Annotated in this window: 100 protein-coding genes and 2 pseudogenes (1 of these 102 only partly in view); 67 read left to right on the top strand and 35 right to left on the bottom strand. The window is 69.8% G+C overall.

Translation table 11 applies throughout. The annotated features are described in order from the left end of the window. Positions 1–24: 24 nt before the first annotated feature. On the bottom strand, positions 25–921 hold the full coding sequence (locus MQN93_RS18165) for a LysR family transcriptional regulator (protein WP_242710303.1): 897 nt from the start codon (positions 919–921) through the stop codon (positions 25–27). A gap of 118 nt (positions 922–1,039) precedes the next feature. Here MQN93_RS18165 and MQN93_RS18160 point away from each other — a divergent pair, with 118 nt between their 5' ends. Next, positions 1,040–1,444 carry a nuclear transport factor 2 family protein gene (locus tag MQN93_RS18160; RefSeq protein ID WP_016430382.1) on the top strand — a complete coding sequence of 135 codons (405 nt, stop codon included), beginning with the start codon at positions 1,040–1,042 and terminating at the stop codon, positions 1,442–1,444. Between the two features lie 116 nt (positions 1,445–1,560). Here the strand turns inward: MQN93_RS18160 and MQN93_RS18155 are convergent, their stop codons facing one another. Further along, the gene (locus tag MQN93_RS18155) at positions 1,561–4,101 is read right to left on the bottom strand and encodes a discoidin domain-containing protein (RefSeq protein WP_242710302.1); all 2,541 of its coding nucleotides are present in this window, start codon (positions 4,099–4,101) and stop codon (positions 1,561–1,563) included. 320 nt (positions 4,102–4,421) lie between these two features. Between MQN93_RS18155 and MQN93_RS18150 the strand changes: the two genes are divergently transcribed. The 6 genes from MQN93_RS18150 (at position 4,422) to MQN93_RS18125 (ending at position 12,702) form a co-directional block, all read left to right on the top strand. Then, positions 4,422–5,516, top strand: coding sequence for a DUF1996 domain-containing protein (locus tag MQN93_RS18150; protein WP_242710301.1), 1,095 nt, complete (start codon positions 4,422–4,424; stop codon positions 5,514–5,516). A gap of 12 nt (positions 5,517–5,528) precedes the next feature. Beyond that, positions 5,529–7,298, top strand: a complete 1,770-nt coding sequence (locus tag MQN93_RS18145) for a discoidin domain-containing protein (protein WP_242710300.1) — start codon at positions 5,529–5,531, stop codon at positions 7,296–7,298. 73 nt (positions 7,299–7,371) lie between these two features. Next, positions 7,372–8,412, top strand: a complete 1,041-nt coding sequence (locus tag MQN93_RS18140) for a LacI family DNA-binding transcriptional regulator (RefSeq protein ID WP_242710299.1) — start codon at positions 7,372–7,374, stop codon at positions 8,410–8,412. A 179-nt stretch (positions 8,413–8,591) separates the two neighbouring features. Beyond that, positions 8,592–9,950, top strand: a complete 1,359-nt coding sequence (locus MQN93_RS18135) for a beta-1,3-glucanase family protein (RefSeq protein WP_242710298.1) — start codon at positions 8,592–8,594, stop codon at positions 9,948–9,950. Positions 9,951–10,343: 393 nt separating this feature from the next. Next, positions 10,344–11,333, top strand: coding sequence for an aldo/keto reductase (locus MQN93_RS18130; RefSeq protein ID WP_242710297.1), 990 nt, complete (start codon positions 10,344–10,346; stop codon positions 11,331–11,333). Between the two features lie 184 nt (positions 11,334–11,517). Beyond that, a complete protein-coding gene (locus MQN93_RS18125) occupies positions 11,518–12,702 on the top strand; it encodes a beta-ketoacyl-[acyl-carrier-protein] synthase family protein (protein WP_242710296.1) in 1,185 nt (394 codons plus the stop codon). 26 nt (positions 12,703–12,728) lie between these two features. Here the strand turns inward: MQN93_RS18125 and MQN93_RS18120 are convergent, their stop codons facing one another. After that, positions 12,729–14,951, bottom strand: a complete 2,223-nt coding sequence (locus MQN93_RS18120; protein WP_242710295.1) for an ATP-binding SpoIIE family protein phosphatase — start codon at positions 14,949–14,951, stop codon at positions 12,729–12,731. 245 nt (positions 14,952–15,196) lie between these two features. Between MQN93_RS18120 and rph the strand changes: the two genes are divergently transcribed. Together rph and MQN93_RS18110 are read left to right on the top strand one after the other, a co-directional pair. Beyond that, positions 15,197–17,794: a rifamycin-inactivating phosphotransferase gene (rph, locus tag MQN93_RS18115; protein WP_242710294.1), complete on the top strand. Its 2,598-nt coding sequence runs from the start codon at positions 15,197–15,199 to the stop codon at positions 17,792–17,794. Positions 17,795–17,883: 89 nt separating this feature from the next. Next, complete coding sequence (locus tag MQN93_RS18110; protein ID WP_242710293.1) at positions 17,884–18,129, top strand: hypothetical protein; 246 nt, start codon at positions 17,884–17,886, stop codon at positions 18,127–18,129. Here MQN93_RS18110 and MQN93_RS18105 read toward each other — a convergent pair. Both MQN93_RS18105 and MQN93_RS18100 read right to left on the bottom strand, forming a co-directional pair. Next, positions 18,102–18,602, bottom strand: coding sequence for a GNAT family N-acetyltransferase (locus MQN93_RS18105; protein WP_242710292.1), 501 nt, complete (start codon positions 18,600–18,602; stop codon positions 18,102–18,104). The two genes, MQN93_RS18110 and MQN93_RS18105, sit on opposite strands and share 28 nt — an antisense overlap. A gap of 50 nt (positions 18,603–18,652) precedes the next feature. Beyond that, positions 18,653–20,527, bottom strand: coding sequence for a hypothetical protein (locus MQN93_RS18100; RefSeq protein WP_242710291.1), 1,875 nt, complete (start codon positions 20,525–20,527; stop codon positions 18,653–18,655). 264 nt (positions 20,528–20,791) lie between these two features. On the opposite strand from MQN93_RS18100, the gene MQN93_RS18095 reads away from it, so the two are divergent. The 14 genes from MQN93_RS18095 to MQN93_RS18030 all read left to right on the top strand — a co-directional run bounded on the left by MQN93_RS18095 (position 20,792) and on the right by MQN93_RS18030 (position 38,446). Further along, positions 20,792–21,817 carry a LacI family DNA-binding transcriptional regulator gene (locus MQN93_RS18095; RefSeq protein ID WP_242710290.1) on the top strand — a complete coding sequence of 342 codons (1,026 nt, stop codon included), beginning with the start codon at positions 20,792–20,794 and terminating at the stop codon, positions 21,815–21,817. A gap of 115 nt (positions 21,818–21,932) precedes the next feature. Continuing rightward, complete coding sequence (locus MQN93_RS18090; RefSeq protein ID WP_242710289.1) at positions 21,933–23,528, top strand: FAD-dependent oxidoreductase; 1,596 nt, start codon at positions 21,933–21,935, stop codon at positions 23,526–23,528. 17 nt (positions 23,529–23,545) lie between these two features. Then, positions 23,546–24,811: an ABC transporter substrate-binding protein gene (locus MQN93_RS18085; RefSeq protein ID WP_242710288.1), complete on the top strand. Its 1,266-nt coding sequence runs from the start codon at positions 23,546–23,548 to the stop codon at positions 24,809–24,811. Positions 24,812–24,818: 7 nt separating this feature from the next. After that, positions 24,819–25,775, top strand: coding sequence for a carbohydrate ABC transporter permease (locus tag MQN93_RS18080; protein ID WP_242710287.1), 957 nt, complete (start codon positions 24,819–24,821; stop codon positions 25,773–25,775). Next, a complete protein-coding gene (locus MQN93_RS18075; RefSeq protein ID WP_242710286.1) occupies positions 25,765–26,604 on the top strand; it encodes a carbohydrate ABC transporter permease in 840 nt (279 codons plus the stop codon). The genes MQN93_RS18080 and MQN93_RS18075 overlap by 11 nt, the downstream gene beginning before the upstream one ends. Before the next feature lie 156 nt (positions 26,605–26,760). Further along, on the top strand, positions 26,761–27,963 hold the full coding sequence (locus MQN93_RS18070; RefSeq protein ID WP_242710285.1) for a COG1361 family protein: 1,203 nt from the start codon (positions 26,761–26,763) through the stop codon (positions 27,961–27,963). A gap of 71 nt (positions 27,964–28,034) precedes the next feature. Beyond that, on the top strand, positions 28,035–28,463 hold the full coding sequence (locus tag MQN93_RS18065; protein ID WP_037779886.1) for a hypothetical protein: 429 nt from the start codon (positions 28,035–28,037) through the stop codon (positions 28,461–28,463). A 171-nt stretch (positions 28,464–28,634) separates the two neighbouring features. Next, on the top strand, positions 28,635–29,009 hold the full coding sequence (locus tag MQN93_RS18060; protein WP_016430362.1) for a VOC family protein: 375 nt from the start codon (positions 28,635–28,637) through the stop codon (positions 29,007–29,009). A gap of 65 nt (positions 29,010–29,074) precedes the next feature. After that, positions 29,075–29,617 (top strand): GNAT family N-acetyltransferase, encoded by a 543-nt coding sequence (locus tag MQN93_RS18055; protein ID WP_016430361.1) that lies wholly within the window; start codon positions 29,075–29,077, stop codon positions 29,615–29,617. Between the two features lie 68 nt (positions 29,618–29,685). After that, positions 29,686–30,228: a hypothetical protein gene (locus tag MQN93_RS18050; protein ID WP_242710284.1), complete on the top strand. Its 543-nt coding sequence runs from the start codon at positions 29,686–29,688 to the stop codon at positions 30,226–30,228. A 2-nt stretch (positions 30,229–30,230) separates the two neighbouring features. Beyond that, positions 30,231–31,442: a sensor histidine kinase gene (locus MQN93_RS18045; protein ID WP_242710283.1), complete on the top strand. Its 1,212-nt coding sequence runs from the start codon at positions 30,231–30,233 to the stop codon at positions 31,440–31,442. Next, entirely contained in the window at positions 31,439–32,104 is a 666-nt protein-coding gene (locus MQN93_RS18040; RefSeq protein WP_242710282.1) for a response regulator, read from the top strand. The genes MQN93_RS18045 and MQN93_RS18040 overlap by 4 nt, the downstream gene beginning before the upstream one ends. Positions 32,105–32,252: 148 nt before the next feature. Beyond that, positions 32,253–34,658, top strand: a complete 2,406-nt coding sequence (locus MQN93_RS18035; protein ID WP_242710281.1) for a glycoside hydrolase family 95 protein — start codon at positions 32,253–32,255, stop codon at positions 34,656–34,658. Positions 34,659–35,098: 440 nt separating this feature from the next. Continuing rightward, positions 35,099–38,446 (top strand): lectin, encoded by a 3,348-nt coding sequence (locus MQN93_RS18030; RefSeq protein WP_242710280.1) that lies wholly within the window; start codon positions 35,099–35,101, stop codon positions 38,444–38,446. A 62-nt stretch (positions 38,447–38,508) separates the two neighbouring features. On the opposite strand, the gene MQN93_RS18025 is transcribed toward MQN93_RS18030, so the two are convergent. Next, positions 38,509–39,234, bottom strand: coding sequence for a TetR/AcrR family transcriptional regulator (locus MQN93_RS18025; protein ID WP_242710279.1), 726 nt, complete (start codon positions 39,232–39,234; stop codon positions 38,509–38,511). A gap of 89 nt (positions 39,235–39,323) precedes the next feature. On the opposite strand from MQN93_RS18025, the gene MQN93_RS18020 reads away from it, so the two are divergent. Next, positions 39,324–40,184: an SDR family oxidoreductase gene (locus MQN93_RS18020; RefSeq protein ID WP_242710278.1), complete on the top strand. Its 861-nt coding sequence runs from the start codon at positions 39,324–39,326 to the stop codon at positions 40,182–40,184. 48 nt (positions 40,185–40,232) lie between these two features. Here the strand turns inward: MQN93_RS18020 and MQN93_RS18015 are convergent, their stop codons facing one another. Beyond that, a complete protein-coding gene (locus tag MQN93_RS18015; RefSeq protein WP_242710277.1) occupies positions 40,233–40,592 on the bottom strand; it encodes an excisionase in 360 nt (119 codons plus the stop codon). 68 nt (positions 40,593–40,660) lie between these two features. Between MQN93_RS18015 and MQN93_RS44570 the strand changes: the two are divergent. The 3 genes and pseudogenes from MQN93_RS44570 to MQN93_RS18005 all read left to right on the top strand — a co-directional run. Then, positions 40,661–41,039: pseudogene (locus MQN93_RS44570) on the top strand (Clp protease N-terminal domain-containing protein); the annotation flags it as partial. Further along, positions 41,030–41,632, top strand: coding sequence for a Clp protease N-terminal domain-containing protein (locus MQN93_RS44385; RefSeq protein ID WP_372504392.1), 603 nt, complete (start codon positions 41,030–41,032; stop codon positions 41,630–41,632). The pseudogene MQN93_RS44570 and the gene MQN93_RS44385, both read left to right, overlap by 10 nt. 183 nt (positions 41,633–41,815) lie before the next feature. After that, positions 41,816–42,943, top strand: a complete 1,128-nt coding sequence (locus MQN93_RS18005) for a hypothetical protein (protein WP_242710275.1) — start codon at positions 41,816–41,818, stop codon at positions 42,941–42,943. A 21-nt stretch (positions 42,944–42,964) separates the two neighbouring features. On the opposite strand, the gene MQN93_RS18000 is transcribed toward MQN93_RS18005, so the two are convergent. The 4 genes and pseudogenes from MQN93_RS18000 to MQN93_RS17985 all read right to left on the bottom strand — a co-directional run bounded on the left by MQN93_RS18000 (position 42,965) and on the right by MQN93_RS17985 (position 46,045). Further along, positions 42,965–43,672, bottom strand: coding sequence for a response regulator (locus MQN93_RS18000; RefSeq protein ID WP_242710274.1), 708 nt, complete (start codon positions 43,670–43,672; stop codon positions 42,965–42,967). A 17-nt stretch (positions 43,673–43,689) separates the two neighbouring features. Then, positions 43,690–44,922 carry a sensor histidine kinase gene (locus MQN93_RS17995; protein WP_242710273.1) on the bottom strand — a complete coding sequence of 411 codons (1,233 nt, stop codon included), beginning with the start codon at positions 44,920–44,922 and terminating at the stop codon, positions 43,690–43,692. Positions 44,923–45,414: 492 nt separating this feature from the next. Then, a pseudogene (locus MQN93_RS17990) lies at positions 45,415–45,561 on the bottom strand (transcriptional regulator); the annotation flags it as partial. A 109-nt stretch (positions 45,562–45,670) separates the two neighbouring features. After that, positions 45,671–46,045 carry a roadblock/LC7 domain-containing protein gene (locus MQN93_RS17985; RefSeq protein WP_016430347.1) on the bottom strand — a complete coding sequence of 125 codons (375 nt, stop codon included), beginning with the start codon at positions 46,043–46,045 and terminating at the stop codon, positions 45,671–45,673. Positions 46,046–46,393: 348 nt separating this feature from the next. On the opposite strand from MQN93_RS17985, the gene MQN93_RS17980 reads away from it, so the two are divergent. Next, a complete protein-coding gene (locus MQN93_RS17980; RefSeq protein WP_016430346.1) occupies positions 46,394–46,960 on the top strand; it encodes a dihydrofolate reductase family protein in 567 nt (188 codons plus the stop codon). Between the two features lie 206 nt (positions 46,961–47,166). Next, positions 47,167–47,631 carry a peptidoglycan-binding domain-containing protein gene (locus MQN93_RS17975; protein WP_016430345.1) on the top strand — a complete coding sequence of 155 codons (465 nt, stop codon included), beginning with the start codon at positions 47,167–47,169 and terminating at the stop codon, positions 47,629–47,631. 71 nt (positions 47,632–47,702) lie between these two features. Here the strand turns inward: MQN93_RS17975 and MQN93_RS17970 are convergent, their stop codons facing one another. The 6 genes from MQN93_RS17970 to MQN93_RS17945 form a co-directional block, all read right to left on the bottom strand. Continuing rightward, positions 47,703–49,250 (bottom strand): sensor histidine kinase, encoded by a 1,548-nt coding sequence (locus MQN93_RS17970; RefSeq protein ID WP_242710272.1) that lies wholly within the window; start codon positions 49,248–49,250, stop codon positions 47,703–47,705. After that, positions 49,247–49,951: a response regulator transcription factor gene (locus tag MQN93_RS17965; protein WP_242710271.1), complete on the bottom strand. Its 705-nt coding sequence runs from the start codon at positions 49,949–49,951 to the stop codon at positions 49,247–49,249. Before MQN93_RS17965 ends, MQN93_RS17970 begins: the two co-directional genes overlap by 4 nt. Positions 49,952–50,064: 113 nt before the next feature. Then, positions 50,065–50,901 (bottom strand): ABC-2 transporter permease family protein, encoded by an 837-nt coding sequence (locus MQN93_RS17960; protein WP_242710270.1) that lies wholly within the window; start codon positions 50,899–50,901, stop codon positions 50,065–50,067. Next, positions 50,898–51,812: an ABC transporter ATP-binding protein gene (locus MQN93_RS17955; RefSeq protein WP_242710269.1), complete on the bottom strand. Its 915-nt coding sequence runs from the start codon at positions 51,810–51,812 to the stop codon at positions 50,898–50,900. The genes MQN93_RS17960 and MQN93_RS17955 overlap by 4 nt, the downstream gene beginning before the upstream one ends. Positions 51,813–52,002: 190 nt before the next feature. Then, complete coding sequence (locus tag MQN93_RS17950) at positions 52,003–52,908, bottom strand: AraC family transcriptional regulator (protein WP_242710513.1); 906 nt, start codon at positions 52,906–52,908, stop codon at positions 52,003–52,005. Between the two features lie 26 nt (positions 52,909–52,934). Then, positions 52,935–53,597: a CGNR zinc finger domain-containing protein gene (locus MQN93_RS17945; protein ID WP_308404340.1), complete on the bottom strand. Its 663-nt coding sequence runs from the start codon at positions 53,595–53,597 to the stop codon at positions 52,935–52,937. 79 nt (positions 53,598–53,676) lie between these two features. Here MQN93_RS17945 and MQN93_RS17940 point away from each other — a divergent pair, with 79 nt between their 5' ends. Beyond that, positions 53,677–54,609 carry a ketopantoate reductase family protein gene (locus MQN93_RS17940; protein ID WP_242710268.1) on the top strand — a complete coding sequence of 311 codons (933 nt, stop codon included), beginning with the start codon at positions 53,677–53,679 and terminating at the stop codon, positions 54,607–54,609. Between the two features lie 27 nt (positions 54,610–54,636). Here the strand turns inward: MQN93_RS17940 and MQN93_RS17935 are convergent, their stop codons facing one another. Continuing rightward, positions 54,637–55,266 (bottom strand): diguanylate cyclase, encoded by a 630-nt coding sequence (locus tag MQN93_RS17935; RefSeq protein WP_242710267.1) that lies wholly within the window; start codon positions 55,264–55,266, stop codon positions 54,637–54,639. Positions 55,267–55,452: 186 nt separating this feature from the next. On the opposite strand from MQN93_RS17935, the gene MQN93_RS17930 reads away from it, so the two are divergent. Then, positions 55,453–56,055, top strand: coding sequence for a chemotaxis protein CheB (locus tag MQN93_RS17930; protein WP_242710266.1), 603 nt, complete (start codon positions 55,453–55,455; stop codon positions 56,053–56,055). A 75-nt stretch (positions 56,056–56,130) separates the two neighbouring features. Here the strand turns inward: MQN93_RS17930 and MQN93_RS17925 are convergent, their stop codons facing one another. Then, the gene (locus MQN93_RS17925) at positions 56,131–56,733 is read right to left on the bottom strand and encodes a flavodoxin family protein (RefSeq protein ID WP_242710265.1); all 603 of its coding nucleotides are present in this window, start codon (positions 56,731–56,733) and stop codon (positions 56,131–56,133) included. 269 nt (positions 56,734–57,002) lie between these two features. On the opposite strand from MQN93_RS17925, the gene MQN93_RS17920 reads away from it, so the two are divergent. The 3 genes from MQN93_RS17920 to MQN93_RS17910 all read left to right on the top strand — a co-directional run bounded on the left by MQN93_RS17920 (position 57,003) and on the right by MQN93_RS17910 (position 58,774). Next, positions 57,003–57,326, top strand: a complete 324-nt coding sequence (locus MQN93_RS17920) for an ANTAR domain-containing protein (protein ID WP_242710511.1) — start codon at positions 57,003–57,005, stop codon at positions 57,324–57,326. A gap of 34 nt (positions 57,327–57,360) precedes the next feature. After that, positions 57,361–58,266 carry a hypothetical protein gene (locus MQN93_RS17915; RefSeq protein WP_242710264.1) on the top strand — a complete coding sequence of 302 codons (906 nt, stop codon included), beginning with the start codon at positions 57,361–57,363 and terminating at the stop codon, positions 58,264–58,266. A 121-nt stretch (positions 58,267–58,387) separates the two neighbouring features. Next, complete coding sequence (locus tag MQN93_RS17910) at positions 58,388–58,774, top strand: DUF6479 family protein (RefSeq protein WP_242710263.1); 387 nt, start codon at positions 58,388–58,390, stop codon at positions 58,772–58,774. A 45-nt stretch (positions 58,775–58,819) separates the two neighbouring features. Here MQN93_RS17910 and MQN93_RS17905 read toward each other — a convergent pair whose 3' ends face one another. Both MQN93_RS17905 and MQN93_RS17900 read right to left on the bottom strand, forming a co-directional pair. Further along, a complete protein-coding gene (locus MQN93_RS17905; protein WP_372504381.1) occupies positions 58,820–60,772 on the bottom strand; it encodes a LamG-like jellyroll fold domain-containing protein in 1,953 nt (650 codons plus the stop codon). A gap of 205 nt (positions 60,773–60,977) precedes the next feature. Continuing rightward, the gene (locus tag MQN93_RS17900; RefSeq protein WP_242710261.1) at positions 60,978–62,027 is read right to left on the bottom strand and encodes a GlxA family transcriptional regulator; all 1,050 of its coding nucleotides are present in this window, start codon (positions 62,025–62,027) and stop codon (positions 60,978–60,980) included. A 154-nt stretch (positions 62,028–62,181) separates the two neighbouring features. Here MQN93_RS17900 and MQN93_RS17895 point away from each other — a divergent pair, with 154 nt between their 5' ends. The 12 genes from MQN93_RS17895 (at position 62,182) to MQN93_RS17840 (ending at position 74,301) form a co-directional block, all read left to right on the top strand. Then, a complete protein-coding gene (locus MQN93_RS17895; RefSeq protein WP_242710260.1) occupies positions 62,182–62,751 on the top strand; it encodes a dihydrofolate reductase family protein in 570 nt (189 codons plus the stop codon). Between the two features lie 3 nt (positions 62,752–62,754). Further along, a complete protein-coding gene (locus MQN93_RS17890) occupies positions 62,755–63,261 on the top strand; it encodes a GNAT family N-acetyltransferase (RefSeq protein ID WP_242710259.1) in 507 nt (168 codons plus the stop codon). Positions 63,262–63,269: 8 nt separating this feature from the next. Continuing rightward, on the top strand, positions 63,270–63,716 hold the full coding sequence (locus tag MQN93_RS17885; RefSeq protein WP_242710258.1) for a GNAT family N-acetyltransferase: 447 nt from the start codon (positions 63,270–63,272) through the stop codon (positions 63,714–63,716). Between the two features lie 65 nt (positions 63,717–63,781). Further along, positions 63,782–64,480 carry an N-acyl homoserine lactonase family protein gene (locus MQN93_RS17880; protein WP_242710257.1) on the top strand — a complete coding sequence of 233 codons (699 nt, stop codon included), beginning with the start codon at positions 63,782–63,784 and terminating at the stop codon, positions 64,478–64,480. A gap of 218 nt (positions 64,481–64,698) precedes the next feature. Further along, positions 64,699–65,718 (top strand): LacI family DNA-binding transcriptional regulator, encoded by a 1,020-nt coding sequence (locus MQN93_RS17875; RefSeq protein ID WP_242710256.1) that lies wholly within the window; start codon positions 64,699–64,701, stop codon positions 65,716–65,718. Between the two features lie 110 nt (positions 65,719–65,828). Then, the gene (locus MQN93_RS17870; RefSeq protein WP_242710255.1) at positions 65,829–67,100 is read left to right on the top strand and encodes an extracellular solute-binding protein; all 1,272 of its coding nucleotides are present in this window, start codon (positions 65,829–65,831) and stop codon (positions 67,098–67,100) included. Between the two features lie 9 nt (positions 67,101–67,109). Continuing rightward, a complete protein-coding gene (locus MQN93_RS17865; RefSeq protein ID WP_242710254.1) occupies positions 67,110–68,069 on the top strand; it encodes a carbohydrate ABC transporter permease in 960 nt (319 codons plus the stop codon). Position 68,070: 1 nt separating this feature from the next. Then, positions 68,071–68,964, top strand: a complete 894-nt coding sequence (locus MQN93_RS17860; RefSeq protein ID WP_242710253.1) for a carbohydrate ABC transporter permease — start codon at positions 68,071–68,073, stop codon at positions 68,962–68,964. 63 nt (positions 68,965–69,027) lie between these two features. Further along, positions 69,028–70,044 (top strand): glycoside hydrolase family 130 protein, encoded by a 1,017-nt coding sequence (locus MQN93_RS17855; protein WP_278190928.1) that lies wholly within the window; start codon positions 69,028–69,030, stop codon positions 70,042–70,044. Beyond that, complete coding sequence (locus MQN93_RS17850) at positions 70,041–71,255, top strand: Gfo/Idh/MocA family protein (RefSeq protein ID WP_242710251.1); 1,215 nt, start codon at positions 70,041–70,043, stop codon at positions 71,253–71,255. Before MQN93_RS17855 ends, MQN93_RS17850 begins: the two co-directional genes overlap by 4 nt. After that, positions 71,252–72,892 carry a glycoside hydrolase family 13 protein gene (locus tag MQN93_RS17845; protein ID WP_242710250.1) on the top strand — a complete coding sequence of 547 codons (1,641 nt, stop codon included), beginning with the start codon at positions 71,252–71,254 and terminating at the stop codon, positions 72,890–72,892. The genes MQN93_RS17850 and MQN93_RS17845 overlap by 4 nt, the downstream gene beginning before the upstream one ends. After that, complete coding sequence (locus tag MQN93_RS17840; RefSeq protein ID WP_242710249.1) at positions 72,889–74,301, top strand: phosphomannomutase/phosphoglucomutase; 1,413 nt, start codon at positions 72,889–72,891, stop codon at positions 74,299–74,301. Before MQN93_RS17845 ends, MQN93_RS17840 begins: the two co-directional genes overlap by 4 nt. Here the strand turns inward: MQN93_RS17840 and MQN93_RS17835 are convergent. Continuing rightward, a complete protein-coding gene (locus MQN93_RS17835) occupies positions 74,275–75,642 on the bottom strand; it encodes an FG-GAP-like repeat-containing protein (RefSeq protein WP_242710248.1) in 1,368 nt (455 codons plus the stop codon). The genes MQN93_RS17840 and MQN93_RS17835 overlap by 27 nt on opposite strands. Before the next feature lie 275 nt (positions 75,643–75,917). On the opposite strand from MQN93_RS17835, the gene MQN93_RS17830 reads away from it, so the two are divergent. From MQN93_RS17830 to MQN93_RS17815, 4 genes are all read left to right on the top strand, one after another. Next, a complete protein-coding gene (locus MQN93_RS17830; protein ID WP_242710247.1) occupies positions 75,918–77,354 on the top strand; it encodes an FG-GAP repeat protein in 1,437 nt (478 codons plus the stop codon). Beyond that, positions 77,351–78,901, top strand: a complete 1,551-nt coding sequence (locus MQN93_RS17825) for an FG-GAP-like repeat-containing protein (RefSeq protein ID WP_242710246.1) — start codon at positions 77,351–77,353, stop codon at positions 78,899–78,901. The genes MQN93_RS17830 and MQN93_RS17825 overlap by 4 nt, the downstream gene beginning before the upstream one ends. Positions 78,902–79,079: 178 nt before the next feature. Continuing rightward, a complete protein-coding gene (locus MQN93_RS17820; protein WP_242710245.1) occupies positions 79,080–79,997 on the top strand; it encodes an oxygenase MpaB family protein in 918 nt (305 codons plus the stop codon). Positions 79,998–80,111: 114 nt separating this feature from the next. Further along, positions 80,112–81,029 carry an endo-beta-N-acetylglucosaminidase H gene (locus tag MQN93_RS17815; RefSeq protein ID WP_278190905.1) on the top strand — a complete coding sequence of 306 codons (918 nt, stop codon included), beginning with the start codon at positions 80,112–80,114 and terminating at the stop codon, positions 81,027–81,029. A 120-nt stretch (positions 81,030–81,149) separates the two neighbouring features. On the opposite strand, the gene MQN93_RS17810 is transcribed toward MQN93_RS17815, so the two are convergent. Continuing rightward, positions 81,150–81,380: a hypothetical protein gene (locus MQN93_RS17810; RefSeq protein ID WP_242710243.1), complete on the bottom strand. Its 231-nt coding sequence runs from the start codon at positions 81,378–81,380 to the stop codon at positions 81,150–81,152. 271 nt (positions 81,381–81,651) lie between these two features. On the opposite strand from MQN93_RS17810, the gene MQN93_RS17805 reads away from it, so the two are divergent. Then, on the top strand, positions 81,652–82,179 hold the full coding sequence (locus MQN93_RS17805; RefSeq protein WP_242710242.1) for a hypothetical protein: 528 nt from the start codon (positions 81,652–81,654) through the stop codon (positions 82,177–82,179). Between the two features lie 49 nt (positions 82,180–82,228). On the opposite strand, the gene MQN93_RS17800 is transcribed toward MQN93_RS17805, so the two are convergent. After that, positions 82,229–83,089, bottom strand: coding sequence for a tetratricopeptide repeat protein (locus tag MQN93_RS17800; protein WP_242710241.1), 861 nt, complete (start codon positions 83,087–83,089; stop codon positions 82,229–82,231). Positions 83,090–83,144: 55 nt separating this feature from the next. After that, positions 83,145–84,041: an RNA polymerase sigma factor SigJ gene (gene sigJ / locus MQN93_RS17795; protein ID WP_242710240.1), complete on the bottom strand. Its 897-nt coding sequence runs from the start codon at positions 84,039–84,041 to the stop codon at positions 83,145–83,147. Positions 84,042–84,169: 128 nt separating this feature from the next. On the opposite strand from sigJ, the gene MQN93_RS17790 reads away from it, so the two are divergent. The 4 genes from MQN93_RS17790 (at position 84,170) to MQN93_RS17775 (ending at position 88,997) form a co-directional block, all read left to right on the top strand. Further along, the gene (locus MQN93_RS17790; protein ID WP_242710239.1) at positions 84,170–86,944 is read left to right on the top strand and encodes an ATP-binding protein; all 2,775 of its coding nucleotides are present in this window, start codon (positions 84,170–84,172) and stop codon (positions 86,942–86,944) included. A 172-nt stretch (positions 86,945–87,116) separates the two neighbouring features. After that, positions 87,117–87,587 carry a cupin domain-containing protein gene (locus MQN93_RS17785; protein ID WP_037780603.1) on the top strand — a complete coding sequence of 157 codons (471 nt, stop codon included), beginning with the start codon at positions 87,117–87,119 and terminating at the stop codon, positions 87,585–87,587. An 18-nt stretch (positions 87,588–87,605) separates the two neighbouring features. Next, entirely contained in the window at positions 87,606–88,178 is a 573-nt protein-coding gene (locus MQN93_RS17780; protein WP_242710238.1) for a DUF5134 domain-containing protein, read from the top strand. A gap of 27 nt (positions 88,179–88,205) precedes the next feature. Beyond that, complete coding sequence (locus MQN93_RS17775) at positions 88,206–88,997, top strand: DUF427 domain-containing protein (RefSeq protein ID WP_242710237.1); 792 nt, start codon at positions 88,206–88,208, stop codon at positions 88,995–88,997. Between the two features lie 60 nt (positions 88,998–89,057). Here MQN93_RS17775 and MQN93_RS17770 read toward each other — a convergent pair whose 3' ends face one another. Beyond that, complete coding sequence (locus tag MQN93_RS17770) at positions 89,058–89,552, bottom strand: cupin domain-containing protein (protein WP_242710236.1); 495 nt, start codon at positions 89,550–89,552, stop codon at positions 89,058–89,060. A gap of 194 nt (positions 89,553–89,746) precedes the next feature. On the opposite strand from MQN93_RS17770, the gene MQN93_RS17765 reads away from it, so the two are divergent. Then, positions 89,747–90,697, top strand: coding sequence for an alpha/beta hydrolase (locus tag MQN93_RS17765; protein ID WP_242710235.1), 951 nt, complete (start codon positions 89,747–89,749; stop codon positions 90,695–90,697). Between the two features lie 29 nt (positions 90,698–90,726). After that, complete coding sequence (locus MQN93_RS17760; protein WP_242710234.1) at positions 90,727–91,449, top strand: alpha/beta fold hydrolase; 723 nt, start codon at positions 90,727–90,729, stop codon at positions 91,447–91,449. 13 nt (positions 91,450–91,462) lie between these two features. Here the strand turns inward: MQN93_RS17760 and MQN93_RS17755 are convergent, their stop codons facing one another. The 7 genes from MQN93_RS17755 to MQN93_RS17725 form a co-directional block, all read right to left on the bottom strand. Next, positions 91,463–92,440, bottom strand: coding sequence for an MBL fold metallo-hydrolase (locus MQN93_RS17755; protein WP_242710233.1), 978 nt, complete (start codon positions 92,438–92,440; stop codon positions 91,463–91,465). Positions 92,441–92,490: 50 nt separating this feature from the next. Further along, entirely contained in the window at positions 92,491–93,363 is an 873-nt protein-coding gene (locus MQN93_RS17750) for a cupin domain-containing protein (RefSeq protein WP_242710232.1), read from the bottom strand. Positions 93,364–93,448: 85 nt separating this feature from the next. Continuing rightward, positions 93,449–96,481 (bottom strand): AfsR/SARP family transcriptional regulator, encoded by a 3,033-nt coding sequence (locus MQN93_RS17745; protein ID WP_242710231.1) that lies wholly within the window; start codon positions 96,479–96,481, stop codon positions 93,449–93,451. Positions 96,482–96,644: 163 nt separating this feature from the next. Continuing rightward, positions 96,645–97,151: a VOC family protein gene (locus MQN93_RS17740; protein WP_016430298.1), complete on the bottom strand. Its 507-nt coding sequence runs from the start codon at positions 97,149–97,151 to the stop codon at positions 96,645–96,647. An 89-nt stretch (positions 97,152–97,240) separates the two neighbouring features. Beyond that, positions 97,241–98,098 (bottom strand): formyltetrahydrofolate deformylase, encoded by an 858-nt coding sequence (purU, locus tag MQN93_RS17735; RefSeq protein ID WP_242710230.1) that lies wholly within the window; start codon positions 98,096–98,098, stop codon positions 97,241–97,243. A 59-nt stretch (positions 98,099–98,157) separates the two neighbouring features. Next, entirely contained in the window at positions 98,158–99,504 is a 1,347-nt protein-coding gene (locus MQN93_RS17730) for an aminomethyl transferase family protein (protein ID WP_242710229.1), read from the bottom strand. A 3-nt stretch (positions 99,505–99,507) separates the two neighbouring features. Then, positions 99,508–100,359 (bottom strand): methylenetetrahydrofolate reductase, encoded by an 852-nt coding sequence (locus MQN93_RS17725; protein WP_242710228.1) that lies wholly within the window; start codon positions 100,357–100,359, stop codon positions 99,508–99,510. Positions 100,360–100,581: 222 nt separating this feature from the next. Between MQN93_RS17725 and MQN93_RS17720 the strand changes: the two genes are divergently transcribed. From MQN93_RS17720 to MQN93_RS17685, 8 genes are all read left to right on the top strand, one after another. Beyond that, positions 100,582–101,388, top strand: a complete 807-nt coding sequence (locus tag MQN93_RS17720; protein ID WP_242710227.1) for an SDR family NAD(P)-dependent oxidoreductase — start codon at positions 100,582–100,584, stop codon at positions 101,386–101,388. Positions 101,389–101,410: 22 nt separating this feature from the next. Continuing rightward, positions 101,411–102,274, top strand: coding sequence for an NAD(P)-dependent oxidoreductase (locus tag MQN93_RS17715; RefSeq protein WP_242710226.1), 864 nt, complete (start codon positions 101,411–101,413; stop codon positions 102,272–102,274). A 45-nt stretch (positions 102,275–102,319) separates the two neighbouring features. Continuing rightward, the gene (locus tag MQN93_RS17710) at positions 102,320–102,940 is read left to right on the top strand and encodes a carboxymuconolactone decarboxylase family protein (RefSeq protein ID WP_242710225.1); all 621 of its coding nucleotides are present in this window, start codon (positions 102,320–102,322) and stop codon (positions 102,938–102,940) included. A 58-nt stretch (positions 102,941–102,998) separates the two neighbouring features. Further along, on the top strand, positions 102,999–103,448 hold the full coding sequence (locus MQN93_RS17705) for a VOC family protein (protein WP_242710224.1): 450 nt from the start codon (positions 102,999–103,001) through the stop codon (positions 103,446–103,448). Positions 103,449–103,457: 9 nt separating this feature from the next. Further along, positions 103,458–105,644, top strand: a complete 2,187-nt coding sequence (locus MQN93_RS17700) for an alpha-ketoacid dehydrogenase subunit alpha/beta (RefSeq protein ID WP_242710223.1) — start codon at positions 103,458–103,460, stop codon at positions 105,642–105,644. Then, a complete protein-coding gene (locus tag MQN93_RS17695) occupies positions 105,637–106,917 on the top strand; it encodes a dihydrolipoamide acetyltransferase family protein (protein WP_242710222.1) in 1,281 nt (426 codons plus the stop codon). The genes MQN93_RS17700 and MQN93_RS17695 overlap by 8 nt, the downstream gene beginning before the upstream one ends. 115 nt (positions 106,918–107,032) lie before the next feature. Further along, positions 107,033–108,409: a M24 family metallopeptidase gene (locus tag MQN93_RS17690; protein ID WP_242710221.1), complete on the top strand. Its 1,377-nt coding sequence runs from the start codon at positions 107,033–107,035 to the stop codon at positions 108,407–108,409. Between the two features lie 131 nt (positions 108,410–108,540). Beyond that, entirely contained in the window at positions 108,541–108,930 is a 390-nt protein-coding gene (locus MQN93_RS17685) for a DUF3099 domain-containing protein (RefSeq protein ID WP_308404339.1), read from the top strand. Here the strand turns inward: MQN93_RS17685 and MQN93_RS17680 are convergent. Beyond that, positions 108,915–109,598 carry a sigma factor gene (locus tag MQN93_RS17680; RefSeq protein ID WP_016430272.1) on the bottom strand — a complete coding sequence of 228 codons (684 nt, stop codon included), beginning with the start codon at positions 109,596–109,598 and terminating at the stop codon, positions 108,915–108,917. The two genes, MQN93_RS17685 and MQN93_RS17680, sit on opposite strands and share 16 nt — an antisense overlap. Positions 109,599–109,822: 224 nt before the next feature. Beyond that, the gene (locus MQN93_RS17675; protein ID WP_242710219.1) at positions 109,823–112,621 is read right to left on the bottom strand and encodes a helix-turn-helix transcriptional regulator; all 2,799 of its coding nucleotides are present in this window, start codon (positions 112,619–112,621) and stop codon (positions 109,823–109,825) included. 215 nt (positions 112,622–112,836) lie between these two features. Between MQN93_RS17675 and MQN93_RS17670 the strand changes: the two genes are divergently transcribed. After that, positions 112,837–114,519 (top strand): FAD-binding protein, encoded by a 1,683-nt coding sequence (locus MQN93_RS17670; protein ID WP_242710218.1) that lies wholly within the window; start codon positions 112,837–112,839, stop codon positions 114,517–114,519. A gap of 98 nt (positions 114,520–114,617) precedes the next feature. After that, positions 114,618–115,343: the 5' portion of an acyl-CoA dehydrogenase family protein gene (locus tag MQN93_RS17665; protein WP_242710217.1), read on the top strand. It continues 465 nt past the right edge of the window; 726 of the gene's 1,191 nt are visible here — the first part of the coding sequence; the start codon lies at positions 114,618–114,620; its stop codon lies beyond the right edge, outside the window.

Below are 115,343 nucleotides of genomic sequence, written 5' to 3'. Positions count from 1 at the left end.
GCTTGCTCATTCCCAGCCCGGCCGTCAGGAGACCCCCGAAAAGAATGCGGGCTCGGACCACGTCTCCTTGCGCAGGAATTCGAGAAGAGTCGTCTCCCCGGGACCCGCGCCGGCCCGGACCACGGCGATGACGGGCTGGGTCACCATCGGCGTCACCGGACGTACGAGGTGCTCGTAACCGTGGGGCACAGCGGAGGCCGGCACGAGCGTCACCCCCAGCCCATGGGCGGCCCAGCGCACGGCCGTCGCGGTCTGGGACACACGGGCGACCGTGGTCGGGGCGAGTTCGTTGTCCCGCAGCACGTTCAGCAGTACGCCGTCCAGCGCGCTGTCGCGGTCGAACCTCACCCACTGCTCCCCGTCCAGTTCGCGCAGGTCGACCCGGTCCGCGGCGAGCTGCCGGTGCCCGGCGCCCAGCACCACGACGAACTCCTCGTCGCCGAGGTGGTGGGCGTCGGCGGGGGTCCGCTCGCACGCCGCCATCAGGGCGAGGTTCAGCACGCCCCGGCGGCACAGCCGGTCCAGTTCGGCGGAGCTCGGCTCCTCGAAGACGGTGACCTCCAGCCGGGGGAAGCGGCGCCGCAGCCCACTCAACGCGCCCGGCAACTGCCGTGTGCCGAAGCCCATTTGTGCCGCGACGACGAGCTCGCCCTCCAGCTCCTCGGCACCGGCGCGCGCGGTCGCCCTCGCCCGCCGCGCCGCGCTCACCGCGACCTCCGCCTCCCGCAGAAACGCACGGCCGACGACGGTGGGCACCAGCCCGGTCGGCGTGCGGGCGAACAGCTCCACGCCGAGATCCCGCTCCAGACCGCGGATCTGCTGGGACATCGACGGCTGAGCGACATGCAGCAGCTCCGCCGCCGCCGTGACCGAGCCCGCCTCGGCCACGGCCAGGGCGTACTCGAACTGGCGAAGGCTCATGACACCCGTCTCCTCCCTGCGGCCGATCCCGGGCTCGCGTGTTGATCGTCGTCCCAGCCGGTAACCCCGTCCCGCGGACGGAGATTCCCGCCATGTGCGAACGGTAGGGTCGGCGCCCATGACGACAGAGTCACCGACCCAGACCGTCCAACGGTTGTTCCCGCTGCTCGCGGAGGGGAGGAGCGCGGAGGCGGCGGCGCTGTTCGCCGACTCGGTGTCCTTCTCGATCCCGCACCCGCCGGGCATCCCTTGGGTACCGGAGGTCGACTCGGCCGAGGGCATGCGGACGTTCTTCGAGCTGCTGCAGACCCATGTGCAGGCCAAGGAGTTCGAATTGCGCCAGGTCATCGCCGAGGGCGACGACGTGGTGCTCATCGGTCGGATGGTCTCCGAGGTCAGGAGGACCGGGCGCGACATCGACACCGCCTTCGCCCTGCACACCACGGTCCGGGACGGACGGATCACCCGCTATCACCTCTACGAGGACACCTACGCCGTCGCCAGGGCCTACTTCGGCGACTGAAGGTCCCCGATGACAAGAACCCGAACGAACCCCTGCCGGAACCGCGGGATGCGGCCCCGGCAGGGGTTCAGCCGTTCAAGGTGTCACCGGTCCCCTCGGTAAGGGGAACGCCCCGGTCACGGGAACGACGTCACCTTCGACGGCACGGTGTCCGTTCCCGAGGTCGGTGCGCCGGTGTTGTTGACGACATGGGCGTACTGGCCCTTGCCACCCAGGGAGATCACCAGTACGTCGTGCAGCTTCACCCCGGCGGTGACCGGCACCTGGAAGCCGTGCGCCTGGACGATTGACGGATCGGAGGTGTAGTTGCAGTAACTGCCCAGCCCCCACGCCTCGTGCTGGGTCACCGAGTCGGCGACCTTGTAGGCCGCGTATCCGACGATGCCGTCATGGCTGATGGCGGCCGCGTTCGGGGCGTCGTAGGCCTTCTCGTTCTGGAAGAAGATGGTGCGCCCGCGTTCGCCGCTCCACAGCACGTCGTACTTGTTGAAGTGCTCGACGAACAGGCCCGTCGCCAGCACGTCGTCGCCATTGACGCGCAGGCCGTAGTCGGCGCGGTTGGTGTCCCAGCCGACGCCGTCGCCGTGGTCGGCGCGCCAGAGCCAGGTGTGGTCGATGATGACGTCGTCGCTGTTGACGACCACGGAGTTGGTGGCTAGGCCGGGGCCCGCCCCGCCGATACGGACGAACACGTCCTGCATGGTGGTCGGGTCGGCCGAGTGGTCGGCGCCCGCGCCGGGCTCCCCGATCCGCAGAAGCGTGTCGGAGTTGGCGGTGCCCGCGTCGATCAGGAACCCGGCGAGCCGCACACCGTCGACGTCGGCCACGTGCATCGCGTCGATGCCGTGGTCCGGCACGATGGTGGCGAGGCCCAGGCCGAGCACCACGGTGTCGGCGCGCGTCACGTTGATCGTCTGGTCGAGGTGGTAGACCCCGGGCGTGAACAGGAGGTTGAGGCCCTGCGACAGCGCCTGGTTGATGGTGGCGGCGGTCGCGCCCGGCTTGACCACGTAGAACCGGTCCAGCGGGAGCGAGGTGCCCGCGTTCGCCGGCCAGGACACGCCGCGCGCGTTGGTGCGCTTGGCGGGCACGAACACCTTGTAGGTGCTGCCGTCGAGGTAGAGGAAAGGCTTCTCGCGGGAGACGGGCGTCGTGTCGAGCGTGGTGTACGGGCCCGAGTCGAAGTTGGTCGCCGGCGCGCCCTGGACCCCGGTGAACGTCATGTTCCACACGCCGTTGGTCCAGCCGCCGACCGAGCTGTCGCGGGTGTACCACTGCTGCTGGGAGTACGGGCCGACGGTGCCGTCGATCCTCGAGTCGGCGATGTAGCCGCCGGAGGCCCAACCGTAGCCGTTGGGGGCGAGGTTGAGCCCGCCGGTGACGTGGATGCGGCGGAACGGCGCGGCCTGGGCGACGGCCCAGCGGTCGGTGCCGTTGACCGGGTTGAGGGAGAGGTTCTCCGCCGAACGCCAGAAGTTCTGGGTGGCGTTGCCGTTGAACCAGCCCGCGTCGACGGTGATGTCGCCGTTGATGCGCACGTCGTCGGGGTTGAGGCCGAGCCCGGAGATCGAGGTGTAGAAGCCGAGTTGGGCGTTGATGCCGTTGTACGTTCCCGGCTTCAGCAGGAACTGGTAGCGGCCGCTGCCGAACTGCGCCTTCTCCTGCTGGGCGAAGACCTGGTCGAACTTCTGCTGCAGGTTGGGCGTCGAGGGGTCGACCACGATCACATTGGGACCGAGGTCGCCGCCGCCCTCGACCGGGGGAGTGCTGCCGCCGGATCCGGTGTGGACGGCCACCTCCCACAGGGAGTAGCCGTAACCGGTCGCGCGGACCGTGCCGTTGATGCGGACGTAGCGGCCCGAGCCGCTGACGTCGTAGGAGGCCGTGCCGCCGGTGGCGCCGGTGACGCTCTTGAGCGTGCTCCAGCTCTGGCCGTCGGAGGAGGCCTGGATCTGGAACTCCTTGGCGTAGGCGGCCTCCCAGGTCAGGTCGACCTTGCACAGGTCCTTGACCGAGCCCAGGTCGACCTGCACCCACTGCGGGTCGGCGGCCTGGCTGGACCAGCGGGTGCCGGCGTCGCCGTCGAAGGCCGCGGAGGCGGGGGTGCCCGCGTTCTCCGTGGACGAGGCCGAGGCGGGCCTGCCCTTCGCGGCGTTCGCGGAGTCGCAGGAGGAGGCGCCGGTGCCGGAGGTGCCGAAGACCTGGAACTCCCAGAGGGAGTAGCCCCATTGGGTGCCGCGGTGGATGCCGTACATCCTGACGTAGCGGCCCTGGCCCGAGACGTCGAGGGTGTCGGTGCCGCCGTCGCCGCCGGTGACGGAGGTCAGGTCGGTCCAGGTGCTGCCGTCGGCGGAGGCCTGGATCTTGTAGTCCTTGCCGTAGGCCGCCTCCCAGTTGAGGACGACCTTCGAGATCGAGGCCGTGGCACCGAGGTCGACCTGGAGCCACTGCGTGTCGCTCGCGGCCGAGGACCAGCGGGTGCCGGTGTCGCCGTCGACGGCGTCGGCGGCGGGTGTGCCGGCGTTCTCGTCGGATGAGGACGTCGCGGTTCTGCCCTGGGAGAGCGGGAGTTCGGCCGCGGCGGCCGGTCGGGGAACGGGAAGGGCGAGCAGCGCCGCCACGGCGGCGAACGCGACGCCCAAGGATCTGAGTCTCATAGAGGTCCCTGCGGGTGCGATGGGAAGAACACGAAAGAGCACGGAAGAACGCGAAAGAACACGGTCGGAGCACGACAGGACGCCGACGGCAGGTGGGGGTGACACACCAAGGTCACTGCCACGGCAGTTAGTTCACGTCTTGATTTAACTGATGAGGTCCAACTCTCGGCAAGCCTTCGGAAGTTGAAATCTTTCCCGGTCCACTTCTGCCGGATCGCTTGACATCTTGATGACATGCACTCAACACTCCTCGGCGGGAGAGCGCTCTCCCACTCCGGAGCGCGGTCTCCCCAACCCCCACCGTTCAGGAGGAGGTCTCCATGTCCCGGAGATCGAAAGGCCTGTCAGTCACACTGATCACCAGCGCGCTCCTACTGACCTCGATCGGAGTGGGCGGCGTGGCCACCAGCGTCGGCCCGCCCGCACCGCACAGCTCCGCGGCCCAGTCGTTCGCGGCCACCCACTCCGGCCACACGATGGCGGCGTCCACCGCCAACTCCCCGGAGGACCCGGACGGCGACGGCTACATCCCCGCCAACCCGCCGGTCACCGGCGTGACGCCGTCCACGCAGGACCCGCCCCACCGCTACTTCCACGAGTTCCAGGCCAACTGCGCGGTCACGCACACCAAGCCGGACGACCCCATCGTCTATCCGCAGCAGCCCGGCAAGTCCCACGACCACACGTTCATGGGCAACACGACGACCGACGCCAACAGCACGACCGCCTCGCTGGAAGCGGGCGGCACCACCTGCAAGGCACCCGGCGACCTGTCCGGCTACTGGATGCCCACCCTCTACGACGGCGACCAGCAGATCCTCCCCGTGGGCCCGCAGGTCATCTACTACAAGGCCGGCGTCACCGACTACACCAGCGTCCGGCCCTTCCCCAAGGGCCTCAGGTTCGTCGTCGGCAGCCCGATGCAGAGCGCCGACGAGTTCCGCAACCACCCCGGCTTCGTCGAGGGCTGGGAGTGCGGGGACAGCTACTTCAACACCGAGTTCCCCGCGACCTGTCCGGACCGCGCCGACGTCCAGCTCAACATCCGCTTCCAGGCGCCCAGTTGCTGGGACGGCACGTACCTCGACACGCCCGACCACAAGAGCCACATGGCCTACCCCGTGGTCAAGCCCGGCACGAACGACAACGTCTGCCCGGCCGACCACCCGGTCGCCCTGCCGATGATCGAGTTCAAGATGGCCTTCCCCGTCAACGGCGACATGTCGAAGGTGCGGCTCGCCAGCGGCACGGGCCACAGCTTCCACTACGACTTCTTCAACGCCTGGGACGACGCCACGCTCAAGGCGCTGGTCGACCACTGCGTCGTCGGCGGGCTGCAGTGCGACGCGCGCGGCTACGACGAGACCCACCCCGAGGCGGGCGCCGCACTCGACGAGAACTATGAACTCCCCTGAGGAGAAACGGCGATGACCCCACGATCCCGCACCCGCAGACCCCGCCCCCGCAGCCGCCGCGCAACGGCACCCCTCACCGCCGGTGTCCTGGCCGCCGGCGCCCTCATCGCACTGCCCGCCGCCCAGGCCCACGCGGCCGGCAGCGTCGTCAAGGTCACCGGCAGCCAGGGCAACTGGCAGCTGACGGTGGACGGACAGCCGTACCAGATGAAGGGCCTGACCTGGGGCCCGAGCGTCGCGGACGCCGAGAAGTACATGCCGGACCTGCAGTCCATGGGCGTCAACACCATCCGCACCTGGGGGACCGACGCCACCAGCAAGCCGCTGTTCGACTCGGCCGCCGCCCACGGCATCAAGGTCGTCGCCGGCTTCTGGCTCCAGCCCGGCGGCGGACCCGGCAGCGGCGGCTGCGTCAACTACGTGACCGACACCGCGTACAAGAACCAAATGCTCGACGAGTTCCCCAAGTGGGTCCAGACGTACAAGGACAACCCCGGCGTCCTGATGTGGGACGTCGGCAACGAGTCGGTGCTCGGGCTGCAGAACTGCTTCAGCGGCGACGAGTTGGAGCGGCAGCGCGACGCGTACACCACCCTCGTCAACGACATCACCAAGAAGATCCACGCCATCGACCCCAACCATCCCGTCACCTCCACGGACGCCTGGGTCGGTGCGTGGCCCTACTACAAGAAGAACGCACCCGACCTCGACCTGTACGCCGTGAACTCCTACAACGCCGTCTGCGACGTCAAGTCCGCCTGGGAGCAAGGGGGTTACACCAAGCCCTACATCGTCACCGAGACCGGCCCGGCCGGCGAGTGGGAGGTCCCGGACGACGCCAACGGCGTACCCCTGGAACCCTCCGACCGGGCCAAGGCCGACGGCTACACCCGCGCCTGGGGCTGCATCACCGGCCACAAGGGCGTCGCGCTCGGGGCCACGATGTTCCACTACGGCACCGAGTACGACTTCGGCGGCATCTGGTTCAACCTGCTGCCCGCGGGCCAGAAACGCCTGTCGTACTACGCCGTGAAGAAGGCCTACGGCGGCGACACCTCGCACGACAACACCCCGCCCGTCATCTCCGAGTTGAGCGTGGAGGGCGACGCGGGCCAGGTGCAGGCGGGACGTGATCTCGTGCTGGACGTCAAGGCCGGCGACCCCGACGGCGACGCGATCTCCTACGAGGTCCTCGACAACAGCATGTACATCGACCAGAGCAAGAACCTGGCCTCGCTGCCCTTCACCGACCTCGGCGGCGGCCGGCTGAAGGTCACCGCACCCGACCGCCCCGGCGTCTGGAAGGTCTACGTCAAGGCGACCGACGGCCGGGGCAACGTCGGCGTCGAGACCCGCTCGGTCCGGGTCGTGCCGCCCGTGCCGTCGGGCACCAACGTGGCCCGGGGCAAACCGGCGACGGCCTCGTCGTTCCAGCCGAGTTACGGCGACTGCCCCTGCACCGCCGCCAACGCGGTCGACGGCAACCCGGCCACCCGCTGGGCCAGCGACTGGAGCGACCCCCAGTGGCTCCAGGTCGACCTCGGCACCCGCACCACCTTCCGGCACGTCCAGCTGTTCTGGGAGGCGTCGTACGCGAAGGCGTACACCGTCCAGACCTCCGACGACGGCCAGAACTGGCAGACCGTGCACAGCGTGACGGACGGCAACGGCGGCATCGACGACTTCGACGTCTCCGGAACCGGACGCTACGTCCGGGTCAACGGCACGGCGCGCGGGACCGGTTACGGCTATTCGCTCTATGAGTTCGGCGTCTACTCCTGACGGCTCCCGGCCCCACGCACCGCCCCGGGAGAGCGCTCTATTGCGTGATCCGCAGGTCCGTTAGGGTGCCTGCATGAGCAGACGGGCCCCGACGCTTGAGGACGTCGCCCGGGAGGCCGGTGTCTCCCGGGCGACGGTGTCCCGGGTCGTCAACGGCATCCGCAATGTGGATCCCGAGATACAGGAACTGGTCCGCCGTGCCATCGGGCGGACGGGTTACGCGCCCAACCGGGCCGCCCGTTCCCTGGTGACCCGGCGGACCGAGACCGTAGCCCTGGTGGTGTCCGGCGCGGGCGACACCTCGGACGCCGGTCAGAACGCCTTCGCCGCGCGGGTGTTCGCGGACCCCTTCTTCGGGCGCGTGGTCGGCGGCATCGTCGGCTTCCTGCGCCCCCGCTCCCTGCACCCGGTCCTGATGTTCGCCGAGTCCGCCGAGGCCCGGGAGGAGGTGCTGACCTATCTGCGGCAGGGGCGCGCCGACGGCGCCCTGGTGGTCTCCACCCACTCCGACGACCCGCTGCCCGCCCTCCTCGCCGACGCCCGGCTCCCCGCGGTGCTCTTCGCCCGGCCGTCCCGTCCGGTGCCGCTGAGCTACGTCGACCTCGCACACCGGGACGGAGCGCACCTCGCCGCCGAGCATCTGCTTGCCCGCGGATGCCGTCAACTCGCCACGATCAGCGGCCCGTTGGACGTCGCGGCGAGCCAGGAGCGGCTGGCTGGATTCCGCGACACACTCGCCCGCCACGGCCACCCCTACGTCCCGGTCGCCGAGGGCGGCTTCACCCTCGACAGCGGCATCGCGGCCATGGCGGACCTCCTGGACCGTCATCCGGGCACGGACGGGGTGTTCGCCGCCAACGATCTCATGGCCCAGGGCGCCTGCCAGGTGCTGCGTGAACGCGGTCGCCGGGTGCCCGAGGACGTCGCGGTGGTCGGCTTCGACGATTCCAGCATCGCCGTCACCTGCCGCCCCCGGCTGACCACCGTCCGCCAGCCGGTCGAGGAGATGGCGGCCCGGATGGCCCGCCTGCTCGACGAGCACCTCCAGGGCGTACGCACCGAGGTGACGTCGGTGGTCTTCGAGCCCGAGCTCGTGGTCCGCGAGTCGGCGTGACGGCGCGGTCAGGTCCGTACCGGAGGCGTCAAGGGATGTAGGGGCAGAGGGCAACGCGCTTGATTTTGGCTTCAGTTGTTGACGTCAGGCGGATGCAGGACTAGAACCCCAGAGAGCGCTCTCTTCTTCTGCTGTTGCTCCATCCCCACGCACGCCGAACCGGCCTGAGGAGACCCCCCATGCAGAGTTCCGTCAGCGCACCCACCCGCAGACCACCGGCCAGCGCCGCACGGTCACACGCGGCTCTCGGCCTGGTCGTCGTCCTGATGGCCGCCTTCTTCGCCGCCCTCGCGCCCTCGTCCGCGCACGCGGCCGACGAGTTGCTGTCCCAGGGCAGGCCCGCCACCGCCTCGTCGACCGAGAGCGGCACCTTCCCCGCGAGCGCGGCGGTCGACGGCAACACCGGCACCCGCTGGTCCTCGGCCTTCTCCGACCCGCAGTGGATCCGGATCGACCTCGGATCCGTCCAGCAGATCAGTCGCGTCACCCTGAACTGGGAGGCCGCCTACGCGACCGCCTTCCAGATCCAGACCTCCACCGACGCAAACACCTGGACCACCGTCCACTCCACCACCACCGCCACCGGCGGCACCCAGAACATCACCATCTCCGGCAGCGGCCGCTACGTCCGCCTCTACGGCACCGCACGGGCCACGCCGTACGGCTACTCCCTGTATGAGTTCCAGGTCTACGGCCCCGGCGGCACCTCCGCTGCGCCCGACGACTTCTGGGGCGACACCAGCGGCATACCCCCGGCGAGCAACGCCGTCGAGGTGAAGATCCTCAACCGCACCAACGGCAAGTACCCCGACAGCCAGGTGTACTGGAGCTTCAACGGCCAGACGCACTCCATCGCCGAGCAGCCCTACCTCGACATGCCCGCCAACTCCGCGGGCCGCATGTACTTCTACCTGGGCTCACCCAACGGCCCCTACTACGACTTCATCGAGTTCACGGTCGGCAACAACGTCTTCAACGGCAACACCACCCGCGTCGACGCCTTCGGCCTGAAGCTGGCCATGCGCCTGCACAGCAAGGACGGCTACGACGTCGAGGTCGGCGAGAACCGGCAGACCTTCGCCGAGGACCGCGCCACCACCTTCCAGCGGTTCATCGACGCGGTGCCCTCCCAGTTCGACGTGCTGGCCCAGACCCAGGCCCCGTACCGGATCATCGCGCCCGGCAGCGACCCGAGCTTCCGCGCGGGCGGCGCCAACGCCAACTACTTCACCGCCTACGCCCAGTCCGTGGGCGTGAACGCGGCCACCTCCGACATCTTCGGCTGCGCGGCCTCCCTGGCGGGCAACCCCAACATGTGCGCCGCCCTGAACCGCCACGTCGCCACACTGCCGTCCTCCCAGCAGTCCGACCCGGCGCAGTTCTACAAGGCGGCACCCGCCAACTACTACGCCAAGTTCTGGCACGACAACGCCATCAACAACCTCGCCTACGGATTCCCCTACGACGACGTGGCGGGCCGGTCCTCCTTCATCTCCCATGCCGACCCGCAATGGCTCCTGGTCGCCGTCGGCTGGTAGCCGATCCGGCAGCCCGTACGCCGAGCGACCTCTGAACCCCTGACCGGCGGGTCCGCCGGGTCACACCGACCCGACGGACCCGCCGTGCGCTCCACACCCCACCAGCCTCTCTTACCTGCCCGTTTGGGTGATAAACGGGCGAAGTTTCACGCTCGGCAGGAATCGCCTGCGGCGGAGGCGGGTCGACCGGGCGTGTGGCCATGACACGCCCGGGCCGACGATGCCGCCTGGAGCGGCTGGTCTCCCGCCGTGACGAAGCGGTGCCAGAGCCCAACACGCCACCTCGGCCCGGCTTGCGCTCGAGTGCGCTCCAGGTCGTAGCGTCGCGGACGGCGGGGCGCACGAGGCCCCGCCGTCCGACGGCGCGAAAGTGCAGAAAGGCTGGGACACCAGATGCAGAAGCGCAGTCTGCGGGATCTCCAGGTATCGGCCATCGGCCTCGGATGCATGGGCATGTCCGCCTTCTACGGAACCGCCGACCAGGACGAGGGCATCGCCACCATCCGCCGGGCCCTCGACCTCGGCATCACCTTCCTCGACACCGCGCAGATGTACGGACCGCTCACCAACGAGTCGCTCGTCGGCGAGGCGATCCGGGGGCATCGCGACGAGTATGTGATCGCGACGAAGTTCAACTACCGGATGGACGACGCCGTACCCGGCGACAGCAGCACGGTGGGTCCCCAGGACGGTTCCGCCGAGCATGTCCGCAGCTCGGTCCACGGCTCCCTGCAGCGTCTGGGGACCGACCACATCGACCTGTACTACCAGCACCGGGTCGACCCGAACGTGCCCATCGAGGAGACCGTGGGCGCGCTGGGCGAACTGGTCGAGGCGGGCACCGTCCGCCACATCGGGCTGAGCGAGGCGAGCGCGGAGACCATCCGACGCGCCCACGCCGTGCATCCGATCACCGCCGTACAGAGCGAGTACTCGCTGTGGTCCAGGGACGTGGAGGCCGAGGTGCTGCCCACCTGCCGGGAGCTCGGCATCGGGTTCGTGCCGTACTCGCCGCTCGGCCGCGGCTTCCTCGCCGGCCGGTTCACCTCGCCGGACGACCTGGACGCCAACGACTGGCGCCGCCAGAACCCGCGTTTCCAGGACGCCAATCTGGATGCCAACCAGAGGCTCGCGGCGAAGGTCAAGGAGATCGCCGCCGAGAAGGGCGTCACCCCGGCGCAGTTGGCCATCGCATGGGTGCTGGCCCAGGGCGAGAACCTGGTCCCGATCCCGGGCACCAAGCGCCGTACCTACCTGGAGCAGAACGCCGGCGCACTCGACATCACGCTCAGCAAGGACGACTTGGCCCGTATCGACGCCGAGCTGCCGCAGGCGGCGGGTGAGCGCTATGACGAGGTCGGGATGAGGTCCGTCAACCGCTAGCAAGGGCCCAGGAAGGAACGAGGAAGGAAACGGCACAAGCCGGGCGCCCTCGATCCCTGGTTCCAGCCAATCCGTGAACGGTGCGAAGTAGAGTGCCACTACGGCGTCTTGACCCCAGTCTGCTGATTTAGGCAGGTTCAGGCCACTTCGTGCCGTCAGGATTCGCTGAGAGAGGGGCGTAATCGTGGGCGCCTATTTGTGTCCTCCCGCCGTGAAGCACGGCGAACATTCCATACAGACCGACCAGATCCTGGCGGAGGTGCGCAGTCGCCATCCGCAGGCCCCATGGCTTCCGCGGATCGACGGCATCGCCGCGAGTACGGGGATCACCGCCCGCGGATGGATGCTGCCGCTGGAGACGGCCGTGGCGCCCAGCGGCGGAAGCGGACTGCGAACTCCCGGCGCCGGTGCGGCCCGTGAAGCGCTCACCCGTGACGGCTTCAGCGAGGGCGAGGTGGACCGCGCGATCGCCGCACTGGAGGCGATACCGGCGCCGCAGACCATCCAGGAGCGCACCGCACCGGCCTGGGCGGCCGTGCAGACGTACGCGGAGCGCGCGGCCCGCGAGGCCCTGGAGATCGCCGGGCTGGACACCGCCGACGTCGACTGCCTGATCACCAGCCACTCCACGACCCCGGCCCTGCCGGGCCTGGACCTGTCCCTGTTCAACCGCCTTCCCCTGCGCAGCGACGTACTGCTGCTGCCGGCCAGCCAGTGGGCCTGCATCGCCGGAACCCGATCGCTGGCCCTAGCGGCCGATCTCGTCGCCGCGGATCCCGACCGGGTGGTGCTGGTGGTCGTGTCGGAGGCGCTGAGCACCACCTACCAGCCCGCCGACGACACCCTGGAATCCCTCATCGTGCGGCTGCTGTTCGCGGACACGGCCGTGGCCGCGGTGGTGACCGGCCGCCCCAGAACAGAATCGATTCTGCGGCTGGACGCCGCCTGGCACCACACCCTGCCCGACACCTCCGACCTGCACTGGCTGGACACCCGGGCCGACGGTACGCACTTCGTGATGGACCGCCGCGGTCCGCGCGCCGTGCAGGAGACGGTCACCGCGATGTGGGAGTGGTTGCGCACGCGCCACGAGCACGACGAGCAGGCCTGGCATCCCGATCTGCTGCTCGCCCATCCCGGCGGGACCCGGGTGATGGAGTACATGGAGCAGACGATGCCCGACGACTGGCCGACCGGGCTCCTGGAGTACAGCCGCGACAGCTACACCACCGGCAACCGCGGCGGTGCGGCCGTACTCGACATCCTGCGGCGCGCGCACGACGCCGGACAGAAGACCGGCAGCCATACGGTTCTCTACGCGGCCGCGCCCGGGCTGACCGCCACGGCCGTTGAGGGGGAGTGGCTCTGACCGCCGCTGCCCGGCCAACCGGCGGGCTACAGGTCCAGTTCCGCCCAGACGGCCTTGCCGGTGTTGGTCCAGCGCACGCCCCAGCGGGTGGTGAGCTTGTGGATGACGTGCAGGCCGCGCCCGCTGTCGTCGAGCACGTCACCGCGCCGCAGCCGCGGACGGCCGTTGCCGGTGTCGCCGACCTCGCACGACAAGTGGTCGCCGGCCTTCACCAGCCGCACGGTGACCGGACCGGAGCCGAACCGGACGGCGTTGGTGACCAGTTCGCTGATCACCAGCAGCGCACGGTCCCGGGCCTGGTCGCTGGTGCGCCATCGCCGTAGGAGGGACGAGGCGAGGCTTCGGGCGCGGGCGGCCGTGCCCTCGTGCGCGGGCAGCTGCCAGGTCGCGGTGTCCCGGCTGCGGCGGCCGGTCATCCGCGCGAGCAGCAGCGTCACGTCGTCGCGCAGGCGCCCCTGCGGGGCCAGCTCGCCGACCACCCGACGCGCCGTCGCCTGCAGATCGTCCCAGGGATGCACCCCACGGACCAGTTCCGTCAGCCGGTCGATCCCGTCGTCGATGGAGGCCGCCTGCTCCTCCACCAGACCGTCGGTGTAGAGGGCGAGGAGCGAGCCGGGCGGCGCGCTGAACTCCTGCACGTCGAACGGCTCCCGCACGGCGAACTCGGCCCCCAGGCCCGGGTGCGGCTGCGCCGCGATGGTCCTGGCGGACCCGTCGGGATGGACGAGGACCGGGGGCAGATGACCCGCGTTGGACAGCACCACGCGGTGGTCCACGGGATCGTAGACCGCGATGCAGCAGGTCGAGCCCAGCGCGCTGTACCCGGCCGCCAGACCCGCGTCCGTGTCGTCCAGAAGGGTGACCGTCTCGTCCAGACGCTCCAGCACCTCCCCGGGACCCAGCCCCGCGGACAGCAGCGCGCGGGCCTCCATACTCAGCTGGCCCATGGTCGCCGCGGCCCCCAGGCCATGCCCCACGACGTCGCCGACCACGAGTGCGGTGCGGTCACCCGGCAGCGGAAAGCTGTTCACCCAGTCGCCGCCGACGCCCGCGCTGTCCGGAGTGGTGGGCAGATAGACGCTGGCGACCTCGATGGTGTCGCTGCCGGCCCGCGGCAGCAGCCGGCGCTGCAGCGCCAGAACCTGCGCGTGCTCCCGCTGATGCTGGCGGGCCAGGTCCACGTGGCGCGCGGTCTTGGCCACCAGTTCCTGCAGGTCGAACAGCTCACTGTCGCGGAAAGGGCGCTCGGGCCGCCGCCAGACCTCCGTCACACCCAGCACGACGGGCCCCGGTGCGCCCTCCGGTCCCTCCACCACGAGCGGTATGCACGCCACGGTCGCCGGCAGGTTGCCCGGTACCAGAGCGCGCACCAGCCGTGGATCACCGAGCACCCGCTCGATCGCCTCGCGGTCGGGGATGACGATCGCCTGCGGCAGGTCGTCGCGCGTGACCGCCCCCACCAGCAGCCGGCTCGCCTCGCGGGGAAGGTTGTCCCCGCACGTCAGATACCCCTTGGGCCAGGGCCGGTCCGGCACCAGGGCGGCCCGGCGCAGTCGGATGCGCTCGTGCGTCTGCTCGGTGACGGCCTCCCCGGTCCACACGGCGAAATCGAGGTCCACGGCGGCGACGTCTCCCCAGGCCAGCAGGGACTGGGCGAGGGACTGCGCGGTCTCGCCGATGTCCAGGGACGTGCCGATCGCGGTGGCGGAGGCGTAGAGGTGCAGCCGCCTGGCCATGGCGATCAGCGAGACGGTCAGACCGCCGTGCCGTGCCGCGGACGGCAGGATGCTCATCGAGACGACCAGGTCCGTCCCGTCGTCCCGCCGCAGCCGCTGCACCCGGGCGACATGCGCCTCGCGCGTCTCGACGGCGTTCCGCAACCGCTGCGTGACCGTCGCCACGTCCCCGGGAGGCAGCAGCGTGGCGAAGTCCGTCCCCGGCTCGGCGGTCACCCCCGCGAACGGAGCGGCGTCCAGATTGCAGCTGGTGATCTTGAGGTTCCGGTCGAGACTGACCACCGCGAGGATCTGTTCCTGGCCTCCGGCCTCCGGGCGGTCAGCGCCTCCGGCCTCTGGGACAGCGGCCACCGCCTCCGGGCGGTCGTCCGCGGGCGGCCGGGCCGGGGTGTCGCTCTGCGCTCCCGCGGAACCTGTGGCCTGCGTGGTCTTGCCCCGGGGGATGTAGTCGGTCAGAGCGCCGCTGACCATGTCGAACGGCGAGGCCGCCGATGAGGAGGGCGTGGGATCCATGCAGCTCACCCAGCTCGCTGACTCCGGCGCGCGCCGGAGAGCCATTCCCGAGTCCGTGCGATGGAGCCCCGAGATCCCTTACCGCACACCTCCTGCATAACACGTTCCGGCGGACGGCAAAAACAAAGGCAAGGAGATCTCCCCTTGCCCTTCTCAACGTATAGCGCACAGGGGGGCTTGCGGCAAGGCCGGGGTCAGGGCGCAGAATCGTCCGCCGAGCCCACAACCTGCGGAAACGGGGTCGCATGAGCGAGCAGTACGTGCTGGATCTGCACGAGGTCGACGAGACGCGGACCGCGGTCGCCGGCGGAAAGGGCGCACACCTGGGCGCGCTGTCGCGGATCGACGGTGTCCGCGTGCCCGACGGCTTCTGTGTGACGACCGATGCCTTCCGGCGCATCGTGGCAAAGGAGGCCTCGATCGGAGACCTGCTCGACGAGCTCTCGCGCCTGCACCCGGACGACGCGGAGACGACCCGCACGCTCAGTGCGCGGATCCGCTCGGCCATCGAGGACATCACCATCCCGGACGACCTCGCGGCGGAGATCACCGGCGCACTCTCGCGCCACGGCGAGCAGGCCGCGTACGCCGTCCGGTCCAGCGCGACGGCCGAGGACCTGCCGACGGCGTCCTTCGCCGGCCAGCAGGACACGTATCTGAACGTCATCGGGACGGCTGCCGTCCTGGAGCATGTCAGCCGGTGCTGGGCCTCGCTGTTCACCGAGCGGGCCGTGACCTACCGGCGGCGCAACGGCATCGACCACCGTGCGGTCCACATGGCCGTGGTGGTGCAGCGGATGGTCTTCCCCCAGGCGTCCGGCATCCTGTTCACGGCCGACCCCGTCACCGGCAACCGGACGGTCGCCACCGTGGACGCCGGCTTCGGACTGGGCGAGGCACTGGTCTCCGGCCTGGTGAACCCGGACGTCTTCAAGGTGCGGCACGGCGAAATCGTCGCCAGGACGATCGCCGCCAAACAGCGAGCCGTGCGGGCACTGCCGTCCGGCGGCACCCAGGAAACGGCCGTCGACGCGCAGCAGCAGGAGCAGCCGGCTCTGTCGGACGCGCAGGTCGTGGACCTCGTAGGCCTCGGGCGGCGGATCGAAGCGCACTTCGGCCGTCCCCAGGACATCGAATGGTGTCTGGCCGACGGCGCCTTCCACATCGTGCAGAGCCGCCCGATCACGACGCTGTTCCCCATCCCCGTAGCCGATGACCAGGACAATCACGTCTACGTCTCCGTCGGCCACCAGCAGATGATGACCGACCCCATGAAGCCCCTCGGGTACTCCATGTGGCAGCTGACGGCGATGGCGCGGATGCACGAGGCCGCCGGCAGGCTGTTCGTCGAGGTCACCCCGCGCCTGGCGGCGCCCGCGAGCCGTGCCGCCCTCCTGGACGTCATGGGCCGGGGCGATCCGCTGATCAGGGACGCACTGGAGACCATCCTCGACCGCGGCGACTTCGTCCCGTCGCTTCCCGACGCGGGGCCCGTCGGGCCGCCGGCCCGAAGCGCGCTCGCGCCGGTCGAGACCGATCCGGCCGTCGTCACCGAGCTGATCGAGCGGAGCCAGGCGTCCATCGCCGCCCTGGAGCGCGACATCCGCACGAAGAGCGGACCGGAGCTGTTCGACTTCCTGCTGGAAGCCTTCGTGGAGCACAAGCGAGTGCTCGGCGACCCGCTGAACATGCAGGCGATCATGGCGGGGATGGAGGCCACGTGGTGGCTCAACGACCATCTGCAGGAATGGCTCGGCGAGAAGAACGCGGCTGACACGCTCACCCTGTCCGCCCCCGGCAACATCACCTCGGAGATGGGACTCGCACTGCTCGACGTCGCCGACGCGGTCCGCCCCCATCCGGAGGTGGTCGAGTTCCTTCAGGGCGTCGAGGACGACGACTTCCTGGGCGAGATGGCGAAGCTCGCGGGCGGCACGGAGGCGCGCGACGCCATCGAGGCCTACCTCGACCGGTACGGCATGCGCTGCGTCGGCGAGATCGACATCACCAGGCCACGCTGGCGCGAGCGTCCCAGTTCGCTCGTGCCCGTGATCCTCGACAACGTCAGGAACTTCGAACCGGGCGCGGCCGAGCGGCGCTTCGAGCAGGGGCGCCAGGCGGCGCTCGCGAAGGAACAGGACGTGCTGACACGGCTGCGGGCCCTGCCGGACGGCGAGCGGAAGGCCGACGAGACCAAGCGGATGATCGACCGGGTCCGCACCTTCATCGGCTACCGTGAGTACCCGAAGTACGGCATCGTCAGCCGCTACTTCCTCTACAAGCAGGCACTGCTGGCGGAGGCCGAGCGCCTGGTCGAGGCCGGGCTGCTCGCGGTGAAGGAGGACGTCTTCTACCTCACCTTCCAGGAGTTCGGCGACGCCGTGCGCGCGCAGCGGGTGGACGACCGGCTCATCCAGCAGCGCAAAGAGGCCTTCCGGTCCTATGAGGCGCTCACACCGCCCCGCGTGCTCACCTCGGAGGGCGAGTCCGTCACCGGCTCGTACCGACGCGACGACGTGCCGGAAGGCGCCCTGGTCGGCCTGCCCGTCTCCGCCGGGACCGTCGAGGGAAGGGCCCGCGTCATCCTGGAGATGGCACAGGCCGATCTCGAAGCGGGCGACATCCTGGTCACGCCGTTCACCGACCCCAGCTGGTCGCCGTTGTTCGTCGGCATCGCCGGTCTGGTGACCGAAGTCGGCGGCCAGATGACCCACGGCGCGGTGATCGCCCGCGAGTACGGCCTGCCGGCCGTCGTGGGCGTGGAGCAGGCCACCCGGCTCATCCGGGACGGACAACGCATCCGCGTCCACGGAACGGACGGGTACGTCGAGATCCTGTCCTGACCCTCCTCACCTGGGCCCCTGTCGGCGCGAGTCGAGGAACGACGGTGTGCCGTGGACGTGAAGGGCGCACGACGGGGCAGACGATCCGCATGGAGATCGAGCTCGTGGGCGGTGCCGCCGACGGTGTCCGCACGACCGTCGGCGGCGACCCGGCCGCACCCTGCCCGTACGTCCTCGTCGCGGAGCACCTGCCGCTGCGCACCGAGGACGCCGGGCCGACGAGCGTGGAGGCACTGCTCGCCTCGTTCCGGGTCGTCCGCTACGACCGCGACAACAGGCCCCGTACGGGCGGCGGTTCGCGACGGATCTACCGCAGGGACGCCAGGTCGCGCTGATACCACGTGCCCGGCTTGCCGCCCAGGTCGGACGGCTCGGCCGGGCCGACCGGCACGAATCCGGCCTTGACGAGCACCCTTCGGGACGCGGTGTTGGTGAGGGCGCTCCCCGCCCTGAGGGTGTGCAGGCCGTGGCGTTCGGCCGCCAGCCGGCACACCTCGCGGACGGTTTCGGTCGCCAATCCGCGACCGGCGACGTGCTGCGCGACCCGGTAGCCGAGATCGGCGGATCCGTCTTTCAGGTCGTACAGGTTGAAGCGGCCCAGAATCGAGCCGTCCTCGTCGACGAGTACGTAGAAGACGCACGCGCCGGACTCCTGCTCGGCCAGCAGAGCGCTGAACCCGTCGGCGAACCGGTCGAAGTACGCGTCGCCGCGGTCGGTGACCGAAGCGGCGAAGTAGGCGCGATTGGCCAGCTCGAAGGCGAGGACCGCAGGCGCGTGGCCCGCATTCAGCTGCGTCAGCTCAGGCATCGCCCCACCGTAGACGGTGATCCGGTGGGTGTGCCGCAGCGGGGCGGTCGTCAGTAGGCCAGCCTGATGGACACGTCGATCGAGCCGGAGTGCGGGACCTTCAGAATGTGCATGCGTCGGGTCCCGCCCAGATAGGTGACCGAGGCGGCCGCGAGGGTGGCCGGGTGGGGTGTGCCCCAGCGGATGTGTACGACGCCCGGGCCGCGGTGCAGGTCGACGCCGGTCGCGGTGGCGGAGGCCGAGCCGCCCCAGGGCACGGTGGTGCCGTCGGAGAAGACGACCCGGTCGGACTCCTTGAGGATCAGCGGCATGGTCTCCGTCGCGGACGAGCCGGCCCGCACCGACCGCTCCACCAGGCCGTTGCCGACTCTCACATCGGTGACGACCGACCCGGTCGGGGTGGAGAAGCGGAAGGCGTAGGGCTTGCCGCCGAAGAACTCGCCGGTCTGCGGGCCGTCGGAGTCCGGCTGCTGACCGGGCAGCACGGTGGACCACACGCCGTAGTCGTTGTTGTTCAGGGACTGGACGATCGTGCCCGCTACCGGGTGCCAGAGGAAGGCAAGTCCCGTGCGGGCGAGGGTGGTCGGCCTGGCGCCGAGGTAGGCGCCGAGATAGACGTTGGGGCGGCGGACGTAGAGGAAGTCCTGGCCGTGGTCGGTGCGGTGCTCGGTGAAGTTCTTCGAGGCGATGTACGGCACGGCGGCGACGGCCGCGCTCTTCGCCCGCCTGGTCGGGTAGCGCTCGCCGTAGATCGCGTGGCTGAGGATGCGCGGGGAGGTGTCCTGCTTGACCAGGCCCGGCACGGGCGAGGTGTCCGCGGCCCAGGCGGCGCGGGCGGCGGCCATGTCCTCGCGTGCGGACAGGAACGCTCCCAGGGCCGGTACCGCGGGGACGAACTGGGCGTCGAGCGCTGTGCGTTCCGGGTCGGGGCGGGTGTCGGCGTAGGCGAGGGTGCTGGTCCGGGTGGACGGTGCGATGTTGCTGAACCAGCCGGAGCCGTCGGGCTCGCGGAGCAGGTTGTAGCCGAGCCAGTCCGTGTACTTCTCCGCCATCGTCACCAGGCCGTCGTTGCCCGACTGGCGCCAGGCGTCGGCCAGTTCGGGCAGCATCACCTCGAAGTTGTAGTTCATGTCCATGCCGCCCTTCTCGTAGAAGAAGCCGGCCGGACTCTGCCCGGTGTCCGCAAGACGCGCGAAGGCGCTGGTCAGTTGGGCGCTCAGGTGCGCGTCGGGGTTGGTCCGCAGCGCCAGCGCCGATCCGGCGAGTCCCGCGGTGACCTGGTTCGCGAAGTGGATCGGGGTCTGCCACACACCGTCGTTGGACGGGTCGAGAAGCCAGGTCATCGCGGCGTGCAGGGCCTGGGCGATCTGGGTGCGCCGGGTCGGCAGCAGGTTCGCCCGCTTGAGCAGGACATGGGTCTTGCTGAGGTAGCCGAGTGCGAAGCCGGTGGCGGGCAGGGAGTGTTCGCCGGCGCTGTACTCCGACCACGAGCCGTCGGAGTGCTGGAGGCCCAGATAGTGGCCGAGCGCCGCGTCCAGGCCCGCCAGCAGGGCGGGGTCTCCCGCATACGGGTTCCAGGAGCGGGCGTTGGTGAGGAACCAGGCCAGCGTGTAGACGTGCTCCTGCACCCGGGCGTTGTACGGCGCCGACGGCGTACGCCACCATCCGCCGCCCATGAAGCCGAAGGTCGAGGAGTCGCTGCCCTCGATGTCGTTGACCATCGGGGCGAGGCTCACGAGGTAGGAGGCGAAGCGCTGTTCCTCGGGGACGAAGTCACCCCGGTGGGGTGCGCCCGCGGGCAGGGGCGTCAGGTTCGGGAGGCTGCCGGTGGCCAGGGCGCGGGGTGCGGGCAGCGCCATGGCGAGGCCCGTGGCTCCGGCGGCGGTGAGCAGGGCGCGGCGCGACAGGGAGGTTCCGTACTTCACGAGGCGGCTCCTGGGCGATGTGTGCGTCAACGGTGAGTCGAGGCAACGGAGATGACCGTCGACGGTGCGTGACCGGACGGAGCATGTCGTCGACTGATCGGCCACATTCGCCTCATCCGGAGCCGTCGTCAAGCTGCTAATGCGAATTACTACAGGGATTTGTTGCGCCGGTCGAACCTCTTGACGGGCCCGCGCCGCGCGCTCTACGGTCCGTTCACCTGATGAGCAATGCGTATTAGCACCGTCGATGAAGGGCGATCACTCATGAGCCAGGCTCCCGGAAGGCTCACACAGCGTGACATCGCCCGGCTTGCGGGCGTCAGCCAGACAACGGTCTCGCTGGTGCTCAACAACCGGGGGGACGCCGGTGCGCGGATCGCCCCCGAGACCCGGGACCGGGTCCTGCAGGTGATCCGGGAGACCGGGTACGCGGCGGATCCGCTGGCCCGCCGGATGCTCAAGCAGCTCAACCAGATCCTCGGCGTGTTCACCTACGAACCGGTCTTCCCCAGCACCAGCGCCGACTTCTACCACCCCTTCCTGCGCGGCATCGAGGAGAGTGCGGAGCGCAGCGGCTGCGATCTGCTGCTGTTCACCTCGGCGCCCGTGCGCGACGGGCAGCGGCGGATCTTCCACGAGAACAACCGGCTGCGGGTCGCGGACGGCTGTGTCCTGCTGGGACGCGAGATCCCGTCGACGGAACTCAGCAGGCTGGTCGCGGAGGACTACCCGTTCGTCTGCGTGGGCCGCCGCGACGACGCCGACGGCCGGCCGGTGCCGTACGTGGGCGCCGACTATGTGAACGCCACGGCCCAACTCGTCGATCGCGCCCGCGCGTTGGGCCATCGGCGCTTCGCCTTCGTGGGACCGGGCACGGGGGCGGAGTCCTCCGCGGACCGACTGACGGGCTTCCGCCGGGCGGCCGGGGCCAGGGCGCCGTTCCTCTCCGGCGACACACCGGACGCGGCCGAGCGGCTGGCCCGGGTCCTGGAGGCGGGCGTCACCGCGGTGTTCGCGGAGGTGGAGGCCGAAGCGGTGGCCCTCGCGCAGGCCGCGGCGGCCCACGGCCTGTCCATCCCGGGCGACCTGTCGATGGTCACCCTGGGCGATCCGACCATCCCGGTCCATTCCTCCCTGGACTTCACCGGATTCCACATCCCCCGGCCGCAGATGGGGCAGCAGGCGGTGGAGCTGCTGGTCGACGTCCTGCACGGACAGACGTCCGTCACCCAGCGGCTGCTCGACTGCGAGCTCACCCAGGGGGAGACCCTCGGCCCGCCGGCCCACTGACGCGCCTGTCACCACAACGCCTTCTCCAGCAACACCCCTTTCAACAACGGCCCTTCGAGCAACGCCCCTTTCAGCGACACCCCTTTCAGCGACACCCCTTTCAGCAAGGAGACCCATGCACGCGGACGTCCTCGTCGTCGGTGGCGGCACCGGTGGTGTCGCGGCAGCGCTCGGTGCGCTGCGCGCCGGCCGGAGTGTGATCCTCACGGAGGAGTACGACTGGCTGGGCGGTCAGCTCACCAGCCAGGCCGTGCCGCCGGACGAGCACACCTGGATCGAGCAGTTCGGCGCCACCGCCTCCTATCGGGCGCTGCGCGACGGCATCCGCGACTACTACCGGCGCCACTACCCGCTGACCGCACAGGCCCGCGCCCGCCGTGAGCTCAACCCCGGTGCGGGCTGGGTGAGCCGGCTCTGCCACGAACCGCGCGTGGGCGTCGCCGTCATCGACGCGATGCTCGCCCCCCACCGCGGCAGCGGCCGGCTCACCGTCCTGCAGCCCTACCGCCCCGTGACCGCGGACACGGACGGCGACCGGGTGACCGCCGTGACCCTCGCCCACCGTGACAGCGGCGAGCGGATCACCGCGACCGCCGCCTATGTGCTCGACGCCACCGAGACCGGCGAGCTGCTGCCGCTGACCGGGACCGAGTACGTCACCGGCTTCGAGGCGCAGAGCGACACCGGCGAGCCCTCCGCCCCGGAGACCGCCCAGCCGCTGAACATGCAGGCCGTCTCCTACTGCTTCGCCCTCGACCACGTCGACGGCGACCACACCATCGACCGCCCCGCCTCCTACGACTTCTGGCGCTCCTACCGGCCCTCCTTCTGGGGCGCCCCGCTGCTGTCCTGGTCCGCCCCGCACCCGCGCACCCTGGAAGTCGTCGAACGCGGCTTCACCCCGAACCCCGGCGACGACCCCGCCGAGGTCGTCGCCGACCAGCGGGTCAGCGGCGGCGACATGAACCTGTGGACCTTCCGGCGCATCGCCGCCCGCGACAACTTCGTCCCCGGCGCGTACGCGAGCGACATCACCCTCGTCAACTGGCCGATGATCGACTACTGGGAGGGTCCGGTCATCGACGTCCCCGACGCCCGGGCACATCTGGCCGCCGCGAAGGAGCTGTCGTACTCCCTCCTGTACTGGATGCAGACCGAGGCCCCGCGCGCCGACGGCGGCACCGGCTTCCCCGGGCTGCGGCTGCGCGGTGACATCACCGGGGGAGCGGACGGCCTCGCCCAGGCGCCCTACATCCGCGAGTCCCGCCGCATCCGCGCCGAGTACACCGTCGTCGAGCAGGACCTGTCCCTCGATGTGCGCGGCGGCAAGGGAGCCGTGAACTACCCGGACTCGGTCGGCATCGGCATGTACCGCATCGACCTGCACCCCTCCACCGGCGGCGACACCTACATCGACGTCCCCTCCAGCCCGTTCGAGATACCGCTCGGCGCGCTGATACCGACCCGCATGGAGAACCTGCTGCCCGCCGGCAAGAACCTCGGCACCACCCACATCACCAACGGCTGCTACCGGCTGCACCCCGTCGAGTGGAACATCGGCGAGGTCGCCGGACTGCTCGCGGCCCACTGCGTCGAGCACCACCTCACCCCCCGCGCCGTACGCAACACCCCTGACCGGCTCGAGACGTTCCAGCATCTGCTCCGCGCCCACGGCGTCGAACTGCGCTGGCCCGACATCAGTGGCTACTGACCAGGAGAGACACCCGCATGAACACCCAACGACAGCAGCGCACAAGGAAGTTCGCCGCCCTGGCAGCCACCGGACTTCTCGCCCTGACCGCCTGCGGCGGCGGTGACGGCAGCGGTTCCGACGACGGGCCCGTCAACCTGCGGATGACGGTCTGGTCGGGCGCCCCGGAACACCTCAAGCTCCTCAACGGCATCGCCGACGCGTACCGCAAGACGCACCCCGAGGTGAAGTCGATCAAGTTCGACGTCCTCCCGGTGGAGAACTACACCGAGACCCTCACCACCCAGATGGCGGGCGGCAAGGCCCCCGACCTGGCGTGGATCTTCGAGAACTCCGCCGCCGACTTCGTCTCCTCGGGCGCTTTGAAGGAGGTCAAGGACGATCCCGACGTGCTGCCCGCCGCCAAGAAGATCTGGCAGCAGGACGGCAAGCTCTACGCCTACCCCTTCTCCACCTCGCCCTTCGGCGTCTTCGTCAACCTGGACATGCTGAAGAAGGCCGGACAGCCGGCCCCCGCCGAGCTGATCAAGCAGGGCAAGTGGAACTGGGACGAGGTCGACACGATCGGTGCCGCCGTCCACGCCAAGACCGGCAAGACGGGCATGGTGATCCGCGACTTCGACTACAAGGCGTGGGACAACCTCGCCACCTACTGGGACGGTTGGGGCGCCCAGGCCTGGTCCGCCGACGGAAAGACCTGCGGCTTCGACAAGCCGCAGATGGTCGCCGCGATGACCAGCCTGCACAAGGCGATCTTCGACGACGAGGCGATGCTCGCGCCGGGCACGACCGCCGACTTCTTCGCCGGTGAGTCCGCCATGACCGTCACCCAGATGAGCCGGGCCTCCCTCCTCACCGACAAGTTCAAGTGGGACTTCGTCCCGCTGCCCGAAGGGCCCGAGGGCAAGTACGCCGTGATCGGCCAGGCCGGGATCGCGGTGCTCGCCAAGAGCAAACACGCCGACGCCGCGGCCGGCTTCCAGGCGTATCTGACCAACAAGGAGAACTCCGCGAAGCTCGGTGCCTACTTCCCGCAGGCCCGCTCCTCCCAGCTGAACGCCGCCACGCTCGCCAAGAGCAATGCCAAGCTCAGCGAGAAGCAACTCGACGACGTCGTCGTCGACGGCATCAAGAACGGCAAGGTCAAGCCCGTCCACATCGGCCAGGCCGAGATCTACGCCTCCGTACGCTCCGGTCTCGACGCGCTGTGGAAGCCGAACGCCGACGTACAGAAGGTCCTGACGGGAGTCTGCAACTCCATCAAGCCGCAGCTGGAGCAGTGACGGCGCGATGAAGACCCTCGACCGACCCCGCTCCACCGCCACCACCGGTCCGCCGCGAGAAGGCACCCGGGCAGGAAAGCCGTTCTGGACCTCCCGGCGCCGGGACCAGCTGGCCGGCTACCTGTTCATCGCCCCGCAACTGCTCGGCACCGTCGTCTTCGTGCTGATCCCGCTCGGCCTGGTGGTCTGGTACAGCTTCCACGAGTGGAACGTCCTGGCCGGCACCTTCCACTCGGTGGGCACGGACAACTACCGCAAACTGCTCGACGATCCGAAGCTGCCGGGCGTGCTGCGGGCCACCGCCTACTTCTCCGTCGGCCTGGTGGTCCTCAACCTCTCGCTCGCGCTGGCCCTGGCCGTGCTCCTCAACCAGAAGCTGCGCGGCAGCGTCGTCTTCCGCACCCTGTTCTTCTCACCGGTCGTCGTCTCGCTCGTCGCCTGGACCATCGTGTGGGGCTTCCTGCTGCAGAAGAACGGCGGCATCAACGCCGGCCTCGACCTGATCGGCATCAAGGGCCCCAACTGGCTGCGCAGCGAGGGCACGTCGATGCTGTCGGCCATCGTCGTGCAGTGCTTCAAGAACGTCGGCCTGAACATGGTGCTGTTCCTGGCCGCCCTCCAGGGGGTGCCGCGCGAGCTGTACGAGGCGGCGACCGTCGACGGCGCCGGGCGGTGGCGGCAGTTCTGGCGGATCACGGTGCCGCTGATCAGCCCCACGATCCTGCTCACCTCGATCATCACGGTCGTCGGCTCGCTCCAGGTCTTCGCGCAGATCGCCGTCCTCACCCAGGGCGGCCCGTCCGGCTCCACCACCGTGCTCGTCTACTACCTCTACCAACAGGCGTTCACCTTCCACCACTTCGGCTACGGCGCGACGCTCTCGGTCCTGCTCTTCCTGATCGTGCTCGTCCTGACCGTCATCCAGTGGCAGATGCGCAAGAAGTGGGTGTTCCATGAGTCGTAGGCTGTCCACCCGCGCCAAACTGCTGCTCTACGGCGTCCTGCTGGTGCTGTGCGTGCCCTTCGTCTTCCCCACCTGGTGGATGGCGACATCGTCGCTGAAGCCGGCCGGCGACATCTTCGCCTTCCCGCCGAAACTGTTCCCGGACAACCCCCAACTCGACGCGTACCGCAAGGTGTTCGAGCTCCAGCCGTTCGGCCAGCAGTACTTCAACAGCATGTACATCGCCGTCGTGGTGACCCTGGGGACGCTCGCGGTCTCGTCGCTGGCCGGATACGGATTCGCCCGCATCCGCTTCCCCGGGCAGAACATCCTGTTCCTCGTGGTCCTCACCGGGCTGCTGATCCCCAGCGAGGTCACCATCGTCCCGCTGTTCCAGATGTTCCACGACTGGGGGATGATCGACACCCACTGGCCGCTGATCCTGGTGCCGGTCCTCGGCGCACCGAGCGTGCTTGCGACGTTCATCATGCGGCAGTTCTTCATCGCGCTGCCCCACGAACTGGAGGAGGCCGCCCGGATGGACGGCCTGGGCCGCTTCGCCATCTACTGGCGCATCGCCCTGCCGCTGGCGCGTCCCGCGCTCTCCGCGGTCGCCATCTTCACCTTCCTGCACAGCTGGAACCTCTATCTGGAGCCCATTGTCTATCTCTCCACGCCGGACATGTTCACCCTCCCGCAGGCTCTCACCCAGTACGTCGACGCCTACGGAGGACCCATGTGGAACGTCCAGCTGGCCGCCGCCTCCCTGACCGCGCTGCCGGTGGTCGCGGTGTTCGTCTTCGCCCAGCGGCAGTTCGTGGAGGGACTCGCGCACACGGGGCTGAAGTGACACGTACCAAAAAGGGCCGGGTCGGGCCGGGCCCGGGCACCGGCGCCCCGATACGGGTGAGCAGCCGTACAACCAATGGTGTCCTTCGGGTGTCCAGTACATGTCCTGCGTACTGGTACTGCTGAGGAGATCGTTGTGCGTCCACTGCTGCGTGGCTTGACGAGGTTCGTGGCGGCAGGGGTGATCGGGGTGGGCGTGCCCGCCTTGGCGGCACCGGCGGCACACGCCGACGACGCCGAACCGGACCTGGTGGTCTCGGCGTTGCCCACCGCCACGCCGAAGCCCGGGGAGACCTACGACCAGCCCGTCACGGTCACCAACAACGGAACCGCGGCCGCGAGCGACGTCACCTTCCGCGTCCGTCTCACCCGCGGCCTCGACTTCACGGCACCCGAAAAGGGCTGCGCGTACACCGTCGTGGCCGACCAGGTGAGACAGGCGCTGTGCAAGCTGGACCAGGTGATCGAGCCGGGCGCCTCCGTCACCACCCACGTACGCTTCACCGCCTCGTCCAAGGGGCTGCTGGAGGTCGTGGAGTACGGAACCGGTCGCACCGGACAGCCTCCTGCCTCGGAGGGGTTCGACGACAGCTACCGCCGCCTGGCACTGACCGTGGACAACACCGCCGACCTGGCCGCCGTCGGCGACAAGGCGAAGGCCGAGCGGGGCGACCTGGTGAAGGTCACGGCCACGCTGCGCAACGACGGCCCGGGATGGATCCACAACCAGGAGAGCGACGACCAGCCGGGCCTGATGGTACGGATCCCCAAGGGCACGAAGGCCGTCCAAGTACCGCAGGAATGCGCGCCGTTCGGGATCGACGGACCGTCCGGTCCCTCCGAGCCCGGCCACCCGGTGTACGTGTGCTGGCACAACGACAACCTGCTGGAGGTCGGCCAGTCGCTCAGCTACCGCTTCGTGCTGAAGGTGACCTCGGCGTCGGGGGAGACGCGAGGCGAGGTGAAGGCCACCTCCGTGTACGACATCCATCCCGCGTTCGACAAGAACCCGGCGAACGACAAGGCGTCGCTCACCATCGACGTTCCCGACGACAACGGATCGACATCCGGGGGCACTTCCGGCGGCTCCGGCCACGGTGACTCCGGCACGGGCGGCCACGGCAACGACCCGCACGGCCAGTCGGCGGGAGGTTCGAGCAGCGGCGGGGAACAGGGGTCGGCCTCCGGCAGCGGCGGCAGCAGCACGGGCGACACCGTCACCACGGCTGCGCACGGGAGCCTGGCCGGCACGGGCGCCGACCCGTCGGTGCTCATGGCAGGTGCCGGAGCGGTTGTCCTGGTCACCGGGGGAGCGGCGGCACTGCTGGTGAGGCGTCGGTCCGCAGCGGCCACGCGCTGATACGGGACAGGCGACGTACAGCGTCCCGTCGATACGTGTTTGGCGTCGACGCAAGCGGCAACGCGAAGTCCATGAATCAGTCGAACAGCGGCACGAATCAAGAATCCGAAGCCACGCGGAGCGCTTCCGCCAAGGCCCGAAAGGCCACGGAAAAGGCGACCGCTCCCGCGTCGAAGTCGGCGGACAAGGCCGCCGAGAAGACCAGTGAGGCCACGTCAGCAGCCGTGGACACGGCGGGGCGTACGGCCGAGAAGACCACCGCGGTCGCGCAGAGCGCGGCCGAGCGAGTCCAGGCCGGTCGCCAGGCCGTCGTCGCCGCCTCCGGACAGGCGGTGGCCCTCGCCAAGACCACCTGGACGCTGATCGCCAACCGCAAGGCCCTCGTCGCCGGCGTGGGCGCGGGCGTGTCGGCGCTGGGCGCCACGTCCTACCTGGCGGGCCGACGGGCGGGGCGCCGCACGCTCGGTCCGATCACCCGTATGACCGGCGGCCGGATCTGAGGCGCGAGGCGGGCCCCGCCGACCGCGGCGGGGCCGCCGGCGCACCGGCGGCTTCGGTCGCTTCGACGCGCGGTCCGGCGCGTCGCCTCGCATGCCCGCCCCGGCGATGGGTACCACTGCACCCGTACCAGGGGTGTCGCGGAAGCGGCCGAAGAGCGAGGAGTGTCGCCAGTGATCCGTAAGCTGCAGGCGGTCGCGCTGGACTGTGCCGACCCGGTCCGGCTCGCCGAGTTCTACGCGGAACTGCTCGGCGGCCGGGTGGTCGCGGACCCGGACGACACCGACTGGATCGAGGTGCACGGGTTCGAGGGAATCCCACTGGCCTGCCAGCGCGTGGACGGCTACCGGCCGCCCGAGTGGCCCGGCCAGGAGCGCCCGCAGCAGCTCCATCTGGACTTCGACGTGGACGACCTCGACGGTGAGGAGAAGCGGGCGCTCGCCCTCGGCGCGACAGTGCTGGAGCGCACCGACCAGCTGCGCCCCGAGGCCAACTGGCGGGTCTACGCGGACCCGGCAGGACACCCCTTCTGCCTCTGCTTCCACTGAGGCCTCCACTGAGCCCCCACCTATTTCGTTTGCCGCGGGCCACCGCGGTCGGATAGGAAGCCTGCATGCTCAGGGGAAGCAGAGTCGGGCTGAGGGCCCGGCACGAGGACGACATCCCGATCCTGCGGGCCGAACTCTACGACGACGTGGTCAACTCGTCGCGGGCCGAAGGCGGGCCGTGGCGGCCGATCACGCCCGGCTCCAAGGACCCGCGCCTCGTCGTGGACGAGCCGAAGGAGGGGACCGTCCCGTTCTCCGTGGTGGAGCTGGACGGCGGCACGCTCATCGGCACCGCCACGCTGTGGGGCATCGACACCCACAACCGGTGCGCGCACATCGGACTGGGACTGCTGCCGTCCGCCCGCGGCAAGGGCTACGGCACCGACGTCGTCGCGACGCTGTGCCACTACGGCTTCGTCGTGCGCAGCCTGCACCGGCTGCAGATCGAGACGCTGGCGGACAACACCGCGATGCTGCGCTCCGCCGAGCGCAACGGCTTCGTCCGGGAGGGCGTCCTGCGCTCCTCGGCCTGGGTGATGGGCGAGTTCCTGGACGAGGTGCTGCTCGGGCTCCTCGTCGAGGACTGGAAGCCGGACGCCAAGGGCTGACCCATCTCCACCTGGACCTCCACCCATGGGTCCAGGTGCGAGAGGCGCCGCGTCAGCACGATTGAGGCATGACCACGACCGACTGGATCACCGACATCGCCCTCGTCCTCGTCGTCTTCCGGCAGCTGCGGGAAGACCGGCTGAGCCTCACGTCCTACCTCATCCCGCTGGGGATCGTGGCCTTCGTGGCCTCGCACTACCTGCACAGCGTGCCCACCGCGGGCAACGACCTGGTGCTGATCGGCACCCTGGTCGCCGCGGGGGCGGCGCTCGGCATCGCCGGCGGCATCTTCACCAGGATCCGCGCGGCAGGGGAGCACCTGCTGATCAAGGCGGGCGCCGCCTCCGCCCTCCTGTGGGTGCTGGGCATGGGCGCGCGCATGGTCTTCCAGGTGTGGGTCGATCACGGCGGCGCCGACGACGTGGCCCGCTTCAGCGTCACCCACCACATCACCACCGGCGACGCCTGGGTGGCCGCGTTCGTCCTCATGGCGCTCACCGAGGTGGTCACCCGCCTCGCGACGATCTTCATCCGGAGCCGGATGGTCGTCCGCGAGCAGCGGATACCGACGGCACCGCGGCCCGGGGCAGTGCTCGACCGCACCGCCTGACCATGGGCTATGGTCGCGACGTGTCCGCATCCGAGAGTGTCGCCGCCCACGGGCCGGCCCCGGACAAGGGGTCCGGCCCGAGGGCCGCGCTCCGCCAGGACCCGCGCACCCACGCGGCCATCACCCTGGCGGTGATCGCCATCGGCTTCGCGACCGTCCGTCCGCTGGGCGTGGAGGGCCGCGGCCTGGCCGTGCTCGCGCTGCTCGTGGTCAACTCCGTCGCCCTGATGGCCCGGCACCTGTCCGACTCCAGGCTCCCGCCCCGCGTCGACGTGGTCTGGCTGACCGCCGGCATCGTGGCCGCCGCCGCCCTCGTCGGAGTCAGCCGCAGTGGCTCCAGCTACATCTTCGCGTACTTCCTGACCGGTCACGTCGGCTACCGCCTGCCCCTCAAGCAGGCCCTGTCGCTCGCGGCCCTGTCCAGCCTGCTGTGCGGCGCCGTCGTGTACTTCCACCTCGGTCCCGGACATGAACAGGTGACCTGGGTGGTCGGCCTCACCACCGGCGTCCCGGTCGTGGCGGGCATGCTCAGCCGCAGCCGACAGCGGGCGGTGGAGGCGATGATCGAGTCCGCGGAGTCCGCCGAGCGCGCCGCCCGTGCGGAGGCGCAGGCCGCCGTGCTCACCGAGCGCAGCCGTATCGCCCGGGACGTCCACGACGTGCTGGCGCACTCGCTGGCTGGGATCAACATGCAGCTCGAACTGGCCGACGCCCTGATCGACACCGGAGACCTGGACAAGGTCCGCGAGGCCAACAACAAGGCGCACGGCATGGTCAGGGAGAGCCTGAAGCAGGCCCAATGGACCGTGCACGCGCTGCGCGAGGACGCACTGCCGCTGCTGGAGAGCCTGACGGCGATGATCGAGTCCTCCGGTCACCGCGACGTCCTCACCGTCACGGGCACCGCACGTGACCTTCCCGCACAGGTCACCCAGAACCTGCTGCGGATCTGCCAGGAAGCGCTGACCAACGCGGCCCGGCACGCTCCGGGGGGCGACGTCCGCGTGGAGCTGACGTACGACCCCAGGTCCACGACCCTGAGGGTCCGCAACGGCCCCGCGACCCGCGAGGTGACCGCGGGCGTCGGCAGCGGCATGGGACTGATAGGAATGCGCGAACGGGCCGCCCTGCTGGGCGGCACCATCACCGCCGGACCGGTCACCGAGGGACCGGACGCCGGCGGCTGGCAGGTGGAGGCAGTGATCCCGGGATGAGCGAACCGACCGAGAACCCGCAGCGGTTGACGGTGGTCGTCGCCGACGACCAGGCCGCCGTCCGTGAGCCGCTGGCCGCGGTGCTCGCCATGTCCGAGGACATCGAGGTCGTCGCCGCGGCGGCGGACGGCGCCGAGGTCCTGGCCGCTGTGGCCGCCGCTGCGGTGGACGTCGTCCTGATGGATCTGCGCATGCCCGTGATGGACGGTATCGAGGCGACGCGCCGGCTGAGCGAGGAGCATCCGGAGACCGCCGTGGTGGTGCTCACCACGTTCGCCGACGACGACTCGATCCTGGCCGCCCTGAGCGCGGGCGCCCGCGGCTATCTGACGAAGAACGCGGGGCGCCAGGACATCATCCGCGCGATCCGGGCCGCCGCCGCGGGCCAGTCCGTCCTCGACCGCGAGGTCCAGGACCGCCTCCTGGCCACCGTCCGCACCCGCCCACAGACCCCCGAACAGTCGCTGCCCGCGGACCTGACCCCGCGCGAGCGCGAGGTGCTCACCCTCATCGGCCAGGGACTGCCGAACCGCGCCATCGCCCAGCAGCTCTTCATCAGCGAGGCCACGGTCAAGACCCACATCAACAACCTCTTCGCCAAGGCCGACATCCGCGACCGCGCCGACGCCGTCCGCCGCGCCTTGGCGGCGGGCCTCGCCTGACGCTGCTGACTGCCTCGTATTCATCGGAGGTATCAAGGTTCGCTCGGCCTCTTGAAAACATTAATTAGTAGTTTTAGTGTGCTCCCGCCTCGCGTCGCTCCACAGACAGCAGCTCATAGCAGCTCTTCAAGGCCGGAGGATCACGCACATGACCAAACGCCCGTCAGCCCGCACGCCCTCAGCCAGTCGTCGGACCTTTCTCGCGGCGAGCGCCGGCTCCTTCGCCGCGCTGGGTGGCCTTCCGGCCTTCACCGCCGCCGCAGCCGAGCCCGAACGCCCCCTCGCCTCGCCCCTGGTGACCGAGAAGACGGCCCTACGGCTCTGGTACGACACGCCGGCCGACCAGTCCGCGATGATTCAGCAGGCGCTTCCCGTGGGCAACGGACGACTCGGCGCGCTGGTCGCCGGCGATCCGGGGCGCGACGCGCTCTACGTCACCGACAGCACCCTGTGGACCGGCGGACTCAACGACGTACTCGACGCGGATGGTCAATTCCCGTACGAGCGCGTCGAGTTCGGCTCCCTGACGCAACTCGCACACCTGCGCCTCGACATCCCCGACCACGACCTCGCGTCGGTGTCGGCGTACCGGAGAACCCTCGACCTGAGCAACGGCCTCGTCAGCACCGCCTACACGCATCGGGGAGCCACCTACCGGCGTGAGGTCTTCGCCAGCCACCCCGACGACGTCGTCGTGGTCCGGCTCTCCCAGGCCGGTGGCGGCTCGTACACCGGCACCCTCACTTTGGAAGGCACTCACGGCGAGTCGGTGACCACATCCAAGGCGGATGCCGTCGTGTCGTTCACTGCCTCGCTCTCCAACGACCTTCGCTACGGCGCAGCCCTGACGGCCGTGAGCAGCAGCGGTCGCGTGACGGTGACCGACCAGGGACTGGCCTTCGACGACTGCGCAGAACTCACCATCGTGTTCGGCGGGGGCACCAACTACGCGCCGAACGCCGCCCGCGGGTACCGCAACACCGCCCTCGACCCCCGGCGGCTCGCCCGGCAGAAGGTCCTCGCCGCCGCTCGACATGCGTACGAGACGCTGCGCGACACCCATGTGCACGACTATCGCTCCCTGTTCGACACCATGACCGTCTCGCTGGGGCGGTCGAGCAGTCACCAGCGGAGCCTGGACACCTGGAGCCGTCTCGAGGCGCGCGCCCAGGAGGGTGCGGCACCGGATCCCGAACTGGACGTCCTCTACCTGCAGTTCGGCCGCTATCTCATGATCAGCGGTTCACGGGACAGTGTGCCGATGGGCCTGCAGGGCCCCTGGCTGGACGGCAACGACCCGGACTGGATGGGGGATTACCACACCGACATCAACATCCAGATGAACTACTGGATGCCCGACCGCACCGGCCTGTCCCGCTGCTTCGATCCGCTGACCGACTACTGCCTGGCCCAGCTGCCCTCCTGGACCGAGACCACCCGCAGACTCTTCAACGACCCCCGCAACAGGTTCCGCAACACCAGCGGCAAGGTCGGCGGCTGGGCGGTCGCCTTCTCGACCAACATCCACGGCGGCTCCGGCTGGTGGTGGCATCCCGCGGCCAACGCCTGGCTCGGCAACACCCTCTTCGAGCACTACGAGTACACCCAGGACCGGCGCATGCTGGCCCGTATCTACCCCCTGCTCAAGGGCGCCTGCGAGTTCTGGGAGGCCCGGCTCCTGTCGATGACGGTCACGGACTCCGCAACCGGCGAGCAACGCGAAGTGCTCGTCGACGACAGGGACTGGTCGCCGGAACACGGACCCCAGGACGCCCGGGGCAACACGTATGCGCAGGAACTGGTCCACGCCCTCTTCGGCAACTTCGTCACGGCCGGCGAGATCCTCGGCCGGGACGCCGGCTACCGCAAGACGGTCGCCGGGCTCCGTGAGCGGCTCTACCTCCCGCAGATCAGCCCCACCACGGGCTGGCTGGAGGAGTGGATGTCGCCGGACAACCTCGGCGAGACCACCCACCGTCATCTCTCCCCGCTCATCGGCCTGTTCCCCGGCGACCGCATCCGCCCCGACGCGTCCGCGCCCGAACTGCTGGACGCCGCCCGCAGCCTGCTCACCGCGCGCGGCATGAACAGCTACGGATGGGCCAACGCCTGGCGGGCCCTGTGCTGGGCACGGCTGAAGGACGGGGAGAAGGCGTACCAGCTCGTCACCACCAACCTGCGCCCCTCGACGAGCAACTCCAACGGCACCGCGCCCAATCTCTTCGACATCTACCAGGTCGACGAGAACCGCAGCATCTTCCAGATCGACGCCAACTTCGGCACCCCCGCCGCCATCGCGGAGATGCTGCTCCACTCCCGCCCCGGTCACATCGAGCTGCTTCCCGCCCTGCCCGTCGCATGGGCGAAAAAGGGCTCCGTGCGGGGCCTTTCGGCCCGGGGCGGCTTCACGGTCGACTTCGCCTGGAACGAGGGCCGGGTCACCCGCGCCACGGTTCACAGTGTCGGAGGGCACCAGACGTGGTTCACCGCTCCCGGCGTCGCCAGGCGCCTTCAGGTCAAGCCCGGTTCATCGGTCACTTTGCAGAACCTTTGAGCCTCGTCCCGTCACTGTGCGTCAGTCCAACTGCCCGACACGGCACGGCAGATGAACCTGCCGGAAACGTCCATGCCGCCGGAGTCGGGCAGGTGGAGGGCACGTACGAGACCGTCGTGCGCGCCCCGCGGCCCGACCTGCCAACGCCATAGACGCCCCCGTGGTTGCTCACAGTGAACTTCCTGATCAGAAAGTTCCGTTGACCTCGTTGACACACAACAGGCACGCGCGTTCACTCGACTCTCGTGCATGGCAACGTTGTCAGGCCGGTCGAGAGACCGATGTCGTTGCCTGTCGCCGGCGTGCGCCCGTATCGGCACGCCGGCACCTCATGTGCGAAGTGGGAAACGCTGCGGAGGCAATCCATGCTCAGACCCGGACGTTCAGCCGCGCCTCGTAACCGCAAGAGATTCCGTCAACGCCTGGCCGTGGTGTCCGTCATGGGCATCGCCGTGCTCCCGCTCCCCGCGATCGGGAGCGCCCAGGCCGCGAGCACCAAGGCGCCGGCCTACGTCAAGGACCCCGCGTCCCTGGTCAATCCACTCATCGGCACCTCCGGTGCGGTGGACACCTTCCCCGGCCCCGACATGCCGGCCGGCATGATGCAGTGGGGTCCCGACACGACGCCGGACCGTCCCGCGGGCGGCGGTTACGAGTACAACGACAACAAGCTGTCGGGCTTCAGCCTCACCCATGTCTCGGGTCCCGGCTGCGGTGTCGCCGGCGATCTGCCCATCCTGCCCGTCACCGGCGCGCTGTCCGGCAGTCTCGGTGACCGGTCCGTCGGGTTCAGCCACGACGACGAGAAGACGAGCATCGGCTCCTACGAGGTGACCGACGCGAACGGCGTCGCGACCCGGCTGACCGACACCACCCGTGCCGGTCTCGGCGCCTTCACCTTCCCCGCGGGCCAGCAGGCGAACCTGCTGTTCAAGCTGAGCGGCGGCGCCACCCAGGTGGACGGGACCCGGGTCCAGGTGGTGAGCAGGAAGGAGATCAGCGGAGCGATCGACAGCGGTCACTTCTGCGGCGCGGGCAACAGGTACACGCTGCACTTCGACATCAAGTTCGACCAGCCGTTCACCGCGAGCGGCACCTGGATCGGCAGCACCATCAACCCGAGCGCGACCTCGCTGAAGGCGGGCAAGGTCCAGCAGAGCCCGAAGGCGCAGCCGTCGAAGACGCTCAAGGAGAAGCACTTCACCGTGCCCGCGCGGCCCTCGCCGACCGTGCACGGCAGCAGCGGCAAGCACTCCGGCAGCGCCTCCCCGGCGCCGAGCGCCAGCGCCGCACCCAGCACGGCCGGCACGTCCGCGAAGAGCAGCGCGGCCGAGCCGCCCACCACCGGTGCGAACGGGATGTACCTGACCTTCGACACCTCCGCCAACCGGACCGTGCGCGCCAAGGTCGGCATCTCCTACACCAGTGACGCGGGCGCGGCGGACAACCTCAACCGCGAGATCAGGAACTGGAACCTCGACTCCGTCGCACAGGCCAACCACGACGCCTGGAACGCGGTGCTGAACAAGGTCCAGGTCGGCGGCGGTTCCCAGGACCAGCAGACGCAGTTCTACACCGCGCTGTACCACGCGCTGCTGCACCCGAACGTCTTCTCCGACGCCGACGGCCAGTACATGGGCATGGACAACCAGGTCCACAAGCTGGCCAGGGGTCAGCAGGCCCAGTACGCCAACTACTCGGGCTGGGACACCTACCGCTCGCAGACCCAGCTGATGGCGATGGTCGAGCCCAAGGTCACCAGTGACGTCGTCACCTCGATGCTCAACGGCTACGACCAGACCGGTCTGCTGCCCAAGTGGGCCTCGAACAACGGCGAGAGCTATGTGATGGTCGGTGACCCGGCCGCCGGCATCATCGCCGACGCGTACGCCTTCGGAGCCAGGGGCTTCGACACCGGCAAGGCGCTCGCCGCCCTGCAGCACGAGGCGACGGTCCCCAACAACGACCGCCCGGGCGAGTCGGTGCGGGACGCGAAGGGCTACCTGCCGCTGGACGAGAACGACTACGGCTGCTGCAACTTCTACGGCCCGGTCTCCACGCAACTGGAGTACGACTCCGCCGACTACGCCCTCGCGGTCTTCGCGAAGTCGCTGGGCAAGGAGTCCGTCTACAAGAAGTTCGCCACCCGCGCCCAGGACTGGATGAACGTCTTCAACCCGCAGACCGGCTATATGCAGGGCAAGAACAAGGACGGCCAGTTCGTGGGCGGGTTCACCCCCGGCACCGGCAACGGCTTCGTCGAGGGCACGTCGGCCCAGTACACCCCCATGGTCCCGTTCAACCTGAAGCAGCTCATCCAGGCGCGGGGCGGTGCCAAGGAGTACTCCTCCTACCTGGACAGCCTGCTGGACAACATCGCCCACCCCGGAGGCACCGACGCCGACCTGAGCAATGAGCCCAGCGTCGAGATCCCGTGGGAGTACGCCTACACGGGCGAGCCGTACAAGACGCAGGCCGCCGTGCGCGACGCCCAGCAGAAGCTGTACTTCAACGCCCCGGTCGGCTCCTTCGGCAACGACGACCTCGGCGCGATGAGCTCCTGGTACGTCTGGTCGTCGCTCGGCATGTACCCGGAGACCCCGGGTGCGGACACCCTGGTGCTCGGCAGCCCGGCGTTCCCGGTGGCCAAGGTGACTCTCGGGAACGGCAAGGCAGTTCAGATCAAGGCGCCGCAGGCCGCGCCCGACGCGCCGTACGTCCAGTCGCTCGACGTCAAGGGCAAGGAGTGGAACACCTCCTGGCTGACGTACCAGCAGTTCACGGGAGCGGGCACGCTCGACTTCACGCTCGGCACCCAGCCGAACAAGGACTGGGCGTCCGACCCGTCCGCGGTGCCGCCGTCCGACACCACGGGTGGCGACAAGGTGCTGGCCGCGACCGGTCCCACCAGCAACGGTCTCGTCCTCGAGCCGGGCTCGTCCGGTGACGGCACGCTGAAGCTGACCAACCTCGGCAGCAAGGCCGTCACGGTCGACTGGAAGGCGACGGCGCCCTCCGGCGTCACGCTGGACACGGCGTCGGGTTCGCTGTCCGTGGCCGCCTCGGGCAGTGCCGAGGCGAAGGTCCATGTGACCGCGGGCTCGGACGAGGGGACCTTCCCGGTCACCTTCGCGCTGACCGACCACACGAGCGGCGCCGACGTGGGCAGTGCGGCACTCCGCGTGGCCGTGGCCAAGGCGGGTGCGCTGTGGCCGTACGACACCAACGAGGGCATCTATCCCGACGGTGCCACCTTCTCGTCCGGGTTCGACGGCGGCGGCTGGGCGTACTCGCAGGACGCGCTGTCGGCGATGGGCGTCACGAGCGGCTCCACCGTCACGGCCGACGGCATCTCCTACACCTGGCCGACCGTGAAGTCCGGTCAGCTGGACAACCTGGAGATCGCCGGCCAGACCATCCCCATGCCGGCCGGCACATCGGGTTCGTCGCTGGGCCTGCTGGGCGCCGCGTCCAACGCGCCGACCGACGGCAGCGGGGTCTCGGGCACGCTCACCGTCACCTACACCGACGGCACCACGTCCAAGGCGACGGTCGGCTTCTCGGACTGGACGCTCGGCGGAGGTGGGAGCAAGCCGCTGCCGAGCGACACGACGGCGGTGACGACGAGCTACCGCAACACCGCGAGCGGCGGCCATGACAACGTGAAGACCTATGTGTTCTCCACGAAGGTCCCTCTCGACGCCTCCAAGCAGGTCGCGTCGATCACCCTCCCGGTGACGGGCTCCTCCGGCACCGGCCACCTGTTCGCCTACGGCTTCGGCCAGTGAGGCAGGGCAGGCACTGAGAGCGGCGGGCTGGTTCCGGTCACGATCCCGGAGCCGGCCCGCCGTCATGTGGGTGAACCGCCGTCCCCCGCAAGGCGGTTGAGCCATTCGCGCAGCAGGCGCCGCTCGGCGTCGCTGAGGACGCCGGCATCGTCGGGGAGTGCGGCGCGCAGCGCGCGGGCCGCCGCGGCCGGGCCGGACTCCGCGGCGGAGACCATCGGTTCGGCGCGGGTGACGGCGGCGATCATCGACTCGCGCAGGACGGTCAGCAGCGCCGGGCTGCGGCGCTCTGCAGGGGTGGAGTGCCAGGTGATGACCGCGCCCTGGCCGGTCGCCTGGATGATCTGAGCGGCCAGCTCCTCGTCGACCCGCAGCCATCCCGCGGCCGCCAGCCGGCGCACCCGGCCGTGCAGGATCTCCAGGCCCGCGCGGTGCGCCACGTCCGCCTCCCGGCCGGTGGCCCGGTTCATCACCGCGTACAGCTCGGGGCGCGAGACGCCGAACTCCACCACCAGGTCCCAGCCGCGCCGCAGCTCTTCGACCGGGTCCTCGGGCGAGGGGTCGAGCTGTGCGCGCTTGCTCTGCAGGAACTGCTCGTAGCCGTGCTCGGCGACGGCCTCCAGCAGCCCCTCCTTGTCGCCGAAGTGGCGGTAGATCGCGGGTGGCTGCATTCCGGCGGCGGCGGCGACCGCGCGGGTGCTCACCGCGTCCGGGCCGCCCTTCTCCAGCAGCTCGACGGCCGCCTCGACGATGCGGCGGCGAGGGCTGTCGGCAGTGTCGTGGCTAGGCATGTATCGATGATATCGGCTCCTTGATTCCAACGTTAGTATCGGTGTTATCGTTGAGGTGATTCCACTGGAAACGGCATTGGGAGAACCCCGTGATCATCGTGACCGGAGCCACCGGAAAACTCGGCCGCCGCACCGTCGAGCGCCTCCTCGACCGCATCCCCGCCGACCGTGTCGGCGTCAGCGTCCGCGACCCCCGCAAGGCCCAGGACCTCGCCGACCGCGGTGTCCGCGTCCGGCAGGGCAGCTTCGACGACCCCGACTCGCTCGTGCACGCCTTCGAGGGCGCCGAGCAGTTGCTCCTCGTCTCCCTGGACCGCACCGGTGGGGAGTGCGTCACCGGCCACCGCACCGCCGTCGACGCTGCCGTGAAGGCCGGCGTCGGCCGTATCCTCTACACCAGCCAGATGGGCGCCGCCCACGACTCCCGCTTCCAGCCGTGCCGCGACCACGCGGAGACCGAGGACATGTTGCGCGCCACCGGTCTGCCCTGGACGGCCCTGCGCAACGGCTTCTACGCCGCCAGTGCCCTGCAGTTCCTGGAATCCGCCCGGCCCACCGGAGAGATCACCCTTCCCGCGGACGGGCCCGTCGCCTGGACCGGCCACGACGACCTCGCCGAGGCGACCGCGGCGATCCTCACCGACGAGGGCCGCTTCGAGGGACCGACCCCGCCGCTCACCGGCCCGGAGGCGCTCGACTTCGACACCGTCGCCGAGATCGCGACCCGGGCGACCGGACGGGCCTTCACCCGCACCGTCGTCCCCGACGACGCCTTCCGCGAGCAGGCCGTGGCGCACGGCGCCCCCGCCCCGATCGCCGACCTGCTGCTGAGCATCTTCGCGGCGGCGCGGAACGGCGAGTTCAGCGCTGTGGATCCGACGCTGGCCGAACTGATCGGCCGAAAGCCGGCCGGCTTCGAGTCGCTGCTGGAGCGGGCGTGGGATGCATAGAGCCGGCGGGTGAAGGAGTTCGGAGCAGGGCCCGGGGAGCGGTGCCCGTCACTTCCGCTCCAACGCCGCCAGCCGCAGCTCCAGTTGGTCGACCCGGTGTCGTAGCAAGGTGACTTGGGCTTCCAGACTGACTTCTCGTTCCGCCCTGCGCTGAATGCGCGGTGACGCTGCGGCGCGTTCGATCACCGCGTCCAGGCGGACCAGGCGCTGCGGGCCGTTCGGCCCGTCCACCAGGCGGGACTGGATCTCGCCGTTGCGGTACCAGGAGCGCAGGGCCGAGCGGGAAACGCCGGTCTCGGCCTCCGCCTTGGCCAGTGTGACCCAGGGCGTCCCCTCCAACTGCTCGAACAACTCCAGCTCGTTCTGCCAGCGCGCGAGCCGGTCCTCCCAGGCCGACGGCGTCTCCATGACACCCTCCTTTCAGTACGGTGACCCTGTCAAAACCAGTGTATTGACAGGGTTGAGAGCATGGAAGCATGACATTCGAACGGTTTACGGCCCATGCCCGCAAGGCGGTTGTCACGGCTCAGGAGCAGGCGAGGCAGCTCAGGCACACCCACATCGACACGGAGCACGTCCTGCTGGGACTGCTCGACGTACCGGACGGCACGGCGGCGAAGGTTCTGCACCGCCTCGGGTACGACAAGGAGACGGCGCGCGCCGACATCACCGCGGTGGCCGAACCCGGCTCGGACGAGCTGACCGGCCACATCCCGTTCGCACCGCGCGCGAAGAAGACACTGGAACTCGCCCTGCGCGAGGCGCAGCAGCTGCAGCACAGCCACGTCGGTACGGAACACATCCTGCTCGCCCTGGTCAGGGAGGGAGAGGGCATCGGCGCGCAGGTGCTTGCCGAGCGGATCAACCCCGTCGGCAAGATCCGTGCCGCGGTGCTGGCAGCGGTGGAGGGATCGCAGGACGTCCCGGCCGGTCCCTGGCCCGCCGGGACACCGGCCACCGAGGACACGGTGTCCACCGCCAGCGCGTTGGCGGGTGGCGCACCGGTCGGCAGCCATCATCTGCTGGAGGCGATGCTCCAGGCGGAGAACAGCATGGCGGCCCGGGTGCTGCGCGAACTCGGCGTCGACCCGGACGCGGTCGCCGCCAAGATCGACGAACTGGACCCGGAGACGACCACGGACGCCAACCCCGAAGAGACCGCGGCCCGCAGGATGGAGATCCGGGTGGTCGACGACGAGGTGCACCTGATCCTGCGGGACCCGGAAACGGTCACGATCGCCAAGAGGGTCGCCGAGTTGTCCAACGGCCCGATCCAGGGCGCAGGACCGGTCGCCGGGCTGTTCGTCCCGCTCTGGCGGTCGGCGAATCAGCTACTGCTGCAGATCCAGGGCATGTTGGAGCCCGGACCCGAAGCAGAGGACGGGTCCGCCGCGGGCAGGGTGGCCAAGGCCGTACGCACGGTTCTCGCACCCCGGCTCCGCCGGTGAAGTGCAGCCACCGGCACCGGCATCGAGCGGGCACACACCCATGAGCATCAGCATCGTCGGAGCCGGCCTGGGCGGCCTCGCGGTGATGGTCGGGCGCGGCAATGCGCCCGCCTTGCCCCGGCCCGGCTGAACGCATGACGTACGCTCTGGACCCCAATCGACGAAGAGAAAGCGCTCAGTTCTGTGGCCGACAGATCGCCCGAAGAGCCCATATCCGACGACGTGTGGGAGAAGTTCGTCCGGGACAGTGAGAGCGACATACGTGCCTCCGCACCGAAGGAGCCGTCCGCGCGGGCCCGTATGGTCGCCGGACGACTGCGGGAGCAGGAGGCGCGGGGGGAGTCGCCCGGGGGGTGGCGCACGGGGCCTGTCTCGGGGGAGCGGGGCGGGCGGGGAACTCGTCGGCGGGTGTGGGGGGTTGTCGGTCTGGTCGCCGCGATCGCCGTGGCAGTGGTGGCGGTGCGGCCCTCGGTGATTCCGGGCGATCCCTTCGGTACGGCGGGTGGACCCGGCGCCGAAGCTTCCCCGCTGCCCGCGGAGACGGCGGCGCCGACCGCCCCGCCGGCCGCGGCGGATCCCGAACGCCCCACGCCGGCCCGGCCGTTCGCCGGATCGCCCGCCCTGGCCTGGGCCGACGGCGCGGCGGGCATCGTGCCGCCCAAGGCGAAGACGGTCGGGTCGCTGTCGAAGGCGCAGGTGGAGCAGGCGCTGGAGCAGACCAAGAAGCTGCTCGTGGACGCGAACCTCGATCCGGCCACCCTGCGCGGCGAGCGCCCCGAGACCGCCCTCGGCCTGATCGAACCCCGTCAGACCAGCCTCCTCGGCCGGCTCGACACGGCGTTGCGGACACCGGACCAGAAGCACGACCCGCTGTCGATGTTCAGCCGCTTCGACCCGGACGAACTGCGCCTGGCCGGTGATGTGGTCAAGACGCGCGGACGCATGACGTTCAAGGCGGGCGACCAGGCGTCCGTCGTCGTGCACGCCGACTACACCTTCGTCTATCCGCTGGTGCGACCCGACGACAGCGCGCACGAAGTGGCCCGCACGATCGTGCGGCGTGTGCTCGACGTCGAGGTGTCCGACCCGGCCAAGTACCGGGTCACGCCCGGCAAGCTGATGATCCGGCGCTACGACCAGGAGATCGGCAACTCGGCCTGCGACGTCTACGACGGCTATCTCCACCCGAACTTCCCGTCGTCCGAGCCCACGGGCGCGGCTCCCAGCGGGCCGACGACGGACCCGTACGACCGGAGCAAGGACATCGACGCGGACACCTCGAAGGAGTGCGGAGTGGTGTCCCGCACCTGAGCCCGCGTGACGCCGGGCGGGTCAGCCCGCCGAGCCGCCCGGCGTCACGAGGCCCGACTCGTAGGCCATGATCACGGCCTGGGCCCGGCTGTCGAGGTCGAGCTTGGTCATCGTGCGGTTCAGATGGGTCTTGACGGTGGCCTGGCTGATGTAGAGCTGTTCGGCGATCTCGCTGTTGGACATGCCCCGTGCCGTGAGCAGCAGAACCTCGCGCTCGCGCGCGGTGAGCGTCTCCAGGAGCGCGGGGGAGTCCGGGGCCGGTTCGGAGCGTTGTACATATGCCTCGATGAGTCTGCGAGTGACGCTCGGCGCGAAGAGCATGTCTCCGCGCGCCACGGCGTCGATCGCCCCCAACAGCCGTGCGGGCCCGGTGTCCTTGAGGAGGAAACCGGACGCCCCGGCGCGCAGCGCCGCGTACACGTACTCGTCGAGGTCGAAGGTGGTGAGCATCAGTACGCGCGGCAACGCGGCCATCTCTCCCGAGGGTTCGGGTCCGGGCCGGGCAGCGGCGGCCTCGGCGAGGATGCGTTCGGTCGCGGCGGTGCCGTCCATGCCCGGCATGCGGATGTCCATCAGGATCACATCGGGCCGCAGAAGGGCCGCACGTGTCACGGCCTGCTCGCCGTCGGCCGCCTCACCGACGACCTCCACGCCGGGTGCCGCCCGGAGCAGCGCGACGAGACCCGCGCGGATCAGGTCCTGGTCGTCGACCACGAGCACCCGGATCATTGCCGCAACCAGTCTCCTCAACTCGCGGCGTACAGCCAGGCGGGAAGGACCAGGCGCACCCTGAATCCCCCTTCGGCACGCCGGCCGACGTCCAGTGTTCCGCCGTAGAGCCTGGCGCGTTCCCGCATTCCGATCAAGCCGTGGCCGGATGACGGCGGGACGTTGTCCGGAAGCGAGCGGTGTGGCCGACCGCCGTCGGTGACGGTGATCGTCAGTTCGCGCGGGTCGTAGGAGACGACCACGGTGGCGTTCGCGGGGCGGGCGTGCTTGAGGACGTTGGTCAGGGCCTCCTGCACCACGCGGTACGCGCACAGCTCGATGCCGGGTGTCAACGGCCGGGGCGCGCCCCGGATGTGCAGGTCGACGGGGACACCTGCGGCCGTGATGCGCTCGGCCATCTCGCCGAGCCGGGAGACTCCGGGCATCGGGGTGTATGGCGTGGACTCCGGGGCGTCGCCGTCCGCGTGGCGCGGATCGGCGTGCGGGCCGCCGGTGTCGGCGTCGGTGCGCAGCAGTGTCAGCATGCGGCGCAGTTCACCCAGCACCTCGTGGCTGGTTTCGTTGATCGTGCGGATGGCCGAGCGGGCGGTCTCCGGCGCGCTGTCGAACACGTAACTTGCCAGTCCGCCCTGCACGTTGATCACCGACATGTGGTGGGCGACCACGTCGTGCAGTTCGCGGGCGATACGGCGCTGCTCCTCGGCGACGGCTCGGCGCATCCGGTCCTGCTGCTCGCGGCGCAGCTGTTCCGCCAACTCGGCGAGCCGGTCGGCGCGGTGGGCCGAGACCCGTGCGGCGACGCCGAACCGGCAGCCGACGGTAGGGAAGACGACGGCCTGGGCGAAGACGGCGGGCGTGGGCTGGCCCGCGCGCCAGCCGGCGTACACCCACACGGCACCCATCACCACCGCGCACACGACCGCCGGGCGCAACGGCCGAAGCGAGGCGACGGTGTACAGCGCGAGGAAGGGGCCCATCGAGTTCACCACGGGCCAGTAGTCGAGCGTGATGAACAGGGCCCAGGCCGAGCTGCTGAGCGCGAAGACCACGAGCGGGAGGCGCCTGCGTGCCGCGAGCGGTGCGTTGACCAGGCAGGTGATCGCGATGCCCAGGGCGTCCTGAGGCTGCCACTGCGACCCCGGCTCGGGTTCACGGCCGAACAGTACGGCCACCACCGTGAAGGCCACCGCCAACGCGACATCCAGGAACCACCGCTGACGTCGTCCGATCAACTGTCCGGTCCTTTCCACGGCCGCAGGGTACGGGCACGACGGCGCCCCGGTTGTCGGCTTCGACGACCGGGGTTCCCGCTACGCGACGGTGCGGTCTCAGAGGCGCGCTCGTTCCACCCGCTTCTGCGGCTTCCCGACGTCCGCCGGCCGGCCGTGCGTGGACGGCCGGCCGGCGGATGCGGTGCACCCCGGCAGCGATGCCGTGGCCACGACCACGGCATCGCAGGGGGCGACGAGCATGGTTCCCCCACGGCCATGCTCTCTCCCGGTCATGAAGGTGTCCCCGTGCCGCCTCATGTGCCGTCCCCCGGTCGCCACCCCGTGGAGTGCCCCGCGTTCGACGCCGACGCTACGGGAGCTGCCCCGGGCCGATCGTCAACCCACCGATTGACGATGGGGGTAAACCTTGGCGGTACTTGGGTGCTGCGGCGCAACCGTGGTGACCTCTGTCCTGTCCCGCACGATGAGCTTGCCAACGCGTACAACTCCTCTTGTACGTCGCGGGGTTTCTCAGCCGGTGGTGCGGAGCGTGGCCGGGGTGTCGGCCTGCTGCAGTTCGGCGAGGAGTTGGTGCTGTCCGGCGAGGAGCTCGGTGAGGATCCGGCGGGCGGCACGCAGGAGTTCGGCGACGTCGCCTCCGGCGAGGGCGTAGCGAATGCGGCGGCGTCGGCAGACACCGCCGCACGGCGCTCCGCCTCGGGATGATGTGCCGACTTGAAGAAGTCTTCACATGAGGGGCGGACGTGACCCCGGTCGCCCTCGGACGCTAGATCTCGATCGCCTCCTCCACGCGCCTGAGCTGATGGCGGGCCATGGCCAGATTCGCATTGGCCCGGTCGAGGACGAGGTAGAGGAAAAGACCGTTGCCCGTGCGTCCGTTCACCAGTCGGATCAGGTGGTACTGACGCTCCAGCGTGATCAGGATGTCCTCGATCTTGCCTTTGAGACCCAGCTGCTCCATGGTGCGGACCTTGGCCCGGATGACATCCGTGTTGCCGGCCGCGGCGACCGTCAGGTCCAGGTCCTTGCTTCCGCCGAGCGTGCCCAGCGCCATTCCGCTGGTGTAGTCGACGACCGCTGCCCCTAAAGCTCCCTCGATCCCGGCCATCATGTCCTTCAACGACACTTCCACACTCGCCACTGCGCCTCCCATTGCCTGCCGTCGTCTGCGCGGGCCGATGCCGGCGACCCGCCTCGGATTCCGGACCGTATGCACGAAGGCGGGACGAGGGGAGGAACTCTCTGGGACTGACCTCCGACGACCGAACAGGGTCCCGAACGGACCGTTCGGCCCACCGGAAGTGCCGTGAGCGGGCGCGAAGTTGACCCTCGGTTTCCGGTCCGTCAAGCGGTGTCGGTCGAGCCGGCGCGCATGCGGCACTGAGAGTCTCTCTACGCAATTCCGCGAAACGCCGCGAACACCGCGAGCAGCGATGAGTTCCGCGGCGTGGGACGGTCGTACTTTCGAACCCTTGACCGAGGAGAATCTGTGACGCACAAGGTGACCTATTCGATGAGCGCCTCACTCGACGGCTACATCGTCGGGCCGGACGGCAGCTTCGAGTGGAGTGCGCCGGACGACAACGTCTTCCGGTTCTGGATCGACGAGATCCGCGACGTCGACGTGCACCTCATGGGGCGACGGCTGTACGAGACGATGCTGTACTGGGAGACCGCCGAACAGGACGCGACGCTCGACGCCGACACGCGCGAATGGATCTCACTCTGGAATCCCCTGCCCAAGGTGGTGTTCTCCACCAAGCTGTCGGAGGTGCAGGGCCATGCCCGTCTGGCCTCCGGTGGCCTGGCCGAGGAGATCGAGCGGTTGCGGGCCGAGCCGGGGGAGGGGGACATCGCGATCGGGGGAGCGGACCTCGCCGCCCAGGCGGACAAGCTGGGTCTGATCGACGAGTACCGGGTCGTGGTCCACCCGGTGCTGGTCGGCGGTGGCATTCCGTACTTCGTCCGGCACGAGCGCCGGGTGGATCTCGAACTCGTCGAGACCCGCACCTTCAGCTCGAAGTTCGTCTACCTCCGCTACCGCGTACGGCGCTAGCCCGACTCGTTCGCCGAGCTCACGCCGGGGTGCGGCCGGTGCGTTTCAAGTCGTCTGTGGCGGTTGGCAGTTGAGAGTTCTGGTTGGCCGGAAAAAGGCTTCTGAGGCGCCCCTTCCACCACCAGATTCAAGCGCACGACGCGTCGGCGTCATGCGCAGAACTGCGCTGCCTCATTCACCGTCACCCACCATCGGGGAACTCACACATGGCCCTGACCAGGCTCACGAAGACACTGCTCGGAACCCTCACCGCGGCCGCACTCGGCATCGGCACCCTCGCCGGAGCGACCGCGGCCACCGCCGCACCCGCGCAGCAGGCATCCACCCAGACCGTCACCATCCAGGCGGTCAACAACCTCGGCCTGAACACCGCCGAGGCCAAGAGCGCCCAGTGCTACGTCCGCGACGCCGCACCCGTCGGGAAGTACAACCCCGGCCCCATCGACGGCCGGCTCGGCACCAACAGCTGGAAGGCGTGGCAGCTGTTCCTCAACGACCGCGGACACAACGCCGGCACCGTGGACGGCGTGGTCGGCCCCAACACCATCCGCGGCCTGCAGCGCTTCCTCGTCTCCATCGGCTACGACACCGGCGGCATCGACGGTGTCGCCGGAACCAAGACCAGGGCGGCCTGGAAGGCGTTCGCCAACCTCGGCGGAGGCTGGTGCTGACCGCACCCACCCGTCGTCACCCGGACTGCCGTGTGCGCCCCGTCCGTTCGATCCGGACGGGGCGTGCCGCTCTACCGTTCGGCGCTCTCGGCGAGGGTGTCGGGGTGCAGCGGCAGCAGTACCCGGAAGGTGGCGCCCCGGCCGGGGGCGGTGTCCACCTCCACCCGGCCGTGATGGGCCGAGACCAGGGAGCGGACGATGGACAGGCCCAAGCCCGCCCCGCCGGTCTCGGTTCGGCCGCGGGCGGTCTCGGTTCGGCCGCGTCCGGTGTCCGCGCGATAGAAGCGGTCGAAGACGCGCGCGGCCTGATCCTCCGTCATACCGGGCCCCTGGTCGCTCAGTTCGAGAACCGCCCGGCCGTCCTGCGTACCCACGCCGATACGGACCGGGGTGCCGGGCGGAGTGTGGGCGATGGCGTTTCCGACGAGGTTGGAGGTGACCTGCCGCAGGCGTGCCTCGTCGCCCAGAACGGGAGCCTCGCCCGTTGGCCCGCCGCCGGGGCCGGTCAGGGTGACGGCACGGTCGGGAGCGAGGGCCTTGAGGTCGTGCAGGGCGTCGGCGGCCAGGGTGCGCAGGTCCATGGGCGTGGGACGTAGCGGCAACTGGGCCTGCGCGGCGGGGTCCTCGTCCAGTCGGGCGAGCAACAGCAGGTCCTCGACGATGCGCACCAGACGGGCCGCTTCGTGTTCGATGCGGTTCATCGCGGTGTCGACGTCGGAGCGCTCGGGCATGCCGCCCATCCGGTACAGCTCGGTGAAGCCCTTGATGCCGAACAGCGGGGTGCGCAGCTCGTGACTGGCGTCGGCGATGAACGTACGCATGCGCTCGTTGGTGGCCGCGCGGGCGCTGTCCCCGGCCTCGATGCGGTCCAGCATGCCGTTGAGCGCATGGGACAGGCGGCCCAACTCGGTACGGGTGGAAGCCATTTGGGGAACGCGGCTGGCCAGGTCGCCGCCCGCGATGGCCGCCGCGGTCGTCTCGATCCGGCGCAGCGGCCGTAGCCCGGCACGCACGGCGAACCAGCCGGCGACGCCGAGCAGGGCCAGGACCAGCGAGTCGATGACGAGCATCCACAGGCCCAGGTGCCGGATCGTGTTGTTGACCGGCTGCAAGGAGCCCGCCACGACGACACTGCCACCCGTGGCTGCCCCCGTCGGCTGTCGCGGTTCGGATGCCACCGGCACGGCGATCACCCGCCAGTCGTGACCGTCCTCGGCCGACGCCCTGAAGGCGCGGGTGCCATGGGCCCTGACGGCCGAGATGTCGAGCGTGGGCAGTCGCGGGGCGGCGCCGGTGGCCGGGCGCAGGGTCCGCCGCAGACGGCCGTCGGCGTCGAGAGAGGCGATGTACACATCACCGGTCAGCTGCTGCTCCACCACGTCGGGCACCTGTGGATCCGTCGCGCCGGGGGCGTCGACCAGGTCGGGCAGTGCCGATGTCGCCGTGGCGGTGGCGCGCAACCGGTCGTCCAGCTGGTCCACCAGCTGCCTCTGGAGCAGCGTGACCAGCAGGGCGTTGCTGGCGAGCAGGGCGGCGACGACCAGCAGCAGGCAGACGGCCACGAGACGCCCGCGCAGCGACAGCCGGCGGATCGGCGCACGGACGGCGTCGATGTTCATGGGCGGGGCCTGCGCAGAACGTATCCGGTGCCGCGCACCGTGTGGATGAGCTTGGGCTCGCCGGTGTCGACCTTACGGCGCAGATAGCTGATGTAGGAGGCGACGATGGAGTCGTCGCCGCCGAAGTCGTAGTGCCAGACGCGCTCCAGCAGTTGTTCCCGGGACAGGACCTGACCTGCGTTCTCCATGAGGACGCGCAGCAGGTCGAACTCGGTCGGGGACAGGGGGACGGGCATTCCGCCGCGGGAGACCTGGTGACTGTCGACGTCCAGTTCCAGATCGCCGACCGCGAGCCGGTTGTCGGGCCGGCGGCCGCTGGTGCGCCGTAGGACCGCCTGGATGCGCAGGATGAGTTCCTCCAGGTTGAACGGCTTGGTGACGTAGTCGTCCCCGCCGGCCCGCAGCCCGTTGATCCGGTCCTCGGCCGCGTCCCGTGCGGTGAGGAACAGGATCGGCGGATGGGCCTGCCCCGGCGTCGTCGGCCGCTCGCGCAGGCGGCGTGCGACCTCGAAGCCGTCGATGTCGGGCAGCATCACGTCCAGGACGATCAGGTCGGGGTGCCGCTCGCGCACCGCGTCCAGCGCCTGAGCACCGGTCTCGACCGGCACCACGTGAAAACCCGCCAACCGCAGGCTCACTGACAGCAGTTCACGCAGTGTCGGCTCGTCCTCCACGAGCAGCAGGCGTTGTGTTGTCGCCATGGCATCCGTTCCCGACCGGTGATCGTCCGGCCTCCAGTGTCCGTGCAGTCCTGGGCCAGCGGGGGAGTGCGGGCCAGGGGCTTGCGACGCCCGCATGATCCAGACAACGCACCCTAGGCGTCGCGCCTGCGGAAGACGACGAAGGCCGCCGTCAGCAACACCAGCACGCACCCGGCCATCACCCCCAGCCCGGCACCGGGCCTCAGCAGCTCCGGGTCCTGGACCGCGGTGATGATCTGTCCCCCGGCGATGGGCGGCCAGTACTTCGACACCCAGTCGCCGAGTCCTCCCGGCAGGGCCGGGGCGAAGGCCTGGACGATGAGCATCACGCCGAACAGCGTCGTCACCGTGGCAGTCGTGGAGCGGATGATCGTACCCAGAGCCAGTCCGAAGAGTCCCGCCAGCGCCAGATATACGCCACCACCGAAGATGCCGCGCAGTGCCACACCGTCGGAGAGCGCCAGGTGCGGAGCACCCGCCCCGGACAGCGTCGACTGCCCGACGAGAAACCCGACCAGCGAGACCAGGACCCCGACCGGCAGGGCCACCCCTACGAGGACCACCGCCTTCGACGCCAGGACGCGCACCCGGTGCGGAACGGACGTCAACGTGGGCACGATCGTGCGGGCCCCGTACTCGGACGTGATGACCAGACCCCCCAGCAGGCCCAGCGCGATCTGCGCGAGCAGATAGCCGCGCAGACTGGTCGCCAGCGGGTCGAAGGCGGCCTGGTCGGCGGGGGACAGGTCCGCGTACTCGCTGCCGGCGGACGACCCGTTCAGCGCGGCGAGCCCCGCGCAGAAGGCCAGCGTGCCCAGGACCACGAACACCGTCGACCGCATGGTGCGGATCTTGATCCACTCCGCGTGCAGGCTGTGCCAGGGGGTGGCCCTGCCGGTGTCCGCCGGGCCCTGCGCGGACTTCTTCCGGTGCTCGAGTGCGCTGATCATCGGTTCGTCTCCTTTCCGGCCTGGTACTCCACCGCATCCTGGGTCAGCTCCATGAACGCCCTCTCCAGGGAGACCTGGCGCGGGGACAGCTCGTGCAGCTCCACCCCGCCCGCCGCAGCCAGGGCTCCGATCCGGGCGGCCTCCAGACCGGTCACCACGAGGGTGTCGTGGTCCTCGGCCCGTACGTCGCCGGCCTCGGACAGCAGGCGGCGCAAGGCCTGGGTCTGCGGGCTGCGCACCAGGACCTCGCGCTCGGAATGCGCCTCGATGAAGTCCTTCATCGTGGTGTCGGCGATCAGCTTGCCGCGGCCGATGACGATGAGGTGGTCGGCGGTCAGCTCCATCTCGCTCATCAGATGGCTGGACATCAGTACGGCACGCCCCTCGGCGGCCATGTTCCGCATGAGCGAGCGGATCCACACGATGCCCTCGGGGTCGAGCCCGTTGAGCGGTTCGTCGAAGACCAGGACGGGCGGGCGGCCCAGCAGCGCCGCGGCGATCCCCAGGCGCTGACGCATACCGAGCGAGTAGGTCCCCGCCCGGCGCCGGGCCACCTTCTCCAGACCGACCTCGGCCAGCGTCTCGTCGACCCGGCTGCGGGGAATCCCGTTGCCGGCCGCGAGGGCCAGCAGATGGTGGAAGGCGGAGCGGCTGGGCAGCACCGCACCAGGGTCCAGGAGAGCGCCGACCGCCCTCAGCGGGGCGGGCTGCGCGGTGAAGGACATCCCGCCGACGGTCGCCGTACCCGAACTCGGCGCGTCGAGTCCCAGGATCATGCGCAGGGTGGTCGACTTCCCGGCCCCGTTCGGCCCCAGAAAACCGGTCACCTCTCCGGGGCGTACGGCAAAGGTCAGATCGTCCACGGCGAGGACCTCGCCGTAGCGCTTGGTCAGTCCGCGTACCTCGATCATCGGGTCTCCACAAGCCGAGAGAGAACAGGGCTCGGTGTCCACGAGCCCGGCTTCACTCTCGGGTGGAGACGTTCACGGCTTCTGGGCGAACATGAGTGCCGTATGGGAGCCACACGCTCGTGACCTGCGCCAGTCGGTGATCACGTGGCCTGCGCCCGGGGATCTCCCATGAAACTCACATGAAAGCGGCTCAGGTCGCCTCGCCCTTCGCGGGCTGTGCCCGGTGGCGGTGATCGCGCCGGTACCGGGCCGGCGTCATACCGACCTCGGACCGGAAGGCCCGGGAGAAGGCGGACTCCGAGTGATAACCGACTCGTGCGGCGACCGTGGCGACGGTCGCGTCCGAGTTTCCCAGCAGGTCGGCAGCTGCCATCACACGAGCCCGGGTGACGAATGCGCCCACGTTCATCCCGGTCTCCTGCGAGAAATGACGCAGGAAGGTGGCACGGGACATGCCCGCCGAGCGGGCGAGGCGCTCGATGGACCAGTCGGCTCCCGGGTCGTCGAGTACGCATTCGATCGCCGCGACCACGCGGGGGTGCGAGGCAGCGGTCCACAGTGCTTCAGCGGTGGGCGGGTTCGGGGCGGTCCGCAGCACCATCGCCAGGAGCACGGTCGAGAGCGCCGACAGGATCGCGGCCGTGCCCGTGCCCTCCCGTCGGGCTTCGCCCCGCATCAACGCGCTGAGCATCCGCAGGACTTCGTCGGTCTCACGTGAGTCGCCGAAGGAGACGTGCACGGGGTCCGGCAGGCTGCGGAACAGGACCGCGCCGGCACCCGGGTCGAAGCTGTAGTGCCCGCAGAACAGGTCGATGACCGCAGGACCGCCGTCCGCACTGTGCATGGTGATGAAGGAGTCCCCGGCCGTCTCGTCCGTGGTGCGCAACGGACCGTCTCCCGGAGTGATGACCCGGTGCGGCGACCCACTGGGGATCAGCACGAGATCACCCGGCCTCATCTCCAGCAGCACCCGACCCACCTGCAACTGGCACCGGCCCTCGAGCAGTACGTGAAACTGCGCCTGCAACGGAGGGCGTCCGGCCACGTCCATCCGGGTCGATCCGCCCAAGAGGCACCGCCGGTCCAGTTCGGCCATGACTCTCGCCATGCGGAGCAGATGACTTACGGCGTCCATGGTGAGTCTTTCGGGCCGGCACCGGGACCGCCGTCCTGGGACGGAGAGGACCTCCTGCGGTGGCTCGCCGCCTTGGCCTGGTTTCCGCAGCGCCGCATGGAGCACCACTTGCGCGGCCGGCCGCCGGGTGTGTCCACGTAGATCATCCGGCATGTCTCGCCTGCGCAGGCGCGCATCCGCGAGCGGCGTGCGTCGTCGGACATGAGGTCGATCAGGTCCCGCGCGATGACGGACAACAGCTCCTGCGCCGTCAGCAGTTCGCTGTCCGGACTGCTTCGGGGGCCGCCGGCGGTCAGCTCCATTTGCGGCGCCGGGGGATGGATACGGGCGAGCCGGTTGACGAGTGCGATGGCCTGTGGGGCGGGCGCGTGCCCGTCCACGGCCGAGGAGGCGATGTCGAACGCGGCCGTACGCAGCTCGTGCAGGGACGCGAGGAGACCGGCCGCGTCATATCCCTGCGCGAGGGAGACCCCCACGCCACGGCACCATGCCTCGAGCCGTGCCGCGTCTCCCATCCGTTCGACCGGGATGTGCGGACGGCGGCCCACGGTCGCCACGAGATTGAGGCAGAGCGCGCCCGCGTCGAAGCGAAGGTCCCGCTGTTGCTCCGTGACCCGCCGTCGGGGTTGGTCTTGCGTGGAGACGCCCATGCGGACCATAGTAACCATTCAAAAGGTTATTAAGAAGCATGCCAAGCCATGAAGAAGCGCGCCGAAAGGACCATGAACCGTGCGTATCGCAGTGATCGGAGCAGGCGGGGTCGGCGGATACTTCGGCGCGCGGCTGGCCGCGGCCGGCCATGACGTCACCTTCGTCGCCCGGGGCCGTCACCTGGAGGCCATACGTCGATCAGGGCTCCTGGTCCGCAGCCCGCTGGGAGACGTCAGGACGCCTCCGTCCTCGGCCGTCGCCGACATCGGTGAGCTGGGCCCCACCGATCTCGTGATCGTCGCGGTCAAACTGTGGGACACCGAAGACATAGCGCTCCGGCTGAGCTCGGCCGATCTGGGCGACCCACACGTCCTGTCCCTGCAGAACGGAGTGCACAAGGACCTCATCCTCCGCAGCCACCTGGGGGAGGAGCGCGTGCTGGGCGGCACCTGCTTCATCTCGGCGTTCATCGAGGAACCCGGTGTCGTCGTCCACAACAACACCCTGCAGAAGATCATCGTCGGGCCCTACCTCGCCACACAGGCGACCATGAGCGAGGCCGTGCACACGGCGTTCCGCGACGCCGAGATCGACACGGAACCGAGCACCGACATCGAGAAGGTGATCTGGGAGAAGTTCGTCTTCCTCGTGGGGCTGTCGGCCACCACGGCCGCCGTCCGCCGCCCCATAGGCGTCGTACGGTCCAACGACCGCACACGCGTCCTGTTGAGCGAGGTGATGCAGGAGGCCACCGAGGTGGCGCGTGCCTCCGGCGTGAAGCTGGACGAGACGTTCGTGCAGACCCAGATGGACTTCTGCGACACCCTTCCCGCAACCATGACGTCGTCGATGCACAACGACCTGGAGAAGGGCAACCGACTCGAACTGCCCTGGCTCAGCGGGGGAGTTGTCGACCTCGCCGAGCCACTGGGCATCGCGGTACCGCGCAACCGGACGGTGGCCGACATCCTGGCGCCGTACATCGAGGGGGACTCGTCGCCCTCGATGTAGCACTCTGCGGCGAAACCCCGGTTCTGACTAACCGGTGGGCCGGCTCCTCAGGCAGCGCCGCAGCTCCTCGGCATACGGGATGATCACCCCTGCGCCAATGACTGCGGCGAGGCCCCCGAGATACGCGGCCGGAAGCGGGCGCTCCTTCGGGGACAGGCGCCAGTCCTGCCGGCCCGGCCCGCCGCGCAGAGTGGCGCGGACCTCCTCGGGATGCAGACAGGCGGTGAACGCCAGCGCGGTGAGCGGAAGCACCTCCAGGAAGCTGTGGATGTGCTGCTCGATCGGGCGGATCTCACGCTCGCCGCTGGCCAGCCACACGTCGTAGACGGCAGTCGCGCCATGCGCAACCGCGGCCGCGCCCATCGTGGTCAGTACCAGGGGATTGACCCGCGCGAGGAGCCCGACGACCACCGGGACGCCGGCCTCGGTCATCATCAGCGCGTGGACCATGGACTCCTTGGCCCCGCTGGTCCGCTCGATGTGCGTGCGCCGGTGCATCCACCAGTCCGCGAGGCCCGGTACCACCCACAGCGGGAGAAGCCCGAGCAGCAGAAACCGGCGGCTGGCCTCCTCCACGTCCGCCGAGCGGGACCGGCCCGGCAGACCGGCCCTGCGCCGCTGCCGCCACATCCCCCGTGGCAGAACACGCGCTCCCATGACAACCTCCCGTGGCATCTCGTCCGCGCTCCTCGAGCCCGTAGGCAGGGGCGGCTTCCCAGTACCCGTCCTCTGCCACAGGACGCCACGTGCCCCGCGGACGCGTTCACATTCGGCCGGGTCCACCTTCACGCCCGGCCCGTCGGAAGACGAGCCTGTTCAGGGCCCCTGCGATAGCCTTCGCACGTGCAGAGCGGACAGGAAGAGGACGTACAGGACCGGTGGTCGGCGGTGCTGATCGCCTCCTCTGCCGGGGGCATCCAAGGGCTCGGTACGCTGCTGGGCGGGCTCGAGGCCGCGCTGCCCGTGCCGATTCTGGTGGCCCAGCACCTCAACCGCGCTCGTGAGACGCGCATCGTGAACATCCTGTCGCGTTCCACCGCCCTCACCGTCAAACTCGCCGAGGACGGCGAGGAGCCCGCACCCGGCACCGTCTACATCGCTCCGCCCGATCGGCACCTGTGCATGCGCGCCGACGGGTCGCTGTTCCTGACCAGGGAGGAACGGGTCAACTACGCCCGCCCGGCCGCTGATCCACTCTTCGAGTCGGCGGCGCAGGTGTACGGCAAGGGTGTCATCGGCTGCGTACTCACCGGCTCGGACAGCGACGGCGCCCGGGGCGTGGAAGCGGTCAAGGCCCACGGGGGCACGGTCATCGTGCAGGACCCGGGAACGGCCGAATTCCACGGCATGCCCAAAGCTGCCGTCGGTACGGGCCAGGTGGACTTCGTGCTGGCTCTCACCGACATCGCCCCAGCCATCACCCGCCTGATGCAGAGCCCGCCATGACCCACCCGATTCCCCGTTCACCATGGCTCGCCTCATTCGACCAGTGACGAGCCCGGCGTGAGCGTGGCGTCCGGTTCAGCCCGGGGCCTTCAGGGGTGTGGCCGCCAGGGCCTGGGCGACGCCGTAGAGGTTGTCCGCCATGGCGCGTGCCGTGCTGTGGGACCAGTCGCGGCCTCGCTGCTCCTCAAGGTAGTCCGGGCCCGGTCCGGGGCCGAGGTGCCAGTACGTCCAGGCCTGGCCGGGGATCGTGTAGCCGATGTCCGCCAGCGCCCCGGAGATCTCGCTGATGACATGGTGGGCGCCGTCCTCGTTGCCGGTGACGACGACGCCGGCCACGCGGTTGTAGGCCACGGGACGTTCCTGGTCGTCCGTCTCGGACATCATCGCGTCCATGCGTTCCAGAACGCGCTGCGCCACGGAGGAGGGACGGCCCAGCCAGGTGGGGGAGGCGATGATCAGGATCTCCGCTTCCAGGAGCTGTTCGTGGACGCCGGGCCATTCGTCGCCGCCTCCCGAGTCGGTCACGACGCCGGGCGCGATGTCGAGGTCGACGGCCCTCACGTGCGTCACCTTCACGGCATGTTCGGCCAGTCGCTCGGCGACCACTGTGGCCAGGGCCTCGGTGTTGGAGGGCTCGGGTGACTTCTTGAGCGTGCAGTTGACAATGAGTGCTTTCACGTCGGCTCCGATGTCGGGGAGCGGCGTCGGACACGCCACTGCTACGGGGCGTAGCGCGGCTCCCCAGGCTCGCGGTCAGAACCCGGGGAACCTGGCCGGGCGGGCCCCCGCGGGGAACTCGGCCGACCCGGCCTCACCCCCGAGTCCCCCAGCCCTGCGCCCCCATGCAGACGTACGGAATCAGCCGGAGGCCTGGGAAGACGACTGCCCGCTCCGAGCCTGGGAAGGCGCCCTACGATGACCCTTCAACAATGGAGCCTCAAGTGACTATGGGTCCCGACCGGCCCGCCCACGCGGTCCAGGCACCGCAGACGCCTGACGCGACGATCGACCAACTGGAGGCCGAGGTCATGCAGCTTCGGCGGGCAGTGGACTCCCATGCGGTCATCGACCAGGCGCTGGGTGTGATCGTGACCGTGGCCCGGGTGACGCCCGACGAAGCCTGGGACATCGTCCGTGAGACGTCCATGTGCACCAACATCAAACTCCGGCGGGTGGCGGAGTCGCTGGTCGCCTGGGCGCGCTCCGGCGAGCTGCCGACGCCGATCAGGGACGCGTTGACCGCCCGGCTGAACCGTCCCTTGGACAGGTGACCAAGCCGGGCGAAGCCGAGCATGGAGGGACGCGATGGACCTGGAGACTGTCGCGGACGAGCTGTACGGGCTACGACCGGACGACTTCACCTCCGCTCGGGACGCGCGGGCGGCCGAGGCTCGTGCGGCGGGCGATCGTATGCTGGCCGGGAAGATCGGCAAACTGCGTCGGCCCAGCCTGTCGGCCTGGGCGAGCAACCTCCTGGTCCGTGAGCAGCCGGATGAGACCGAATCGCTGCTACGCCTGGGCGAGGGTCTGCGGCAGGCACACCGTGATCTGGACGGGTCGCAGCTGCGTGACCTCAGTCGGCAGCAGCATGTCGTGATCAACGAGCTGTCCAGGCAGGCACGCCGCCTGGCGGACCAGGCCGGGCACCCGATCAGCGACAGCGCCCAGCACGAGGTGGAGACCATCCTGCATGCCGTGCTCGCCGACACCGGAGCCGCCGAGGAGTGGGCCACGGGGCGCCTCGTCAAGGCCTTCGACGGGGTCGCGGGGTTCCCGGCGACCGCCGAAGGGGCCCGCCCGCGGCCCGCCAAACCCACACCTCGCCCCGCGAAGGCCACACCCCGGCGGGAGTCCAGACGCGACGCCGCCCGGGCCAAGGCCGACCAAGAACACCGCCGCCGACTCGAAAAGGCCCGGCAAGAGGCCGAGGCCGCCGAGCGCGACCTGAACGCACGCCAGGACGAGGCCGCGCAGGCCGCCCGGCAGGCGGACGACGCACAGTCGCAGGCGGACACGCTCCAGCAGCGCGTCAGCGAACTGACCGAGGAACTGAGGCGGCTGGAGAAGGAACAGCAGCAGGCCGAAACGGCCGTACGCAAGGCACGCGACGAGGCCAGATCCGCCGACCGCGGGGTAAGCGAGGCTCGCCGGCGCGCCAAGACCGCCACCGAGCGGGTCAGACGCCTGACGGCTGAGGAGCCACGCGGCTGACGACTGAGGAGCCACGCGGCCGACGGCTGAGGAGTCACACGCCTGACGGCCAAGAGGAACTGATCGCAACGGTCATGCGCATCAGCCGCGAAACCTGTCCCGCCGTACGAGCATCCGGCCGATGACGGGGTATACGGCGGAGATGACGATGCTCCAGAACGACATGGCCGCGACGAACGCGGGCGGCGTCATCGCCGTCCTCGTCGTCGGACTCGTCCTGGTGGGTGGGCTCATCTGGGCCATCAGGTTCGGTATGAAGGCACGCCGTCGTGAGCCGCGGGCCCCACGGCGCGGAGAGCACCCCACCCTGCCGTCGAGCGGACCTGTGCACGAGACCCACCAGGTGCGGGAGCCGCACGAGGTACCCCGGGCAGCCGACGAGAGCGAGCGGCTCACCCCACACGAACTCGGCGCCCCCGGCAGCACGCGAAGCCCGGATCAGCGACGACGGCGCTGGTCCCGGGGCTCGAGCGGTTCCTTCGGCAGCGGCGGGTCGGGCGGAGAGTAGGGCGATCGCCGAAGCTCCCGCGCCCTCGCCGCGCGCCGAGCCGCACTACCTGGCCGTGAGGAACTCCTTCGTGGCCAGCGGACGGTTCACGATGCGGATGTCACCGACGTTGCCGTGGAAGACGATGTCGATCTCGCCCGCGTACTCATGGCCGCCCACCAGCCAGGGCAACCCGAGCGACGTGAGGCCGTTCGACTCACGGTTCGGATTGTCGACCACCGGGGCGCTCTCGACGTACAGCCGAGTACGACGGCCGTCGTTGACCACCGCGAGGTGCCACCACTTGAGCTCCACCAGGCCGTGGCCCCAGTTGGTCGTCGGGTAGGTGTTGTTGAGCGGATAGTGGTTGAACTGCGGCTCGCGGCCGTTGTTCGAGATGGCCAGCTGGACCAGGGGCTCGCCCGGGTCGGTGTTCTTGCCGTGCTTGCCGGCCGCCTCGGCCGAACCCCGGCGGCTCAGTATCGCCGCCCAGCCGTTCTTACCGGCGTCCCAGTCCAGCGGCATCATCACGAACGTCTCGACGGTGTACCCGGACCTGAACGTCTCCTCGTTCAGGGGAGCGTGGGCTCCCGTGGTGAGGTAGGTGCCGTGGAGCGGGTTCCTGCCGCCGGCGAACTTCAGGCTCGCGTGGCCGGGTTGGTCGGGGTGGTGGTCGGCGGACCAGGTGAGCGCGTCGGCGGCCGTGCCCGGCACGGTGGCCACCGTCAGGTCGTTGCCCGTGCCGGACAGGTCGCGGATCGTCTGGCCCGCGGTGAGCGGCGAGCCGGGCTTGCCCTGTCCGTCGAAACGCCAGTACGCCACCGTGCCCCTCACCAGTTCCCTGGCGGCCGGCCTGGAGGGTCGCACCGGAACCGGAATGAATCCGGAGAACCGCTTCTCGAAGTCGATGGCGATCGAGAAGTCGTCGACCGGGCCGCTGATCCGGGCGTGTTCGGCGGCCAGTTCCGTGCGGGACTCCGGGTCCTGGGCCAGGATCCAGGGGTTGATCGTCTCGACGTCGATCGTGTTGCGGGCCAGGTCGAAGTGGTAGAGCCGGATCATGCCACCACCGCCGAAGTAGCGGTTCTGGTAGTTGGTGATGTGCATGTGCACGTCGTTGCCGGCGGCGTTCTTCTTGGTCGTACGGCCCGAGGGCCAGTAGTGCCCGTTGAGGGTGAGGAAGATCTGGTCGTTCTCGTTGATGAGCCTGTCCCAGATCGTCTTGCCGTAGTCGGAGAGCGCGGCGTTGTTCTCCGGGTCGCCCGACTCGTACGGGAAAACGTTGTCATCGTAGTCCGAGTAGACGATGTCGTGGGCAGTGAGGATGACCGGCAGCTTGGGGTGCGCCTTGATGACCTCGTTGGCCCATGCGAAGCCCTGGTCGGTCGTCCGCCAGTCCAGAGCCAGCACCAGCCATGAGCGACCGGCGGCCTGGAAGATGTGCGCCGTGTTGTAGCCGGTCGGGTCCGCCCCCGCGAACGTCTTCGCGCGCCTGAACCGCTGCGGACCCAGAGTCTGCAGATAGGGCGTGTCGCCGCGGCTGTCGTCACCGGACACGTCGTGGTTGCCGGCCACCACGCTGTACGCGGCACCGTGTGCGTCCAGCAGGGCGAAGGCCTTGTCGACCTGCTGGAACGATGATGCGTCGGCGTCCTGGGTCAGGTCACCGAGGTGCGCCATGAAGACGATGTTCTGGTTGGAGTCGCTGCTGTTGTCGATGATGTAGCGGAACGACTCCTCCTGCGGCGTCCGGTTGACGCTGTCCTGGCTGCCCCAGTACAGGAACTGGGTGTCCGGCATGACCGCGAGGGTGAACTGCAGGGCGGTCGGATCCGGTCTCCACGGGCCCACCTTGCCACCCTTGCCGGCGTCCGCCGCGACAGCGGGCGTGGCACCGAGCGCGGACGTACCGACACCCAGGGCCGCCGTTCCGGCTCCGGCCAGTGCCGCGTTGCGCAGAAAGCCCCGCCGGCTGTGACCGGCCATACCCTCTGACGGAGTGTCATCATGAATGCACATAAAGGCCTCTTCCGAGTGGGTCGTTGAACAGCGACGACGCTACTCAGGAGCGGCCCGGACCGGGCGGACGTCAGATGACAAACGGAGATCAGGCGTTTCCCGGAATGGAAAGCCGACGTCAGACTGTGGCCGGGAGCTGATCGGTTGGTGAGCGGAAGGTGACGGGCTGGTTCGGCGTCGCCCGGCCGCGTATTCGATGCTCGGTTCAGCCGTCGCTTCGGCTGCCGTTGCCGCTGCCGTTCTTATTGGCCCGCACCGAACGCCTGTAGGCGAGCGGGGATTGGTGGACCAGTCGGGCGAAGTGCTGACGGAGTGCGATGGCCGTGCCGAACCCGCAGTGCCGTGCGATCTGGTCGACCGAGAGGGTGGTCGTCTCGAGCAGCTCCTGTGCGTGGTGGATGCGTAGCCGCAGTCGCCATTGCATGGGTGTCGTGCCGGCCTGTTCGCGAAAGCGCCGGTTCAGGGTCCGGGGGCTGACCCCGGCGTGCGTCGCGACATCGGCGAGGGTCAGGGGTTCGCCGAGATGCTCACGCATCCACCGCATGGTCGGTTCGAGCGAGTCGCCGCCGGGGTGCGGTGCCTTGTGCACGACGAGCTGGGCCTGCGCGGCATCACGCTGGGGTGTCGCCACGAAGTGCCGGGCGACGTCGTCAGCGACCGCGGAACCGAAGTCCTGGCGGATCAGGTGCAGACAGACGTCCGTGCCCGTGGCCGCTCCCGCAGCAGTGACCAGTCGGCCGTCCTGGACGTAGAGCACGTCCGGGACGACGTGCACCGCTGGGAAGTTCGTCGCGAAGGCTGCGAGGTCGGTCCAGTGGCATGTGGCGCGGCGGCCGTCGAGGAGTCCGGTTCGGGCGAGGACGAACGCGCCGCTGCAGATGGCCACCACGCGTGCGCCCCGCTCGTACGCGGCCGACACGACGCGCAGCACCTCGGCGAGTTCGGCCGTGGTTGCGACTGCGGGACCGGCTGCGGGTTCGACCCCAGGCATGGGCATGCCCGGGAGGACGACGGTGTCGGCGTCCACCGCCTCGGCAAGGTCGTACAACGCCGAGAGGCGGAACAAATCCGCACCGCCCACGCCCGTGACCATGAGTTCGGATGGCCGGCCGCAGACTTTGACCTCGTACAACGGTGCGCCGAGAAGTGCCCCGGGCGCCTTGCCCACCGAATGCGCGGTGCCGAATACCTGACCGGGCACAATGAGATCAAATCCGGCGACTCCATCGACGGCTATCACGGCGACCCGATGCATGGCGACAACCTATCGAAACGCGGCACGCCGTCGACTGTTCGGACAGGGTCGGATTCGTCCATTATCGAGGCGCGCTGCCGGCCGTTTCACAGCCAATGCCGCAGCCACGTCCAGGCAGGCGCGAGAATGATCGCAAACGGAGAGGGAGCTCGGCATGCGTAAGATCGTCAATTCCACCTACGTCACTCTGGACGGCGTTATCCAGAATCCCCAGAACTGGCCCTCGACGGGCGGTTTCGGGGAGAAGGGGAACGACATCCAGCTGCGGCTGCTGGAGAACAGCGACGCGGTACTGATGGGTCGACATACGTACGACAGTTTCGCCGCCGTGTGGCCCGGCCTGGCCGGTATGCCCATGGGGGACCGGATGAACGCCCTGCCGAAGTACGTCGTCTCGACCACACTCACCGACCCGGCGTGGAACAACACGACCGTCATCGACCGCGACCCTGTCGACGCCATCGCCGAACTGAAGCAGAAACCCGGCGGGCACATCGTGCAGTACGGATTCGGTCAACTCGCGCACGAACTCATGGCGAACGGACTCCTGGACGAACTGCGCCTGTGGGTGCACCCCTTCATGCTCGGCACCGGCACGGGCAGCAGCGATCTCCTTTTCCGGTCCGGAGCCACCGCCATGTTCGACCTGGTCGACACGGCCCCACTCGACAGCGGCATCGTCCTGCTCACCTATCGAACCCGGCCTGCCGAAGGGGCAGTTTGACCGATGGACATCGAGCGGCTCATCAAGCGCCTGCACCTGCCCGAGGGGTGGGGTGCCCCGCGGGAGCTGGTCTACGAGGACATCCGCGCCGACGCGCTGACCCGTGACCACCTCGACGACGATGTCCGCGGGATCAACGCCAGCCTCGACATCATCCGCCGAACCCGCGGCGGATCCTGGCCGGTCGAACCGGTCACCGCCGACTTCAATTTCGTCGACCTCGTCTGGCACGAATGCGAATTCCGCGAGGGGGAGTCGTTCGCCTACGCCGTGTACGACTCCGGCGGCCACTATCTCGGGTGCTGCTATCTGTATCCGATGGGCCGACGGACCCGTCTCACCGAGGACAAGCTGGAGTACGACGTCGACGTGAGCTGGTGGGTGACCCCCGACGCCTACGAACGCGGCCACTACCTCACCCTCTACCGGGCTCTCCGCCATTGGGTCGCCACCGATTTCCCGTTCGCGAAGCCGTACTTCTCCAACAGGGAGGTTCCGGTCTACGGTTGAGCATGCCGATGAACGATCTCCGTTTCCGAGCGGTGGACGACGACGCCTCGATCCGCGACTGGCAATACGTCCACAACCTGATCATTCCGGGCGACGTGCTGTCGCTCGACGACGTGCGCGCCCGTACCGGCCGCAATCGTATGGAGGTCGCCCACCTCGGGGACGTCCTGATCGGCTGCACCACCGTGCGCCCGCCGACCGAGGACAACGGCGCCACCGCGACCGTCATCGCGCGGGTTCTGCCCGAGCATCGCCGCCGTGGCCTGGGTACTCGACTCTACGAGCGCGCCATGGGTCAGGCTCGCGCGTGGGATGCGCAGGTGATCGAGACCGTGGTGCTGGCCTCGAATCCGGACGGGCTGCGCTTCGCCGAACGGCACGGCTTCGTCGAACTCGAACGCTATCTGCTGCGCGAGGGCGACACCGTGCCCTGGATCGACCTCCGTCTGGCCTGAGCCGGCGTACGACCGTTCCGTGAACCGGGCGGCCGACGGCGCCTACGTCGTGTCAACATGGCCGTATGGCACAGGACATGAGGGTGCGTCGGCTCGATCTGGGGTACTTCGTGCGGCCCGCGTCGGAGGCCGGTGGCCCGCATCCGAGGGTCGAACCTGTGCTTGCCTATCTGGTGCAGCACGAGAACGGCCTGATCCTCTTCGACACCGGTATCGGCAACGCGGACCCGGAGACCGAAGCCCACTACCGTCCCCGACGTCGAGACCTGCGGGACGCCCTGTCGGCGGCCGGAGTCGCGCCCGAGGACATTTCCCTGGTCGCGAACTGCCACCTTCACTTCGACCATTGCGGTGGCAATCCACTACTGGGCGGCAAGCCCATCCTGGTCCAGGACGTCGAACTGACCACCGCCCGCAACGGCGATTACACCTTCGACGAACTGATTGATTTCCCCGCCGCGGCCTACGAGGAACTCACCGGCGAAACGGAGGTCTGGCCGGGCGTCTGGATCATTCCGACACCCGGGCACACCCAAGGGCACCAGTCGCTGGTCCTGCGCCAATCCGACGGCACCGTCGTCCTCGCCGGCCAGGCGCACGACTTCGCTTCCCATTTCGCGTCCGATCAACTGGCCCGCCGGGCGGCACTGGACGGCGTGGCGCATCCGCTGCCCCCGTACCCGCACTGGCTGGAGCGGCTCGCCGAATTCGACCCGCGTCGCGTCCTCTTCGCGCATGACTGCTCGGTCTGGGAACCGGCGTAAGGCGATTTCCGGGCCCCCAGTACTTCTCCTTTTCCGCTGCCATTCGGCGATGCCGCACCGCCAAAACAGGGCATAAGCGGACAATGTCGGTCAGTTTCAGGTCGACCCTTGACTTGTCGCGCTCTCTGCCTTGAGGCTACGGGGCAATCATTCAAACCGGTTTAAACGCCGGTTCGACACCTCACCCCTGCCGTCGAACGAACGAAAGCGGTGCGCGCATGACCCGTCGTCCCACCATCGGTGACGTGGCGAAGCTGGCCGGAGTCTCCCGCGCCACCGTGTCGTTCGTGCTCAACAACCGGCCCGGCGTCGCCGTGGACACCCAGCGGCGCGTTCGTTCGGCTGCCGAGGAGCTTGGGTGGACGCCGAGTTCCAGCGCCCGCGCGCTGTCCACGGGCCGGGCCCGGGCCGTGGGCCTGGTGCTTGCCCGCGAGCCGGAGCTCATCGGCACCGACCCGTTCTTCCCCGCGTTCATGGCGGGCATCGAGACGGTCATATCGGAGACCGGCGACGGCCTGATGCTGCAGATGAGCCGCCCCGAGAACGAGGTGGACACCTACCGCAGGCTCGCCGCCGACCGGCGCGTGGACGGCGTCTTCCTCACCGACCTGCGCGCCGACGACGCGCGTCCGGCGCTGGTCGCCGAACTGGGCCTGCCGGCGGTGGCCGTGGGGGCGCCGGACTCCGGCACCGGTCTGCCGTCGGTCAACCTCGACGACCGTCCCGCCGTCCGCGAGGCCGTACGCCACCTCGTCGACCTGGGACACCGCGACATCGCCCACGTGGCCGGGCCCGACGAGTTCGTCCACGCCCGGCGCCGCCGCCAGGCCTGGAGCGACGCGCTCGCCGAGGCGGGGCTGCCCGAAGGGACGTTACTGCCGGGCGGCTTCACCGCCGAGGGCGGAGCGCGGGCCACCCGGATGCTGCTGGAGCGCCCGACCCCTCCGACGGCCATCGTCTACGGCAACGACCTGTCGGCCACGGCCGGGATGGCGGTCGCCCAGGACGCCGGGCTGCGGCTGCCGCAGGACCTGTCCGTGGTCGGCTTCGACGACGTACCGCTCGCCTCCTACACCAACCCCCCGCTGACCACCTGCCGAGCCAACCCGGTCTCCTGGGGCCGGGCGTCCGCCCAGGCGCTGGTGCAGCTGATCGAGACCGGCACCACCGCCGACATGGACCTCGAACCGGCCACCCTCGTGGTGCGCGGCTCCACCGGCCCGGCGCCGGTGCGCTGAGACAGACGACCCGCGGCACGCCGGTGCGCCCGTCCCCGGGACGTGGCGGGCGACCGGCACCGGCCGAGCCGTACCGCAAGCCATTCATCCAGCAAGAAACGGAACCTCCAATGAAGAAGGCGATCCTCGTCATGCTGCCGGTGGCCGCGTTGACGCTCTCCGCGTGCGGCAGCGGCGGATCCGACTCCGGCGCCTCCAACGACGCGCACGGTCCGATCACCGTCTGGTACTCCAACAACGCGCAGGAAGTCGCGTGGGGCAAGAAGATGGTGGCGGCCTGGAACGCGGCGCACCCCAAGGAGAAGGTCACCGCCCAGGAGATTCCGGCGGGCAAGAGCTCCGAAGAGGTCATCGGCGCGGCGATCACCGCGGGCAACGCCCCCTGCCTGATCCTCAACACCGCCCCGGCCGCCGTACCGGGCTTCCAGAAGCAGGGCGGCCTGGTCCCGCTCGACGACTTCCCCGACGGCAAGAAGTATCTGCAGGACCGCGTCGGCAGCAGGCTCTCGCAGTACGCGTCGCCGGACGGCAAGTACTACCAGATGCCGTGGAAGAGCAACCCGGTGATGATCTTCTACAACAAGGAGCTGTTCAAGAAGGCCGGACTCGACCCGGAGCACCCCAAGCTCTCCAACTACCAGGACTTCCTGGCCACTTCGCGCAAGCTGGTCGCCGCCAAGGCCGCCAAGGCGGCGATCTGGCCGGCCCCCTCCTCGGAGTTCTACCAGTCCTGGTTCGACTACTACCCGATGTTCACGGCGCAGACCGGCAAGCAGCTGGTCGAGGACGGCAAGGCCCAGTTCGCCTCGCCCGACGGCATCAAGGCCGCGCAGCTGTGGAAGACCATGTACGCCGAGCACCTGGCGCCGAACGAGACGTACAACGGCGACGCCTTCGCCGACGGCAAGGCCGCCATGGCCACCGTCGGCCCCTGGGCGGTCTCCGTCTACGGCGACAAGGTCAAGTGGGGCGCCGTGCCGGTACCCACCTCGGACGGCGCCCCCGGCAAGGGCACCTTCAGCGACGAGAAGTCCATCGGCATGTACAGCTCCTGCAAGAACCGCGGCACCGCCTGGGACGTCATGAAGTTCGCCACCAGCAAGGAGCAGGACGGCAAGCTGCTGGAGGCCACCAGCCAGATGCCGATGCGCACCGACCTGACGAGCGCCTACCCGCAGTACTTCGCCTCGCACCAGGACTACAAGGTCTTCGCGCAGCAGGCGGAACACACCATCGAGGCGCCCAACGTGCCCAACTCCGTCGAGGTGTGGCAGACCTTCCGGGACGCCTACACCAAGGCCGTGATCTTCGGCAAGGGCGACCTCACCGCGACGCTCAAGGACGCCGCGGCCAAGGTGGACAAGCTCGCACAGGACCAGTGAGCGCACGCCATGTCCTCCACCACTTCTGACGTCCGCCCCCGGCGGCCCGCCGGCCGGGGGACGACGAAGTCACCCGCGCCCCGCCGGTCATGGCGGGTGCGCCTGGGCGGCCACCAGCCCATCGGCATGCTCTTCGTCTCCCCGTACCTGCTCTACCTCGCGGCGATCTTCGTGTATCCCCTCGGCTTCGCCGTGTGGATGTCCTTCCACGACTACTTCTTCGCCGCCCCCGGCGTACAGGTCGACCGCCCCTTCGTCGGCCTGGACAACTACACGACGGTGCTGACCGACCCCGACGTCTGGCGCTCCTTCCTCAACATCGCCGTCTTCCTGGTCATCAACGTGCCGCTGACCACCGTCGGTTCGCTGGTGCTGGCCAACGCGCTGAACAAGAAGCTGCCCTTCCGGTCCTTCTTCCGCACCGCCTACTACATCCCCTACATCACGGCCAGTGTCGCGGTCGTCGGTGTGTGGCTGTTCCTGTTCAACAGCGACGGCCTGGTCAACCAGGCGCTCGGCCCGCTGGCCCCGAGCCCGTCCTGGCTGGTCAACTCCCATCTCGCGATGCCGGTCGTGGCCGTCTTCGTGGCATGGAAGCAACTGGGCTTCTTCGTCGTGCTCTATCTGTCGGCACTGCAGAACGTGCCCCAGGAGCTCTACGAGTCGGCGGCCCTCGACGGCGCCGGGAGGCTGCGCATCTTCCGCTCCATCACGGTGCCCGCCGTACGGCCCGCCACCCTGCTGGTGCTGATCCTCGCCACCATCACCGGCGCGAACCTCTTCACCGAGCCCTATCTGCTCACCAGCGGCGGCGGCCCCGACGGCGCGACGACCTCGCCCGTGCTGCTGATGTACCAGCGGGGCCTGCAGCAGGGCCACCCCGACGAGGCGGCGGCCATCGGCGTGATCCTCGTCGTGCTGATCACCGCCGTCTCACTCGGCTACCGACGCCTCGTGGAAAGGGACTGAGATGACCACCGACGTCGCAGCCCGCCCCACCGGCGAGCGCCCGGCCACCGAGCGCACCCGACGCCCCCGCACCCGGGCGATCGGATCGCGGATCGCGCTGCTCGTCGGCGCGTTCGCCTTCCTCTTCCCCTTCTACTACATGATCGTCGGCTCCCTCCAGAAGGAGCCCGACCCCAGCCCCTCCGGGGCGTTCCCGAACCCCTCCAACCTGAGCCTGCACAACTACGCGGCCATCGACTCGGCCATCTCACTGGGCCGTTCGCTGGTGAACTCCGGCATCTTCACCGGCGGTGTCATCCTCTGCACCACCGTGTTCGGCCTGCTCGCCGGCTACGCCCTGGCCCGACTGCACTTCCGCGGCCGCGGCTCGACCTTCGCGCTGGTGCTGCTGGTCCAGGTCGTGCCCTTCCAACTGCTGCTGATCCCGCTGTACGTGCTGATCGTGCGCGACTACGGCCTCGCCGACTCCTACCTCGGCATGATCCTGCCCTTCGCGATCAACACCAGCGCCGTCTTCATCTTCCGCCAGTTCTTCCTGCAGCTGCCGGCCGCCATGTTCGAGGCGGCCCGCATCGACGGTGCGGGCGAACTGCAGATCCTGTTCCGCATCGCGGTGCCGCTGTGCAAGCCGGCCCTGATGTCGGTCGTCCTGCTCAGCTTCACCGGCCCCTGGAACGAGTTCCTCTGGCCGTTCCTCGTCACCAAGCAGCAGGACATGCAGCCGCTGGCGGTCTCACTGGCCAACTACATCAGCACCGTCGCCTCCGCGGCCGCCAACCCCTTCGGCGCCATCCTCGCCGGGGCCTGCGTCCTGGCCGCCCCGGCGGTCGCCCTCTACCTCGCCTTCCAGAGCCGCTTCACCTCCACCGACCTCGACTCAGCAACGAAGGGCTGACGTTTCGTGTCCCACAGCACCACCCCTCCCGTTCCCTACGCCCTGACCCGAGTCGGCGTCGTGATGTCCCCGCTGCCCGGCGAGGCCAACGAGACCGAAGGAGTACTCAACCCCGCCTCCGGGCGCACCCCCGACGGCCGGCTGCACCTGCTGCCGCGCCTGGTCTCCGAGGGCAACGTCTCCCGCGTCGGCCTCGCCGAGGTCGTCGTACAGGACGGCGTGCCCACCGGCGTCGAGCGCCGCGGTGTGGTCCTCGCACCCGACGCGGGCTGGGAGCGCGGCAAGAACAACGCCGGCGTGGAGGACCCCCGCACCACCTGGATCGAGGACCTGGGCCGGCACGTGATGTCGTACGTGGCCTACGGACCACTCGGCCCCAAGCCGGCCCTCGCCGTCTCCGAGGACCTGGTCCACTGGGAGCGTCTGGGCCCCGTCCAGTTCGCCTACCAGCCCGACCTCGACACCGACCTCAATCTCTTCCCCAACAAGGACGTCGTGCACTTCCCCGAGCCCGTGCCGGGGCCGGACGGCGCGATGTACTACGCCATGCTGCACCGCCCGATGTGGGACCTCGGCTGGTTCCGGCCCGGCGAGGGCGTGCACCTGCCCGCGGGCGTCAGCGACGAGCGGCCGGGCATCTGGATCTCCTACGTGCCGGTCGACGAGGTCAAGCAGGACCTCGGGGCCCTGACGCGGCCGCGCCACCACCGCCTGGTGGCGCTGTCCGAGTACCCGTGGGAGGAGCTCAAGATCGGCGCCGGTCCGGCTCCGATCCGGGTCGACGAGGGCTGGCTGCTCATCCACCACGGCGTCTCGGGCACCATCGAGGACCCCTTCGCGCAGGCGCAGACGGTCAACTACGCGGCCGGCGCGATGATCCTCGACCCGTCCGACCCCGCCCGTGTCATCGCCCGCACCGCCGAACCGCTGATGGCCCCGGAGACCGCGGAGGAGCGCTCCGGCACCGTGCCCAACGTGGTCTTCCCCACCGCCGTCGAGGAGATCGACGGAGTGCGCTACGTGTTCTACGGCATGGCCGACGCGCACATCGGCGTCGCCCGCCTGGACCGGTCCGCATGACACCCGGCGGCACCCGGTACGGCGTCGCCCTGGTCGGCTGCGGCGCCTTCGGCACCTTCGTGCTGGACGCGATCCGCGACATCCCCGCCCTGCGCATCGTCGCCTGCGCCGACGCCGACCGGCAGCGGGCCCAGGTCCTCGCCGACCGGTACGGCGCGGCCGTCCACACGAGCGTGGAGGACCTCACCGCGGCCGCGGACGTCGACGTGATCGTCCTGGCGACCCCGCCGGCCGCACACGCGGACGCCGCGGTCACCGCGCTGCGGGCGGGCAAGCACGTCTTCTGCGAGAAACCCATGGCGCTCACCGTCGAGGACGCGGCACGCGTCGAGGCGGAGAGCCGCACCTCGCGCGGGGTGTTCCTGGTCGACCACGTGCTGCGCTACAACCCGGTCCTACGGCTGCTGCAGCGGCTCGTGCAGGAGCAACTGCTCGACCCGTTGCGGCGGTTCGCCTTCGAGAACGACGCCTCCGACGAGGACCTCGGCCCGGATCACTGGTTCTGGGACCCGCTGCGCAGCGGCGGCATCCACGTCGAGCACGGCGTCCACTTCTTCGACGCCGCCAACGCCCTGATGGGCAGCGACCCGATCCAGGTGCAGGGCACCGAAGTACGGCGCGCCGACGGCCCGGTCGACATCGTGGTGGCCACCGCCGTCCACCCCGGCGGCGCCGTCGCCACCCACACCCACTCCTTCACCCACGCCCACCGCGCGGAGCGCCAGTTGATGCGCCTCGATTACGGCTTCGCCGAGGCCCGCGTCACCGGCTGGATCCCGACGTACGCGACGATCACCGCCTGGACCGACGAGCCGGGCGCCGCCCGCTGGGAAGCCCTGCCCGCACGCGCCGGCGAACTGCTCGCCGTCGACGGTCTGCGGCCGCACGGCCAGGAGCGCGTGACGGTGTCCGTGACCCGCAACGCCGGGCCGTCCGAGCCGGCCCGCGGCAGGGGAGTGGCACGCAGTGTTCCCCACCGGGTCGAGTGCGTCATCGACCTGGGCGGGGAGGACCGCAAGCAGCATGTGTACGCAGAGAGCGTGCGGGCCGCCATGACGGACCTCCTGCACTGCGCGGAACACGGCGGCACCCCGCAGGCCGACGCCACGGCCGGGCTGACCGCGGTGGCCGTGGCCCGGGCGGCGACCCGGTCGGCGCAGAGCGGCCGCACCATCACCCTCACCGCTCCGGTCGCCGCAGGCACGCGATGACGGCGACGCCCGCAACCGTCTCACCCACCCCGTGGTGGAGGGACGCCGTCTGCTACGAGATCCACCCACGGGCCTTCGCCGACGGCAACGCGGACGGCGTCGGCGACCTGCCCGGAGCCACCGCCCGCCTGGACCACCTGGCCCGACTCGGCGTGGACGCGGTGTGGATCACGCCCTTCTACCCCTCACCGCTGGCCGACGGCGGCTACGACATCGCCGACCACACCGCGGTCGCGCCCGACCTCGGCACCCCGGCCGACTTCGCCGCCCTGGTGGCGAAGGCACACGGGCTCGGCATCAAGGTCCTCGTGGACGTGGTCCCCAACCACACCTCGCACCAGCACCCCTGGTTCCGCGAGGCGGTCGCCGCCGAGCCCGGGTCCCCGGCCAGAGAGCGCTACCTCTTCCGCGAGGGCCGCGGGGAGAAGGGCGAACTGCCGCCCAACGACTGGCAGTCCGCGTTCGGCGGCCCCGCCTGGACCCGGATCGACGAGGCCGACGGCCTGCCGGGCCAGTGGTATCTGCACCTGCATGCCCCGGAGCAGCCCGACCTCGACTGGCGCAACCCCGAGGTGACCGCCGAGTTCGAGCGGATCCTCAGGTACTGGCTGGACCGCGGCGTCGACGGCTTCCGCGTCGACGTGGCGCACACCCTCTTCAAGACCGAGGGACTGCCCGACGCCGGCCCAGGCCAGCACCAGGACATCCACCGCAACCACCTGATGCCCTACTACGACCAGGACGAACTGCACCCGCTGTTCCGTACCTGGCGGGCACTCCTCGACCAACACCCCGCCCCCGACGGTGCGGTGGCCCCGCGCGAACGCGTGATGGTGGCCGAGGCCGGCATCTTCGACCGCGAGCGGCTGACCCGTTACGTCGCCCCCGGTGAGATGCAGCAGATCTTCAACTTCGCCTTCCTGGAGTGCCCTTGGGACGCGCGGGAGATGCGCGAGGTGGTCGAGCAGTCCGCCCGCGCCATGCATGCGGTGGGTGCCCCCGTCACCTGGGTCCTCTCCAGCCATGACGCGATCCGGCCGGTCACCCGCTACGGCGGCGGGCGGGCCGGCGAACGACGCGCCCGTGCCGCGGCCCTGCTGATGCTGGCCCTGCCCGGAGCGGCGTACGTCTACCAGGGCGAGGAACTGGGCCTGCCCCAGGCACACATCCCCGACGACCGCATCCGCGACCCGCTGTGGCAGCGGTCCGAGCACCGCGACCGCGGACGCGACGGCTGCCGGGTGCCCCTGCCCTGGACGGGCGGCGTTCCGCCGTACGGCTTCAGCGACGCGGCCCCGGAGGCCTGTTGGTTCCCGCAGCCCGCCGACTGGGCCCAACTCACCGTCGCGGCACAGGAGAACGACGAACACTCCATGCTCACGCTCTACCGGACCGCGCTGCACCTGCGCCGCGCACACCCGGCCACGGACACCGCGGTGCGCGTCCAAGGCCCCGCGCACGGCGAGTGGTTCGCCTTCGACCGGTCACCCCGCCTGCGATGCCTCGTCAACTTCGGGCCACAGCCCGTTCGGTTGGCCGACGGTGCCCGCGTCCTGCTGTCCAGCGCCCCTCTCGACGGCCGCGACGTCCCCCAGGACACCGCGGTCTGGACCACCTTCGAGGAGTCTTCGCAGTGAACGACAGACCAGGCGTCGACCTGACCGCACTGGTGAAGGCGTACGACGTCCGAGGGACCGTCCCCGACCAGCTCGACGAGGAGCTCGCCCGGCTGTTCGGTGCCGCCTTCGTCGTGACGACAGGTGCCGACGCCATCGTGACCGGCCACGACATGCGGCCCAGCTCACCCGCGCTGGCCCGCGCCTTCGCGCACGGCGCCGCCGCCCAGGGGGCCGACGTCACCGAGATCGGCCTGTGCTCCACCGACGAGCTGTACTTCGCCGGCGGCACCCTCGACCGGGCGGGCGCGATGTTCACCGCCAGCCACAACCCCGCCCGCTACAACGGCATCAAGATGTGCCGGGCGGGAGCCGCACCGGTCGGTCAGGACACCGGTCTGCGCGAGATCCGTACGCTCGTGGAACGCTGGGCGGCCGGCGAACGGCTCCCCGAACCCCGGCGCCCGCAGGGCTCGATCACCCGGCGCGACATGCTCGACGCGTACGCGGCCCACCTGTTGTCGCTCGTCGACGTCCTGGCCGTACGTCCGCTCAGGATCGTGGTCGACGCCGGCAACGGCATGAGCGGTCTGACCGTCCCGGCCGTCTTCCGCAAGGTCCCGGTCGAGATCGTCCCCCTCTACTTCGAACTCGACGGGACCTTCCCGCACCACGAGGCCAACCCGCTGGACCCCGCCAACATCGTCGACCTGCAGCGTGCGGTGCGCGAGCACCAGGCCGACCTGGGGCTGGCCTTCGACGGGGACGCCGACCGGTGTTTCGTGGTCGACGAGAACGGCGACGCGGTCACCCCGTCCGCCGTGACCGCGCTGATCGCCGCGCGACTGCTGGCCGATCACCCGGGCAGTACCGTGCTGCACAACCTGATCACCTCACGGGCCGTGCCGGAGGTGGTCCGCCAACTTGGCGGCACACCCGTCCGCACCCGGGTGGGCCACTCCTTCATCAAAGCCGAAATGACCCGCACGCACGCGGTGTTCGGCGGTGAGCACTCGGCGCACTACTACTTCCGCGACTTCTACAACGCGGACACCGGCATGCTCGCCGCCCTGCACGTCGTGGCCGCGCTCGGATCACAGCCGCGGCCGCTGTCCGAACTGATCCGGCCGTACCAGCGCTACCCGTCGTCGGGCGAGATCAACACCGCTGTCACCGACCCGAGTTCGACCCTCGCGGCCGTACGCGACCACTTCGCCGCGTACGACGGAACCAGCACCGACGACCTGGACGGCCTGACCGTCTCGACACCCACCTGGTGGTTCAATCTGCGCCCCTCCAACACCGAGCCGCTGCTGCGGCTCAATGTGGAAGCGACGGACGTGCCCACACTGGACCGGGTGCGGGACGAGGTGCTCGCGCTCGTTCGCACCGGCGGTATGCCCTCACCCGGACGTGCGATGCAGGGCTGAGCCCAGTTGCGCGCCCGTCGTGGGCGCGGCCAGTGTGCCCGGACCGAAGCTGACCGATCCGTCGGCGGTGACTCCGGACGTGCCGGTGGGCAGGACCCACACGGAGCCGGAGCCGCTGTTCTCGCCCGGCGCGGAGACGACGACGTATCCGGGGACGACGGCCGTGGCCCCGCCGAAGCGGTCGTTCTCCTCGGCCGCTCCCGGCACCCCGGCCGTGTTCTGCGTGAAGGCTTGCGCCCCCGCGCCGGTGAGGCCGGCCCGGCCGCCCTTCAGGACGACGAACATGCCGGCGTCCTTCGTGGTGCCGACGTCCTCTCCGGGCACGCCGGTGACGACGTCTGCGTAGCCGTCCTGGTCGACGTCGGCGACCGACACGTCGCTGCCGAAACCGTCGCCGCTCTCACCCGTGCCCGGGACGTCGGGGGAGTCCTGGCCGAGCAGGGTGGCCCTGGGCGCCGGTCCGTCAGGGGTGCCCCGCACCACTCCCACCAGTCCTCCGGCGCCCGACGTGCTGCGCCCGAAGACGACGTCCTGGCGTCCGTCGCCATCGATGTCGCCGAGACCGACACTGTCCACCGACGCGGTGTCGGGGGAGGCGATGCCCGGTCCGGCCACGAGGCCCGAGTGCGTGCCTGTGAACAGGCGCAGGCGGGGCGCGGCCGTGGTCGACGGGCTGCTGCTGACAACCAGATCGGTGATGCCGTCGCCGTCCAGGTCGCCTGCGGCCATCGCGTAGATGCGGGCGTCCGCGTCCGCGAGGGCGCTGCTGCGGGCGGGCCCGGCGGTGCGGTCGAAGGGGCCGTGCAGCACGCGGTCGCCGGTGACCAGGTCGATGTGTCCGTCACCGTCGAAGTCGCCGGCGCGGGTGGGTGACGTTCCCTGGACGGTGGTGGTGGCCGTGGCGAGTCCGCCGACGCTGCCCCACAGGATGGTGTAGCGCCCGACGTTCTGCGCGTCGCCGATGTCCTCACCGGGGGAGGAGACGACCAGGTCGGTGAAGCCGTCCGCGTCGAGGTCGGCCGCCGTGAGCGTGCTGCCGAAGCGGTCGTCCGTCTCGGCCGTGCCCGGAACTCCGTACCGGTTCTGGCTGACCAGTTGACGCTTGACGCCGTTGGGGCCCTCGGCCATTCCGTAGTCGACGGCGACGTAACCGGCGCCGGCCTTGCCGTTGACGGTGCCTCCCGGGGCACCGATGGCGACGTCGGCGTATCCGTCGCCGTCGAAGTCGGCGCGTGCGGATGCGGTGTTGCCGGACACGGGCGCGTCCGGCGCGGTGCCATCGGTCCGGGGAGCGGCGAACGCCGGCCCTGTGATGGCCGCGAGGGCCATCGCTGCGATCACGGGCAGGTGGGATCTTCGGCAGTGCAAGGCGAACCCCTCACGGTCGGCGGGTGAACGGCAGGTGTCTGCGCATGGCATCCGACAAGACCTTCCGGGGGCTTGGTTGGTTGTAGCGGTGGCCGGGTGGGGTCCTGCTCGCTCGCCGAGCGGGTCCTTCTCACCGGCCGAAAAACCCTCGCCGACCTGCACAACCCTTTGCGCCCTCCGTGAGTCTTGCGGGCACTGTTCATGACGGTGCCATGCCAGGGCCCGTCTTATGCTCTCTGGAGTAGCTCGTGCGCAAACGCACTCTGCTGATGTCCGCAACCCTGCTCGCCTCCGGCCTCACACCGCTGGCCCTGGCGAGTGCCGAGGCCGCCGCCGGGACCCCAGGCGACATCAACAAGGACGGCTACCGCGACGTCGTCGTCTCCGCGCCCGACGCCGCCGTGGCGGGTCACGCGAAGGCCGGTGCCCTCGTCGTGCTCTACGGCACGGCGCACGGCATCGATCCCTCCAGACGCACCGTACTGACGCAGAACTCCGCCGGCGTACCGGGAACGGCCGAAGCCGGTGACCTCTTCGGCGCGGCTGTCGTCGTGTCCGACCTCAACCGGGACGGCTACAGCGACCTCGTTGTGGGCTCACCCGGCGAGGACGTCGCCGGGGACGACGGTGGCGGTTCGGTCACCGTCGTCTATGGCACCTCCTCCGGCCTGACCAAGGCGAAGTCCGTCCAGGACCCGTGGCCCTCGTCCCACGACGCCTACGGACGGACGCTGGCCGTGGGGACGTACAACGGCCTGAACCCCGTCAACGACGGCAAGCCCTCGATCGCCGTCGGGGCCAACGACGCCGAAGTCACCTTCGTACCGGCCGACTTGACCGATCAGAGGGGGACCTCGGGCAACGGGTACGACTTCAACCCGGCGTACGGCATCGTCGCGCTGACGCCGATCGACCTGCCCAACACCGACGACGACCGGCTGATCGTGCACGGCCGGGGAGTCTCGGACGGCGGCTGGGGCTACGACGGCACCGGCGACGACCCGCACGCCCACCTCGCCGACCCCGCCGGATTCGAGGGCGCCGACCTTCCGGCCGGCACCACCTCCGCGGTGGGGGATCTCGACGGCAACGGTTCTCCCGACCTCGTCATCGGCAACCCCGAGGACCCCTCGCAGAGCCCGGACACCGCACTCGGCGGCCAGGTCACCATCTACTACAACGCCGGATACTCGGGCTCCCCGAGCCGGATCCAGACCATCACGCAGGACACTCCCGGAGTGCCCGGTTCGGGCGAGGCGAAGGACCGCTTCGGTGCCTCGGTCGCGATCGGCGACACCGACAAGGACGGCCGCGCCGACCTCGTGATCGGCACCCCGGGCGAGAACGGTGCGAGCGGCGCCGTCACCGTCGTACGCGGCGCCACCGGGCAGGTGGACGTCTCTCACGCCCGCACCTGGACACAGAACACCGCTGGGGTGCCGGGCAGTTCGGAGACCGGCGACGGCTTCGGGTCGGCCGTGCGGATCGTCGACAGCAACAAGGACGGTTACGGGGACCTCGTGGTCGCCGCCTCGGGCGAGAACGGTGGCGCCGGAGGTGTGTGGTCGCTGCGCGGCTCGGCCACGTCCGTCACCGCGACCGGCTCGGTCAGCATCAGCACCGGCGGAGCGGGCCTCGGATCGGCGGGCGCCGCCCACCTGGGAAGCGTGGTGACCGGTCCGTGACGCACACCCGCCCCGTCCCGCACACCCCTGATCCCGGAGCCGTCATGCCGAGCCACCCGCACCCCCGCACTTCCCGCACGTTCCCCTCGCGCTTCCTGGCCGCCGCGATCGCGGTCAGCGCGACCGCCACGCTGACCGCCGTCGCGGTTCCTGCGCCCCCAGCGGCGGCGGCAGCGCCCTATCGCGGCGCCAACACCGCAGCCGTGCAGGACGACTTCAACGGCGACGGCTACCGTGACGTGGCCGTCGGTGCGCCCGGCGCCGCCAACGGTTCGGTGGACGCGGCGGGCGCGGTCGTCGTGCTGTACGGCTCCGCGACCGGAGTGTCGACCGCTCACCGCACGGTCATCACACAGGCCACCTCCGGCATACCCGGCACGCCGGAGGAGTGGGACCAGTTCGGCACGGCCGTCACCTCCGCGGACCTCGACCGCGACGGCTACGCGGACCTGCTGATCGGCACACCGTCCGAGTCCGCGGGCACCATGGAGGGCGTCGGCTCGCTGACCGTGGTGTGGGGAGGCTCGTCCGGACTCAAGGGCGGGGCCTCCATCTCACCCCCGACCGGACTGGACGAGTGGTGCGGATTCGCGGCCGGCCTGGCCGTGGGTGACGTCACCGGTGACGGGGCTGCCGACATCGGAGTCACCGGGAACTGCGGCGCCACCACATACAACGGGCCGTTCACCCGTACCGGCGGCGCAGCCGTACGACACTTCGTGAACGACCTCGGGACCAACCGCGGTGTCGTCATGGGCGACGTCGACGGCGACGGACGGGCCGAACGCTTCTGGCTGCCCGGCCCCACCGGCGGAGACGTCAGCGGACCCGTCCACGCCGAAGGCCACGACGGCGGCTACACCGAACTCCCGCTCGCCGACGGCCTGTCGGGCCGTATCGGCGACATCAACGGCGACGGGTACGGCGACCTGGTCACCGGAGTGCCCTACGACGCCTCACTGACATCCGGGGACACGCCTGCTCACCGCGGCGGTGAGATCCAGGTGCTCTACGGCAGCGCACAGGGCATCAGCCCTGAACAGAAGCCGCAGATCATCCACCAGGACACCGCGGGTGTGCCCGGTTCGGGCGAGGACGGCGACGAGTTCGGGATGTCGCTCGACGTCGGTGACACCAACGGCGACCAGTACGCCGACGTACTGGTCGGCGCACCGGGGGAGGCCGTGGGGACCGCGAAGTACGCGGGCGGGGCGACGTTGCTGCGCGGCTCCGCCGCCGGTCTCAGCACGACCGGAGCAGTCGGCTACACGCAGAACACCAGCGGCATTCCCGGCACTGCCGAGAGCGGGGACACCTTCTCCGCGTCCACCCACCTCGTCGACGTGACGAAGGAGGGCCGGGCCGAGACGGTGGTGGGCGCCCCCGGCGAGAACTCCGACGGCCTGCTGTGGACCGCCCGGGGCTCCGCCTCCGGCCCGGTGCCGAGCGGATCCACGACGATCAGCGGAACCGCCGCCGGCCTCACGCGCAAGTACGCCGACATCGACTTCGGCGCCGCACTGCCCGGTGCCCGCTCGACGATCTGATCCGCGGGACGGGTCCTGCCCGTAGGTCAGGCAGCCCGGAGCCGCGCGCCAACTGCGCGGCCTCGGACTGCGGTTGGTCCAGCTGTGCGGCACGTCACACGGGACGTCTGCATCGGCGGGCGAAGCGCGCGCGTCCTCTCCTCACGGGGAACAGACACCGTGGCAGAAGGAACCGACCGTGCGCCGTGGATACAAATGGGTGGACCGCGAACTGGCCGCCATGGAACCGGAGTCGGACTGGGAGCGGATGATCTCGCTCTATGTCGGGCACCGGATACCGGAGTTCGGCCTCGCGATGATGATCTATCCCGGCACCATGCGCATGATGCAGTCGAGCATGACGGCCGCCACCTTGGCCCACACCTCGAAACTGGAAACCAGGCCGCACCGGCGCTTTCAGGACGGCAACGACTTCCTGACGGCCTGGATGGTGGACGGCCTGTCCAGCGAGGCGGGCCGCAAGGCCGCCGCCCGGCTGAACCGGATCCACCGCGCCGTCGACCACAACACCCCGCACCTGCCGGGCAACTTCGACGACGTCGACGACTTCGTCTACCCCCTCGTGCTGCTGGCCACGTTCGGCGACCGCCTGCAGACCTCCCTCGGGCTGCCCGGCACGAGCGAGGCCATGAAGATCGCCTGGCACCGCTGGGCGCAGACCCTCTTCCGCCTCCTGGACCGCGAGTCCGGCTCCCTTTCCGACGAGGCGTTCCCCGAGGACTGGAACGCCATGACCGAGTTCGCCGCGAAGTTCGACGCCCGGCCGTACGAGCCGACACAGGCGGGACACCGTGTGGCCGTCGCGATGATGGACTTCTTCGCCGAGCGCTGGTTTCCCGCGCCCTTACGGGCGTTCGGCAGAGACATCACCCGCTATCTCGCCGGCGAGCGCGTGTGCCGGCTCCACCGGATCGGCTGGCTGAGCCCCCGTCGCGAGCGCGTCGTCCGGCTCTTCCTGAAGTCCGCCTTCCGCGCCCACAGGCTGCTGCCCGACCATCGCACGCCCCTTCCCGAGCGACTCCGGCGAACCCGGCGAACTCCGGCTCAGCTCAGGGAAGTTGACCGGATCGCGGCGCGCCGCGCGCGGGAGTTGTGAAGAGTTCGCGCACGGATCAAGAGATTCGGTCACGGAAGCGGAAAACTCGAAGGACCCGCTCGGCGTCCTCGAACAGGTCGGGCGCCGACCCGTGCGATGGGAGACCGATCAACGATGTTCACTCTGGTACGGAGCAGAGTGCGGACGGCCGCGCTCGCGCTGTCGGCCGTCGCGGCGCTCCTCACAGGCGCGACCGCGGCGACCGGCGCGGCAGCGGCCCCCGCTCCCGCGAAACAGGGGCCGACCTCGGTGGCGTACGTCGAGGTGAACAACAACAGCATGCTGAACGTGGGCAAGTACACCCTTGCCAGTGACGGTGACAACGTTTTCGACGTCGCTGTGATCTTCGCGGCGAACATCAACTACGACACCGCGACGAAGTCGGCGTATCTGTACTTCAACGAGAACGTGCAGCGAGTTCTCGACAATGCCGCCACGCAGATACGGCCGCTGCAGCAGAAGGGCATCAAGGTCGTCCTGTCCGTGCTCGGCAACCACCAGGGTGCCGGCTTCGCCAACTTCCCGTCCCAGCAGGCCGCTTCGGCGTTCGCCGGGCAACTGTCGGACGCCGTGGCCAAGTACGGACTCGACGGCATCGACTTCGACGACGAGTACGCCGAGTACGGCAACAACGGCACCGGCCAGCCCAACGCCAGTTCGTTCGTGCAGCTCGTGACGGCGCTGCGCGCGAACATGCCGGACAAGATCATCAGCCTCTACAACATCGGCCCGGCCGCCTCGCGCCTCTCCTACGGCGGCGTCGACATCTCGTCCAAGTTCGACTACGCCTGGAACCCGTACTACGGCACCTGGCAGGTCCCCGGCATCGCCCTGCCCAAGTCGAAGCTGTCGCCGGCGGCCGTGGAGATCGGCGGGACCGCGCAGAGCACGGTCGCCGACCTCGCCCGCCGCACCGTGAGCGAGGGGTACGGCGTCTACCTCACGTACAACCTCGACGGCGCCGACCGCAGCGCCGATGTCTCCGCGTTCACCCGCGAGTTGTACGGCAGCGCCGCCGTCTACACCCCGTAGAGCCTGATCGTGCGGGCCGCGCCTTCGACAACGATGTCGAAGGCGCGCTCGCATGTCATGGGCACGCCGATGCAGGAGTCGCGTAGGGTCATGGTCCCCACACTGCCGTCCGACGTGCCGTCACGGTGCCTTCTGGATCGGATGCATCGTGACCTCCCGGCCCTCCGGCAGCCAATCGGCGTCGTCCTGCCCGAGCCGGATCGCGGCGGCGACGAGCTTGTCCGGGTCGAGACGGCGGGCACCGTCCTCGTCCGGGTCCGACTGCAGCAGCGCTTCGGTGATCGGAACCGACACATACCGCTCCTCGACGACCGTGCGCCGCAGTCGGACCGACACTGAATAGGTCGCCATGATCTCCCCCTGAGTCCGTTGCCGCCGTCGGCACGTCGAACGCCAACCTACGGCAGCTCTCGCCGTCCGGGCATCCAACTCGTCCTCAGTAATTGTGTGTTGCACCACAACCATCCGGCGGCCACGGTGGTCTGACTTGATGACCGAAACGCACGGACAGCGTTCTTCATGGTGCTCTCCATCCATTCAGGGCCTTTGCCCTGAGATGAGCCCTGCCCGCGCGCGCCTTCTCCACCCGCCAGTTCACACACCAAGAAGTGGGGGATCTTCCATGCGTGCTCGATCCGTCCTGGTCGTCGCGGCGGCCTCCGCCTGCGTCATGCTGCCGGCGACGTCCGCGTTCGCCGGCACCGGCCCGGCCCCGTCACCCGGCAAGCAGAGCCTGACCGCCCGTTCGACCGCCCCGTCCGAGGCCGGCAACCCCATGAGCGTCAAGGCGCAGGCGGCCGGCGTCTGTTCGGACGCCTATCAGATCGGTGCGACCGCCTACATCAACCGCAGCGGCGCGCACGTCGCCTCGGTGAAGCAGTTCTACTCGCCCAAGTGCAAGGCCAACTACGGCTACGTCTGGGTGTGGCAGAGCTTCCGCGACAAGATCAAGGACTACGACGTCAGCACCGGCGTGTACAGCTACGCCCGTGACGAGGTCGTGGGCCAGGACTGGTGGAAGGCCACCAACAGCCAGGAGTTCTGGTCGCTGCCCGCCGACACGGTGAAGGAGTGCACCGCAGCGATCGGCACGCTCCGTGCTCCCGGCGACCCGGTGCCCGGCCAGGCCACCACCGCCAAGCGCTGCTGACTCCTTGCCCGCCCCCGCGGGCCTCGGCCGACGCGCGACGGCCGAGGCCCTACGAGGCCCCGGCGTCCGCGTCCGGGGCCGGCGGGGGAGGATCCTCCGCAGTGATACGGGTCAGCAGTGCCCGCGCTGCGCGGATGCGCGGATGGGCGGGGTGAAGGAACTGCTCGCACTCCTCCAACGCCCGACGCGCGGTCGTCTCGGCCTCGTCACGACGACCCAGACCGTGCAGAGCGGCAGCGACGGCCATCGCCCACTGTCCGCTCCCGGCGCGGGACGCGGCCGGCGTCGGCCGTCGGGACTCGGTGAGCGCCTCCTCGTAGCGGCCCTGCCCGTTGAGGCTGTGCACGAGCAGGCACCGGAAGGAGGCCGCCCGGTTCCCCGCCGCGCGGGGCAGGTTGCCGCGCGCCACTGCTTCCGCCTCCCCGAACCGGCCCTGTCCGCACAGGGCTTCCGCAAGGCACGCCAGAGCCGACAGCTCGATCTCCGCCACGTGGGTGAGGTGGGCCAGCCGCGTCACCGCACGCAGAATACCGGCGGCCTCGGACTCCGCCTCGGCGTAGTGCTCCTCGCCGAGAAGCACGACCGCGCGGTTGACCCGTACCACCAGCATGACGGTCCGGTCGCCGCCCTTCTGGCGCAACTCGGCTTCCAGCGCGTCCAGTTCGGGCAGCAGATGCGTCCGCCGCCCGTGCAGTGTCGCGGCCGCGAGGGCGAACGTCCTTGCCAGCCACACCGGTTCGGGGCTTCGGTCCCAGATGCGCCGGGGCCGGTCCACGAGAGCCTGCGCCCGGGCCCCGACCTCTTCGTACTCGCCCGCCGCGAGCTGCTCCAGAAGGCGGCGGAGGGCTGCCGCCTGCGCGGGCCGGATTCCGCGGACAGCGGGCCCGAAAAGGCCGGTGTTCCTCTCCATGAACTCCACGCGACGGGACCTTACGGGCCCGCCCGCGTCCGTCTCTTCGCGGGGCTCAGACGCGTTCCAGTTTGTCGGGATTGATGACCCTGCGGTACGCGGTGATCAGACCCCCGGTGATCTGGACCGTGTCCACGGAGTACACCCGGCCCTCGCGGTGGAAGACCAGGGCCAACTCGCCCCCGACCTCGGCGAATTCGATACGGTCCGGCCGCCACTGGCGCCCCACGCGCACCATGACCTCGGCGACGCGCTCGCCGCCGAAGACGGGCTTGCGTGCCGCGAAGACCTTGCCGCCGCCGTCGGTGACATAGACGGCGTCCGGGTGCAGGAGCTTGACCAGCCCGGCCAGGTCCCCGGCCTCGTACGCGGCGCGGAACACCGTCAGGACGCGTTCACGTTCCGCCTTCGACGCCTGCGGCGTGGACTCCTTCACCTTGGCCACCCGTCGTCGCGCCCGCGAGGCGAGCTGCCGGGCCGCCGGCACGGAGACGTCCAGCAGCTCGGCGATGCCGTCGAACTGAAGGCCGAAGACATCGTGCAGGACGAAGGACACCCGTTCCGGTGGCGACAGCTCCTCCATGATCAGCAGCATCGCCGAACCCACGGACTCGTCGACGAGGACCGGCTGCGACGCGTCGGGGCCGGTCAGCAGCGGCTCCGGCAGCCATGGCCCGACATAGGTCTCCCGGCGGTAGCGGGCGCTCTTGAGAATGTCGTACGACCGCCGAGCGGCCACCGTGACCAGCCAGGCCCGCAGATCGTCGACGTCCCGCAGGTCCGCTCCGGACGCCCGCAGCCACACGTCCTGGGTCACGTCCTCGGCATCGGCCACGCTCCCCAGCAGCCGGTAGGCCACACCGAAGACCGCGGGCCGGTGCTCCTGCCATCCGGCAACGAGCGCATCCTCCTGCTCGGAGCGCCCGGGCCCGGACCCGTTCCCACCACCCATGATCGCAACCTTCCTCCGGCCTGCGGGTACAGCCTAGCCAGGCAGAACTCGACGACCGGCGTGACCAGCCACGTAGTCGCGTTGTGCGACCTGACAGCGCTGTCATACGCTCGCCGCCGGGGGTGTCTATGACAGCCAGGGAGCCAGGACCGTATCTGCGAGGGCGGCAGGCCGAGTGCGAGGCGCTGGACCGGCACGTCGCGGCGGTGCGGGCGGGCTACAGCGCGGTCCTGGTTCTGCGGGGCGAGGCAGGCATCGGCAAGACCGCCCTGCTGGAGTACGTGACGGGCCATGCTCAGGGCTGCCGGATCGTCCGGGCCGCAGGCGTCGAATCCGAGATGGAGCTGGCCTTCGGCGGCCTCCACCAGCTCTGTGCCCCGTTCATGGACCATCTCCACAGGCTGCCGGAGCCCCAACGAGCCGCGATCGAGACGGCGTTCGGCATGAGCACCGGGACGCCGCCGGACCGCTTTCTCGTCGGGCTCGCGGTGCTCAGTCTGCTGGCCGACGTGGCTCAGGCCGAGCCGCTGATCTGCCTGGTCGACGACGCTCAGTGGCTCGACCTCGTCTCGGCCCAGATTCTCGGGTTCGTCGCCCGGCGGCTCATGGCCGAGCAGGTCGGGCTCGTGTTCGCCGTACGCGAGCCGGAAGGGGAGCATGCCCTGGAAGGGCTGCCCGAGCTTGTGCTCGCAGGCCTGGAGGAATCCGACGCACGCGCGCTCCTGGATTCGGTCATCCCCGGCAGGTTCGACGAGCCGATCCGCAGCCGTATCCTCACCGAGGCCCGCGGCAACCCGCTCGCCCTGCTGGAACTGCCCCGCGCCACGTCGGCCGCAGAGCTCGCGGGCGGTTTCGCCTCACCCGGGCCGAGACCGGTGACCCGCCGGCTCCAGCAGAGCTTCGCCTGGCGCGTCGAAGAGCTACCGGCGAAAACACGGCGACTGCTGCTGCTCGCGGCGGCCGAGCCGGTGGGTGACGTCTCTCTGCTGCGACGCGCGGCCGAGGCACTCGGTCTCCCGCCGAACGCGGCAGCCCCGGCCCTGGCGGCGGGTCTGCTCGAACTGGGCACCCGGGTGCGCTTCCGGCATCCCCTGGTCCGCTCGGCCGTCTATCACGCCGCGGACGTGGCCGAACGCCGGCAGGTGCATCAGGCCCTGGCCGAGGCGACGGACGTACAGGTCGATCCCGATCGGCGAGCGTGGCACCTCGCGCGCGCCGTGCCGGGGCCCGACGAAACAGTGGCCGCCGAACTGGAGCGCTGCGCCGGGCGGGCACAGGCGCGGGGCGGCATGGCCGCGGCAGCGGCCTTCCTGGAGCGAGCGGCCGAGCTGACCCCCGACCTGCCACGCCGTAGTGTCAGGGCCCTCGCTGCGGCGCGCGGGAAGTACCTGATCGGCGCGTTCGACGCCGCGCTCGAACTGCTGCACGTGGCCGAGCTCAGCGACCTCGACGACCTGGAACGTGCACGGGCGAGCTTGCTGCGCGGGCAGATCACCTTCGGTTCGCGGAGCGCCGGGGCCACTGTGCCGCTCCTGCTCACGGCGGCCGGGCAACTCGGCCCGCTCGACGTGGGAGCCGCCCGTGAGGTGTACCGCGACGCGTTCTACGCGGCACTGACCGCCGGCCGGTTGTCCAGTGGGCCGGGCGTCGAGGACATCGCCCGGGCCGTGCGTTCGGCGCCGCGACCGCCGCGGCGCGGGCCCACCGATCTGCTGCTGGACGGCCTGGCCGTGGCCACCACGGACGGTTACGCCGCGGGCGCGCCGATGCTTCGGCAGGCGCTGACCGCCATGCGCGACGAAGGCGTCGGCCGCGACGAGGGCCTCGACTGGCTCCCCCTCGCCTGCCGTATGGCACACGACGTCTGGGATTTCGACAGCTGGAGCGAGCTGTCCGCGAACCTGGTCGATCTGGCGCGTACGTCGGGCACGCTGTCGGTGCTGCCCTCGGCTCTGCTGCTGCGCCTGTCGAACCGGGTCTTCGCCGGTGACCTGTCCGGCGCGGACTCGCTGGCCGTGGAAGCGGAGACGATCGGTGAGGCGATCGGCAGCCGCTACCTGGCGCACTACGGAGCCCTCGTGATCGAGCCGTGGAAGGGCCAGGAAGCCGCGACCCGGCAGGCGATCGACACCATCACCGGTGACCGGGCGCTGCGCGGCGAGGGCAAGGTGCTGACCTCCACCCAGTGGGCACTGGCGGTCCTCCACAACGGCCTCGGCCGCCATGAGGACGCCTACGTCGCTGCCGAACAGGGCTGCGCGCACCCGCAGGAGCTGGGACTGGCCATCTCCTCACTGGTCGAGCTGGTGGAGGCCGCGGCGCGTGCCGGCAAGCAGGAGGCGGCGGCCGAGGCGGCCGACCGGCTCGTCGAGATGGCCGAGGCCAGCGGCACGGAATGGGCGCTGGGCACCGCGGCGGGCGCTCGCGCCCTGGTGAGTGAGGGGGAGGCCGCCGAGAAGCAGTACCGGGCGGCCATCGAGCGGCTGAAGGGCACCCGGGTGCGGATGATGCTGGCACGCGCCCGGCTCCTGTACGGGGAGTGGCTGCGCCGCGAGAACCGGCGTGTGGACGCACGCGGTGAGTTGACCGCTGCCCACGAGATGCTCAGCCGGATGGGGGCCGGGGCATTCGCGGACCGCGCCCGCCGTGAACTGGAGGCCACCGGGGAAACCGTCCGCAGACGTACGTCCGGCACACGCGAGACGCTGACGCCGCAGGAGGCGCAGATCGCCCGCCTGGCCGCCGAGGGGCTGACCAACCTGGAGATCGGCGCGCAGCTCTTCCTGAGTCCCCACACCATCGAATGGCACCTGCGGAAGGTGTTCGCGAAGCTCGGCGTCACCTCCCGCAGACAGTTGAGCACCGCCCTCGCCGAAGGGACGTCCCCAGCCACGTCGGCGTAGCCCTGCTCGGACCGCAGTGATCACTTGGCTGTCAAAGATCCGCAGGGCTGTCACACATCCGTCGTGTGCTCGGTCAATGGGGGTGCAGGTGGTCCACAGGACCGGCCACACCCATGTGACCGGTGGACGGTGAGCCGCCTCGGCACAGTCGAACTACGGAAGGTGCGTCATGGTGTCGGAGACTGCACAGCACGGGCATGGTCACGGCCACGGAGGCCATGGTCACGGCGGTGGCGACGAGGACGGTCCGGGCTGGACCAGGGCGGCGAAGCTGCTCCAGGACGCGGCGCCGATCACGATCCCCGAGGGTGCCTCGGCGATGACCATTCACGTCGAGTGGGAGCCCGGCGACCCGGGAACTCCGCCGCATCGTCACTCCGGACCGGCATTCGGCTACGTGATCAAGGGCGCGGTGCGTTTCGAACTCGAAGGTGAACCCGAGCGCGTGATCGAGGCGGGCGGCACGTTCTGGGAGCCGGGCGGGGACGCGATCCACTACCAGGACGGCAACGCCCTGGACGACGCCAGGACCGAGTTCGTGGTCACCATGATGTGCGCGCCGGGCAAGCCCATGCTCGAACTCGTCGACGACGAGGAACTCAAGCAGCGCGCGCACCTGCGTGCGCCGCGGCCTGCCGCCTGATCCTCGCCGGTCGGCCACATGAGCCCCTCCGACCTCGTGGACTCGATGCTGGCCGTGCTGTTCGCGGTCGCGGCCGTGTGCGGGGCGTACCGAAATGTGTCGTCCCGCGGGGTGGGATGGCGCGTACGTGGGGACCAACTGCTGCACACCGCCATGGCGTTGACCATGGCGGTGATGCCGTGGAGCCGGGGGCCGGTGGCGCACCACACCGCTCTGGTGACCTTCTTCGCCGCCGCGGCCCTGTGGTTCCCCCTCACCGCCGTCCGCGGGCCCGGCGAGCGCCGTGTCACCGCCGTCGCCGGGAGACTGCCCTCGACGGCCGGGATGGCCGCGATGGCATGGATGACATCGATGACGTGGGCGGCGCACCCCCATGCCGCTCACCCGTCGACCCTCGCCCGGGCGACGACCGCCGCCTTGGCGCTCTACCTCGCGGCATGCGCCCTGTGGTCACTGCTCCGCATCATGCCGCCCCTGCACACCATCACCGACCCGCCGACCGGCCCGGCCCGTCGGCAGGAGCCGTACACACGTTTCTGGGACGGATCCGTGGCTCTCGGCACCACCATCATGCTGCTCATGTCCCACTGACAGACCACGACTTGACAGGCAACCACCATGACAAGCGAAAGCGTCCTGCACCCGAGCCTGATCGTCCCGGTCGGGCACGTCGAACCCGTGCCGCGCCGCATCCGTGGCCTCATCGGAGGCCAGGTCGTCTTCGACAGCAGGCGCGCGCTCTATGTGTGGGAATGGCGCGCCTACCCCCAATTCAGCATCCCGCTGGCGGACTTGGTCGACGGAACGCTCGTCGACGACGAACACATCGAGCATCACGGCGCCGGTCCGGCCCGTCGGCACACCCTGCAGGTCGGCTCCGAGGTCCGCGTGGGCGCGGCATGGGTGTGGGACGAGGACGCCCCCAAGTCCCTTCAGGGCACTGTGCGGTTCGAGTGGGACGCGCTGGACGCGTGGTTCGAGGAGGACGAACCGGTCTTCGTGCACCCCAGGAGCCCCTACTCCCGGGTGGACACGCTGCGTTCGTCGAGCAGCGTGCGCGTCGAGGTGGACGGCGTCCTGCTGGCGGACGCCCCCAACTGCGTCAAGCTCTTCGAGACCGGCCTGCCGACCCGCTACTACATCGAGCGCATGTACGTCGACTGGACCCGGCTGCGGCACTCGGACACGGTGACGCACTGCCCGTACAAGGGGACGACGAGCGACTACTGGTCCTTCGACGGCGAGACCGGCCCCCACGAGGACATCGCCTGGGCCTACGACTTCCCGACCATCCACGCCAACCGCATCGCAGGACTGGTCGCCTTCTACAACGAGCACGTCGACCTGTACATCGACGGGGTTCTGCTGCCGAGGCCGGGCGACCCCGCCGGCGGCACCGCTCCCAAGTAACCACTGGACAGTACTGCTTGGGGCCGCCTTCCACAGCGGGAGGCGGCCCTCGGCGCAGTGCTACTCCACGAAGTACGAGTCGTGCTTGTCGAAGAACGCGGCACGCTCCTCCTCCGAGGCGTGCGCCAGCTGCGACACCTGCTCGAAGTACTCCTCGCGCGGCGCGCCCGGGGTGAACGGCAGCAGCATGTCGGCAGGGGCGTCGGAGTCGTTGCGGAAGGCGTGCAGACCGCCCTGCGGCACATGCAGGAAATCACCCTTGCGCGTGTCGACCCACTGCACGCCGTCGAACACACGCACTGAGCCGTCCAGGATGTAGAACGACTCCGAAATCCGCTTGTGGAAGTGCTTCTTCGGCCCGCCGGCCCTCGGCCGCATCTCCACCCGGTACAGCCCGAACTCACCGCGTGTGGTGTCCGTGGTCGCCAGATAGTGAGTGGCGTCCTTCCCGGTGCCGCTCTCCCCGATGTTCGGCGGTGTGGTGGCCGGGCGGAAGATGGCGCTGACCTCGCCCTCTTCTCCCCAGTACTTCTGCTCCGGGTACGGGTACGACATGTCTGGATTCCCTTTCTGCGGCAACCGGGGGCAGCTGAGCACCGGCCCCCGTCATGACCAGACCGAGGAACGCCCGGCGTTGTGACACCGCAGTCGCCGAAGTCGACTTTCCGGCGAAGTGTCACACAACGCCCCCTGCCCCGGTCTGATGGTGTGGACGTCCTGTGAAACTCCACCCTTTCGAAGGAGCCACCATGAATGACATCGTTCTCGAACCCGCCGCGCAGGCGTTCGCCGAAGCGACCGCCAAACCGCCGCTCCTCCACGAACTCGGTGTCGAGGGCGCACGCAAGCTGCTCGACGACGTGCAGGCACAACCCGTCGAAAAGCTCGACGTGGACGAGAAGTGGATCACCGTCCCCGCCCGGGTCGGTGACGTGCGGATGCGCATCGTCAAGCCGGTCGGCACGAGCGGCGTCCTGCCCGTGATCCTCTATGTGCACGGCGGTGGCTGGATCCTGGGCAACAGCGGGACGCACGACCGCTTGGTGCGCGAGTTGGCCGTGGGAGCGAAGGCGGCACTGGCCTTCGTCGAGTACGACCGCTCCCCGGAGGCGAAGTACCCCGTCGCCATCGAGCAGGCCTACGCCACCGCCCAGTGGATCACCGCCAAGGGCGGCGAGGAAGGCCTCGACAGCTCTCGCCTCGTCGTGGCCGGAGACTCGGTCGGCGGCAACATGGCGGCGGCCCTGACGCACCTGGCCAAGCAGCGGGGAGACGTGACCTTCCTGCACCAGTCGCTGTACTACCCTGTCACCGACGCGGCCCAGGACACCGAGAGCTACAGGACGTTCGCCCACGGCCCGCATCTGACGGCGAAGGCCATGGAGTGGTTCTGGGACGCCTACACCACCGACCCGGCCGAGCGCGCCGAGATCACCGCGTCGCCCCTGCGCGCGACCCTGGAGGACCTCCGGGGCCTGCCGCCGGCGCTCGTCGTCGTCGACGAGAACGACGTACTGCGCGACGAAGGTGAGGCGTACGCCCGCAAGCTCGTCCAGGCCGGCGTGCCGACCACGAGCATCCGCTACAACGCCACCCTGCACGACTTCATGATGCTGAACCCGGTCCGCGGAACACAGGCGTCGAGCGCGGCCGTCGAGCAGGCCGTCCACGTCCTGCGCAAGGCCCTGGGCACCGACTGACACCTGCCGCGACACGAAAGGCGCCTCTCATGAACGCTCAGAAACCCACCGTCGTCCTCGTCCACGGCGCGTTCGCAGACTCCTCCAGCTGGAACGGAGTCGTCGACAGGCTCCGGTCCTACGGCCATACGGTGGTCGCCGCCGCCAACCCGCTGCGCGGACTGGCCGACGACGCCGATTACGTCAGGCAACTCGTGGCCTCCATCGAGGGCCCGGTGGTCCTCGTCGGCCATTCCTACGGCGGCTCCGTCATCAGCGATGCGGCTGCGCGGGGAGTGGACAACGTCAGGGCGCTCGTCTTCGTCGCGGCTTTCCTTCCGGACGAGGGCGAGAGCGCCATCACCCTTTCGGGCAAGTTCCCCGGCAGCACCCTCGGTGAGGCGCTCCGTCCGGTGCCCGTCACGTTGTCCGACGGCAGGCAGGTCACGGACCTCTACATCGAACAGGACAAGTTCCACGGGCAGTTCGCCGCCGACGTCCCGGCCGAGACCGCGGCGGTCATGGCGGCCACACAACGGCCCGTCACGGATGCCGCGTTGGCGGAAGGCGCCTCGGCCCCCGCGTGGAAGAACCTCCCGTCATGGGTTCTCGTGGCCACCGAGGACCGCAACATCCCCCCGCAGGCGCAGACCTTCATGGCCGAGCGTGCGCAGGCCACGGTCGTCAGTGTCTCCGCCTCCCATGCCGTGAGCGTCTCGCGTCCCGGTGATGTCGCACGCCTGATCCACGAGGCGGCACAGGCCTCGGCCTGAACGGTCGGCGCAGTCACCGCACGGTCACGCCGTCGGTGGGCGGGAAGAACACCACTTGTGGCTGGGCGTTCTCGTCCAGACGAAGACTGTGGTACATCGTGAGCGTGTGGTTGACGCCGAGCGTCTCGACTCCGCCCAGCCGCCCGGACCACTTCTCGATGACCGGCCGGGCGGCCTCGGCCGCCGCCGCCTCGTACATGGTCTTGAAGTAGACGTAGACATGGTCCGTTCCGACCGTGGAACGGGCCAAGTCACGCTTCTGCGAGGTGATTTCCAGTGCGTGCTGGGCCGCACTGCGGATGTCGTGCATGTATTCACGCTGGATCTCGACGTCCTGGCGGGTGCCGAGGCGGGTGAGATGCCCGGTGATCATGGTGTCGAAGTCGAAGGACAGCGCATGATCGTGATGCGCCATGAATCCGGGAATGTTCTTGGACTGCGCGATATTGGTGAACGGCACCCACCCCGGATAGATCACGTCGACCAGCATGAGGACCTTCTGCCGTGGCAGGTGGACGAAGCTGTTGCCGGGCGCGTGATTGCTGCCCCGGTAGTGCAGTTCGAGTACCTGGCCGCCCACCTCCAACCGGTGGAAGTCCTTGAAGGTCACATCAGGAACGCGCCGCAACGGGTCGTTGCACTCCCGCAGGATCGCGTGCGTCTCCCGCTGGGCCACGCGTACGGCGTCGTCCGGGAACTGATGCACCGTTCCGATGTGATCCCCGTGGGAATGGGTGTACACCACGTGCGTGACGGGTTTGCTCGTCACGTCACGTATGGCCCGCATGACGAGCGTGCCGAGTGAAGGGGGCGCGTCGATGGCGACGACCTCGTCGTCGCACACTACGAACGCGCACTGATAACCCCCGTCGGTCACCCAGTGAACGCCGTCTGCGATCTCCTCCACCAGGTACCCGCACGGCGGCACCTTGGGGCCCATCGCGTTCTGCGGGACCGTCGGGATCTCGATCCCCGGGACTTTCTGCGTCATCGCTACGTGCCTTTCGGGCTTGTGAGTGATCGGGTCGGGCGGCGGAAACGTCACCGGGTCCCGTCCTCCTGCGGGAGGGCACGCCAGTCGTCCGGGAAGAAGAAGGCGTCGGAGGTCGGCGGGACGGGTGACTGGACCTCGATCCAACGGGCCGGTTCCTCCCGCTCGTTGACGAACCCGTGCGTGCCGTCGGTGCTGACCCAGACGAGGTCGCCCGTCTCAGTGACCTCCTCGTTTCCGTCGATCCAGCCGCGCATACCGCCGCCGATGAAGTAGTAGATCTCCTCGAAGGGGTGGTAGTGCACCTTCGCGGCCCTGCCGGGACCCGACCGTGCGGCGATGCCTGCGATGAACGTGGTGTGATGCTGGGCGCCCAGCAGCTGGTCGACCATCATCCGGATGCCGATGTTCTTGATGTTGGGCCCGTGGTACCCCGGCATCGAGAGATCACCGAAGGGCACCACGTCGTCCGACTCGCTGTAGTGGCCGACGAAGCGGTGCCGCGGGTCGGTCTCCGAGGGCCGGCCCAGGTACTCGCCGGACAGCGGCTGCGCGGAGATGCTGCTGCGCGCGCCGTCGAAGGCAGGCGGCTTCGGCGCCCGCACCGAGAACCAGCTCAGACCCTGGTCGCCTGCCGACAGCGAGTGCGCGAGCCCGACGGGCGCGACCCCGTAGTCCCCGGAACCGAGGTCGTACTCCAGGCCCGCGAGGGCGGCGCGGCCGTTGCCCGCCGTGATGAACCAGGACTCCTCGAAGGGACACCGGTTCCAGCCGAGGGAGGCGCCGGGCGCGAGCTCGTACAGGGAGACCTCCATATGGTGCGATCCGTGCACCTCGCCGACCATCAGCGCCTGGCGAAGTCCCGGCACGTCCTTGACGTCGACCCACTCGCGTTCGGCGGCACGGGAAATGTGGTAGGCCATGAAGTTCCCTCCAGATGTGGCACGTTGTGGCGGGAACGAGTGTGGCGGGGAGGCTGTTAATCACCTCGAAATCGAGGGCCCCGGCTCAACGTCGCAGCTGGGTGACGAGCCGGCGCATCTCCGCGGACGGTGCGACCCCGAACTCACGCATGGCCACCCGGTAGCGCTGGTACAGGGTCAGCACGGAGTCGTCGTCGCCGCTGGCGTGCGCCAGGGAGATCGCCAGCTGCCACGCCTGTTCACGGTACGGACTCGTCGTCAGCACCTGGTCCACGAGCCGCCGCGCCTCGCGGTACCTGCTGAGCCGGAACGCCAGTTTCGCCGCTTCGATACGGCCGCCCGTGACCCGTTCACCGATCTCGGCACGGCGCTGTTCCACCCACAGACCCGGCAGGGGAGCCAGATACGGACCGCGGTCGGCACGGGCCAGCGCGTCGCGCAGCGTGCCCATCCGAACCTCCCCGTCCTGGTGATCGGCCTCGACCAGCGCGTCCAGCACCGTCTGCGTCGTGCCGCGGACCAGATCGGGGGAGGCGAGGGAGAACCGGTCACCGTCCTGCCGGGGGACGAGTGCCTCGGGAAGCACCTCGCGCAGCCGGTGCAGAGCCTGGCGCAGATAGCTGCGGCCGGCGGCGTCGTTACGACTGTCGAACAACGCGTCCAGAAGCTCCTGCCTCGACACCTCGCGTCCGGCCCCGATGAGATAACTGAGCAGCTCCACGCTCTTGCTGAGCCGGACCTGAACCTGGTTCCCGTCGAGGGTCAGGACGGGTTCGCCGAACTCCTCCAGCAGCAGGCGCGGAGCCCTCGGGACCACCCGCAGCGCGTCCTGACCGGACAGCGCGGCGGTGATCTCGTGCCAGCGCGACATCCGCGTGGGGGAGGCGTCCGCCTCCCGCACCGCCACGGCGGGGACGTCGGTCAGCGCGGTGAGCAGCAGATGCTGTGATCCCTGGGCGGCGGACTCGGCAAGAGCCAGCTCGGCTGCCGCGTCCGACGCCTCCTCCTCGCCGAGCCGCCAGTACGCCTCCGCGAGATAGGCCGCGGCGGTGGCCAGTTCCAGCCGCCGGTCGCCGACCCGCATGCTCGCGACACAGGCCTCCAGTTCCGTACGTGCCTCGGCGTTGCGGTCGCGCAGCAGCAGGGAGAGTCCCCGCCACAGCTGGTACAGCTCCCGGCTGAACGCGTAGTCCGCGGCGCCGCTCGCCAGGGCGTCGGCGAGCGCGCGGTCGGCGGCCTCGGTGTCGTGATCCAGCCGTAGACACAGTTTCGCCTCATTGAGCAGCCCGAACACGTGATACAGCCGTGAGCCCGTGTCGGCGATCAGCCGACGGCCGCGCTCCAGCGCGGCCCACGCCTCGTCGTGGCGGCCGAGGTCGATCATCAGGTCGACCGCGTCGAACGCGTGCAGCCAGGGAGGCTGCCACGACTCCCGGCGTACCTCGTACATCGCCATGGCCTCGTTGAGACGACCTGTCGCACGAAGTCCTGCGATGATCCACGGCGCGCCGAGCACACTGCGCCACGGTTCGCACCTGGCCGGCCGGTCCATCCCCTGGAGCCGGCCACGGAAATACCCGATCCGCATCAGCAGCCCGTCGCCCGTGCCGGACGGCGCCGGCGCATAGGCGGGGAACGGCGGCGAGCCCCCGTCGGCCAGTGCCAGCATGTTTTCGGCGACCTCGCGGGCGCGTCCGGCGGGCAGGCGTTCGGTGAGCGCGCGGGCTTCACCGAGGCGGCCGGAATGCCACTGGCACCACGCGGCGAGCAGCAACGCCTCCTCGAAATACGGTGAGTCGGGACCGGGCAGCCAGTCATAGCCGTGCCGGTCCAGCAGTGCGTTGCCGCGCCCGCACTGTTCGAGCGCGAACGACACACGCAACACCACGGTGCCGACCTCCGGGGTCGGCTTCCTGGCGGAGACGTCCAGTGCGTCCAGCCACCGGGCCGCAGAGGCGAAGTCCATCCGGGCCACCAGGTCCGGAAGTGCGACCGCCGCTTGCTGCCACGCCCCCTCCGTGTCACCCAGGCGCAGAAGCGCATCCACGGCCTCCTCCAGCGCCCCCTGCCGCACGAGAAGCTCCGCATGAAGCCGGTGAAGTCGACGGATGCGATCCGGATCCTCGGTGCGGGCCAGTTCGTCGACCAGGAACTCCCTGAACTGCGGGTGCGGTGTCAGGCGGGTTCCGTCCCTCGACCAGCGGGCGGGCAGTCGCTTCGACCGCAGACGGGCCATCGTGCGGGCCGCGTCCATCCGGCCCAGCGCCTGGGCGTCGGCGACCGAGATCTCCGCCAGCGGGCTGGTGTGCAGCAGAAACGTGCGCTCGGTGGGGGAGAGGGTGCGGAAGATGTTGGCCGACAGGTAGTCGCGCAGGGCGTCGGCCCTGTGATCGGCCACCCCGGCCGTGCGCCAGCCCTCGAACAGGACCCCTGCCACCCAGCCGCCGGTGAGGTCGACGACCTGCTGGACATCGACGTCGCCGTGGCCGGTCAGGCGCAGGGCCGCCGCGGCCTCGTCGGGGTCGAACGCGAGATCCTCCTCGCCCAGCTCGCCCACGCGGGACCGTCCGCCGATCGAGCCGAACTCCAGCGGCACCCCGGTGCGGGAGATCAGCACCAGGTTGACATCGGCGGGCAGGTACCGGGCGAGTGCCGACAGGACGTCGACCGAACCCTCGTCGACCGTGATCCGCTCGACGTTGTCGCACACGAGAACCAGCTCGCTTCCCTGCAGGCTCTCGGCCAGCAGCCCTGCGGCCTCGCCGAACTCGATGCCGTCGCGCAGCGCGTCGGACGCGACCTGTCCTGCCGCGGGGACGTGGGGTTCCACGGCGGCCTCGAGGTAGACCAGCAACCGGCCGGGTGCCCGCTCCGTGCCGTCGAGCGACAGCCACGCCACAGGGCGATCGAGGCCGTGCAGGGCCTGGGCGACAGCGGTGGTCTTGCCGCCGCCGGCGCTCGCGCACACCGTGACCACCCGATGGTGCTCGACGAGAGAGCGGATGCGCTGCGTCAGCCGGTCCCGCCGCACGGTGTCGGCCTCGGGGTCGGGGGCCGCGAGCTTGCGCCGGATCACCATCCGCCGGTTGCCGGCACCGGAACCGTGAGCATCGTCCACCGTGGCCCGCCTAACTCGAAGTCCGCACAGCGCGTCGCCGGACCTACAGCGACCGTGCGATCCCACGACGTCGAGGGTCTACGTCACCGTGTCACCGGTCAAGCGCGGTTTCGCCGTGGTTAACAGGGGTGTCATCGGCACGGCGGCACGGTTGTGTTCCTGGTCAGTCGAAGGCGGCGGGATCGCGGAGGTACGCCTTGCCATGGGGGTAGGAGACCAACTCGCACTGCAACCCCCACGGTGACAGGAAGTAGACCCAGCGCTGGCCCTCGTGCGGGCCCTTGCTGGCCGTCGGGTCACCCAGCACCCTCAAGCCGCGTTCCCGCAGGTCGGCGGCTGCCGCGTCGATGTCGTCGACGTACAGCGCGAGATGGTGTCCGCCGATGTCGCTGTTGCGCGGGGGCTCCAGCCGCTGGTCGGGGGACTCGTATTCGAAGACCTCGAGGATCGCCTGACCGCCGATGCGGAAGAAGTAGATGCGGGGTGACGTGGCCCGGTCGTGCACATTGAGGTGCTCGCTCATCCAGTGTCCCGTGTCGTCCCTGAGCGGGCCGAGCCGGTACAGGTACTCGAAGCCGAGCACGTCCTCGAAGAAGGCGCGTGCCTGGTCCAGATCGGGCACCGTGATCCCGAAGTGGTCGACGCGGGTGAGCCCGGGAACAGGGGGCATGGGGAAGTCCTCCGGTTGATGCTGGTGACGCGCATGTCGTGCCTGCTGATGTGCATGTCGACGGTGTCGACGTGCGTGCCCTTGCGGGGTCAGGGAAAGACCACGGTCCGATTCCCGTCGAGCAGCACACGGTTCTCGGTGTGCCAGCGGACGGCGCGGGACAGTGCCAGACACTCGACGTCCCGGCCGAGCGTGGTTGCCTCGGCCGCCGTCATGGAGTGGTCGATGCGGGCCACTTCCTGCTCGATGATCGGACCCTCGTCGAGGTCCGGGGTCACATAGTGGGCGGTGGCGCCCACGATCTTCACGCCCCTGGCGTGGGCCTGGTCGTAGGGCCGGGCACCCTTGAAGCTGGGCAGCATCGAGTGGTGGATGTTGATGGCCCGCCCCTCCAGCTTCTTGCACAGGTCCGGGGAGAGGATCTGCATGTAGCGGGCGAGCACCACGAGGTCCACGTCGAGGTCCTCGACCAGGTCGAAGAGCTCCTTCTCGGCGGCCGGTTTGGTGTCCGGGGAGACCGGGACGTGGTGGTAGGGCACGCCGTAGGTCTCGGCCAGGTAGCGCAGGTCGGTGTGGTTGGACACCACCGCCGCGATGTCGGCGTGCAACCCGCCGTTGTGGGCACGGAACAGCAGGTCGTTGAGGCAGTGCCCATACCGGCTCACCATGATGAGGATGCGCTGTCTTCTGGTGTCGTCCAACAGCCGCCATTCCATGGAGAATCGCTCCGGCACGCCGGTGAAGCCGGCGCGCAGGGTGTCGATCGTGGTCCGCGGGTCGAGCGACTCGAACTCGATCCGCATGAAGAACCTGCCGGCTTCGCACTCGACGAACTGCTGACTCTCGACGATGGTGCAGCCGTTCCCGAGCAGGAAGGTCGACACGGCGTGCACGATGCCCGGCCGGTCGGGACAGGTCAGGGTGAGGACATAGTGTGTCCCGCTCATGGGTGATCACGTCCTTGACGGTGGGTGGAGGAGTCCGGACGCCTTGCGGCTCGCCCCGGTCACACCAGCGGGCGGACGCGGAGCGTGGCCCTGATGTGGCGCTGGACATGGCGTTCGACGGTGGGCTTGGCCGAACCGCCGTTCTCCTCGCCGACGACGATCGTCACCTCACGGCCGTCGATCGCCTCGCGCTCGTCCACCATGCCGAGGGAGGACCAGCCTCCGACGTTGACGGTGTAGCCGTTGTTGGCGGAGATGCCCACCAGGCGCCCGTCCGCGAGGACCTTGTCGTAGGTTCCGGTGGCGTAGTTGGACACCGGCATCTCCAGGTACTTCGCGTGCGGCCCGGCACCGAACAGGCTGTCGGCGATCAGCTCCGCGACGTCCCGGTCGTGCCAGCGCAACCACACCTTCTTGCGGTGCGGTTGGTCCGCCATCCGCTGCAGGGCGGCCTTTCCGATGAAGTCGTGGTCGAACCTGATGACGTGTCCGTAGCCGAGGTCCCACGGAGTGACGTAGTAGTCCTCGATGTCGTCCGACACGAAGCTGCCGCCGATGGAGGCGTTCGCCTCGAAGCCCTCACCCGACAGCCACTCCCGGAACGGCCTCATGGACTCCCGGGTGTAGAGGGCGGGCACCGGCGCGGGGATCCAGCCCGACTCGATGGCGGTGGACGGATAGGCTCGTGCGCCGCCTTGGCGCAGTCCGAACTCCTTACCCGCGGCGAGCAGTGCCGCAAGGACGGTCTCGCCGTGTTCCGAGGGCCCGACCAGTTCGAGGCCGGTGAACTCCTGCCCGGGGATGCCGACCATGGTGTGGTTGAGGGCCCGGATGGGCACGCCGGCGATCGCGATCTCGCCCATGGCGAAGAACGGGATCCGCGGAAGCGGGGCTCCGGCCGCCTTCTCGACGATGCGGTGGGTGGCGGGGCCGTTGAGCTGGAAGCGGAAGGTGAGCCGCCTGCCGTCGTTGGCGACGGACCGCTCGTCGCGGGTGACCGTGACGCGGTAGTTGCCCGCCTCGGCGTGAAAGGCAGCCCAGTTGGGCGCGACCGGTCGGCCCACCAGACTGAACTCGTCGTCCTCGAAGGCGAACAGAATGGCGTCACCGACGAAATACCCGTCGTGATTGCACGCGATGAACTGCTTCGCCTTGTTCCGGCCGAAGTTCTTGAACCCGTTCACGCCCAGGTCCGACATCAGACGCAGCGCGTCAGGCCCTTTGAAGTAGATGTCCGTCATGTGGTGGGACTGGTCGAAGAGCACCGCTGTCTCCTGCCATGCCCGTTGCTCGTCCCGCCAGTTGGTGTACTCGGCGCGCATCGGGTAGATGTACGGACCCTGCGGCGCGTCGCGCAGCATGGCCACGACATCCCCGGCTTTTTGGATCTTCTCTTCCAGGTTCATGAATCAACCGGCCTTTTCTGCGCCACCGGCGCGGGACAACCATTCGAGTGTGGGCTGCACCTGATTGAAGGAGAACAGATGCAGGCCTTCGACGGTGAATTCCGAGAAGGGCATTTCCTGCTGCAGAGCGAGCAGAAGGTCCAGGGGCTCGTAGGAGCGACCGAGCAGCAGATTCCCGACGAGACCGTGCTGCTTGGAAAGGAACCGCACGGACTGGCCCACGCCGATCTTGATCGAGAGCTCGATCAACTTCCTGATCTGCAGGGGGGCCGCGACGCCGATGCGCAGTGGCAGGGTCACCCCCCGGGCACGCGCGGAACGCAGCCATCCGGCCAGGGCGTGCGCGTCGAAGCAGAGTTGGCTGACCATGTAGTCGGCGTACTGCTGCTTGCGCTGCAATGCGTCGAACAGTGCCTCGTCCGAGATCCTCGGGTGGCCCTCCGGATAGCAGCCGACGCCGATCCGCGACAACTCGTGGTCGAACTCGCCCAGTTCCCGCAGTATGTCCGCGGCCTCGGTGAATGTACCGACGGGTTCCTCGCCGTCGCCGCCGATCACGAACAGCTCGTCGACTCCGAGGTCGTTCACCGTGCGTACGAAATCCCGCAGGTGCCGCCGGTCCTCGACCATGCGGGCCGCCAGATGCGGCACCACTCGGTGTCCCGACCGGCGGGCCGCCGCGACGTGATCGAGCGTGCGCGACAGCCCGAATCTCGGTGAGCAGGTGATGCTGACGGTCGTGCCGGCCGGCACGAGCGACACCTTCTCCTCCGCTCCCTTCAGGGGGATGACTTCGATGCCGGCTTCACGTACGACAGAGTCGACGGATTTATCCGGGTCGGCAGATCGCGCCATGGTGTTGTTCCGCCTTCTTCAGCTGGAGCACATCGAATCCGACACACGTGTTGCGGTCGACCGAGACCGTAAGTCGGCGGTCGTTAGCCGCCTGTTTATTGAATTTTCTGCGCGGTTATCCGCCCGTTAGCCGGCCTTGCCGACCAGCCGCCCGCGGGCCACGCTCGACAAACGGCGCTGCTCGCGTCACGCGGTGGAATACACGGACGGAGAAATACGGCAATGACGCTTGGGATTCGACTGGACGGCCGGACGGCACTCATCACCGGAGGTGGCAGTGGCCTCGGCCTCGCGGTGGCCGAAGCCCTGCACGCCCAAGGCGCCGCCGTGGCGATCCTGGGCCGTACGAAGGCGAAGCTGGAGTCGGCCGCGGAGCAGATCGCCGCGGGCGGCGACAGTCCGGTGCTGACCGTGGTCGCGGATGTCAACGAGGACGACGCGGTGACCGACGCCGTGCGTCAGGTGCACGCGTGGCAGGGGCGGCTGGACATCGTCGTCAACTCCGCCGCCCCGCTGCTGGCCGTGAGCGCCCTGGCCGAGGCGGATGAGGCGGTGGTGAGCGACGCCCTGGACGCCAAGACGGTCGGCTATCTGCGCGTCGCCCGTGCCGCTCTTCCGCTGATCGAGAAGGAGGGCACCGGCCGCATCATCAACATCGCCGGCATGGCCGCGCACGTCCTGGTCCCGAACATCGGGGTGGCGGCCGCGGTGAACGCGGCGGTGGTCGCCCTGACCAGCTACCTGGCCGCCGAAGCCGCACCGCAGGGAGTGCTGGTGAACGCCATCTCGCCCGGCATGACCCTGACGCAGGTCTGGAAGGACCGGCACGCGGCCACCGCCGAGGCGAAGGGCATCACCCCCGAGCAGGTGCGGGACGGGATGGTCGAGAACCTCGGCATCCGGCTCGGCCGATGGGCGCGCCCCGAGGAGATCGCGGCGGCCGCGCTCTATCTGGCCTCGGACCTCGCCACCTATGTGACCGGCCAGACCCTTCAGGTCGACGGCGGGCTCGGCAAGTCGGTCATCTGAGGCTCTGGGAGGGGACTTTCGCATGGCACAGGTGTCGGTTGCCGGTCTCGGCAACATGGGACGTGGCATGGCCCGCCGCCTACTCGCCGAAGGACACCGGGTGACGGTGTGGAACCGGTCTGCAGAGGCAGTCGACGAACTCGTGGCGCTGGGTGCCGAACCCGCCGCTTCCGTTGTCGAACTCTTCGCCGCCGGACCGGTGTTGTCGTCGCTCGCCGATGACGCCGCCGTCGCCGCCGTCTTCGACGACACGGTGCTCACCGAAGTGGGGTCCCATGCCGTCCACGTGAGTATGTCGACGCTCTCGGTCGCGGCCGGGCGCGCTCTGGCCGAGCGGCATGCGGCTGCTGGAGTCGGCTATCTGGCGGTCCCCGTGCTGGGGCGTCCGGCGGTGGCCGAGGCAGGGCAGCTCAATCTGCTCGCGGCCGGGGACGGCGAGTCGATCGACAGCCTGGAAGCCGTGTTCTCGGCGATCGGCCGGCGGACCTGGCGGGTCGGCGACCAGCCGTGGCAGGCCAACGCGGTGAAGATCACCATGAACCTGCTGATCATTCACGCGCTGGAGGCGATGGCGGAAGGCTTCACGCTGGCCGAGCGGTACGGAATCGACGCCGACGATCTACGAGAGCTGATCGCGGGCACCCTGTTCCCGGGCCCGGTGTACCAGGGTTACGGCAGGTCCATGGCGGACCGCGACTACTTCCCGGCCGGCTTCCGCACCGCACTGGGCAGCAAGGACCTGGCCCTGGCCGCTGCCGCCGCCGATGCGGTGGGACTGCAACTGCCCTCGATGTCCGCACTGCAGGGAGTCTTCCGATCCGCGATCGATCAGGCCCTGACCGATCACGACTGGGCGTCGATCGCAGAAGTCGTGCGGAAAGCCTGACCTGCGGATCCGCCCAACACCATCCGACCCGAGGAGGGTTCCACCATGGCGCTCGTGCCCCTGGTGTCGAAAGAAGACGTCGACGCGACCGACCGTCCGCTGCTCGAAGCGGGCGAGGAGACGTTCGGCACTCTGCTGAACACATGGCTGGCCATCGCCCACTGTCCGGGCATGTTCTCGACCTACCTGCCGTTCATCCGCTCCGTCACCGGACCGGGCGAACTGGACACCCGTATCAAGGAACTCACCGCGGTCCACGTCTCGTTGCTGAACCACTGCCGGTACTCGGTGAGCCACCGCTGCTACTCGGCCTTGAACAAGGGCATCAGCGAGGCCGACCTGGAACGGCTCGCCACCGGCGACTTCGCGGCGTTCACCGACAGGGAGCGGCTGGCCCTGCGCTTCACCCGCGCCCTCACCCTCGACCTCCCGGAAACCACCCGTGGGCAGAGCGTGACCGGGGTCGACGGGGAGCTGCTGGCAGAGGTGCGGGACGCCTTCACCCCGCGGGAACTCGTCGAGCTCGTCATGTCCGTGGGCCTGTGGAACGCCCTGAGCCGATTCCACCGGGTCATGGACTTCGATCTCGACCTCGGAGAGCCGCCTGCCGCGGTGGACGCCGCCGTGACCGGTGTGTCACACACCCGGGACGTACTCGGTCACTGATGGTGCACACCGATGGCGTGCACCGGAGAACATCGACGCACCGAAGGGACGAGGACCGATGGCATCTCCCAAGGATCTCCCCGCACCAGAACACGGCCTTCTCCTCACCCATTTCCTGACGGTGAGTGATGTCGCCGTCTCGCGCCGGTTCTACGCCGACGTCTTCGACGGAGAGGTCGTGATGGAGGAGAACCCGGCGATCGTGAAGGTCGCCAACAGCTGGATCATCATGAACCCCGGCGGCGGGCCCACCCCCGACAAGCCGGACGTCACCCTGCAAGTGCCCCGCAGGGGCGATCCGGTGACCAGCTTTCTCAACGTACGCGTTGCCGACATGGCCGCGTTCCACGCGCACGCCGTCGCCCAAGGCGCCCGCTTTCTCACCGAACCCATCGACCGCACCTCCGAGCTGCGCTGCTATCTGCGCGACCCGGACGGCTATCTGATCGAGGTGGGTCAGTCCACCGGTCTGATCAAGGGAATCCAGGCCGACGCGGCCTCGAACTGAAGGGGTCCCATGCCTGCGGAACACACACTCGAAGCCAACGCCGCGTGGTCGGAGTTCGTCGTCACCAAGGACGACTGGGACGCCGCGGACCCGGACCTGTTGACGGGCATGTTCAGCCAGCTCGTACTCATCCGGACCTTCGAGGAATACCTGCTGGAGCTGGCCGCGGACGGACTCATCCACGGTCCCGTGCACTCCAGCATCGGTCAGGAGGGTGGGGCGGTCGGTGCCTGCTATGCCCTGACGTCCGAGGACACCGTCAACGGTTCACATCGAGGCCATCACCAGTTCCTCGCCAAGGTGCTCGCCCATCTCCACCCGAAGGGCATCGACCCGAGAAAGCCGTTCCCCGAGGATGTACGCACCGCACTCCTGCGCAGCCTGCGCGAGATCTGCGGACTGGACCAGGGCTTCAGCCACGGGCGGGGCGGCAGCATGCACCTCCAGTGGCACGAGGCCGGCGCCATCGGCACCAACGCCGTCGTCGGCGGTGGCGTACCCCTCGCGGCCGGATCCGCCTGCGCCCACAAGGCGGCCGGCACCCGGGCGGCGACCTTCACGTTCTTCGGCGACGGTGCGATCAACATCGGATCCACGCTGGAGACCCTCAATCTCGCGGCGGCCTGGTCGCTGCCCCTGTGCTTCTTCGTCGAGAACAACCTGTACGCCGTCTCCACCCATGTGTCCGAAGTGACCGCCGAACCACGGTTGTCGGGCCGGGGCCCGGGCTTCGGCATCCGGAGCTGGAAGGTCGACGGCATGGATCCGCTGGCCGTGTACCTGGTGACGCAGGAAGCACTCGCCCACATGCGAAGCGGTAAGGGCCCGACCATGATCGAGGCCGATGTGTACCGCTACTTCCACCAGAACGGCCCCTTCCCCGGTTCGGCGTTTCGCTATCGCACCAAGGAAGAAGAAGCGCGGTGGCGCTCTCGCGACCCGATCGACACCATCGTGGGCCATCTGACGCGCCGTCGGATCCTCAGCAAGAAGGCGGTCTCGGAGACACTCGCGCGGGCCAAGGCCCTGATGGCCGACCTCGGCGACGTTGTCCTGGAGCCACGGCCGGGCGGCAAGCAGGGAGAACGGCGCATCGTCCCCTCCGAGTGGCCCGATCCGGCCTTCGTCGACGACGGCATCCGGGGCGACCTGTCGGAACTCGCCGCGATCGAGTTCACCGACGCGGAGGACTTCGCCGACGAACTGACCGAGGTCAAGTTCATCGGCGCCGTCGCCGGCGTGATGAAGCGCCGTCTGGAGACCGATCCCCGCGTCCTGGTGATGGGCGAGGACGTGCACCGGCTCAACGGCGGTACCAACGGTGCCACCCGCGGTCTGAGCGAGGCGTTCCCCGACCGTGTGCTCGGTACGCCGATATCGGAGAACGCGTTCGCAGGCCTGGGTGGGGGACTGGCCATGGACGGCCGGTTCCGTCCGATCGTCGAGTTCATGTACGCGGACTTCATGTGGGTGGCGGCGGACCAGCTCTTCAACCAGATCGGCAAGGCGCGCCACATGTTCGGCGGCGACGGCAAGGTGCCGTTCGTCCTGCGCAGCAAGGTCGCCACCGGCACCGGCTATGGATCGCAGCACTCGATGGACCCCGCCGGCATCTTCGCCACGGCGCCCGGCTGGCGGATCGTGGCCCCGTCCACGCCGTTCGACTACGTCGGCCTGATGAACACGGCACTGGCCTGCGACGACCCGGTCCTGGTGCTGGAGCACGTGGACCTGTACAACTCCACGGGTCCTGGACTGGCGGAGAACCACGACCACTACCTGCCGGTCGGCAAGGCAGCCGTTCGTCGCGAGGGAGCGGCCCTGACGGTCATCACCTATCTGGCGATGACACCGGCGGTCCTCGACGCCGTCGAGCAGACGGGTGTGGACGCCGAGGTCATCGATCTGCGCTGGCTCGACCGGGCCGGCCTCGACTGGGAAACGATCACCCGGTCGGTGAGGAAGACCAACAACGTGCTGATCGCCGAGCAGGGCGCCCTCGGCACCTCCTACGGCGGCTGGCTCGCCGACGAGATCCAGCGCCGGCTGTTCGACTGGCTCGACGCCCCGATCGAGCGCGTGACCGGCCGTGAGGCGTCCCCGAGCATCAGCAAGGTCCTGGAGCGTGCCGCGTTCGCCTCCACGGAGGACGTCGTATCCAAGCTCCGTGACATGCAGGAGCAGGGCAATGGCTGAGATTCTGCGCATGCCCGAGGTCGCCGCCAACAGCACCGAGGCGATCCTGGAGTCCTGGAACGTCCCCGTGAACACCCCCTACGCGGCCGGGGATTCCCTCGTCACGGTGGAGACGGAGAAGGCCGCGGTCGATGTGGAGGCCGAGAGCGAGGGCGTACTGCTGCGCATCCTCGTGGACGCGGGCACGACCGTGGAGGTCGGCACGCCGATCGCCGTCTGGGGGACGTCGGACGAGCCCGCATCCCAAGTGGACGCCCTCATCGCTTCGTTGGGCGATGGACAGGCCCCGCCCGCTGCTCCAGCGACCACGTCCCCGTCGGCGCCGCCAGAGCCGCAACCGCCGGCCGGCCCGGCCGCCGACACGACCACCGAGCCCGAACGGGACGGCGGGGAACGTACCTTCGCCAGTCCTCTGGCGCGGCGGCTCGCCCGTGAGCTCGACATCGACCTGACCGCGGTGGTGGGGACCGGTCCGCACGGACGCATTCGGCGACGTGACATCGAGGCGGCTGCTGCGTCGGCGAGCGCCGGGAACGTCGTGTCGACGAACGTTAGGACGAAGGACCAGGAGGCCGAACTTCCGGCGTCGGGGGCGGGTTTCGTGGATGTGCCCAACACACGGATGCGCAACGCCATCGCCCGACGGCTGACGGAGAGCAAGCGGAACACGCCGCACTTCTACCTGCGCGCCGGCGCGCGCGTGGACGCCCTGCTTCAGCTGCGTCAGCGGATCAACACCGGCCAGGACGTGAAGGTGTCGATCAACGACCTGCTGGTCAAGGCGATCGCGTCCGCGCACGCAAGCGTGCCCGAGATGAACGTGCAGTGGAACGACACCTCGATCCGGCACTTCTCGGGCGTGGACATCGCGGTGGCCGTCGCCACCGATGCCGGTCTGGTCACCCCCGTGGTCCGCGGCGTCGACTCCCTGTCCATGACAGGTGTCGCCATGGCGACGAAGGACCTGATCAACCGCGCGAAGGAGCGCCGCCTCCGCCAGGACGAGCTGGAGGGCGGCACGATCACGATCACCAACCTCGGCATGTACGGCACCGAGGACTTCGCGGCGATCATCAACCCGCCCCAGGCGGCCATCCTCGCCGTCGGTGCAGCGCGGCAGGAAGCGGTCGTGGAGGAAGGCGCGGTCACGGTCGCGACCATGCTGCGCCTGACCCTGGCCGTCGACCACCGAAGCGTGGACGGGGCCGTCGCCGCCCAGTGGTTGAAGGCTTTTGTCGACGTGCTCGAAAACCCGCTCCGCATCCTGTTGTGAGCTCCGGAGAACGCCATCCGTCAAGTGGCGCACAAAGCAGGGTCGTTGTGTGCAGCCGGGCGACGCCTGCTCAGTTTGATCATCCGCGGCTGCCCGATCGGCAGAGGGACTTGTGATGGCGATTCCGACGTTTGGTCCGAACGCGGTCGACTGGGAGACCAGGATCGACCTCGACCGGCTGCGCGAAGAGCGGCTGGCCCGTCTTCGCGCGTCCCTGGAGCAGTCGGACCTCGGCGCCGTCCTGGCCTTCGACTTCGCCAACATCCGCTACATGACCTCGACCCACATCGGCACCTGGGCCGTCGACAAGATGATCCGCTTCTCGCTGCTGGTCAGGGGAGGCGAGCCGATCGTCTGGGACTTCGGTTCGGCCGCCCGGCACCATCAGTTGTACAACCCGTGGCTGGATTACTCCCGGGCCCACTCGGACGGTGATCCGCACGCGGCCCACCATGGAGCCGATGCGCGCAACCCGAGCGGAGCCCGCGCCGGCATCTCGACCCTGCGCGGTGCCATCAACCCCCTGGTCGGAATGGGCGACTTGGTGGCCGACAAGATCAGGCAGGAACTCGAACTGTACGGACTGCTCGACGAGCCGCTGGGCGTCGATGTCATCGAGCTGCCGGTCCTGGCGGCCCTGCAGCACGCGGGCATCACGGTGGTCGACGGCCAGCAGGTGTTCCTGGAGGCCCGGCGCATCAAGACGCGCGACGAGATCCTGCTGCTCACCCAGGCGTGCTCGATGGTCGACGCGGCCTACGAGAACCTCTACGAGTTCCTGCGGCCCGGCGTGCGCGAGAACGAGTGCGTGGGCGTGGTGGCCAAGACGCTCTACGACCTCGGGTCGGAGTTCGTCGAAGGCGTCAACGCGATCTCCGGAGAGCGGTGCGCACCGCACCCCCATGTGTTCTCGGACCGCATCGTGCGCCCCGGGGACCCGGCGTTCTTCGACATCCTGCACAGCTACAACGGCTATCGCACGTGCTACTACCGCACGTTCGCCGTCGGCAGCGCCTCCTCCGCCCAACGCGACGCCTACACGCGGTGCCGGGAGTACATGGACGAGGCGATCAGTCTCGTACGACCCGGAGCGACGACCGCCGACATCGTGTCGGTGTGGCCGACGGCGCAGGAGTTCGGCTTCGCCGACGAGGAAGCGGCCTTCGCGCTGCAGTACGGCCACGGTGTCGGACTGTCGATCTGGGAGAAGCCGGTGTTCTCCCGACTGGTCTCCCTCGAACACCCGGAGGTCATCGAGGAAGGCATGGTGTTCGCGCTGGAGACCTACTGGCCGTCCAAGGACGGCTGGGGAGCGGCCCGGATCGAGGAGGAACTCGTGGTCACCGCCGACGGGTGCGAGGTGATCACCAAGTTTCCCGCGGAGGACCTCCTGGTCGCCGGGCAGCGCTATTTCACTGTCTCGGGACCGCTGCCGGCCGAGCGTGACTCGCAGTCCCACCTGAACACCTCGTCCCTGCGGTCGACGACCTGACGAGCGTGTCGAACCCCGCAGTGAGCCTGGTCCGGACGGCCCGCCATGTCACAACTGACTCTCCTGCCGTGTCTATCTCGTGAGGACCCGCCAACGGGCCCAGGAGTGCCATGGACGGAGAGTGGACTGTGATGCACCGACACGGGAGCGGCAAGGTTCAGGTGTTCCGGATCACCGGCGCCCGGACCGCGCTCGCGGAGGATGTACGCGGACGGCAGCGGCGGTATGTGATGGCGATGGCCGTCCGCACCCTCGCGGTGGTTCTCGCGATCGTGCTGTGGGACGTGGAGCGGTATGTCGCCGCGGCGGCGCTGGTGCTGGGCCTGTTGCTCCCGTACGTCGCCGTGGTGATCGCGAACGCGGGCCGGGAGCAGCCGCCCTCCCTGCCTGCGACGACCGTGGTCGCACCGTGGGATGCGGTGGTACCGGCCGCCCTGCCGGCGGGCACTTCCGCGGGACCGGCAGGCCGAGACGCGTCGGCCTTCCGTGAGGGCCGCGAACCGGGTCACGCCGCGCAGTAGGGCGTGTGCGCGGCGAGCAGGTGGGTGAGGTCCTCGAGGTCTCCGGTGCCGGCCGCGGTCCGGAACGCGACGACGAGGCGACGGTGCGACTCGGGGGAAACCGGCCGCACGCGGCCGCTCGTCAGACGGCCCTGCGCGCGCGAGACCAGGACCCGTGCGTTCGGCCCGCTGACCCGAAGCAGCCGCGCGAGCTCGGCGTAGGCGTAGCCGAAGGCCTTGCGCAGCACATAGGCGGCAAGGCCGTCCGGTGTCAGCCGCGACATGAGCAGGGCCAGAGCGTCCTCGATCGCCGCTGTCTGCTCGGCACGCAGTGAGGGATCCTGGGCGGCCCGGTCGTCGCGGTTGACCAGATGCGGCTCGGTCGGTGTCTCGTGGCGGTGTCGTGCGGACTGGACGACGTTGAGCGCGAGATGGGTCGTGGTCGTGGTGAGGTAGGCGGCCGGACTCTCGACCTTCGGGCGGTACGTGAGCTGCCAGCGCAGCCACACCTCCTGGAGCACGTCCTCGGCTCCCGCGACGTCTTGGAGGATCTGGTAGGCGATACGGAACAGCCGCCGCCGCTCGGCCAGATAGATGTCGAGGGCGTGGTCCAGGTCGTCATCGGTCGAGGACGGGCTTGCGACCGGGTGTTCGGTCGGTGTCGTGGCCTCCAGGGTTGGCGCGGACATCGGGCACTCCTTGTCGGTGGGCGGCGCCCCTTGAGGGCGATGGCTCCACCTTCGGATCGCGGCACTGCTCACCGCGCCCTTGGTGTCCGTGGTCGAGTCCGTGGGGACCCCGGGGGGCCACGGGGGCGCCCGGGGGGTCCACGGGGGTGTGCAGAGGGAGGGACGCCCCGGAGGGCCCCCGCAGCGGGGGCCGGCCCCGGGAGAAGAGGTGCCCGCGCCGGTCTTCAGCCGGCGTTCACGGTGCCGGCGCTTCCGGCGCCTGCGAGAGCGTCCGGCAACGAGCGACGTGAGGTGATCCCGAGCTTCGCGTACACCTTGCGCAAATGCCATTCCACGGTGTGCGGGCTGATGAACAGTTCCGCACCGATCTGCGCGTTCGTCATGCCCTCGGCGGCGAGCGTCGCGACCTGGGTCTCCTGGGGGGTGAGGGTGCTCGCGGGCGTGGCACTGCGCGTCCGGACGTGCTCGCCGGTGGCGATCAGTTCGCGGCGGGCCCGCTCGGCGAACGCGTGGGCCGGCATCGCGGCGAACATCTCGTGAGCCGTACGAAGGTGTTCGCGCGCCAGAGCGCGGTGGCGTCCGCGGCGCAGCCACTCGCCGTACAGCAGATGGCTGCGGGCGACCTCCACGGCGACACCGCCGCGGCCGAACTCCTCGATCGCGGTCCGGTACAACCGGTCGGCCTCGTCACCGTCGGTGAGCAGAGCCTGGCTGCGGGCGCTCGCGCCGCGGGCCCAGCCGGAATCGGCGGCTCGGGTCAGTTCGACGAGCCGGGCCAGTGAGGCGCGGGCCTGGTCGAGCTCGCCGCACCGGGCCGCGGCCTCGACGTGCTCGACGAGCGACAGGCCCGTGAAGTTGAACCCGTCGTGCTCGACGCCGGTGCGAGCGGCCACCATGGCCTCCTCGTAGCGGGCCAGGCCGTTGAACAGCACACCCTGGATGTAGCCCATGGCGCCCAGCAGGCCCGCCTCGCCCCGTTGCACGGCCCTCTTCGTGGCCTCTTCGATGAGGGCGGCCGCCACATCCGCCTCGCCCCGCCACGCGGCCAGGACGAGCGCCGCGTACTTGTGCGGGGCGTGGCCGGTCGCGGCGGCGATCGCGTCGGCCTCCTCGATCATCCGGTCCGCCTTGGCGAAGTCGCCGTAGTGGATGTGCACCCCGCCGGCGTAGATCAGCGCGGGCGGCAGCGTGCCGAGCGCCCCGATGTCGCGGGCCAGGCGCACCGCGCGACTCGACAGCGTGTCCCATGCGTGCAGGTCCCAGGCGTAGTGAATGAACGCTTCGAGCGCGACCGGAGCCAGCAGGAGCCACCGCACTGTCGCCTCGCGGGTGCCGAGCTCCTCGCGCGCGAGCGGCTCCAACGCGTCGCGCAGGGCCGGGACACCGGTCTCGTTGCCGTCGGTGAGGAGCGCCGCCACACCGTCCAGCAACAGGTCCGCGGCCAGGGAACCGGACGAGGGCGCACCGGATCCCCGGGCCGCGATCGCGGCGGCGCGGGCGCCCGTCGGGCCGTGCACCCGGCCCGCGAAGATGGTCGCGCTGATCGCTTCCAGGTACGTCTCCCGCGCCAGTGGGGATCCGGCCGCAGTGAACTGTGCGGCGGCTTCCAGGAGCAGGGGCGCCGCCTCGTCGCTGCGGCTGCGGGCGAAGAGGAGCCTGGCCCGCAGGCGCGCCAGGCGGGCGCGGTCCAGGGCGGTGAGGGGATACATCTCCGCCACGGCCGCCAGCTCCGAGGCGCGGTCGGGTGCGGCGGCCGAGAAGTGGGCCTCGGCCGCCGCAAGAGCCCGGCGGCCACGCGGCCAGGGGTCCGGCGTCACCTCGGTCGCGCGCTCCAGCAGTACCGCTTCGGCCGCGATGCCGCCGCGCCGACGCGCACGGTCGGCGGCCTGCTCCAGCCCCGCGGCCACGTCCTCGTCCGGCCCGTCGGCCGCCTGGGCGGCGTGCCAGGCGCGCCGGTCGGGGTCGAGGACCGGGTCCGTGGCCTCGGCCAGCGCCCGGTGCACCGCCCGGCGCTCCTCGGGCTCGGCTCCGTGGTAGACCGCCGACCGCACCAGCGGGTGCCGGAACCGTACGGACTCACCGAACTCGATCAGCCCGGCCGCCTTGGCCGGTGCGGCATCGGGCGTGACCTTGAGCGAGGCCGCCGCGCGGACCAGCAGACGCGCGTCGCCGACCGGCTCCGCCGCGGCGATCAGCAGCAGGGTCCGGGTCACCTCCGGCAGCGACACGAGCCGGCCGGCGAAGTCCTGTTCGACCCGGCTCGCGACCGGCCCCTGGACGCCCGGCGAACTCGACGCGTCCATGCCGTACGCCAGTTCGGCGGCGCTGCGGCCGCGGGAGAACTCGAGCAGCGCCAGCGGGTTGCCGTGCATCTCGGCCACGAACCGGTCCCGGACCCGCTGCTCCAGCCGGCCGCCGACGGTGGCCTCGAGGAGCTCACCGGCTGCCGCGCTGTCGAGACCGCCGATCCGCAGCTCCGGCAGACCGCCGAGCGCGGCCTGCCCCTCGGGGTCGCGTACCGCGAACACCATCGCGACCGCCTCCGCGAGCAGCCGCCGGGCCACGAACTCCAGGGTCTGCAGGGACACCTGGTCCAGCCACTGCGCGTCGTCGACGAGGACGAGCAGCGGCCGGGGCTCGGAGGCCCGGGTGAGCAGGGAGAGCACGGCGAGGCCGACCAGGAAACGGTCGGGCGGGTCCCCGGCCGCCATGCCGAACGCCACGCGCAGGGCGTCGCGTTGGGGCCCCGGGAGCTCTTCCAGCTCGTCCAGGAACGGCGCACACAGCTGGTGCAGGCTCGCGTAGGGCAGCTCCATGTCGGCCTCGATGCCGCGCGCCCGGGTCACGTTCAGCCCGGATGCCTGCGCGGCCACGTACTCCAGAAGCACCGACTTCCCGATGCCGGCCTCGCCGCGGAGCGCCAGGACCCGCGATGCGCCCTCGCGCAGGCCGACCAGCAGATCGTCGAGCGCCGCGCACTCGCGTTGCCGGCCGACCAGATCGGGAAGCGGGCTGGCGATCATGCGACGCGGCTCCTTGGCGGGATCCGGGGAGGAAAAAGCGTCCCTCGACGGTGTCGGAACGAGCCTTGCAACGATACCCAGCACACCCCGCCCGCGCTGTCCGGGAACGGTGGCGCACTCCACGCCGAAAAATCCCCGAAGACTGTCACAAACAGAGCCGCTGTCCGGTCGACCACTGCCCATGATCTCGTCGGTCCGCTGTCACAGGAGGTTCCATGTCGTCGCTCGGACACCAGGTGGCCACGTCCGTCCTCGTGGTGGGAACGGGTGGGTCGGGCCTGCGAGCGGCCATCGAGGTCGCCGAGGCCGGTGTCGCGGTCATCGCGGTGGCCAGACACACGGCCGACGGCGTCCACACGGCCGTGCCAGCCGGCGGTTTCGACGAGGCACCCGCTGCCGCCCACGCCCACGGCACATGGGAGCGGCACGCGGCCGACACCCTGCTGGAGGGCCGCCTGCTGGCCGACCCGCGCACCGCGGAGATCGTGGCCCGCCATGCCGCACAGGGATTCCACGACGTCGTGCGCTACGGCAGGCATGTCGACGGCCGGAGCGGCACCGCGTCGGCCGGCTCCACCGGTGTGGAGGTGCAGCGAGCGCTCCGCGCACGCGCGAAGCACCTCGCCATTCCCGTCCTGCCGAACCTTTACGTCACCCGGCTGCTGGTCGACGACGGCACGGTGTTCGGTGCCTACGGATTCGATCTCGTCGACGGCTCGCGCTGTCTCGTGCACGCCGACTCCGTGATCCTCGCGACCGGCGGACACACCCGCATCTGGCGGCACACCTCCTCTCGTCGCCACGAGAACACCGGCGACTCCTTCCGCCTCGCCGTCGAGGCCGGTGCCCGGGTGTGCGACCCCGAGCTGGTGCAGTTCCACCCCTTCGGCCTGATCAAGCCGGAGAACGCGGCCGGCATGCTGGTGAGCGAGGCGGCGCACCGTGAGGGCGGGGTGCTGCTCAACAACCTCGGCGAGCGGTTCATGACGCGCTACGACGCCGAACAGCCGGACCTCCCCAGTCGCGACAGAGCGGCGCTCGCGTCGTACACCGAGATCAAGGAGGGCCGCGGCAGTCAGGCAGGCGGCGTATGGCTCGACCTGTCCCACCTGCCGCCCGAGACGATCCTGACGCGGCTGCCGCGCGTGCACCAGACCCTGCTGAACGTGCAGATGCTCGACATCACTCAAGACCCCGTCGAGGTCGTGCCAACGGCCCAGTACAGCCTGGGCGGTGTCCGCGTCCGGCCCGAGGACCACGGCACCGACGTCAACGGGCTCTTCGTGATCGGGGAGGCGGCGAGCGGTCTGCACGGCGCGAGCCGTCTGGAGGCGAACTCGCTGCTGGAGCTGCTTGTCCACGGCCGTCTCGCCGGTCGTGCCGCAGCGGAGTACTCGGCCGGGCTCACCGCTCAGCGACGGTCGCCCGCGGCGGTCCGTGCCGCGGAGGGGGAGGTGAACGGGCTTCTGTCCGCCGACGGCGGCCAGAGCGTCCATGGGCTGCAGCGGTCGGTGCGTCATCTGATGACGGAGTACGCCGGTGTCGTCCGGGACGAGGCCGGGCTCACAGCCGGGCTGCGCGAACTCGACGAGATCGAGGCCCGCATGGCGGACGCGAGCGTGCACGTCGACATCGGCGGTTTCCAGGAACTCGCGTACGCCTACGACCTCAGGGCCGGCGTCCTCGCCGCCCGCGCGACGCTGGCATGCGCGCTGGAGCGACGGGAGTCGCGCGGCTGCCACAACCGGTCCGATCACCCCGGTGTCGACCCGGACCTGACGGTGAACCTGGTGTGGTCCCCGTCGACCGGGGTGCGTCGCGAACCCGTGCCGCCCATTCCCACCGACATCGCCGAGTTGATGAACGAGGCGGCAGCCGACGAACGGCAGCGCGAGTAGGGGCCGTTGGCGCATCGTCACCGCCCGCCCTTGATCCCCGGCGGGCCGGTCGTACGATCGGGCGCAGGACCTGCCCGGCACCCGAGCGAGGATGACACATGGCCTTGGAAGCAGATGAGTTCGCCATCTCCGGCGATCAAGAACTGCTCCACGAGGAGTTGTACCGGTCGGCGCTCGACAGTGCCCGACTGGCCCGCTCCCTGGCGCCGGTCACCGAGGAGCAGCGAGCTCTCGCCGGTGACCTGGTCCGCAGGCTCGTCGACGACGGACTGCTGCGCACCGGGGTGCCGCGCTCGGTGGGCGGTGCGATGGCATCGCCCTCGGTGATGCTGCGCTGCGCGGAGACGATCGCACGAGGTGACGCCTCCGCCGGCTGGTGCGTGTCCATCGCGATGACGTCGAGTCTCCTGGGCGCCTATCTGCCGTCGAAGGGCACCGAGGAGGTGTTCGGCGACCCGCGGTCCGTCGCTTCGGGCGTGTGGGCGCCCACCGCCCGGGCCCGGACCGTGCAGGGCGGTGTCAACGTGTCGGGCCGCTGGGCGTTCTGCAGTGGCATCTCCCACGCCGACTGGTTGTTCGCGGGGTGCCTGCTGGACCCCGGCGAGGAGCAGCCGGGTTCGCCCGTCATGCGGGTGGTCGCGCTCCCCAAGGAAGAGCTGGAGATTCTCGACACCTGGCACACGGGCGGCCTGCGCGGCACGGCCAGTCACGACGCCGTCGCAGACGAGGTGTTCGTGCCCGGCCACCGCGTCCTGTCGCTCGTCCAGGGGCCCCCGGCCGACGCCGAACCGCTCCACCGGTTCCCCGCCATCGCCTTCTTCGCC

This window comes from Streptomyces spinosisporus (genome assembly GCF_022698145.1).
Lineage (GTDB): Bacteria > Actinomycetota > Actinomycetes > Streptomycetales > Streptomycetaceae > Streptomyces > Streptomyces spinosisporus.
The sequence above is the reverse complement of the archived record's forward strand: the minus strand, read 5'-3'. Positions and strand labels throughout refer to the sequence as shown.

Excerpts from the sequence above, each read along its gene's own strand:
- MQN93_RS18140 (WP_242710299.1), top strand. The coding sequence starts at position 7,372 with ATGAGCAGACGGGCCCCGACGCTTGAGGACGTCGCCCGGGAGGCCGGT.
- MQN93_RS18090 (WP_242710289.1), top strand. The coding sequence starts at position 21,933 with ATGCACGCGGACGTCCTCGTCGTCGGTGGCGGCACCGGTGGTGTCGCG.
- MQN93_RS17685 (WP_308404339.1), top strand. The coding sequence starts at position 108,541 with ATGCACCGACACGGGAGCGGCAAGGTTCAGGTGTTCCGGATCACCGGC.
- MQN93_RS17915 (WP_242710264.1), top strand. The coding sequence starts at position 57,361 with ATGGACCTGGAGACTGTCGCGGACGAGCTGTACGGGCTACGACCGGAC.
- MQN93_RS17760 (WP_242710234.1), top strand. The coding sequence starts at position 90,727 with ATGAACGCTCAGAAACCCACCGTCGTCCTCGTCCACGGCGCGTTCGCA.
- MQN93_RS17845 (WP_242710250.1), top strand. The coding sequence starts at position 71,252 with ATGACGGCGACGCCCGCAACCGTCTCACCCACCCCGTGGTGGAGGGAC.
- MQN93_RS17740 (WP_016430298.1), bottom strand. The coding sequence starts at position 97,151 with ATGCCCCCTGTTCCCGGGCTCACCCGCGTCGACCACTTCGGGATCACG.
- MQN93_RS17730 (WP_242710229.1), bottom strand. The coding sequence starts at position 99,504 with ATGAACCTGGAAGAGAAGATCCAAAAAGCCGGGGATGTCGTGGCCATG.
- MQN93_RS17870 (WP_242710255.1), top strand. The coding sequence starts at position 65,829 with ATGAAGAAGGCGATCCTCGTCATGCTGCCGGTGGCCGCGTTGACGCTC.
- MQN93_RS17805 (WP_242710242.1), top strand. The coding sequence starts at position 81,652 with ATGCGTGCTCGATCCGTCCTGGTCGTCGCGGCGGCCTCCGCCTGCGTC.
- MQN93_RS18085 (WP_242710288.1), top strand. The coding sequence starts at position 23,546 with ATGAACACCCAACGACAGCAGCGCACAAGGAAGTTCGCCGCCCTGGCA.
- purU (WP_242710230.1), bottom strand. The coding sequence starts at position 98,098 with ATGAGCGGGACACACTATGTCCTCACCCTGACCTGTCCCGACCGGCCG.
- MQN93_RS17860 (WP_242710253.1), top strand. The coding sequence starts at position 68,071 with ATGACCACCGACGTCGCAGCCCGCCCCACCGGCGAGCGCCCGGCCACC.
- MQN93_RS17755 (WP_242710233.1), bottom strand. The coding sequence starts at position 92,440 with ATGACGCAGAAAGTCCCGGGGATCGAGATCCCGACGGTCCCGCAGAAC.
- MQN93_RS18055 (WP_016430361.1), top strand. The coding sequence starts at position 29,075 with ATGCTCAGGGGAAGCAGAGTCGGGCTGAGGGCCCGGCACGAGGACGAC.
- MQN93_RS17690 (WP_242710221.1), top strand. The coding sequence starts at position 107,033 with ATGGCGATTCCGACGTTTGGTCCGAACGCGGTCGACTGGGAGACCAGG.
- MQN93_RS17780 (WP_242710238.1), top strand. The coding sequence starts at position 87,606 with ATGAGCCCCTCCGACCTCGTGGACTCGATGCTGGCCGTGCTGTTCGCG.
- sigJ (WP_242710240.1), bottom strand. The coding sequence starts at position 84,041 with ATGGGTGGTGGGAACGGGTCCGGGCCCGGGCGCTCCGAGCAGGAGGAT.
- MQN93_RS18050 (WP_242710284.1), top strand. The coding sequence starts at position 29,686 with ATGACCACGACCGACTGGATCACCGACATCGCCCTCGTCCTCGTCGTC.
- MQN93_RS18015 (WP_242710277.1), bottom strand. The coding sequence starts at position 40,592 with ATGGAGACGCCGTCGGCCTGGGAGGACCGGCTCGCGCGCTGGCAGAAC.
- MQN93_RS17800 (WP_242710241.1), bottom strand. The coding sequence starts at position 83,089 with ATGGAGAGGAACACCGGCCTTTTCGGGCCCGCTGTCCGCGGAATCCGG.
- MQN93_RS17680 (WP_016430272.1), bottom strand. The coding sequence starts at position 109,598 with ATGTCCGCGCCAACCCTGGAGGCCACGACACCGACCGAACACCCGGTC.
- MQN93_RS17935 (WP_242710267.1), bottom strand. The coding sequence starts at position 55,266 with ATGGGAGCGCGTGTTCTGCCACGGGGGATGTGGCGGCAGCGGCGCAGG.
- MQN93_RS17850 (WP_242710251.1), top strand. The coding sequence starts at position 70,041 with ATGACACCCGGCGGCACCCGGTACGGCGTCGCCCTGGTCGGCTGCGGC.
- MQN93_RS17770 (WP_242710236.1), bottom strand. The coding sequence starts at position 89,552 with ATGTCGTACCCGTACCCGGAGCAGAAGTACTGGGGAGAAGAGGGCGAG.
- MQN93_RS17750 (WP_242710232.1), bottom strand. The coding sequence starts at position 93,363 with ATGGCCTACCACATTTCCCGTGCCGCCGAACGCGAGTGGGTCGACGTC.
- MQN93_RS17695 (WP_242710222.1), top strand. The coding sequence starts at position 105,637 with ATGGCTGAGATTCTGCGCATGCCCGAGGTCGCCGCCAACAGCACCGAG.
- MQN93_RS17955 (WP_242710269.1), bottom strand. The coding sequence starts at position 51,812 with ATGATCGAGGTACGCGGACTGACCAAGCGCTACGGCGAGGTCCTCGCC.
- MQN93_RS17910 (WP_242710263.1), top strand. The coding sequence starts at position 58,388 with ATGACGGGGTATACGGCGGAGATGACGATGCTCCAGAACGACATGGCC.
- MQN93_RS17920 (WP_242710511.1), top strand. The coding sequence starts at position 57,003 with ATGGGTCCCGACCGGCCCGCCCACGCGGTCCAGGCACCGCAGACGCCT.
- MQN93_RS18065 (WP_037779886.1), top strand. The coding sequence starts at position 28,035 with ATGAATCAGTCGAACAGCGGCACGAATCAAGAATCCGAAGCCACGCGG.
- MQN93_RS17790 (WP_242710239.1), top strand. The coding sequence starts at position 84,170 with ATGACAGCCAGGGAGCCAGGACCGTATCTGCGAGGGCGGCAGGCCGAG.
- MQN93_RS18145 (WP_242710300.1), top strand. The coding sequence starts at position 5,529 with ATGACCCCACGATCCCGCACCCGCAGACCCCGCCCCCGCAGCCGCCGC.
- MQN93_RS17720 (WP_242710227.1), top strand. The coding sequence starts at position 100,582 with ATGACGCTTGGGATTCGACTGGACGGCCGGACGGCACTCATCACCGGA.
- MQN93_RS17855 (WP_278190928.1), top strand. The coding sequence starts at position 69,028 with ATGTCCCCGCTGCCCGGCGAGGCCAACGAGACCGAAGGAGTACTCAAC.
- MQN93_RS17900 (WP_242710261.1), bottom strand. The coding sequence starts at position 62,027 with ATGCATCGGGTCGCCGTGATAGCCGTCGATGGAGTCGCCGGATTTGAT.
- MQN93_RS17705 (WP_242710224.1), top strand. The coding sequence starts at position 102,999 with ATGGCATCTCCCAAGGATCTCCCCGCACCAGAACACGGCCTTCTCCTC.
- MQN93_RS18135 (WP_242710298.1), top strand. The coding sequence starts at position 8,592 with ATGCAGAGTTCCGTCAGCGCACCCACCCGCAGACCACCGGCCAGCGCC.
- MQN93_RS17675 (WP_242710219.1), bottom strand. The coding sequence starts at position 112,621 with ATGATCGCCAGCCCGCTTCCCGATCTGGTCGGCCGGCAACGCGAGTGC.
- MQN93_RS17905 (WP_372504381.1), bottom strand. The coding sequence starts at position 60,772 with ATGTGCATTCATGATGACACTCCGTCAGAGGGTATGGCCGGTCACAGC.
- MQN93_RS17875 (WP_242710256.1), top strand. The coding sequence starts at position 64,699 with ATGACCCGTCGTCCCACCATCGGTGACGTGGCGAAGCTGGCCGGAGTC.
- MQN93_RS18075 (WP_242710286.1), top strand. The coding sequence starts at position 25,765 with ATGAGTCGTAGGCTGTCCACCCGCGCCAAACTGCTGCTCTACGGCGTC.
- MQN93_RS18030 (WP_242710280.1), top strand. The coding sequence starts at position 35,099 with ATGGGCATCGCCGTGCTCCCGCTCCCCGCGATCGGGAGCGCCCAGGCC.
- MQN93_RS18105 (WP_242710292.1), bottom strand. The coding sequence starts at position 18,602 with ATGCCTGAGCTGACGCAGCTGAATGCGGGCCACGCGCCTGCGGTCCTC.
- MQN93_RS18035 (WP_242710281.1), top strand. The coding sequence starts at position 32,253 with ATGACCAAACGCCCGTCAGCCCGCACGCCCTCAGCCAGTCGTCGGACC.
- MQN93_RS17960 (WP_242710270.1), bottom strand. The coding sequence starts at position 50,901 with ATGATCAGCGCACTCGAGCACCGGAAGAAGTCCGCGCAGGGCCCGGCG.
- MQN93_RS17725 (WP_242710228.1), bottom strand. The coding sequence starts at position 100,359 with ATGGCGCGATCTGCCGACCCGGATAAATCCGTCGACTCTGTCGTACGT.
- rph (WP_242710294.1), top strand. The coding sequence starts at position 15,197 with ATGAGCGAGCAGTACGTGCTGGATCTGCACGAGGTCGACGAGACGCGG.
- MQN93_RS18045 (WP_242710283.1), top strand. The coding sequence starts at position 30,231 with ATGGGCTATGGTCGCGACGTGTCCGCATCCGAGAGTGTCGCCGCCCAC.
- MQN93_RS17975 (WP_016430345.1), top strand. The coding sequence starts at position 47,167 with ATGGCCCTGACCAGGCTCACGAAGACACTGCTCGGAACCCTCACCGCG.
- MQN93_RS18120 (WP_242710295.1), bottom strand. The coding sequence starts at position 14,951 with ATGGATCCCACGCCCTCCTCATCGGCGGCCTCGCCGTTCGACATGGTC.
- MQN93_RS18150 (WP_242710301.1), top strand. The coding sequence starts at position 4,422 with ATGTCCCGGAGATCGAAAGGCCTGTCAGTCACACTGATCACCAGCGCG.
- MQN93_RS17880 (WP_242710257.1), top strand. The coding sequence starts at position 63,782 with ATGGCACAGGACATGAGGGTGCGTCGGCTCGATCTGGGGTACTTCGTG.
- MQN93_RS17700 (WP_242710223.1), top strand. The coding sequence starts at position 103,458 with ATGCCTGCGGAACACACACTCGAAGCCAACGCCGCGTGGTCGGAGTTC.
- MQN93_RS17775 (WP_242710237.1), top strand. The coding sequence starts at position 88,206 with ATGACAAGCGAAAGCGTCCTGCACCCGAGCCTGATCGTCCCGGTCGGG.
- MQN93_RS17815 (WP_278190905.1), top strand. The coding sequence starts at position 80,112 with ATGTTCACTCTGGTACGGAGCAGAGTGCGGACGGCCGCGCTCGCGCTG.
- MQN93_RS17970 (WP_242710272.1), bottom strand. The coding sequence starts at position 49,250 with ATGAACATCGACGCCGTCCGTGCGCCGATCCGCCGGCTGTCGCTGCGC.
- MQN93_RS17715 (WP_242710226.1), top strand. The coding sequence starts at position 101,411 with ATGGCACAGGTGTCGGTTGCCGGTCTCGGCAACATGGGACGTGGCATG.
- MQN93_RS17895 (WP_242710260.1), top strand. The coding sequence starts at position 62,182 with ATGCGTAAGATCGTCAATTCCACCTACGTCACTCTGGACGGCGTTATC.
- MQN93_RS18040 (WP_242710282.1), top strand. The coding sequence starts at position 31,439 with ATGAGCGAACCGACCGAGAACCCGCAGCGGTTGACGGTGGTCGTCGCC.
- MQN93_RS18110 (WP_242710293.1), top strand. The coding sequence starts at position 17,884 with ATGGAGATCGAGCTCGTGGGCGGTGCCGCCGACGGTGTCCGCACGACC.
- MQN93_RS18160 (WP_016430382.1), top strand. The coding sequence starts at position 1,040 with ATGACGACAGAGTCACCGACCCAGACCGTCCAACGGTTGTTCCCGCTG.
- MQN93_RS17710 (WP_242710225.1), top strand. The coding sequence starts at position 102,320 with ATGGCGCTCGTGCCCCTGGTGTCGAAAGAAGACGTCGACGCGACCGAC.
- MQN93_RS17865 (WP_242710254.1), top strand. The coding sequence starts at position 67,110 with ATGTCCTCCACCACTTCTGACGTCCGCCCCCGGCGGCCCGCCGGCCGG.
- MQN93_RS18025 (WP_242710279.1), bottom strand. The coding sequence starts at position 39,234 with ATGCCTAGCCACGACACTGCCGACAGCCCTCGCCGCCGCATCGTCGAG.
- MQN93_RS18165 (WP_242710303.1), bottom strand. The coding sequence starts at position 921 with ATGAGCCTTCGCCAGTTCGAGTACGCCCTGGCCGTGGCCGAGGCGGGC.
- MQN93_RS18155 (WP_242710302.1), bottom strand. The coding sequence starts at position 4,101 with ATGAGACTCAGATCCTTGGGCGTCGCGTTCGCCGCCGTGGCGGCGCTG.
- MQN93_RS17950 (WP_242710513.1), bottom strand. The coding sequence starts at position 52,908 with ATGGCCGAACTGGACCGGCGGTGCCTCTTGGGCGGATCGACCCGGATG.
- MQN93_RS17810 (WP_242710243.1), bottom strand. The coding sequence starts at position 81,380 with ATGGCGACCTATTCAGTGTCGGTCCGACTGCGGCGCACGGTCGTCGAG.
- MQN93_RS17765 (WP_242710235.1), top strand. The coding sequence starts at position 89,747 with ATGAATGACATCGTTCTCGAACCCGCCGCGCAGGCGTTCGCCGAAGCG.
- MQN93_RS18080 (WP_242710287.1), top strand. The coding sequence starts at position 24,819 with ATGAAGACCCTCGACCGACCCCGCTCCACCGCCACCACCGGTCCGCCG.
- MQN93_RS18130 (WP_242710297.1), top strand. The coding sequence starts at position 10,344 with ATGCAGAAGCGCAGTCTGCGGGATCTCCAGGTATCGGCCATCGGCCTC.
- MQN93_RS17965 (WP_242710271.1), bottom strand. The coding sequence starts at position 49,951 with ATGGCGACAACACAACGCCTGCTGCTCGTGGAGGACGAGCCGACACTG.
- MQN93_RS18095 (WP_242710290.1), top strand. The coding sequence starts at position 20,792 with ATGAGCCAGGCTCCCGGAAGGCTCACACAGCGTGACATCGCCCGGCTT.
- MQN93_RS17885 (WP_242710258.1), top strand. The coding sequence starts at position 63,270 with ATGAACGATCTCCGTTTCCGAGCGGTGGACGACGACGCCTCGATCCGC.
- MQN93_RS17670 (WP_242710218.1), top strand. The coding sequence starts at position 112,837 with ATGTCGTCGCTCGGACACCAGGTGGCCACGTCCGTCCTCGTGGTGGGA.
- MQN93_RS17890 (WP_242710259.1), top strand. The coding sequence starts at position 62,755 with ATGGACATCGAGCGGCTCATCAAGCGCCTGCACCTGCCCGAGGGGTGG.
- MQN93_RS17945 (WP_308404340.1), bottom strand. The coding sequence starts at position 53,597 with ATGGGCGTCTCCACGCAAGACCAACCCCGACGGCGGGTCACGGAGCAA.
- MQN93_RS18000 (WP_242710274.1), bottom strand. The coding sequence starts at position 43,672 with ATGATCCGGGTGCTCGTGGTCGACGACCAGGACCTGATCCGCGCGGGT.